Origin of the sequence: Rahnella sp. JUb53, assembly GCF_004346065.1 — a bacterium.
Taxonomy (GTDB): Bacteria; Pseudomonadota; Gammaproteobacteria; order Enterobacterales; family Enterobacteriaceae; genus Rahnella; species Rahnella variigena.
In genome coordinates this window covers 173015-288357 of the sequence record NZ_SLYT01000005.1, presented here as the reverse complement: position 1 = coordinate 288357, position 115343 = coordinate 173015, and the positions used below count along the sequence as shown (strand labels likewise).

Below are 115343 nucleotides of genomic sequence, written 5' to 3'. Positions count from 1 at the left end.
GTGGACTTGATCCTTGATGTGGGCAACACGCATACCTGCGGTGTGATCCTTGAAGATCATGGCCCGAAAAATGCCGGATTACAGCAAAGCGCCGAGCTGCAAATCCGCTCACTGACGGAGCCGCAACTCATCAGCGAACCGCTGTTTACCAGCCGTCTGGAATTCAACGAAGCTAAATTTGGCAAACACCATTTTTCAATGGAAAGTGGCCGCGATGAGGCGTTCGTCTGGCCGTCTTTTGCCCGCGTGGGCGATGAAGCGCGCCTGCTGGCAACGCGCCGTCTGGGAACCGAAGGTGCCAGCGGGATTTCCAGCCCGCGCCGTTATCTGTGGGATGATGCCCCCTCGGATCAGGCGTGGCGCTTCAGTCAGCTGACGGGGAAAACGCCGCGTGAGCCTCGTGCCATCGCGTTACCGCTGATGAATCTGATGAATGATGACGGGCAGCCCTTGTACAGCCTGCCACCGGAGGAACGTCTGCCGGTGTTTTCGCCCAACTACAGCCGCAGTTCGCTGATGACGATCATGCTGTGTGAGCTGCTGGCTCAGGCACTGGCGCAAATCAACAGCGTCGGCCACCGTCAGAGCATGGGGCTGACTCACGCCCCGCGCCAGCTGCGCGATATCGTCCTGACGCTGCCTTCCGCCATGCCCAAACAGGAGCGGGAGATTTTCCGCCAGCGGGTGCAGGAAGCGGTAAAACTGGTCTGGAAATCCCTCGGCTGGCAGCCCAAAGATGACGATTTGCTGCCCGGTTCCGGCAGCCGCGCCACCGTGGTTCCTTTACCAAAAGTACAAATGGAATGGGACGAAGCCACCTGTGGCCAGCTGGTCTGGTTGTATAACGAAGTCATCAATAATTATGCCGGTCAGGCGGAGGTGTTTTTCCAAAGCCTTGCGCGCCCTGACCGGCAGCTTGCCAGTGATGAACCGCAGGGACGCACCCTGCGCGTGGCGTCTGTGGATATCGGCGGCGGCACCACGGATATGGCGATCACCCAGTATCAGTTGGACGACGGCGCGGGAAGCAATGTCAAAATCACGCCAAATCTGCTGTTCCGTGAAGGGTTCAAAATTGCCGGGGACGACATTCTGCTGGACGTGATCCGCCACTGTATTCTTCCGGCACTGGAAAATACCCTGCAAAAAGCCGGAGTGACTGATGCCGCGCGCGTCATGAATAAGCTGTTCGGCGATGCCGCCCTCGACGGAAGTCGCGCCACGCTGCGCCAGCAGGTGACATTGCAGCTGTTTATTCCTCTCGGTCACGCCATTCTCGCCAGCTGGGAAAACAGCGATCCGCATGATAACGGCGTGCTGTTTGAAGGCCGGTTCGGTGAGCTGATCCCCCGGCAGCCGACGCAGAACGTCATCAATTATATCCATCAGACCATCCAGCCGCTGCTGCCCGCAGATGCGCAGCCTTTCGATGTGCTGGACGTCCCGCTGCTGGTGGAACTGGCATCGCTCAAAGAAGCCCTGCTCACCGGGCGCTTCAGCCTGACGGCGCCGCTTCAGGCGTTGTGCGAAGTGATCAACCATTACTGCTGTGATGTGCTGCTGGTTACCGGTCGCCCTTCCTGTTTTCCGGGTGTTCAGGCGTTACTGCGTTATCAGCAGCCGGTGCCGGTCAACCGTATTGTCTGGCTGGACAGTTATCAGATCCATGAACGTTTCCCTTTCGGCCAGCAGGGGCGGGTGGTGAATCCCAAATCCACCGCGGCGCTGGGTGCGATGCTTTGCAGTCTGGCGATGGATTTACGCCTGCCGGGTTTCAACTTTAAAACCGCCGATATACAGGCTTATTCCACCATCCGCTATCTGGGCGTGTTAGAGGGTAATCAGACCCTGAATGCAGAAAACGTCTGGTATGCGCAGGTGGATCTTGACTGCCCGACAGCCCGGCTGGATGAAAACCTGACTTTCCCGGTGCGTGGCGATATTTGTCTGGGGTTCCGCCAGCTGGCTGATACACGCTGGCCGGCGACACCGCTGTATCAGCTGAAAATCAACACGCCGGCGCTGGCAAAACGTATTGCGGGAGACGGCATTTTGCAGGTGCAGCTGCAATACGATCAGCAAAACGGTGGCTTCTCTCTGGCGCACGCCACAATGCAGGACGGCAGTCCGCTGCCGGAAGGGGCGGTAAGCCTGAAACTGAACACGCTCGCCAGCAGTTATAACGGCGACAATCACTATTGGATCGACAGCGGGAACGTATACCTAAAATGAGCCAGTCAGACGCCATGCTTAATCAACTCACTGAATGGGTAAACGATACCCGCGCGCATTCCCCGCGTCTGGATCGGGAAGCGGACGGGCTGCTGGCGCGGTTAATGCAATTGCAGCAGCGCCAGCAACAGATCGTTTCTCTGAACGATGCACCGCTGACGCTGGGGTTTTACGGCAGCTCCGTTGCCGGTAAACACCACATGCTAAAAATGATTGCCGCCGGAGGGAGTGACGAGGTTTATGTGCAGCTGGGTGAAAACACGCTCGATTATCTGCGCCATATTAATCCCGATAATCTTCCGCCTTCGATGGCCGTTCGTTTCACCGATATCGTGACATCCGGAGTGGAAAACTTTCCGCTGCTGCTGACGCTGTTTTGCGAAAGTGAACTGGCACAGCGGCTGATACGTCAGTATCAGGCTTCCCGCCAGCCGCGCATTCTGTCCCGCAGCGCCATCACTGCCAGACTGGCTGAACTGAAACTGCGCCGCCAGCCGCGTGAAATTCCGGGCATGACCTGCGGACAATTTTCATCCGTCGTCCGCTGTTATCATCAGTCGGTTCGAAGCACGTATCATCTGGATGATGCGCTGGTCTGGCAGATGGCTGAACTGGTTCCCTGGCTGGATCTGGCCGACCGGGCAATATTGCTTTCCACCCTGTGGGGAGAACACCCGGCACTGAGTTCGCAGTGGCAGCAGCAGGCGCGCAGGTTGCAGAATCTGGGCGGAGTGACACAGGTTCTGGCCCCGCTCAGTCTGGTCGTCGACAACATGCTGTTGCCAAACCCCGGTTTCCTGGTTCCCGCAGCGGAAAATACCGCAGAGCTGAATAACGACGTGATTGTCTGTCCGCTGCGTGATGAAAACACGCTGACGCGGCTGAGCATTCCGCAGCAGGATTTGGTCAGCCTGTGTGCCGAAATCACTTTCACGCTGAGCCAGCCTTCTTCACTGACCGGCGTCGATATTCTGGACATCCCCGCCGGGCAACTCCCCCGCTATCAGGAATGCCTGCAACCCGATACGGTGCTTATCTGCAACGCCGTCGCCGAAAGCCAGAGTCTGAGCCCGGTGGCTCGTATGCTGGAAAGTTGGGTGGAGGAAACTCAGCCTCAGACACAGAGCACGCTTCCGCGTCTGGTCTGGGCGATCACGCCTTTTGACCTGCGCTTTACCCGTGGCAATCACACCGACGCCGCCGTGCAGCGTTACATCACGCAATCGGGAAAACGCTGGGGCACATTACAGGCACTCGATCAGCGCGATATCGCTTGTCTGATCGAATGGCTGTCGGCGGCAGTCAACGGCGTATCAAGAGAGGACCGGCTTCGCGCCTTGCAGGGGGATCTGCATCAGCGGATTGCCGCGCAGTTCCGCCGCTTTACCTCACCGGAAAATGAACAACCGGGTCAGCGCACTGAAATGATGATCCGCGCCTTGCAATCTCAGGCGGCAAAACAAGGTGATCTGATTGACCGGCTGATGTTGCCACGCGACGCGCTTTATCAGTGCTGGCAGCAACAGCAGCAGAAAAATACCGGGCAGCCTTCTGCGCTGATGATGAGTGTCGATTTGTTTGACGACGCTGATACCGCTCCCGATACAGTGCATCAGCAGGACAGCTTTGCGGCAGACGTTTTCGCCCTGTGGGTGAATCATGTGACTCAGCTTGGCCATAATCAGGCCACTGCCGGTGCCGCCGGGCTGGACGCCGCTCAGCTTCAGACGCTGTGCGACACGCTGATCACCACGGCTTATCGCCTCGGACTGGCTGATACGCTGGAAACGACGCTGGCACAGCAACATGGCGATGCCGCACTGGCTGTCACTCAGGCGGGGAATGTCGTCAATGATTTTGTCAGCTGGCTGGGTTACGACCTGGCGGATGCCGGGCAGCGTCCGCAGAGCCGCATTAACAAGGGCGCACCGATTTTTGCGCCTGCCCCGCAGGCCAGTGCCGGAATGCGTCCGGATAGCCTCGGCGATGACGTGATACAGGGTAATGCCCGCTACATTTTCGACTGGCTGGTCGCCCTGCTGACCCGCGCAGCAGAAAACACGCAGTGGGACATGGCTGACGGGCTGGATGAAAAACACAGAAGTTCACTGCGCCGGTTGCTGACGTCATAAATCCGCAGCCGCCGTTTTAACTCATGTGCCTTTTCAGTCTGGCAGACAAGGTTTCAAGGGCGGCGAGCAACTCACTGACGGCATCGTCGCCGTTTTCCTCATTCTCACTCACAATTTCCAACGTATCGCAGGCATCAATGACGGCCTGCGCGTTGATCATCTCAGCACCACCGCGGATGCGGTGAGCAATGGCCGCCAGCGTCTGAATATCGCCGGAGGCCGACGCGGTCTCAAGTTGTTGTCTGTCCTGGTGAATACCGGAAATAAACGTCTGTAAAAGGGGATGAAGTTTAGCGGGATCGTTATTTGTCAGCGCGACCAGCCCGCTTAAATCCACCTCATTTTCATCACCAGACGGTGCGTCTTCGGGTTCGGGTGTAGTCTCAAAAAGAGCGGCCAGCATTGCCAGGGTTACGGGCTTAAACAGACACTTATCCATACCGGCATCGAGGCATTTCTGCCGTTCTTCATTGACGGCGTTTGCCGTTAACCCGATTATTTTTACCGGCAATCTGTTCTGTGTGCTTTCTTCCTGACGTATCCGGCGGGTCAGTTCATAGCCATCCATCACCGGCATACTGCAGTCAGTGATCACGAAGTCGACATCTCCACGCCGCCACGACGCCAGCCCTTTACTGCCGTCAGCGGCTGCCGTCACATGATGACCCAGCGAATTCAGCTGGAACGTCAGCACTTCCCGGTTGGCCGCGTAATCATCGACAATCAGCACCCGCCGCGATGCCTGAATTTCTGTGACGGTCGCTGGCAGGCTTTCTGATTGTGGCAGCGAACTGCGCTGTAATGGCAATATCACGACCGCAGAAGTGCCTTGCCCTGGCTGGCTTTCCAGCGTCAGCGTACCGCCCATCATTTCGCTCAACGTTTTGCAAATCAGCAAACCCAGCCCAGAGCTTTGCTGAGACGACAGTTTATTATTGGACGCACGTGAGAAGCGGGAGAACAGTTTCCTGCAGTCTTCGTTTGAAACGCCGATACCGGTGTCGGTAATCGTTATCGTCAGTTGCAGGCGCTGTGCGCTTTCCACATGGGCTGCCGCACGGACAGTGATTTTGCCCTGTTCGGTGAATTTCAGCGCATTGCTGAGCAGGTTGGAGATGATCTGTTTAAATCTCAGAGGATCTATCAGTACGCCATAATCCAGCGTTCCGGCGATGTCTAAACTGAATTCCAGTCCCTTACGTCGCGCCAGCGCTTCGAATAACCGGCACAGGGAGGAGATGAGCTGACCGATATTTTCCGGTTGCAGGTTCAGCGAAAGGTAGCCGCTTTCAGCACGTTCAATATCGAGAATATCCCCAATCAGCGCCAGTAAACCCTGCGCTTCACCCGACGCAATATTCAGGGAGTATTTATCAACAATGCCTGCATCAGCTTTTTTCACCGCCAGTTCCAGCATCCCGATAATGACGTTCATCGGCGTGCGGATTTCGTGGCTCATGGTGGTCAGGAAGGTTGATTTTGCTTCGCTGGCCTGCACGGCCTGATCTTTATCGGTCTGCAAACGCTCCATACTTTTGTGACGTTCGCTGATGTCATACCAGCCGCCGATGACGCCGATAATCTCACCCTTTCCGGTCCGGTAAGGCATGATCCAGTGGTGAATAATTCGGTAATCATTTTGGGCGAGCCGCAGGATCCGGTCACTGATAATGCTTTCTCCCGTTTCAATCACCTGCAGATAGGTTTCTTCGAGTTCCTCGGCCCATCCTCCGTTCATATCCTGCAAATTCTGCATATCAAAGACCGTTTTACCCAGCACGGTATTCTCTGGAATATTCAGTTGCTGATAGTAGCTGGTATTGCACAAGAGCAATTTACCGTTGCAGTCGCGCACGTAAATAGGCAGCGGCGTTCCATCAATCAGGTCCCGCATGAAAGTCAGCTGATCGTTAAGCTTTGATTCGGCCTTATCCCGCTGCTTTATCAGGTTACGCAGCCAGTAAACCCAACCCAGCAGGATGATGAGGAAAACAACCAGCAACAGGAGTCCGTACAGAAGTTGCTGGCGTTCTTTATTCCAGAAGTTTCGTTCGATGACCGTCTGACCGCGCCAGTGATTGCCCAGTTCGCTCATTCTTGCCGGCGGGATAGAGGACAGTGCCTTAGTGATAATTGCCAGCAATTCTGGCCTGTTATCAGCCATGGCAATGCTCAGGCGCAGTGACTGATTGGTAAACACGGAGTCGATTTTGAACCGGTTTTTGTAGAAGTTATCAATCATGAACACCGACTCCGCCAGTGAAACTACCACGATGTCGACCTTTTTCGCCCTGAGCATACGAAAAGCGGCTATGGCGTCTTCACTGATCACCGGCACCATTTGCGGATACTCATTTTTAATCACTTTCAGGATGGGATCTTTGTCTACTACCGCGACCCGTAAAGGTTTATCCCCGATGTCATCAATATTGATATTGCTGTCTAAGCGGCTGGAAACCACGTAGCTGTCACGATAAAAAGTGGGGGAATAACGGATGCCCGGCGGCGGCGGTTGCAGGTTATCGGTGACCGACACCGCAAGATCGACATCACCGTGCTCCAGCAATTCTCTTGCCTGAGCACCGTTCCCGACCTTATGCCAGACCAGCTGGAACCCGCTGATTTTCGCCACTTCTTTCAGTACATCCGCATTGATCCCGTAAGGTTCGCCGCCTGCGGCAAAAAATGAGTAAGGCTCATTGGTATCTTCAAGGGCAACCCGTAAAACCCGATGGTTATCGCGCCACGCCAGCTCTTTTTCATCGAAAAGAACCGTATTGTCTTTATCAATCATCTGCGGCTTAACGCCCCAGTGATTAAGGATCTTCTGCCGCTGTTCGGGAGTGACGGCCTGAATGACCGCATTCAATAGCGATAAAAGAGTTTTATTCTCGTGGTTTAGCGCAAAAGCGAACTGGGTCTTTGGCAGGGTGGCTCTGCGTTCAATGGTGATGTTATTGAACACTCGTCGCCCCGAAAGAAATTCAGCACTGATGTTATCGCCAAGAAAGAGATCGTTTTGCCCGAAGGAGACTGACCCCATCGCACTGAAGTTGGAGGGATACATTTTCAGCTTAATGTCGGGATAGGCTTCAAGTATCCACTGAGAAGGCAAATAGTTGTACACCATCGCCACTGAGACGCCGTTCAGATTTTCACTGTGCCGGACAGGAATGTCAGAACGTCTGGCGAAGACCGGATTGTCTTCAGCATAAGCCTTAGATAACACGAGGTTTTTGTCTATCTGATCGAAGCCATTCGATGTGCCGAGAAAGTCGAGTTCATTGCGCGCCAGCGCCGCCATCGCCTCCTGACGTGAGCCAAAAACTTTCACCGTCACCGGGATGTGCAGCGCGGTGGAGATCAGTGAAGCATAGTCGGCGGTGATACCAATATAATCATTTTCAAAATTGATGATATCGAAAGGCGGGTAGCCCGGTTCGGTAATCCCCATCGTGAGCTGCCCTTTCTGCTGCAACCACTTCTGCTGTGCGCTGCTGAGTGAAACAACCGGGGCAGGGCCTTTATATTGCCCGTGGAGCGTGGCGGTATAAACTGCGGCAGCCATTGCCTGTGTGCAGAGCAATACGCTTAAGATTAACCAGCCCAAAAGGCGCATTTACGTATTCTCATAATGGCTGGCGACGTCAGCCAGTTCGAGTAAATTGCTGACATTTAACTTGGTGTATAACCGGGTTTTATAGGTGCTGATGGTCTTCTCGCTCAGTGACAATGTTTCAGCGATTTCTTTGTTACTCAGGCCGTTGATGAGGTATTTCATCACCAGCATTTCACGGTGCGACAGACGGGCCAGTTTCTCCGTCCCCGCTGCCGTCGTTTCGCCGGTGGCGGCAGAGACTTGCGGAAATAATGAATAACCCGACATCACGGCATTGATGACGTCCGTCAGCATCGAAAGGTTATCGTTCTTCGACACATAACCGGACGCTCCCGCCTGGATGCAGGGCAAGGTGAACTGCTCGCTGTTTTGGGAGGTCAGCACGACGATTTTGCAAGCGTTTTTACGCTCGCGTAAGTGGCGGATCACCTCCAGTCCGCCCAGTCCGGGAATGCCTAAATCCAGCACCAGCAAATCAGGTTGCAGTGACTCGCATTGCTGTAAGGCCTCAATACCGTTGTCACACTCAGCGACAACCTGAAATCCAGCATTGATGACCAGCATCCTGACCGTTGCCAGAATGAAAGGATGGTCATCAACAATAATTGCTTTACGCACTAGGTAGCCTCGCCAACGGGTTTGGAAAATGTTCAACACGGCAAAATCCCAAAGGATCAGAGAAATTACTCATTGAATTTTATCAGGGCTTTTCATGTCAGGAAGGAGGCGGATCCGGGGATAAAGAAAACAGCGGGAATACCTGTAAACTCATCAAATCTCAACCCTCCATTCCGAAACGGAAAACGGGAACCACTGAAGAGTTACTGCTGCCAATGCACACCTTTAATCTGATAAAAAACCCGTGCAGCCGCGTCATTTTACGCTTCGGGGAGGATTCTGTGTACATTTCTGTTCACGTAGCTTAACGGCTTAGTTACATTTTCACTCGGTGCAATATCCCGAAGGATTAACGGTGACAGCGGATGGCCCGCAGGTGCTGGCTTTGTGGTAAAAAAAAACCGGTTCAACAGCAAAAAACTGTCACCGGTACCGGAAGTGGCGGGCCCGCTGTACCGGACCCGCCCGCGTTAAAAGTACTGCGTGGTTACTTCACCGTCGGCGTTTTGGAACGCCACTGGCTGACTGATTTCAGCGCACTGCTTTCCTCAAATTTCACCGGATTATCACGATAGGCTTTCAGTTTGTTGCGCATCCAGCTGCTGGCATCGCCCACACCGCTGATCACACCGGTCGTCGCACCGCCACCTAAGTGGACATGGAAAATACCGCGTGACGGGAAATCCAGATACTTCGGCGTGGACAGATCCCATGAATGACGTGAGAACAGTTCACGGGTGTCGTTACCCATCATTGATGCATAAGCCGCATCGAATTTCAGCGCCAGCAGGCGTTCATGGATCGCATCCACCGAGGTCCCGATTTCAGAATGCCCCATCAGGTAGCTGCCGCCGCTGCCCCAGTTCTGGGTGTTGAAATCGGCATTAACATCATCAGCAGACGTCGGCAGATGGCTGGCCGGAACCTGCCATGGCAGAACCGGTTGACGCAGGTGACGGCTTAATGAAGCGCAGAAATCAAAAGTGCGTTCCCATTCGTATGGAGAATAACAATAACCATTGGCATACGAACGGATAGTGAAGTCATCGGCTTCGTAACGGTCTGCCGCCATAAAATCAGCGCCCTTCGCCACATCAGGCGAACCGTCGGCACGGATATACTCGATGTCATCAAACACGCCGACCAGTAAGGCATATTGCGCCGTCAGTCTGCCCGCAGTGAACGGATCAACCGTCATTTTTTTATGTTGCAGGTCAGCGGCATCAAACACATCGTCATAGACGAAATCTTTGTAAACCCACTGCGAACCCGCCACGCCCCACAGGTTAACCTGCCAGCCGAGTACAACGTCTGGCGCAACCACGCGCGTCAGCCAGTTCACTGCACGGATATAACCTTTCAGGGTATTGGTAATGCCCGCAGGAACCTGCACATTGACGTTGTGATGGGCCAGTGCTTCGGTCAGAGGCTGACGCACCGGAATTTCATACGTCGGCAGGAAACCGTATTTCTGGCATTCGCCGAGATAATCCGGATTGACAATATATCCGGCTGGCACCGGATGTTCGGCATCCTTCTGGGACTGCGACATTTGCAGCGACTGAATAAAGTTGGCGAAGCTGAATTTATGGCGAACCGGATCGGCAATAATATTCGTGACATCGCCCAGTGATAAGTTACAGGTATAAGACACCATCAGCGGCAGCACGGGTTCATTCAGTTTGGCGGAAACGTCCCGCGCCATTTTAATAATTTGCAGCGTCGGTTCTTTAGACGGTGACAGATAATCGCCCGCATCGCCCATGCCGTCATCACCGGAATATTTGAAAATTGAAGAGACACGTGCCGCGGCAAAATCATCCACGTTAGTCGGTACCATATTGGCGCAGGCACCAAAGGTGAGGTACTCAGGGAAACCTTTCACGCGCAGATTCGCCCCTTTCACTACCGCCACATTCAGCTGTGCCGGTGCATTCGCGCTGACCAGTAAAGGCTGAGGGCTGACATCCACGTAATGCACGACGCCATCGAGAATAAAGGTGTCGGAAACCACGGTATAAGCACCCGGCGCAACCAGAACCGCCTGCTCAATGTTACCATTTTGCGCGGCAATCGCATCAAAGCGGTACTGACGTGGCGGAACGGAATTGTCCGTCAGTCGCAGTGTCAGGGATTTACTGACCGCAGCATCTGCCTTCACACTGACCGTCAGCTTCGCCGCATTGGACTGTGAATCGCCACGCTGGCTGACCTGTGCCTGGGTGTAATTAATGCTGTGATACTGACCGTCGAACTGACCGTCGTAATCATCAAACAGATAATGAACATTGTTCAGACGTAAATCGGCGAGGCGGATTTCAAACCGGCCAGAAACAGGTAAATGTTCCAGACGATATTGCTGGCCGGAACGTACCGGCAGGCTCAGTTTATCCGTGCCATTCTCGCTGCAAATCAGCGTCAGTTCTTCATCGCGTAAACCGGCAAGACCTGAGAAATTCAGGGCAACATCAATGGTCGTACTGCGGTCCACTGCGCCGAAGGTGATGGCCAGCGACGTGGTGCGGCCTTTATCAATGGTGATTTCTGCCTGACCAATATTAACGGGAACACGGATCGTGCCGTCATCCGTGCTTAAGTCTGTCGCAATGACAGTGTAATTCCCGGCGTTGACGGAGAAGGTAGACACGTGACCAAACCCCGGCAAAACACGCAGAGTCTTGTCGCCGCGTACCAGACGCAGTTCGACTGCGGTATTTTTTAATCCGGCGGGCAGCGGCGGGCAACTGACTGACAGCTCACCGGTCACACCCGGCTCTTCGTCTGCGGCCAGCGCAAAGGTTTCACGGAAATCAGACCAGGCAGGCGAATCGGCAGAAGAGACGTTCAGCCCCATATGGATTTTCTGAATAGCGTCGCCGACAGGCTGACCGTCAGTCGGTTCGACGATCACTTTGACATCGAAAATTCCGCCGCCGACGTCTGTTGATTCCACCTTAATACCGAGTGGTTTCCACGGATTAGTTTCGACGTTAATATCACCGGCAGTGATTTTTCCCGGTGCTGAAAATACGATCACTAACTTTTCTTTAATATCAACCGCGCTGCCTGACGTTGATTTAATTTCATTCAAATCGAGAGTGGGATACCACGCATCGTTGGTCATATTTAATTTGAATTGCAATTGCATAATACTTCTCCGCAAAGATGGGTAAACAGTGAAAAAAAATCCCGTATTAATAAGGTCATCCGGGAACAGCCATCACCCTAGCAGAGCAGTAAAACATTCATCGAAACACTTAATTCATTTTATGCAGTTGTTATTATTAATATCACCTGACAACAATCGCATTAATATAACGGCACAATTTTATGATTATCATGCCTGTTATTATTATTCTCATAAAAAATAAAAAAGGTATTAATACGCCATATCGACATGCTCAAATTCACAAAACGCTACGCTCTGCAAATGAGGGGCATGTTACATGTCAGCTTTGCGCGATGCTTTCCAGTTTTAGTTGTGACAGCTTCTTGCCCGCTGGGCTAAGATACGCAACAGAAAAAATCCTTAAACCCATCGCGTCGAAAAATGGATTAAAAAGATTAAGTCTATGACAAATAATGTAAACCTGGATGCCCACACGCCGATGATGCAGCAGTATCTGCGTCTCAAAGCAGAGAACCCGGAGGTTCTGCTGTTCTATCGCATGGGCGACTTCTACGAACTGTTTTATGACGATGCGAAACGCGCATCGCAGCTGATGGACATCTCCCTGACCAAACGCGGTGCTTCTGCCGGTGAGCCGATCCCTATGGCGGGCGTGCCTTATCATGCGGTGGAAGGTTATCTGGCGAAACTGGTGCAGCTCGGTGAATCCGTCGCGATCGCCGAACAGATTGGCGACCCGGCGCTGAGTAAAGGGCCGGTTGAGCGTAAAGTCGTGCGTATTGTCACGCCCGGCACCGTCAGCGATGAAGCGTTGCTGAGCGAGCGCCATGACAACCTGCTGGCGGCTATCTGGCAGGACGGCCGTGGATTTGGGTATGCGACGCTGGATATCAGCTCCGGCCGTTTCCGTGTGGCTCAGCCCGACGATCTGGAAACCATGGCAGCGGAATTGCAGCGTACCAATCCGGCGGAATTGCTGTATCCGGAAAGTTTTGAAGCCATGCAGCTTATCTCTTCCCGTCGCGGATTGCGTCGCCGTCCGATGTGGGAATTTGAGCTGGAAACCGCGAAGCAGCAGCTCAATCTGCAATTTGGTACCCGCGATTTAAGCGGCTTTGGCGTTGAGCAGGCGGCTCAGGCGCTGCGTGCTGCCGGTTGTCTGCTGCAATACGTGAAAGATACCCAGCGCACTGCCCTGCCGCATATCCGTGGTGTCACCATGGAACGCCAGCAGGATGGCATTATTATGGATGCGGCCACCCGCCGTAATCTGGAGCTGACGCAAAATCTGGCCGGTGGCGTCGAAAACACGCTGGCCGCGGTGCTTGATCAGGCGGTGACGCCGATGGGCAGCCGTATGCTCAAACGCTGGATCCACATGCCGAGCCGCGATATCAAACTGCTGACGCATCGTCAGCAGGCGATTGGTGCGTTGCAGGATATCACCGCCGATTTACAGCCGGTGCTGCGTCAGGTCGGCGACCTCGAGCGTATTCTGGCACGTCTGGCACTGCGCAGCGCACGTCCGCGTGATCTGGCCCGAATGCGTCATGCCATGCAGCAACTGCCGGAAATCCGCGAGATCTTGCAGGGAACCGAAGCCGCTCATGTGAAAACGCTGGTGGAGCAAACCGGTGACTTTACCGAACTGGTGGAATTGCTGGAACGCGCTGTGATCGAAAGCCCGCCGGTTCTGGTGCGTGACGGTGGCGTAATCGCGCCGGGTTACAACGCTGAGCTGGATGAATGGCGTGCGCTGGCAGACGGCGCGACGGATTATCTCGATCGTCTGGAGATCCGCGAACGTGAAAAGCTGGGGCTGGATACGCTGAAAGTCGGTTTCAACGGCGTTCACGGTTATTACATTCAGGTCAGCCGCGGTCAGAGCCATCTGGTGCCGATTCATTACGTCCGTCGCCAGACGCTGAAAAATGCCGAGCGCTACATCATTCCTGAGCTGAAAGAATACGAAGACAAAGTACTGACCTCCAAAGGCAAGGCGCTGTCTCTGGAAAAAGCGCTGTATGAAGAGCTGTTCGACCTGCTGATGCCGCATCTGTCTGCGTTGCAGCAAAGCGCCAGCGCGCTGGCCGAGCTGGATGTGCTGAGCAATCTGGCGGAACGTGCTTACACGCTCAATTACGCTTGCCCGACCATGAGTGAAAAGCCGGGTATTAATATTACCGGCGGTCGCCATCCGGTGGTTGAGCAGGTGCTGAGCGAACCCTTTATCTCCAACCCACTGAACATGTCTCCGGCGCGACGGATGCTGATCATCACCGGTCCTAACATGGGCGGTAAAAGTACCTATATGCGTCAGGCGGCACTGATTGTTTTGATGGCGCATATCGGCAGCTATGTTCCCGCTGAGACTGCCGTCATCGGGCCGGTGGATCGCATCTTCACCCGCGTCGGTGCAGCGGACGATCTGGCTTCCGGGCGTTCGACCTTTATGGTGGAAATGACAGAGACGGCGAATATCCTGCACAACGCGACCGAAAACAGTCTGGTGCTGATGGATGAAATCGGACGCGGGACGTCAACCTACGATGGTCTGTCACTGGCCTGGGCGTGTGCGGAAAACCTCGCCAGTCGTATTAAAGCCATGACGTTGTTCGCCACCCATTATTTCGAGCTGACCACCCTGCCGGAAAAAATGGAAGGCACGGTCAACGTGCATCTGGATGCTATCGAACACGGCGACACCATTGCCTTTATGCACAGCGTGCAGGACGGCGCGGCCAGCAAAAGCTACGGTCTGGCTGTGGCTGCACTGGCCGGTGTTCCGCGTGATGTGATTAAGCGTGCGCGCCAGAAACTGAAAGAGCTGGAAACGTTGTCGAACAACGCCGCTGCCAGCAAAGTTGATGGTCCGCAGCTGGCATTACTGACCGAAGAAGTGTCTCCGGCGGTGGAAGCCCTGGAGGCTCTCGATGCGGATTCATTGTCGCCACGTCAGGCGCTGGAGTGGATCTATCGTCTGAAAGATATGGTGTAAGCGTCTGCTGGCCCGATCAGCGTGCATAAAAAAACGGTGGGGATTAACCCACCGTTTTTATTTTTCGTTCTTGCAGATACTGCATGATGCAGTCACTGTCTGACGCGTTGTTTATTCGCGGAACAATGCTTCAATGCTCAGGCCTTGCCCCTGCAGGATTTCACGCAGGCGACGCAAACCTTCTACCTGAATCTGACGAACACGTTCACGTGTCAGGCCAATTTCGCGGCCCACATCTTCCAGCGTTGCCGCTTCATAGCCCAACAGGCCGAAACGACGCGCCAGTACTTCACGCTGTTTTGCATTCAACTCGAATAACCACTTAACGATACTCTGTTTCATGTCGTCGTCTTGTGTGGTGTCTTCCGGGCCGTTGTCTTTTTCATCCGCCAGAATATCTAACAACGCTTTCTCTGAGTCACCACCTAACGGGGTGTCTACAGAAGTGATGCGTTCATTCAGGCGCAACATACGGCTGACGTCATGTACCGGCTTGTCGAGTTGCTCAGCAATCTCTTCAGCGCTCGGTTCATGGTCCAGTTTATGTGCAAGTTCACGTGCAGTACGCAGGTAAACGTTCAGTTCTTTAACGATGTGAATCGGCAGACGAATAGTACGGGTTTGATTCATGATCGCCCGTTCGATTGTCTGACGGATCCACCATGTTGCATAGGTAGAGAAACGGAAACCGCGCTCAGGGTCGAATTTTTCAACCGCACGGATCAGACCCAGGTTGCCTTCCTCGATCAAATCCAGCAGTGCCAGACCGCGATTACTGTAGCGGCGGGCAATCTTAACCACCAAACGCAGGTTACTTTCAATCATACGGCGGCGGGAAGGAACATCTCCCCGCAGCGCGCGTCGTGCGAAATAAACTTCCTCTTCTGCGGTAAGCAGAGGGGAATAACCGATTTCACCGAGGTACAGTTGAGTGGCGTCCAGCACTCTCTGGCTTACAGCCTGCGACAACAATTCTTCTTCAGCATCGTTGTCGGCAGTCTCTTCGACTAATGCTTTCTCGTCAAAGGCTTCAGCGCTGTTCTCATCGAAATCTACATCATCATGTAACTCGTTAACTTTCAGCGTATTCTGACTCATAAGCTGCTCCTACCCGTGGTCCCGAGGGCAGAATCAATGCTCTGCCCCGATTTATCGCTGCGGAAGATAACGCAGCGGGTTTACGGATTTCCCCTTGTAACGAATTTCAAAATGCAATCTTACTGAACTGGTTCCGGTGCTACCCATAGTCGCTATTTTTTGTCCCGCCTGCACTTCTTGTTGTTCCCGGACCAGCATTGTATCGTTATGTGCATAGGCGCTCAGGTAATCATCATTGTGTTTAATGATGATCAGATTACCGTAACCGCGAAGAGCATTACCCGCGTAAACCACACGCCCCGAGGCGGTTGCTACGACAGATTGTCCACGCGAACCAGCAATATCGATCCCCTTATTTCCCCCTTCAGAAGCTGAGAAATTATCGATAATTTTCCCGTCAGTCGGCCATTTCCAGGAGGAAACCGGACCGCCATTATTTGTTGACGTGGCGACGGGAGTGCTGGCTACAGCAACAGGTGTTGTGGTGGTAGTAACTGCACCTGATGAAGGCAACATCTTACCTACATTCTGTTTACCAGAAGAATCAGAATACGTGGTAGTTGGTTGAGATGCAACCACAGAACCTGCAAGCATTCCTCCGGTTGGTACTTTCGGAACACCGCCATTTGTGGCATCGGTAACCACTGGCGCGCTGCTGGTACTGGCCGCAGAAGAGACGTTATTTATCTGGACTGTCTGCCCGACTTCGAGGCTGTATGGCGCAGGGATATTGTTGCGCGCGGCCAGGTCACGGAAGTCATTGCCGGTGATCCACGCAATGTAGAACAGGGTGTCGCCACGCTTCACCTGATAGGTGCTGCCGCTGTAACTTCCTTTAGGGATGGAGTTGTAGCTGCGGTTGTACACAATGTGTCCGCCAGACCCCACGGCGGGTGCCATTTGTGGATTGGAATTCAGAGTATTCTGACTACTGTTGCCACTGTTTCCGCCGCCATTAACGCTGCTGATAGGTGCAGATGTCGTTGAATTGTTCGAACATCCCGCCATCCAGGCACTGATAAAAGTACACACTGCAATGCGGCTTAGTGTTTTTATTGGGCTTCCCGTGCTCATATTTCCCCCGTTACGGCAATCTCAGAATATCTCTTTAACCGCGCACACCGCGCCAGCTGGCGCTTTTCGTGTCACCTGACACGGTGCGGGCAGGCAACATGCGCATTCAGGACGTTGCCCGAATGCCGCTGTGCCATAAAAAACTGTAGTGGATGCTATCAACATCGCCAGTACAGCACCATATAACAGTTGTATTTAAATTTTAAGGGGTTAGTCCTGAAGGCACCTGCACAGCGCCGGTTTCAGGCAAGTTCGCCTTTCACCAGCGGAACAAAACGAACGGCTTCGATGTTTTCGGCGACAAACTCATCACCACGACGGGTGACCCGTTGCAGTGTCTGATTTTCTTCGCCCACGGGCAGAATTAAAACGCCGCCATCATCGAGTTGTTGCAGTAAATCTTGAGGTATTTCAGGGGGTGCGGCGGTGACAATAATGGCGTCAAACGGACCGCGCGAAGGCCAGCCCTGCCAGCCGTCACCATGACGGGTGGAGACGTTATGCAAATCGAGTTGCTTGAGGCGTCTTTTCGCCTGCCACTGCAATCCCTTGATGCGCTCGACCGAGAAAACATGCTCCACCAGATGCGCCAGAATCGCGGTCTGATAGCCCGAACCAGTGCCAATTTCCAGCACGCGTGAAGACGGCTCAAGGCGCAGCAGCTCAGTCATTCTCGCCACCGTATAGGGCTGAGAAATGGTCTGGCCGGAGCCAATCGGCAACGCAGTGTTTTCGTAGGCTTTATGCTGAAATGCCTCATCGACGAACCGCTCTCGCGGCACGGATTCAATGGCATGCAGCAGCTTTTCATCATGAATGCCCTGCTGGCGCAGCTGTTCCAGCAGGTTGTACATCGGCTTATTCACCATTCGCGCTCACCCCGGCCTTTTCCAACCATGAGACCACGACATCCTGAGCCGCATAGGCAGTTAAATCCACCTGAAGTGGCGTTACTGAAACATAACCTTGCGCGACAGCGGCAAAATCAGTGTCAGGTGCGACATCAAATTTATCGCCCGGCGGACCAATCCAGTACAAGTCCTGACCACGCGGATCCTGCTGACAAAATACCTGCTCAGCCGGATGACGGCTACCGCAACGCGTCACTTTGATCCCTTTAATCTGCGAAAGCGGCAGATCCGGGACGTTAATATTCAGAATTTTGCCAGTACGTAAAGGCTCACGCACCAGCGCCCTGAGAATACGACAAGTGATGATCGCCGCCGTGTCGTAATGCTGATGACCGTCCAGCGAGACCGCAAGCGCAGGAAAGCCCAGATGACGGCCTTCCATGGCGGCAGCAACGGTGCCGGAGTAAATTACGTCGTCGCCCAGATTCGGTCCGGCGTTAATGCCGGAGACCACGATATCCGGCTTCGGACGCATCAGCGTATTGACGCCAAGATATACGCAGTCGGTCGGCGTGCCATTAATCACGGCAGTATCGCCGTTGGGGTAAGACTGAATACGCAACGGGCCGTCCAGCGTCAGCGCGTTCGATGCGCCGCTGCGGTTACGGTCAGGGGCCACCAGCTTCACGTCGGCAAACTCACGCAGCGCGGACGCCAGCGCCTGAATGCCCGGAGCCAGTACGCCGTCGTCGTTACTCAGTAATATCCGCATCAGTTTCATCCAGATTCATCAGTTCACGCACCACGCTGGTGGCATAACTGCCGGCCGGTAACCAGAATTTGAGTTCCAGAGTGACGTCATCCCAGCGCTGCCATTGCATCTGCAAAGGTTGCAGCATAATGGCACGACGCGCAGGTTCCAGCCGTTCACGTTTGAGCAGTGACAGCAAATCTGTCTGATCGCTGAGACAAGTTTGCTCGAACGCTTCGGCGTCTTCCAGCGTGCCAAGCGGGCCGTCACCGGGTAAAGGTGCCGTCACCAGCAGTTCACCGCTTTCAACACGAGGTTGCAGCGATTCAAACTCTTCGGCTTTCGCCACAAACCAGCTGCCGCGTCCGCTCAGTTGCAGGGCATCGCCAAGCATCGGCTGACGCACGGTGCCATCGGCCAGTCGCTGGCTGGCGACGATATTGAACATCGCGCTGCGGCTGGCGGAAAGATAGAAGCTGCGCTTGGCGCGTTCTTTCGGACGGGCTTCGTTGGTTGCCCAGCGTTTCGCCTGCACCAGATTATTGCCGCCACGACCAAAGCGCTGGGTGCCGAAATAGTTCGGTACGCCCTGTTGGGTGATTTTTTCCAGACGTGCTTCAACATCCGCGATATCGCTTATCTGGCGCAGCACCAGCGTAAACGCATTACCTTTCAGCGTGCCGATACGCATTTTTTTGCGATGACGTGAGGCGCGGACCACTTCGCAGCCTTCGAGGTCAAACTGGCTTAAATCTGGATCAGCCTTGCCCGGCAGATGCAGGCAAAACCATTGTTCGGTGACTGCATGACGGTCTTTCAGACCGGCATAACTGACGTCGCGCGGATGCACTTTGGCAAACCGCGCCAGCTGCTCGGCAACAAATTGGGTGTTGCAGCCATTTTTGCGGATCCGCACCAACAGATGTTCACCTTCTCCGTCCGGCTCAAAGCCCAGATCCTCTTCGACGATAAAGTCTTCCGGATTGGCTTTCAGCTGGCCGGTGGCAACAGGTTCGCCCAGTAACCAGGTGAGACGTGACATATCTATCATGCGGTAATCTTCCACAACATCATTCCTTAATCAGCAGGGCAACGGCTTCGCAGGCGATACCTTCGCCGCGACCGGTGAAGCCCAGCTGTTCAGTGGTAGTGGCTTTTACGTTGACGTCATCCATATGGCACTGCAAATCTTCGGCCAGAAACACGCGCATCTGCGGGATGTGCGGCGCCATTTTCGGTGCCTGTGCAATGATGGTGATATCCAGATTGCCCAGCTTGTAGCCCTTCGCACGGATACGGCGATAAGCTTCACGCAGCAGTTCACGGCTGTCAGCGCCTTTGAATGCCGGATCGGTATCCGGGAACAATTTGCCGATGTCACCCAGCGCAGCAGCACCGAGCAATGCGTCAGTGGCCGCGTGCAGCGCGACATCGCCGTCAGAATGCGCCAGTAAACCCTGCGGATAAGGGATACGCACACCACCGATCACCAGCGGACCTTCGCCGCCAAACTTATGTACATCAAAACCGTGACCGATACGCATTATGCGTTCTCCTCCTGGGATAAGCGGGTTAAATAGAATTCTGCCAGCGCCAGATCTTCGGGCCGGGTGACTTTAATATTATCGGCCCGTGCCGGGATCAGCATAGGATGAAACCCGCAATATTCCATTGCAGAAGCTTCATCTGTGACCACTGCCCCTTCATTAAGGGCACGGCGCAGGCAGGTTTTCAGTAATTCGAGCGGGAAAAATTGTGGCGTCAGCGCGTGCCAGAGATCCTGACGATCGACAGTATGCGCAATTGCCGCGACACCGGGTTCGCCGCGTTTCATGGTGTCACGCACCGGGGCGGCGAGGATCCCACCGACTTTGCTGGTGGCGGAAATCGCCAGCAAATTACTGAGGTCATCGGGATGCAAACACGGGCGTGCGGCGTCATGCACCAGCACCCAGCCACGGTCACCGGCGACGTCCAGTCCGGCCATAACCGATTCAGCGCGTTCAGCCCCGCCGGCCACCACGCGGATCCGCGGATCACGGGCAATGGGAAGTTCGGCGAACTGCGTGTCGTGCGGGCTTAACGCCACAATAACCTGGCTGACTCTGCCACTTTGCAGCAAAGCGCGAATGGAATGTTCTATCAGCGTTTTACCGCCAACAGAAAGGTATTGCTTGGGGCATTCTGCCTGCATACGGCTGCCAATTCCGGCAGCCGGTAACACGGCAATGACCTCTGGAAGGGAAACTGCGGTATGACTCATGACTATTGATTCAGGTTGTTTTGCGAAACGGTGCTGCCCGGCGCACGTTTGTTGTCAGGCACCAGACGATAGAAAGTCTCGCCGGGTTTAATCATGCCCAGTTCGTTGCGTGCGCGTTCTTCGATCGCTTCCTGACCGCCGTTTAAATCGTCGATTTCTGCGAAAAGTTGATCATTACGTGATTTCAGTTTGCCGTTATTACCTTGCTGCACCTGAACGTCATCGTTTACACGAACATAATCGTGAATACCATTCTTACCCAGCCACAGCGAATACTGTAGCCAGCCAAGTAAAATCAGTAAAAGCAGTGTTAGTTTGCCCATCCCCGCCCCCTAAAAAAGCCGGACAATCATCCCACAACTTTCCCTCTGACTCCACTGTGGCAGGGTAAATGCCGGTGAGAATCAGACTTACGCACGCAATTACGGGTGAGAATGACACAATGGGTTACATCGTGAAGGGAATTTGCAGGGAAAACCGCCAGGAAAAGTCACCAGCCAGACAGGAAAGAGAAGACTGTCCAGAACATGCCGATAACGCAGACCGCGCTGGCCAGAGAGGCTTTAAACCAGCCACCGCCAAAGAACGTGCTGAACGCAATGCCTATCAGGACGGAAACCGGCATCAGCGCCAGAAAGAACGGCCAGGTGTAGAGCAGGAAAAACAGGGTGTTGGAACCATAAACCAGAAAAGGGATCGCAAACGCCAGCCAGTAGAAGACAAACCCGATGAATCCGCCCTGCATGGAGTAGGAAGGATCTTCGTTGTCTGAGCTGTCGGTTACCGGCACCAGCACGCGTGTCCGGGGGCTGATTTCCCCGGTACGATCTTCGCGGATCCGGCTGACAAGTCTGCTGAGTAAAGCCTGCATAGGTGATCCCTGTATTTCAGTGTAAACCGGCACGCTCTGTGGCGTTTGGCCGGCAACATTCAGGGATTGATAATAGCGCGCTGGCGCATCACATCTAATAATTGAGGGACCAAATGTGTTACCAATTGTTCACCATCAAGATGCACATCCGGGGTCTGTGGTGGCTGATATTCGGAGTCAATACCGGTGAAGTTTTTCAGTTCACCCGCCCGGGCTTTCTTGTACAAACCTTTCGGATCCCGCGCCTCACAGATAGCCAGCGGCGTATCTACAAACACTTCGATAAACTGACCGTCTTCCAGCAAATCACGCACCATGTCACGCTCGGTGCGGTGCGGCGAGATAAACGCAGTCAGCACGACCTGTCCGGCATCCACCATCAGTTTTGCCACTTCACCCACGCGACGGATGTTTTCACGACGGTCATCGTCAGTGAAGCCCAGATCACGGCACAACCCGTGGCGGACGTTATCGCCATCGAGCAGATACGTGCTGACGCCCTGCGCATGCAGCGCCTGCTCCAGCGCGCCAGCGACGGTGGATTTCCCCGAGCCCGAAAGCCCGGTGAACCACAATACGGCACCGCGATGGCCATGCTGTTTTTCGCGATCTGCACGCGTAACCGCGTGCGGATGCCAGACAACATTCTCATCTTTTAACAAAGTGCTGTCTTGTGACGCCATCTTATTTGCCACCCAGCAGGTCGCGCGCGCCCCAGTGCGGGAAGTGACGACGCACCAGACTGTTCAGTTCCAGCTCAAACGCGCTGTATTTATCCGATTCCTGATAAACCTGTTCAACCGCTTCGCGCACCAGACCGGCACCGACGGTGACGTTAGTCAGGCGATCAATAAAGATCATGCCACCGGTGACCGCATTACTCTGGTAGTTATCCAGCACCAGCGGCTCGTCAAAGGCCAGTTCGACCAGGCCGATGCCGTTGAGCGGCAGGTTTTCCACCACACGCTGCGTCAGCGAGTTGATTTCCACCTGATATTCGATGTTTTCCACCCGCGCACGGGCTTTCTTGCCGCCGACTTTGATGTCGTAACTCTGGCCGACGCTCAGTGGCTGCTCCGCCATCCACACCACGTCAACTTTGGCGTTCTGCACCGGCTTAACGGTTTCTTGTGCATCCACCAGCGTGTCGCCACGGCTGATATCGCGTTCATCGGCCAGCACCAGCGTAATCGCCTCGCCAGCCCAGGCTTCCTGCAAATCGCCATCGAACGTCACAATGCGCGCCACGGTGGATTCCACACCTGAAGGCAGCACTTTAATTTTCTGACCGACACGCACGGAGCCGGATGCCAGCGTACCGGCATAACCGCGAAAATCGAGGTTTGGACGGTTCACATACTGCACCGGGAAACGCATCGGCTGCTGTTCACGGATGTTGATGATATTGACCGTTTCCAGCACGTCGAGCAGCGTCGGGCCGGTGTACCAGCTCATGTTCTCGCCTGGCGTGGCGACGTTATCGCCTTCCAGCGCAGAAAGCGGCACAAATTTGATGTCCAGATCGGTCGGCAGTTGCTGAGCGAAATCCAGATAATCCTGTTTAAACTGCTCGTAAACTGTTTCGCTGTAATCCACCAGATCCATTTTGTTGACGGCCACTACCAGATGGCGGATCCCGAGCAATGTCGCAATGAAGCTGTGGCGGCGGGTTTGATCCAGCACGCCTTTACGGGCGTCGATCAGTAAGATCGCCAGATCACAGGTCGATGCACCGGTCGCCATATTACGGGTGTACTGTTCATGCCCCGGCGTGTCGGCGATAATAAACTTACGTTTCTCGGTGGAGAAATAACGGTAAGCCACGTCGATGGTAATGCCCTGCTCGCGTTCAGCCTGCAGGCCGTCCACCAGCAAAGCCAGATCCAGTTTCTCGCCCTGCGTACCGTGGCGCTTGCTGTCGTTGTGCAAAGAAGACAGCTGATCTTCGTAGATCTGACGGGTGTCATGCAGCAGACGTCCGATCAAGGTACTTTTACCGTCATCGACGCTGCCACAAGTCAGAAAGCGCAGCAGGCTTTTGTGTTGCTGAGCGTGCAGGTAAGCTTCGACGCCGCCCTGCTCCGCGATTTGTTGTGCAATTGCGTTATTCATTAGCTGCGGCTCCTCAGAAGTACCCTTGACGCTTTTTCAGTTCCATCGAACCGGCCTGATCACGGTCGATCGCGCGTCCCTGACGTTCACTGGTGGTCGACACCAGCATTTCTTCGATGATCTCCGGCAGCGATTGCGCTTCGGATTCAACGGCACCGGTCAGCGGCCAGCAACCTAATGTGCGGAAACGCACCATTTTCTTCTCGATCACTTCGCCCGGTTGCAGATCAATACGATCGTCATCCACCATCAGCAGCATACCGTCGCGCTCCAGCACCGGACGCGGCGCGGCCAGATACAGCGGAACGATCTCGATGTTTTCCAGATAGATGTACTGCCAGATATCCAGCTCAGTCCAGTTGGAGAGCGGGAACACGCGGATGCTTTCGCCTTTGTTGATCTGGCCGTTGTAGTTGTGCCACAGCTCAGGGCGCTGGTTTTTTGGATCCCAGCGGTGGAAGCGGTCGCGGAAGGAATAAATACGCTCTTTGGCGCGGGATTTTTCTTCGTCACGACGAGCACCGCCGAAAGCCGCATCAAAACCGTGTTTGCTCAGCGCCTGCTTCAGCCCTTCGGTTTTCATGATATCGGTGTGTTTGGCGCTGCCGTGAACGAACGGGTTAATGCCCATCGCCACGCCTTCCGGGTTCTTATGCACAATCAGCTCGAAACCGTAGTTCTTCGCCGTGCGGTCACGGAATTCGTACATTTCACGGAATTTCCAGCCGGTATCCACGTGCAGCAGCGGGAACGGCAAGGTGCCCGGGAAGAAGGCTTTGCGTGCCAGATGCAGCATCACCGAGGAGTCTTTCCCGATGGAATACATCATCACCGGGTTGGCGAATTCAGCAGCCACTTCACGGATGATATGGATACTCTCCGCCTCCAGTTGCCGCAAATGAGTCAGTCGTTTTTCGTCCATAACAGATCCTTTAAGCCAAATTCACAACCGACGGGCGTTGGGTGCCGTCAGTCTCAGGATGATGCCCAAACCAGGCCAGTTGCTGATGAAGCGAAACCACTTCACCAATCACCAGTAACGCCGGTGCCGGCGCCTGTTGAGCCAGATGTTCAAGATTATCGAGTGTTCCGGTCAGCACCTGCTGGTCAGAACGCGTTCCCCGTCCGATAACGGCAACGGGCGTATTCGCTGCGCGACCATGAGCGATCAGTTGCTGGCTGATTTCAGCCGCTTTGAGCGTACCCATGTAAATCGCCAATGTTTGCTGGCCTTTCGCCAGAGTCTCCCACTGCACGCCGTTGTTTTCCGGGCGGCAATGTCCTGTGACAAATATGACGCTCTGCGCGTGGTCGCGGTGCGTCAGCGGGATCCCGGCGTAAGCCGTTGCACCCGCCGCTGCGGTCACGCCCGGCACCACCTGGAAAGGAATGCCAGCGGCCTGCACCGCCTGTAATTCTTCGCCGCCGCGACCGAAAATAAACGGGTCACCGCCTTTAAGGCGCACGACTTTTTTACCCTGCAGCGCCAGTTCGACCAGCAGACGGTTAGTTTCTTCCTGCGCGACAGAATGGCTGCCCGCACGTTTACCGACACAAATCTTGTCCGCATCACGACGCACCAGATCCAGCACTTCTTCGCTGACCAGATAGTCGTAAAGCACCACATCGGCCTGCTGCATCACCTGCAACCCGCGTAAGGTGAGCAATCCTGCATCACCCGGCCCGGCACCGACCAGCGTGACATTGCCGTTATGCGAGATGTCTTCCGCGTTTTCTAACTGTTGTTGCAGCGCCTGTTCAGCTTCTGCGAGCTTTCCCGCAGACGCGAGGCTGGCGAAACGTCCGGCGAACGCATGTTCCCAGAAACGGCGACGCGCGCGCATCGAACTGAACTGCGCTTTCACGTTTTCACGCCAGCGTCCGGCGATATCGGCCATTTGCCCGAGGCTGTTCGGCAGCAACGTTTCCAGCTTTTCACGCAGCATTCTGGCGAGCACCGGCGCTTTACCGCTTGAAGAAATCGCCACGACAATCGGCGAACGGTCGACAATCGAAGGAAAAATGAAAGAGCACTTCGGCTGGTCGTCAACCACGTTAGCCAGCACATGGCGCTGGTTCGCCTGCTCAAACACTTCAGCATTCAGCGCAGCGTCATCAGTGGCGGCAATCACCAGAAACACGTCGTCGAGTTGTTCCGGCAAAAACGCCTGTGCTGACCAGCTGACTTCAGCGGCCTGTCTGCGTTGTTCCAGCTCGGGAGAAAGTGCCTGTGCGACTATCCGTACTTGCGCACCCGCCCGCAGGAGAAGATCGATTTTGCGAGCAGCGACTTCGCCACCACCCACAACCAGCACAGGGCGTTGTTTGAGGTCGGCAAATATTGGTAGATAGTCCACAAAAGCCTTAAATGATTATCAGAATTAATAAACAAACTATACGTGCAGGGAATAATTGATCTGAAATGACGAAAAGGAATGATTAGTTACTAAATGGAATATAGCCCGACAAAAAGAGCGGTTTGGGATAACGGGAAATTGTCTAATCGCCCAGAGAATCGCATACTGTATGCCCCAGAAAGACCGCCATACGCGGCCTGTTGTTTGATTGCCTTCCGGTCGTCTTGACCAGTAAATAAGGATTTTTGGCTATGTTTTCTTTTTCACGCATGACGCGGACACTGCTGGCGCTGAGCCTGAGCTGTGCCGGTTTGGGTCATGCGCTGGCGGCTTCCGCCCCGCTTCCGGCAATGGGCTTCATCGCCAGTCAGCAAATCCGCCATATCGCGACCTATTTCCCGGGGCGCATGGCCGGCAGCCCGGCAGAACTTATCGCCGCGGAATATCTGAATCAGCAGTTCACCAAATTAGGGTATAAGAGCGATTTACGCGGATTCGATACCCGTTATCTTTACACCAGTAGCGCGGGCAAAAAGGACTGGCGGAACATTCACGCCACGTCAGTGATTGCCGCACGTGCTGGTGAAGTCCCGCAGCAAATCATCGTGATGGCGCATTTCGATACTTATGTGCCGCAAAGCGACAGCGATACCAATCACAATCTCGGCGGTTTGACCTTGCAGGGTGTCGATGACAACGCCTCAGGCGTCGGTGTGATGCTTGAGCTGGCCGAACGCATGCAGGCCATCCCGACGCATTACAGCCTGCGTTTCGTGGCGCTCAGCGCGGAAGAAACCGGCACAAAAGGCGCGGAAGATTTCGTGAACCGGATGAGTGCTGAAGAGAAGAAAAATACCCTGCTGGTGATTAACCTGAGTTCACTTATCACCGGCGACCGGTTGTATTTCAACAGCGGCACTAACACGTCGGTGGCGGTGGCGAAACTCACCCGCGTGCGGGCGCTGAATATTGCGCGCAGTCTGGGCATTCCGGCAGAAAGTCATGAAGGCGCACATTGCTGCGATGGCATCAAGGCGCTGGATGACGCGCGTCTGCCGCTGCTGAATGTCACCGCGACCAACTTTGCGCTCGGTAAGAAAGACGGCGTGCAACAACGTGCGATCACCAGCCACTTCCCGCTGGGCACCACGCGTTATCAGAGCCAGTTCGACAATCTGCAATATCTGGATAAAGCGCTGCCGGGACGCATTGAAAAACGCTCACGGGATACGGTGAAAGTGTTATTCCCGCTGCTGAAGGATCTGGCGAAACCGGCGAAACACGCCTGATTAAATATGGGGAGTTGAGACGTTAATTACAGGAATCCCCTAAATAATTCGGGTTGCAGGAAGGCGGCAAGTGAAGGTATCCCCGGGAGCATAGATTACTATGTGACCGGGGTAAGAGCGCGCAGCCAACGCATCTGCAACCCGAAGTATGACGGGGATTTATTCGTGCAGGCCGCACTCGCGTTTAAGCCCAAAGAAGCGCGTGTCTTCTTCTTTCATCCCTTCTTCCCACTTCTTCGTGGTGTGCGTGTCACCAACGGAAAGGTAGCCCTGATCCCATAACGGGTGATAGCTCAGGCCGTGTTCTTTCAGATACTGGAAGATCTGACGGTTATCCCAGTCGATGATCGGCAGGATTTTAAACACACCGCGTTGCACCGCCAGCACCGGCAGATGCGCACGGCTGCCGGATTGCTCGCGCCGCAGACCGGCGAACCAGGTCTGCACGCCGAGCGTCTGAATCGCACGATTCATCGGCTCGACTTTGTTGATGTGATTGTACTTCTCGATACCCTCGACGCCCTGCTCCCACAGTTTGCCGTAGCGCGCTTCCTGCCACGCCGCAGAATGTTCCGCGCGGAATACCTGTAAATTCAGGTTCAGCTGTTCGGTTAACGTATCGATGAACTGATAGGTTTCCGGGAACAGATAGCCGGTATCGGTCAGGATCACCGGAATGTCCGGTTTCTGCTGAGTGACTAAGTGCAGACAGACCGCCGCCTGGATGCCGAAGCTGGAAGACAGCGCGAATTCGCCGGGCATATTTTCCAGCGCCCATTGCACACGCTCCTGCGCGGACAGTTTTTCCAGGCTGACGTTAATTTCCGCCAGCGCCATAGATTGTCCGGACTTCGGCAGTTCGTTCAGTTCAGCCAGAGTAAGATTCAGCAAACTCATATTGCCTCCAGGCGGTTATCGCGCTTAGTCATAAAAGTCGCGTGCTGGATCCAGCACCGGCTTAATGATCCCGGCGCGGATCACGAAGTCACCAAAGCCTTCACCGGTTTCGCGCTCTTTCGACCAGCGTCCGACCAGTTCGTCAATGATGCTCAGGATCTCAGCATCAGAAATGTTTTCACGGTACATGCGCGGAATACGTGTTCCGGCGCGGTTACCGCCGAGGTGCAGGTTGTAGCGGTTCATCGCTTTACCCACCAGGCCAATTTCAGCCAGCAGCGCGCGTCCACAGCCGTTCGGGCAGCCTGTGACACGCAGAACAATGTGTTCATCGCCCACGCCGTGACCGTGCATGATGCCTTCTACTTTGGTCACAAACTCAGGCAGGAAACGTTCCGCTTCCGCCATCGCCAGCGGGCAGGTCGGATACGACACGCAGGCCATCGAATTTTTACGCTGCTCAGTGACGCCGTCGTCAATCAGGCCGTGATTACGCGCCAGGGTTTCGATCGCGTCTTTGTCTTTTTCAGCGACACCGGCCACGATCAGGTTCTGGTTAGCAGTAAGCCTGAAGTCGCCTTTATGGATCTTAGCAATTTCTGCCAGTCCGGTTTTCAGCGGTTTACCCGGATAATCGAGAATACGGCCATTTTCGATAAACAGCGTCAGGTGCCATTGTTTGTCGATGCCCTTTACCCAGCCGATGCGATCGCCGCGACCGGTGAATTCGTAAGGACGAACATCGCCAAACTGAATGCCTGCGCGTTTTTCAACTTCGGCTTTGAATACCGGCACACCGACGCGTTCCAGCGTGTATTTAGTTTTGGCGTTTTTACGGTTGGTGCGGTTACCCCAGTCACGCTGCGTGGTCACCACCGCTTCGGCAACAGCCAGCGTGTTCTCCAGCGGAATAAAGCCCAGTTCGCTGGCAGTACGCGCATACGTAGCTTTATCACCGTGTGCGATAGAAAGCCCGCCGCCGACCAGCACGTTGAAGCCGACCAGTTTGCCGTTATCGGCAATCGCCACGAAGTTCAGGTCGTTGGCGTGCAGGTCCACATCATTCTGCGGAGGAATAACCACCGTCGTTTTGAATTTACGTGGCAGATAGGTCGCGCCCAGGATCGGCTCTTCGTCGGTGGTTTCGACTTTTTCCTGATCCAGCCAGACTTCGGCGTAAGCGCGGGTGCGCGGCAGCAAGTGTTCGGAGATTTTCTTCGCCCACTGATACGCTTCCTGATGCAGTTCAGACTCCACCGGATTCGAGGTACACAACACGTTACGGTTAACGTCGTTGGCGGTCGCCAGTGCATCCAGACCGAGTTTATTCAGCAACTGATGCACCGGTTTTACGTTCGGTTTCAGAATGCCGTGGAACTGGAAAGTCTGACGGTTAGTAATACGGATGCTGCCGTACAGCGTGCTGTCTTCAGCAAATTTATCGATGCCCAGCCACTGCGCTGGCGTCATCACGCCGCCCGGCAAACGGCAACGCAACATCATGGCATGACGCGGTTCCAGCTTCTGCTCAGCGCGTTCCGCACGGATATCACGGTCATCCTGCTGATACATGCCGTGGAAGCGGATCAACAGGAAGTTGTCTCCGTTGAAACCACCGGTCAGACCGTCTTTTAAATCCTCAGTGATGGTGCCGCGCAGGAAATTACTTTCCTTCTTCAGGCGTTCGGCGTCAGCCAGCGGGGCATCGACGATCAACGGGCCCGGACCGGGATTGAGTTCACTCCACAACTTGTTGCTCATAATTTTTTCACTCATAACTTTATGCCCAAAATCATTCGAGTTGCAGGCAGGCGGCAACTGAAGGAATCCCGATGAGCTGACTCAAGTCAGTGATTCGGGTGACTGAAGGAAGCCAACGCCCCTGCAATTAGAAGGATGCAGGGCATTAGTAGACGTCGCGCTGGTAACGGCGATCAAGGCGCAATTCACTGAGATATTCGTCAGCAGTTTCCAGATCCATCGCACCGTATTCGGCGATGATTTCCAGTAACGCCTGCTCTACGTCTTTCGCCATACGGTTGGCATCGCCGCAGACATACACGTGCGCGCCTTCCTGCAACCACTGCCAGACTTCCGCACCCTGCTCACGCAGTTTGTCCTGTACGTACACTTTTTCTGCCTGATCGCGTGACCATGCCAGAGAGATATGTGTCAGCAGGCCGTCTTTCACGTAACGCTGCCACTCGACCTGATACAGGAAATCATCGGTAAAGTGCGGGTTGCCGAAGAACAGCCAGTTTTTGCCGGTGGCGCCGTCGTTATCACGCTGCTGAATAAAGGCGCGGAATGGCGCAATGCCGGTGCCGGGTCCTATCATAATGACCGGTGTTTCCGGACTGGCCGGCAGGCGGAAGTTGTCGTTATGTTCAATAAAGACTTTCACTTCGCCGTCTTCTTCCAGACGGTCGGCTAGATAGCCGGAAGCACCGCCGGTGCGTGCACGCCCGTCGATGTCGTAACGCACCACGCCCACCGTAATGTGTACTTCAGATTCAGTTTCCGCCTGCGAAGAGGCAATCGAATACAGACGCGGCGTCAGCGGACGCAGTAAATCCACCAGTTGCTGGGCATCCAGCTCAGTCGGCGCACGGCGTACCATGTCGGCGAACGGCACGGTCTGCGCGTATTGCTGCAACGCAGTTTTATCTGCCAGCAGACCGGTCAGATGTTCGTCGCGGCAAAGCGCGGCGTATTTCTCGATAATCGGCGTGGTGTTCTGAGTCAGCTCGATGTGATGTTGCAGCGCCTCTGAAAGTGGCAGTTTTTTATCGTTCACTTCAACGATTTCATCACCTTTCAGCCACAGCAACTCGACGATTTCCTGCACCAGTTGCGGATCGTTTTCAAACCAGATCCCCAGTGCATCGCCCGGCTGGTAACGCAGGCCGGAATCACCGAGTTCGATTTCCAGATGACGCACATCTTTGTCAGAATCACGGCCGGTAATTTTCTGATTAACAGACAGCGTCGCCGTCAGCGGCGCTTCTTTGGTGTAAGGGCTGCTGTCGACCTGATTAACACTGCCCGCCAGCGTCGGCGCGGGTTGTGCGCCAGAATCAGCCGGAACGCGCTGTTTCAGTACATCGACAATGCGCTTACGCCAGTTTTCAGCGGCTTCTTTATATTCCACATCGGCATCAACGCGATCTAACAGACGTTCTGCGCCGAGCTCACCCAGACGGGTATCAAAGTCTTTACCCGCCTGACAGAAGAATTCGTAGGACGTGTCGCCCAGTGCAAACACCGCAAAAGCGGTGTCTTTCATTTGCGGGGCTTTTTTGGATTGCAGGAATTTATGCAACGCGACCGCTTCTTCAGCCTGTTCGCCTTCGCCCTGCGTGGAGGCCACGATCAGCAACAGCTTTTCCTGACCAATTTGTTTGAATTTATAGTCACCGGCATTCACCAGGTTGACGTTAATTTTCGCAGCCGTCAGATCATCGCGTAACTGTTCCGCGACACGACGGGCGTTACCGGTTTGTGAAGCAGAAATCAGGGTGACCGACGCAGAAACCTGCACCGGTGCCGGAGCGGCCACTGCGCCCGGTTGCTGATTGACCATTCCCCAGAAATAGCCGGACAACCAGGCCATCTGAGTCGGCGAATAATCACCTATCGCCGATTGAAGGCGAGCCATTTGCTCGGGGGTCAGCGGGAGCAGTGAAATTGGAGGTGCCTGAGTCGTCATCGCGGTACGAATTCCCTTATGCAGAAGCAAGTCATCAATCCGGCCTCCGGCGGCTTATTCTGTGTGAGTTCGCGCGGGAAAGACCTTTTAGAAGATGTAGGTTAACGAGCCGGATAATAACAATTAAAGAAGTGATGGAAATAATAAATAACCAAAATGACTAAGAGGATTTAGAGGTAAGTTCTATCTGAAAAAGTGGTAAGCGAAGATTTTTATCGTACTGAAATCGCTAAAAAAAATATCATCAGTTTGTTTGTTCATCGCCAAGTCGCGGGCGCATAAAGAAAAACCCCGCCGGAGCGGGGTGATGATTTTTTTTCAGGCAGGCGTTCGCACAGACGTTTTCAGAGATGGAAAGCGTTGTGCTGCTCAAACCAGGCAAACTGCCCTGCGGCAAACACCGACATTTTACTGCCGCTGTGGCCGACATCTGACAAGTCCATAAAGTGCCAGTTAAACGGCGTGTTGTTCTGTTCGGCGCGTTGCTGCGACGTGGTGAAATAGCTTTCGGCGCGCTCCAGACGGTTGGTGCCCTGCGCCATCGCCTGTTTGGATTTACGCAGCAGGCGGTTTTCCGGATCATCATCTTCTGCACCCACGGCAATCAGCACCGGTTTGGCGAAGTAATCATTCAGTTGCTGCTGACTGACCGCGACCGGCGCTTCACGCAGACCGTAAGGCCAGCGCTGATCGGTATCCGGCAATGTCCACCAGCCTGCCGCCGCACAGACCGCCGCTTTGACATTCGGCTCCGGCAACAACGTCAGCATACGATGGACAAACTGGCAGCCCGCGCTGTTGCCAAACAGATAATATTGCTTCTGCTGAGTGATGCCCTGCTTTTGCAGCGAGGTAAACACGTTATCGACAATGCTGAACGCCCACTGAGATTTCGGCAAACGATGATGGGTTTTGCTGTCGGTCAGATTACCCAGGTTATAGCCCGCAGCGCCGGGGAAATCCTGCTCGCTGAAATGCGGCACGACCACGCGTAAATGATACTGATCGGCAACGGTCATCCAGTCATTCCGGTAGGTGGCAGCGTTACGATCCACACCCGTCATCACCATCACCACCGGCGTGGTTTCATCGGCACCGACCGGCTGATAGGTGAAAACTTCCAGCGGCTTTTTACCCCCCGCCAGAGGAATATGCATCACGCCCGACCCCTGCGGGAAAACCAGAGGGGTTTTGCCTGCCGGCGCTTTGGCGACCGGGGCTTTCGCCGCAGCCGGCGCAGCATCCTGAGCGGGTGCCGTAGTTTCAGCCTGCACGCTGGCAGAGAACAACAGCGCCAGAACAGCGCAACGAAGCACAGTAATCATTCACTATCTCAACAGGTTAGTTTCTACCGGCTCACTGTATGCCAGCAATGCGGGCGGAGTAAAGAGAGTAAAAGTCAGGATTTGGTGAAGAAAAGCGCAGTTAAGTCATGGCACGTAAGCCGGTATTCCGGTACTATGCCGCGTTTTTTCGAGCAACGAGACTGCCTCATGACCACCACATTATTTAAAGATTTTCAGTTCGAAGCCGCCCACCATTTACCGCATGTGCCTGCCGGGCATAAATGCGGACGGTTGCATGGCCACTCTTTCACCGTTCGTTTAGAAATCACCGGTGAAGTGGATCCGCATACCGGCTGGGTGATGGATTTCGCCGATCTGAAAGCCGCGTTTAATCCGACTCTGGATCGTCTCGATCACTATAATCTGAACGACATTCCGGGCTTAGAAAACCCGACCAGCGAAGTGCTGGCCGCGTGGATCTGGAACGAGATGAAACCTAAGCTGCCACTGCTCAGCGCCGTGCGCGTCAAAGAAACCTGCACAGCAGGTTGCGTATATAAAGGCTAACTCAGCATATCTCTTATGCGATGTTCAGATACTTATGTGTCTGCATTGAAAGCCGCCAGTTCCTTGCAATGCAGGTCGCAATGCACAGTCTGGTGGCTTCTTCTTTTTGACTGATTGGCTGCAGGGCAATAATCCGCGCTTTGCTGTCAGTCAGCGTTTCCAGCAGGGCATCCAGAGCGTCGATATCACGCTGACGCGCCACCGGATGTTTCACTTCATCAGCACGTTTCAATGCCTGCGGCAGAATGTCGTACCCGCCACGCATATTCACTTTCGGGGAAACGGTCACCCAGGTATTCACCGAGCAACGGACTTCATGCGTGCCGCTGGTTTCAATCTGGCAGCTGAATCCGTTCTTTTCCAGCAATGACGTCAGTTCTGTCAGGTCGTAAATGCACGGCTCGCCGCCGGTGATCACCACGTGACGCGCGGTGTAGCCTTGCTGCGCAATCACCTCGAGCAGTTGTTCGGACGTGGCATTGCCCCAGGCATCACTCTCTTCGGTTTTGACCAGAATGCGCTGCATATCGACTTCCCGATCGGCAATTTTATCCCAGGTGTGTTTGGTATCGCACCAGCTGCAACCCACAGGACAGCCTTGCAGGCGAACGAAAATCGCCGGCACGCCGGTAAAATAGCCTTCCCCTTGCAGGGTTTCGAACATCTCATTAATCGGGTACTGCATCAGTTTCTCAGTCATCTCTAAAAAAATCAGCGCGCATTATCGCAGACAACAGCCGCTGCGCCAAATACAGGCCGCAACGGGAGTGTGTGCAAAAATGTTTATGAGCGCAAAGAGCGGATGGCGTCAGTAAAGCGTTGCGTGATCTGCTGCGGGCGGGTAATTGCCCCGCCGACCACAACAGCATGCGCCCCGAGCGCTAAACATCGCGCCGCCATTTCTGGTGTATCCACGTTTCCCTCGGCAATGACAGGCGTCGTGCACTGCGCCAGCACCTGTCGCAGGAAGGCGAAATCGTCATGCCAGAGTTTGCTGCCCTGCGTTTCCTGAGTATAGCCGTGCAATGTTGTACCGATACAATCAAAGCCTAAAGCCTGTGCGTTTTGTGCTTCTTCTAAGGTCGCGATATCCGCCATCAGCAACAGGGACGGAAACTCTTTACGAATGTGTTGCACCAGCGCCGCAAGTTGCAATTCCCCCGGACGCTGATGGAACGTGGCATCCATCGCGATCATCTCTGGCGCGACGGCCATCAGCTCGCGCACTTCCTTCAGGGTCGCGGTGATATAAACATCGCTTGCCGGATAATCCCGCTTGATGATGCCGATAACCGGCAGCGGAATGGTAGCGCGAATGGCTTTCACATCAGCAACACTGTTCGCGCGGATCCCCGCTGCGCCGCCCTGCAAAGCAGCAAGCGCCATGCGGCTCATAATAAAATCGCTGTGCAGCGGTTCGTCATCCAGCGCCTGACAGGACACGATCAACTGTCCCCTGACGGTCGTTAACATTGACTGGTTCATACTCCCAACATCTCCTCAATTTCATTTTTAATAATCGTCACGTGCGGTCCGTAAATGACCTGAATGCCGTTTCCGCGTATCAGCACGGCTCGCGCCCCGCTCGATTTCAGCTTGTTTTCATCGACTCCGGCGGCCTGATGGACGCTGATACGCAACCGCGTTGCACAGCAATCCAGCTCCGCGATATTGGCCGCCCCGCCCAGTGCGTCGATAATGAGTCCGGCGCGATCGGTCACCACGCTATCCTGCTGAACGTCAGCCTCATCACGTCCCGGCGTTTTGAAGTTGAAGCGCCTGATGAGATAACGGAAAGAGAAGTAATAAAGGGCAAACCACGGCACACCGACCAGCGGGACGTACATCCAGTGCGTTTTGCTTTCGCCCTGTAAAACCCCGAACAGGATGAAGTCGATAAAGCCGCCGGAGAAAGTCTGTCCGATGGTGATCTGCAAAATGTGGGCAATCATGAACGCCAGACCGTCGAACACCGCATGCAGGACATACAGCATCGGCGCGACAAACAGGAACGAGAACTCGATGGGTTCGGTGATCCCGGTCAGGAAGGAAGTCAGTGCCGCCGACAGCAACAGCCCGGCGACGCGCTTTTTATTCTCAGGCCGCGCCGTGTGGTACATCGCCAGACACGCGCCCACCAGACCAAACATCATGGTAATGAAGCGCCCGGACATAAACCGTGAAGTGCCGATATAAAACTGCTGCGTATTGGGATCTGCCAGCTGGGCAAAGAAGATCCGCTGCGTGCCTTCCACCAGATGCCCGTTGACCACGTCGGTGCCACCGAGTGCGGTGGTCCAGAAAGGCAGATAAAAAATATGATGCAGGCCGAACGGGCCGAGCATACGCAGCACAAAACCGTAAATGAAGGTGCCGAGGTATCCCGTCGCATCCACCAGCCCGCCCATGCCAAAAATCACTTTCTGGAAGTGTGGCCAGATGAAGAACATTACCGCTCCGACGACAATAGCCGCGACGGAGCTGATGATCGGCACAAAACGGGAACCGCCAAAAAAGCCGAGAAACTGCGGTAATTCGATTTTGTTATAGCGCTGATGCAACCACCACGTCACGAGCCCAGTCACCACGCCGCCGAACACGCCGGTTTCCAGCGTCTGGATGCCCAGCGCCATTCCCTGTCCTGCGGCACTGAGATTAGTCGTGGCAAGCTGCCCTTTGAGGATCAGGATGGCGTTGATGGTGGCGTTCATCACCAGATAGCCGAGCAACGCGGACAAGCCCGCAGTTCCTTTATCACTGCGCGCCAGTCCGACGGCGACGCCAACGGCAAACAGCACCGCCAGATTGGCAAAGACGATCGAACCTGCACTGGCCATGACGGTGAATATCGCCTGCAAGACCGGGATATTTAAAAACGGATACGCCGCCAGCGTATTAGGGTTAGAAAGCGCCCCGCCAATTCCCAGCAGCAATCCGGCTGCAGGCAAAATAGCGATGGGCAACATGAATGACTTGCCAAACTTCTGGGCTCTTTCGAACCATGCCCCGCCCCCTGAACCATTAAATATCGACATGAGATGACTCCGCGTTGTGTTGTTGTGATAATTATTTTCACCACACTATATAATTAAAATAATAATTACCATCAAATGCACGGCGTTATCCATACGGAATTCTTCTGGCGTTAACTGCGTCACATCAGCCAAACTAGTCAGGTCAATTATTCTGAGGAGAGCCGAGTGAGTCAGACCAAGGAAACAGGCACGCTGTTACTGCGAATGCGTCAGGGGCTGGAGAATTACAGTCCGACTCTGCATAAACTGGGCAGCTATGTACTCGAGCAGCCACAGCGCGTGCTTTACCTGACCATCACTGAGCTGGCGCGTGAGAGTGATACCAGTGAAGCCAGCGTCACGCGGCTTTGTCGCCAGCTGGGTTGCAAAGGGTTTACCGAATTTAAGATGGGCCTGGCGCTGGAGACGCGGCAAAATCCGTCGTCACCAGCGGCACAAGGAAATGACGACGTTCAGACGCTGATTGAAGACAGCATCACCGCGCTGCGTGATACCGGAAAACTGCTCGACCGTCAGGTGCTGGCGGACGCGGCATCGCACATTCATCACGCGCGCTCCGTTCAGGTGTATGGTGTCGCGGCCAGCGCGATCGTCGCGGACTATCTGGGCTATAAATTGCTGCGTCTGGGCAAAACGTCGCAGTGTTTCGCCGATATGCACCGCGCAGCGATGAATGCCGTGAGTCTGGACGACCGGGATATTGTGGTGGTGATTTCCAGCTCAGGTTCAACGAAAGATGTGCTGCACGCTGCCGCACTGGCGAAGCGTCAGGGCACCACCGTTATCGGCATCAGTAATACGCTGCGCAGTCCGCTTTCCTCGCTGGCCGATATTTTACTGGTGGCTGCCAAACCCGAAGGTCCGCTGACGGCGGGATTACTGACGTCAAAAGTTGGCGGGATGTTACTGGTGGAATTACTGATCAATCAGCTGTTAACGCACTCCCCGGATTATCTGCAGGCCAGCGAACACAGTGCGAGCGCCACGCTTTCTTTATTGCTGTAAGCCGATGACATCCGCATCTTTCCCTGAATTGCGGACATAAAAAAACCCGCCGGAGCGGGTTTTTTAAGAAAGCGTTACGGGGCAGTAATTACTGACCTTTAACTTCTTTCAGACCGTTGAACGGAGCAGGAGTACCCGCAGCCGCCAGCGCTTCTTCGATACGGATCAGCTGGTTGTATTTAGCAACACGATCAGAACGGCTCATTGAACCGGTTTTGATCTGGCCAGCAGCAGTACCTACAGCCAGGTCAGCGATGGTCGCATCTTCAGTTTCGCCTGAACGGTGAGAGATAACGGCAGTGTAGCCAGCGTCTTTCGCCATTTTGATCGCAGCCAGAGTTTCGGTCAGAGAACCGATCTGGTTGAATTTGATCAGGATGGAGTTAACGATGCCTTTGTCGATACCTTCTTTCAGGATCTTGGTGTTGGTAACGAACAGATCGTCACCTACCAGCTGGATTTTGTCGCCCAGAACTTTAGTCTGGTAAGCAAAGCCAGTCCAGTCAGACTCGTCCAGACCGTCTTCGATAGACACGATTGGGTACTGTTTAGTCAGGTCTTCCAGGAAGTGAGTGAACTCTTCAGAAGTGAACGCTTTGTTGCCTTCGCCAGCCAGAACGTATTTGCCATCTTTGTAGAACTCAGATGCCGCACAGTCCATCGCCAGAGTGATGTCTTTACCCAGTTCATAGCCAGCAGCTTTAACCGCTTCAGCGATAACAGCCAGAGCTTCTGCGTTAGAACCCAGGTTTGGCGCGTAGCCACCTTCGTCACCAACAGCAGTACCCATGCCTTTAGATTTCAGAACTTTAGCCAGGGTGTGGAACACTTCAGAACCCATACGGATGGCTTCTTTCAGCGTTTTAGCGCCAACAGGCTGGATCATGAACTCTTGAATATCAACGTTGTTATCAGCGTGTTCGCCGCCGTTGATGATGTTCATCATAGGCAGTGGCATAGAGTATTTGCCTGGGGTGCCGTTCAGTTCTGCGATGTGAGCGTACAGTGGCAGACCTTTAGAAGCAGCAGCCGCTTTAGCAGCAGCCAGGGAAACAGCCAGAATCGCGTTAGCACCGAAGTTAGATTTGTTTTCAGTACCGTCCAGGTCGATCATGATTTTATCGATGTTAGCCTGGTCTTTCGCGTCTTTACCGGTTACAGCCTGAGCAATAGGACCGTTAACCGCAGCAACGGCTTTCAGTACGCCTTTGCCCAGAAAACGGGATTTGTCACCGTCACGCAGTTCCAGCGCTTCGCGGGAACCGGTAGAAGCACCAGATGGCGCAGCAGCCAGACCAACAAAACCACCTTCCAGATGAACTTCAGCTTCTACGGTCGGGTTACCACGGGAGTCGATGATTTCACGGCCGATAACTTTAACGATTTTAGACATTAAGATTTCCTCAGTACAAGTTAACTAAAGCTTCAGACAAGAGATGCGCCAGTGGCGCATCTCTTCCCCGGTATTTTATTTTACCTGACGCTTCTGATACTCACCGGCAGCCTTCACAAAGCCTGCAAACAACGGATGACCATCACGCGGCGTTGACGTAAATTCTGGATGGAACTGGCAAGCCACAAACCACGGATGGTTAGGCAGCTCGATGATTTCCACCAATTGCTTATCGCCAGAGCGACCGGCTACGCGTAAACCTGCGGCTTCGATTTGTTTGAGCAGCATATTGTTCACTTCGTAACGGTGACGATGGCGTTCAACTATTGTCGGCTCGCCGTACATCTCACGAACCAGGCTACCGTCGTTCAGGTGGCATTGCTGCCCGCCTACACGCATGGTACCGCCTAAATCACTGTCTTCGGAACGTACTTCGACGTTACCTTCTTCATCACGCCATTCGGTGATAAGTGCAACCACCGGGAACTTACAGTCTGGCACAAATTCGGTGGAGTTGGCGTTCTCCATACCCGCAACGTTACGGGCGAACTCAATCAGTGCAACCTGCATACCCAGACAAATGCCCAGATAAGGGATGTTGTTTTCACGTGCATAGCGCGCCGTCGCTACTTTCCCTTCTACACCACGGTAGCCGAAGCCGCCCGGGATAAGGATCGCGTCCAGGCCTTTCAGCACTTCGACACCACGGGTTTCGACATCCTGAGAGTCGATAAGTTTAATGTTCACGGTCAGACGATTTTTCAGGCCGCCGTGTTTGAGCGCTTCAATCACAGATTTATAGGCATCTGGCAGCTCAATGTACTTACCAACCATACCGATGGTGACTTCGCCGCCCGGATTGGCTTCTTCGTAAACAACCTGTTCCCATTCGGACAAGTTAGCTTCCGGCGCGTTGATGCTGAAACGTTTACAAATATAGTCGTCGAGACCCTGAGATTTCAATAGGGCCGGGATTTTATAAATAGAATCAACATCTTTAAGAGAAATAACTGCTTTTTCCGGCACGTTACAGAACAGTGCGATTTTCGCACGTTCGTTGGCTGGCACTGCGCGGTCTGAACGGCAGATCAGCACGTCTGGCTGGATACCGATAGACAGCAGTTCTTTTACAGAGTGCTGGGTCGGTTTGGTTTTCACTTCACCGGCAGCAGCCATGTAAGGCACCAGCGTCAGGTGCATGTACAGCGTGTGCTCGCGGCCCACTTCCACTGCCATCTGACGAATTGCTTCCAGGAACGGCAGGGATTCGATATCACCGACAGTACCGCCAATTTCAACCAGCACGACATCGTGGCCTTCGCCGCCTTCAATGATGCGTTCTTTGATGTTGTTGGTAATGTGCGGGATAACCTGAATAGTTGCACCGAGATAATCGCCACGGCGCTCTTTGCGCAGCACGTCGGAATAAATACGGCCCGTGGTGAAGTTGTTGCGGCGGGTCATCTTGGTGCGGATGAAACGCTCGTAGTGACCCAGATCGAGATCGGTTTCAGCGCCATCTTCGGTAACGAAGACTTCGCCGTGTTGAGTTGGGCTCATCGTACCCGGATCCACGTTGATATACGGGTCCAGTTTCATGATGGTCACGTTGAGGCCACGGGCTTCGAGAATAGCCGCCAGGGAGGCTGCGGCAATGCCTTTACCCAGAGAGGATACGACCCCGCCGGTCACAAAAATATAATTAGTTGTCATGCTGAACCTGAGAGGTTAGGTTTAAAGATGATGGAGTAACCAAGACGGGAAAACAGTATACCGGAACCTTGTGTGCGCCACAAATAAACGTTTTGCTGTCCATCATCGTTTTCCTTAGCGTCAGTTCAGAAGGGTTAACCCTGCCAGCCCTTTTCTTTCATTCTTTCAAAAACAATCAGTTAACTTCAGAAAAGTGCTGAGTTGCTCGCATGAACCACTAAAACATCTTAGATATCAATTTGTTGAACTTTACTGCTCTCAGATCAGCCGGTTAAGCACTGAATGACACTGAGCTTAACCGTTTCAGCAGATCCAGATCTTGTTTCCGATCAAAGTCGGAGAGCTAACTCAGGCTTCCGATTTTTTCACCTGCTGCCAGGCGTCTTCCATCTGCTCAAGTGTAGCTTCTTCCATGTTTAAGCCTTTCCCGCGGATAATCTCTTCAACATGCCGGAAACGACGCTCAAACTTGCGGTTGGCGGCCTGCAGCGCATCTTCGGCTTTATGGCCCAAATGACGGGAAAGATTCACCGTCGCGAACAGCAGATCACCGATTTCCTCACCGAGCTTTTCTTCGTCGATAACTGCCTGACGCGCTTCAAACATCACTTCGTCGATTTCTTCATACACTTTGTCGAGCACCGGCCCGAGCGTGGTCCAGTCAAAACCAACATTCGAACAGCGTTTCTGAATTTTGTGCGCTTTCATCAGGGCAGGCAGTGCGGAAGGAATGTCATCCAGCGCCGAATGCAGGGATTTCTCCGCCCGCTCCTGCGCCTTACGCGCTTCCCATTTCACCAGCACATCTTTGCTGCTGGCGTCTTTCGACCACGCCGCTTCAGTGCCAAAAATTTGCGGATGGCGGCGCTCTAATTTGTCTGAAATGGCATTGCAGATGTCGTCAAACTCAAACAGACCCTGCTCGCTGCCCATCTGCGCGTAAAACACCACCTGAAACAGCAGATCACCCAGTTCGTCGCGCACATCGTCGTAATCTTTACGGGCGATGGCGTCCAGCACTTCGTAGGTTTCTTCCAGCGTGTACGGGGCAATGGTGTCAAAAGTTTGCTCTTTATCCCACGGGCAACCGGCTTGCGGATCACGCAGGGTTTTCATAATGGTGAGCAGGCGTTGCAAAGAAGAATCGGTCATGGGATCTGTCCGTTTTAAAATAGAGGAGTCAACAACATAAAAGAAAAGGCCCGACTGGCGGGCCTTATAAGCGTTTGATCAACTGCCGTGAAGTCGCTTGGCTTCAATCACATCCGGCAACTGGTTCAGTTTGGCGATCACGCGTCCCAGCACCTGCGGGTTGTAGATTTCGATATCCATATCGATAGTCGCCAGTTGCTGACGTGTATCGCTGCGGCTGGCAACGCCAAGCACGTTCACTTTTTCGTTAGCCAGAATGGTGGTGATATCACGCAGCAGGCCGCTGCGGTCGTTGGCCACCACGCGCACTACCAGCGAATAACCGCTGGAGTAGCTTTCGCCCCACACGGCGTCTACCACGCGTTCCGGCGCATTCGAGCGTAAATCTTCCAGCTGATCACAGTCGGCACGATGGATTGAAATCCCGCGCCCCTGAGTGATGTAACCGACGATCTCATCGCCAGGAATCGGCTGGCAGCAACGCGCAATGTGGTGCATCAGATTACCGACGCCTTCGACGACGACGCGACCATTGTCTTTGGTACGGGTCGGTGGCGGCGTGGTTTTCTGCGTCAGCTGGCGCAGCGCTTCTTTATCCAGTTCTTCCGCACTCGGCTTTTTCAACTGAGATTGCAGGAAGTTGACCATCTGATTGATGCGGATATCGCCGTTACCGATGGCCGCCAGCACTTCATCCAGCGAGTTGACGTTGTAGCGTGGCAACAGCAGTTTTTCGGCATCTTTGATGCTGATATCCAGTCTGTCCAGCTCGTCATCGAGGATTTGTTTACCGGCAATAATGTTCTTATCGCGATCCTGTTTACGGAACCAGTTTTGGATTTTCGAACGCCCGCGGCTGGTCGTGACATAACCGAGACTCGGGTTCAGCCAGTCACGGCTTGGGTTCGCGTGCTTCTGGGTGATAATTTCAATCTGATCGCCCATCTGCAACTGGTAGGTAAACGGCACGATACGCCCGCCAATTTTCGCCCCGATACACCGGTGACCGACATCGCTGTGGATGTGGTACGCGAAGTCGAGCGGCGTGGAGCCCATCGGCAGATCGATAACGTCGCCTTTTGGCGTAAACACGTACACGCGGTCGTCAAAGACCTGGCTGCGCACTTCGTCGAGCATTTCGCCCGAATCGGCCATTTCTTCCTGCCACGCGATAAGTTTGCGCAGCCAGGCAATGCGCCCCTCGTAGCCACCGCTGCGGCCACCGGCCACGGCAGTGCCTTCTTTGTATTTCCAGTGCGCGGCGACGCCCAGTTCGGCATCTTCATGCATCTGGCGGGTACGGATCTGCACTTCCAGCGTTTTGCCGCGCGGCCCTAACACCACGGTGTGAATCGACTGATAACCGTTCGGTTTCGGGTTGGCGACGTAATCGTCAAACTCATCCGGCAGATGGCGGAAATGGGTATGTACAATCCCTAAGGCGGCGTAGCAATCCTGCAAACGTTCCACCACGATACGCACGGCGCGCACGTCGAAGAGTTCGTCGAAGGACAGAGATTTTTTCTGCATCTTGCGCCAGATGCTGTAGATATGTTTCGGGCGGCCATAGACATCAACTTTGATGCCCTCTTCCGCCATCGCATTTTTAACCGTCGAGACAAAATCGTCGATGTACTGCTCACGGTCGATACGACGTTCGTGCAGCAGTTTGGCGATGCGTTTGTATTCGTCAGGATGCAGATAACGGAAGCAGAAATCTTCCAGCTCCCATTTCAGCTGGCCGATACCCAGACGGTTGGCCAGCGGTGCGTAGATGTTGGTACATTCTTTCGCCGCCAGAACGCGTTCTTCTTCCGGCGCATCTTTTACTTCGCGCAGGTGCGCGATACGTTCGGCAAGTTTCAGCACCACGCAGCGGAAATCTTCCACCATCGCCAGCAGCATTCGGCGGACGTTGTCCACCTGCTCGGAGGCCATGGAGTCATTTTGCGTGGCTTTCAGCTGGCGGATGGCGTCCATATCGCGCACGCCGTGCACCAGATCGGTGATGCCTTTGCCGAACTGTTGGGTCAGGGTATCTTCATCGATGATGCCGTCATCAACCAGCGGGAACAGCAGCGCCGCGCGCATACTGTCGTTATCCATACTGAGGGTCGAGAGGATTTCAACCATCTCGAGGCCGCGCCACAGCAGCAGCGAGGCGTCAGGATGGCCCTGCGTTTGTTGCTCGCAGTAGCGCCAGGTTTCGGCTAAACGCTCACATGATTGCTGGCTGGACAGTCCTAAACTGTTGATCCAGTCGTCGAGTGCGAACTCGCCAGCTGTGTTCAGATGTGCACTTCTTACCGCAACCATACCCTCTCCCTACGTTTCTGACACAACGCCTGTGTCAGACGGGTTGATAAACAGAGCCATCGATTCAAGGTGCCCGGTGTGCGGAAACATATCCAGCATACGTACCTGAGCCAATCGATAGCCCGCCTCCAACAAAATTTTACTGTCCCGCGCCAATGTTGTGGGGTTGCATGACACATACACCACACGCGCCGGGGCCAGCTTAACGATATGCGCCATCACGCCAGCAGCGCCGCCCCGGGCCGGATCCAGCAAGATTTTATTGAAACCTTGCGCCGCCCAGGGTTGTTTACTGACATCATCTTCCAGATTCTCGTGGAAGAAAGAGGCATTTTCCAAGCCATTATTTCGGGCATTATCTTGCCCATTCGCCACCAGTGTAGCAACACCTTCGACGCCGACAACCTGCTTAGCTCTTTTTGCCAGCGGAAGAGTGAAATTCCCCATCCCGCAGAACAAATCCAGCACGCGATCTTCCGGCGTCAGTTCCAGCCATTGCAAGGCCTGTGCCACCATTTGCTGGTTAACCGCGTCATTCACCTGAATAAAATCGCGCGGACCAAATTTCAGATTCAGACCGTCAATCTGATAATCAGGTGTTTCACCGCATAAACGTTCCAGCGTATCGCTGTCAGGCGCCAGGAAAATCGTCAGCTGATGTTGTGCGGCAAAGGTGGTCAGGCGTGCGCGATCGGCTTCACTGAGCGGTTCAAGGTGGCGCAGTACCAGCAACGGACCGTTATCCGCCAGCACCAGTTCCAGATGCCCGAGACGTTTTGCCGCCGACAACGACGACAGACATTCCTGCACCGGCACCAGCAGTTGCTCCAGTTCAGGCCGCAGAACAGGACATTTAGTGATGGCCACCAGATCGTTTGAGCCTTCCTGACGGAAACCCATCACCAGCGGACCGTTCGCCGTTCCCGCTTTACGCCCCGGTTTAACGCCGGCGATTTGTAATCCCAGACGCGCGCGACGGCGGTAACCGTATTGCGGACCGGCAATCACCGGCTGAGGATCCGCCTGAACGCCGGTTTCCCGCGAAATCAGGCGCAGCAGTGATGCCGATTTGCTGCTCTGTTGCAGCGCCTCACTGGCATGTTGTTGCTGACAACCGCCGCAGACCGAATAGTGCGGACAAACCGGTTTCACACGATCGGCGCTGGTGGTCAGCAAACGTTTCAGCCGCCCTTTGGCGTACTTACTTTTATCTTCTGTTAAAGTGACTTCTGCCTGTTCACCGGGCAGTAAACCACTGACAAACACGGCTTTGCCGTTGTGGCGCGCCACACCCTGCCCGAAAGCATCAAGGTCGGTCGCGGTCACAGTTATCGTTTGCCGGGTCGTCACGCGGCGGTTCGGAGAGTAGAATTGAGCCATTATTGTCGATTACACGCTGGTTTATTAAGCTTAGCTGGAGCTAATTCTCCCACATTGGAACCCCATGACCAAATATAGCCTTCGCGCAAGGATGATGATCCTGATTCTGGCACCGACATTAATGATCGGTTTGCTGCTCAGCACCTTCTTTGTGGTCCATCGCTACAACGAATTGCAGAATCAGCTGACGCAAGCCGGAGCCAGTATTATCGAGCCTCTGGCGGTCGCGAGCGAATATGGCATGACGTTCCGGGAACGCCAACCGGTTCAGCGCCTGATCAGCCGCCTGCACCGCAATCATTCGGATATTGTGCGCAGCATCACCGTGTATGATGGCGACAATAAACTGTTTGCCAGTTCCACAACGCAGCACGACGGCAGTCCGTTGCAGGTCAAACGCGTTGACGATATTCCCCGCGAACTCACCAAGGAACGCTCCGGTGATGTGCTGATTTTACGCACGCCCATTCAGGCTGAAAACCACACGGAAGCCGACGATGATTCTTTCAGCGCGTCACCGAATCATCAGTTAGGTTACATCGCCATTGAGCTGGATTTACGCTCGGTCAAACTGGCGCAATATCAGGAAGCGTTTGTTTCCACTATGTTGCTGCTGTTGTGTCTGGGGATCGCCACCCTGTTCGCCTATCGCCTGATGCGCGATGTCACCGGCCCTATCCGCAATATGGTGAATACCGTTGACCGTATCCGCCGCGGGCAGCTCGACAGCCGCGTGGAAGGCAACATGCCGGGCGAACTGAGCATGTTGAAAAACGGCATTAACTCGATGGCGATGTCGCTGACGGCGTATCACGAAGAAGTGCAGCAGAACATCGATCAGGCGACGTCAGATCTGCGCGAAACGCTCGAGCAGATGGAAATCCAGAACGTCGAGCTGGATCTGGCGAAAAAGCGTGCGCAGGAAGCGGCGCGTATCAAATCCGAATTCCTGGCCAATATGTCCCACGAGCTGCGTACGCCGCTTAACGGCGTGATTGGTTTTACCCGTCAGACGCTGAAAACCCCGCTGTCGCCAACGCAGGCGGATTACCTGCAAACCATTGAACGTTCCGCTAACCATCTGCTGACCATCATTAATGACGTGCTGGATTTCTCAAAACTGGAAGCCGGCAAACTGGTGCTGGAGCATATTCCCTTCTCGCTGCGTGAAATGCTCGATGAAGTGGTGATTTTGCTGGCGCATACCGCCCACGATAAAGGGCTGGAACTGACGCTCAACGTCCACAACAATGTGCCGGAAAACGTGCTGGGCGATCCGATGCGCATGCAGCAAGTGGTAACGAACTTGCTTGGAAATGCGATTAAATTCACCGAAACCGGCAATATTGATATCAACGTGGAATTGCGTTCTCAGAACAATTTGCAGGTTGAACTGGAAGTGCAAATTCACGACACCGGCATCGGGATTTCCGAGCGTCAGCAGTCGCAGTTATTCCAGGCTTTCCGTCAGGCAGACGCCAGCATTTCACGCCGTCACGGCGGCACCGGATTAGGGCTGGTCATCACCCAACGTCTGGTTAAAGAAATGGGCGGCGATATCAGTTTCTACAGCCAGATCAACCGCGGCTCGACGTTCTGGTTCCACGTCACCCTTGAGCTGAATGAAAACCGCCACATCACGCCGGTTTCTATGAGTCACCTTGAAGGTAAACGTCTGGCGTATGTCGAAGCCAATCCGGCGGCAGCAAAAGCCACGATGGAAATCCTGCAAGCCACGCCGCTGGATGTCACGCACCGCACGACAATTGCAGCGCTTCCGGAAACCCATTACGACATTATGCTGTGCAGTATTCCGGTGAACCCCGATATGACGCTGTCCGATTACGACGGCAAACTGCAAAGAGTGTTCAGCATGACACAGCATCTGTTGCTGGCACTGCCAAGCCAGTTCCAGGTGGATGCCGAAGAGCTGAAACGGCGCGGCGTCGAGGCTTGTCTGATTAAACCGATGTCGAGCATCCGTTTACTGCCGTTATTGCTCAAAGAGCAGCAGGCGTCGGTGCGGGTGATTAACAATGATGAGAACAAAACGTCGCGTCTGCCGCTGACCGCAATGGCGGTGGATGATAATCCGGCCAACCTCAAACTGATTGGCGCGCTGCTGGAAGAATTAGTGGAAACCACCGTGCTGTGTCACAGCGGTGAAGAAGCGATTGAAGTCGCGCGTCATACGGACCTCGACATCATTTTGATGGATATTCAGATGCCGGATATCGACGGTATCCGCGCCAGTGAAATCATTCATCAGATGGCGCGCCATGCCAAAACGCCGGTCGTGGCGGTCACGGCGCACTCGCTGAGTGGCGAACGCGAGCAATTGCTGAAGCTGGGCATGGACGATTATCTGTCTAAACCGATTGATGAAAGTATGCTGAAAAACGTGCTGTCACGGCATCAGACTCATCAGGCGCAGCTGGATTCTCCGTTGCAGTCCGGAGAATCCCTCGCGCCGATCAGCACGCTCGACTGGCAACTGGCGCTGAGTCAGTCGGCCAATAAAGTGGCGCTGGCGCAGGATTTACTGCAAATGCTGGTGGAATTCCTGCCACAGGTGGCTGAACGCGTGGAGGCGGTAACGCGGGGCGAACCGGACGACGACATTCTGGCGCTTATTCACAAACTGCACGGCAGTTGCAGTTACAGCGGCGTACCGCGTCTGAAACAGCTGTGTTTCTACATTGAACAACAGTTGCGACAGGGCGTCAGCGTGGAAACACTCGAACCTGAATGGTTTGAACTGCTTGATGAAATAGACAACGTGAAGCGCGCTGCGCTGGCCTATTTACCTAAGTAGAAAATAATCCGGTAAGAGAGTAACGCCCGGCATCGTCCGGGCGTTTTCGTCTCATCAGAACCAGGTGGTCACCGCACCGGTCACATCCCACTGTTCATTGACCAGCAGCAGCTGCCGCCATTTGTCGAACGTCAGGCAAGGGTGGCTGATATCAAAGACCAGCATGTCACCGACTTTCAGGTCAGCGTTTTCCGGTATCGACATAAACGCATGCTGATCCATCATCGCGAACACCTTCCAGTCTTCCGGCGCAGGCACCACCGTGGTGTATCCCGCCTGCGTGGCGCTGCGCGGACGGAAATGCCCGGCGGCTTTCGGGTATCCGGCGTCATAACCGGCATCACGCTTACCGAAAGCGATAATCGCCCTGCCCGGCTCCGGCAACGATTGCACCGCCGCCCAGACCTGCAACGCGGGCTGTAAACTGCTGTTCATCTCGCGCGCCACCGGATTGCTGGTTTGCATACGTTCAAGCGCCGCCTGATACGCGCCGACGTCGTGTGTCACGTAGCAACCGGAACGCAGGATGATATCGAGGTTATAGCGTTTTTCAGCATCAAGATGCGTGTCTTCGCGGGTCAGTTCTTCTGCCACCACATCGAACCAGGCGGAACCGGCACCGGTTAAAATCACCTGCGGTTCGGCAAATTCTCCGGCCTGTGCCAGCACTTGCGTGCGGGTCATAACGTGGCGCAGAAAACCGCGGATCACCGCCTCGTCATTACTGACACCTTCGTAAAGCTCGACACCGACCAGCGCCAGCGACTGCGGCCAGCGTTTCACCGCCGCCAGCACGTCAGCTTCCTGTTCTTCGGTGCGGATGCCCGTCCGACCGCCCGCAATGCCGTATTCAAACATCACGCGCAGTGTCAGCTGCTGACTGGCAAAGTAATGCCCGAGCGCGTCGGCGTTGTCCGCTGAATCCACAATGCAGGTGAAATCGAAAGACGGGTCTTCACGCATCAGCCCGGCGATCATCGCCATATTGCCTTTGCCGATCAGCTGATTGGCCATAATCACTTTGCGCACGCCATGCGCGAATGCCGCATTAACCTGCGGCGCAGTCGCCAGCGTAATACCCCACGCACCAAACTCCAGCTGCATCTGATACAGCTCAGGGCTCATGGTAGTTTTGCCGTGCGGTGCCAGTTTCAGCTGATAACGCTGGATGAATTCGCGCATCCAGGAAAGATTATGTTCGACTCTCTCTTCGAGCAGCACCGCCACCGGCAGGCTGACGTCTTCACGCAGAATATTCCAGCCTTGCCCGCGGATATCGCCCTTACGCGCACCGGCGCTCAGCGGCCCAAGCCCTTTGGTCAGGGTGTTTACCGGCTGCTGTGAAAAATCAATCTCTGACATACGTGTTTTCTCATTGGCGAATGTCTTTAAAACCTAACGTAAAACCGCCACAAATAAAATACAAAAACCGGCGCAGGCTGGGCCTGAACACCGGTTTTTTATCCTGACTGCTGTGGGTTAAAGTTTTTGCGATAATTTAATGGTCGCGGCAATATTTCGTGCGGATTTACGCAGGTTGTCCGCCGCGTTTTTCAGGGCGTCATCGAGTGTACAAATGCTGTAAAGCACACTGAAAACGGCGTCCAGCCCGTGGTCATAAACCACATCCACATCTTTTGTCAGGCTGCCCGCAATCCCAATCACCGGTTTGTTATAACGCTTGGCGACCCGCGCCACACCAATCGGCACTTTACCGTTGATGCTCTGGCTGTCGATACGCCCTTCACCGGTGATCACCAGCGTGGCGTCTTTCACCAGCTCATCCAGCCCCAGCGCATCAGTGACTATCTCGATCCCCTGACGTAATTCCGCATGGCAGAATCCGTAAAGTGCCGCGCCCATACCGCCCGCGGCGCCAGCACCGGGAACGTGCTCAACATCAATGCCCAGATCCTTTTTGATCACTTGCGCATAATGATGCAGATAGCCGTCGAGCTGTTCGATCATCTCCGGTGTCGCGCCTTTTTGCGGACCGAAGATAGCAGACGCCCCGTCTTTTCCGGTCAGCGGATTGGTCACGTCACACGCCACTTCAAAGCGACATTTTTTGATCCGCGGATCCAGATCGCTGATATCAATGTGATGCAGTTTTTCCAGCTCACCGCCGCCCTGACCAATCGGCTTGCCCTCTCTGGTCAGCAGCTTCGCGCCAAGCGCCTGCATCATTCCCGCGCCGCCGTCATTGGTCGCACTGCCGCCAATGCCGATGATGCAGTGTTTCACGCCATGGTCCAGCGCGGAATGGATCAGTTCGCCGGTGCCGTAAGAGGTGGTTTTCAGCGGATTACGTTGCGCAGGCGGAACGCTTTCCAGCCCGCTGGCCGCCGCCATTTCGATGAAAGCGATTTTCTCATCACCTGATAACCCGAAGAACGCCTCGATCGGTTTTCCCAGCGGCCCGGTGACATTCACTTTAACGACGCGGCCTCCGGTGGCAGCCACCATCGCCTCAACCGTGCCTTCGCCGCCATCGGCAACCGGCAGTTTGACGTACTCCGCCTCGGGGAAAATCTCACGAAAACCACTTTCGATGGCTTTTGCCACATCCAAAGCAGACAAACTTTCTTTGTATGAATCCGGTGCGATCACTATTTTCATAAAGTCATTACCTTCATAAACTGCACGCGCCGATGTGGAAAAGCGTCCTGTCAGTTTTGCATCCTGCCTGAAGGGCAACGCGAAACGAGCATTAACTCAGGGTCACGTTGCCGCCGCAGACTAACGGGTAACTTCAACCTTCGCTAAGGTTTCATAATAGCGTGCAATGGCGCTATGGTCAGATTGCCCGTGACCATCCGCTTTCAGTGCCTGCATCATTTCCATGACCAGCGAGGTCAGAGGCAGTTGCGCACCAACGCCGTGTGAGGTGTCCAGTGCATTAGCTAAATCTTTGATGTGCAAATCAATTCGGAATCCCGGCTTGAAGTTGCGATCCATCACCATCGGCGCTTTTGCTTCCAGCACGGTGCTGCCTGCCAGTCCGCCACGAATAGCCTGGAAAACTAAATCAGGATCCACGCCCGCTTTGGTAGCCAGCACCAGCGCTTCAGACATGGCAGCAATGTTCAGCGCCACAATCACCTGATTCGCCAGTTTGGTGACGTTGCCTGCGCCGATATCACCGGTATGCACCACGGAACCCGCCATGGATTTCATGATTTCATAGCATTTATCGAACACCGCTTTGTCGCCGCCGACCATGACAGACATCGTGCCGTCGATGGCTTTCGGTTCGCCGCCGGAAACCGGCGCATCGAGCATCGCGATTTGCTTAGCAGCCAGCGCTTCACTGATTTCACGGCTCGCCAGCGGCGCGATAGAACTCATGTCGATGAAAATAGTGCCCGGACGCGCGCCTTCAATCAGACCATTTTCGCCCAGCGCCACCTCTTTTACCTGCGGCGAGTTTGGCAGCATGGTGATGATCACATCAGAAACCGCAGCCACGGCTTTTGGGGTATCTGCCGCTGTCGCGCCGAGTTTCACAATTTCACCGACGGTATCCTGATTGCGATCCATCACCACCAGCTCGTAACCTGCTTTCAGCAGGTTTTTGCTCATAGGCTTGCCCATGATGCCTAAACCAATAAAGCCAATTTTCATTCGGGTATCCTCTTTATATTGATGTTTGAGAGCGGATCACTTGGTGAAGCGATCACACAGCGCCTGAGTCCCTGCGCGGAAAACGCCTAAATCACTGCCGACCGCCACGAACGTCGCGCCCCATTCCAGATAGCGACGGGCATCTGCTTCAACCGGTGCCAGAATGCCGCTCGGTTTGCCGTGTGCTTTTGCACGCGCAAAGATGTGACGGATAGCGGCCTGCACGTCAGGGTGTCCGGCGTTGCCGAGATGCCCCATGCCTGCGGCCAGATCGCTCGGGCCGACGAAAATTCCGTCGATGCCGTCAACGGCGGCAATCGCATCCAGATTATCGACGCCCTGCTGGCTTTCGATTTGCACCATCACCGCGATGTTGTCGTTGATGCTGGTGAAGTAATCCGGCACGGTGCCGAACATGTTGCTGCGATGCGAAACCGATACGCCACGGATGCCTGCTGGCGGATAACGTGTTGATGCCACCGCCAGTTCAGCCTGCTCCTGCGTTTCCACAAACGGGATCAGGAAATTGTAGAAACCGATATCCAGCAGGCGCTTAATCACCACCGGATCATTAAATTGCGGACGCACCACCGGCGCGCTGCGGCTGCCTTTCAGCGCCATCAGTTGCGGTACAAATGTGGTGACATCATTCGGCGCGTGTTCGCCATCGAGCAACAGCCAGTCAAAACCCGCCACGCCGAGCACTTCGGTGGTGATTGGGCTGCACAGCGCTGACCAGCAACCAATCAGCGTTTTTCCTTGCAGTAAGTCCTGGCGAAAGCGATTTGGAATCATTTGATTACTCATATCTGATATCTGACCTCATCCAGGGGCAGAGCCGGAAAATCCGGCATGCCCGCATCAAAATTTACTGTTTCTTAAGTTCCAGACGTTTGATCTCGCCGACCACCAGCAGATAGCAAAGCATCGCCATCAGTGCTGAACAGCCCACAAAAATTAATGCCATATTGAAAGAGTGCAGCCCTTTTACCATGTAGCCGATCACCAGCGGCGTCACGATGGAGGCTACGTTTCCGAACACGTTGAAGATGCCGCCGCACAGGCCAATGACTTCTTTCGGGGCGGTATCGGCAATCACCGGCCAGCCCAGCGCACCAAAGCCTTTGCCGAAGAACGCCAGCGCCATCAGGGTGACAACCAGCGCGTTGTTGTCGGTGTAGTTACACAAGATGATGCTGGTGGCTAACAACATGCCCAGCACGATAGGAATTTTACGTGCCACGGTCAGCGAGAAACCGCGTTTAATCAGGAAATCTGAGAACACGCCACCCAGCACACCGCCGGCAAAACCGCACAATGCCGGAATTGCGGCAATCATCCCCACTTTAAGAATAGACATGCCCTTTTCCTGAACCAGATAAATCGGGAACCAGGTCAGGAAGAACCACGTAATACTGTTAATGAAATACTGCCCGAAGAAGATCCCCAGCATCATGCGGCTGCTCAACATCTGACGAACGTAGCTCCATTTCGGACCATTTTTCGCACTGTCGGTTTTCTTGTGGTCGATATCCACCACCGCGCCGCCGTCTTTCAGAAACTCCAGCTCGCTTTTGGAAATATGCGGATGTTCCGGCGGGTTATGAATAAATTTGATCCACACCAGCGTCAGCACAAAACCAATCACGCCCATCACGATAAAGACATGTTCCCAGCCCCAGGCGTAGGTCAGCCAGCCGAGTAACGGAGAGAACAGCGCCAGCGAGAAATATTGTGCGGAGTTAAAAATTGCCGACGCGGTGCCGCGCTCGGTGGTCGGGAACCAGGCCGCGACAATGCGGGCGTTCGCCGGGAAGGAAGGCGCTTCGGAGAAACCCAGCATAAAGCGCAGGATAAACAGCGTCAGTGCGCCATACGCCAGCGGGAACCAGCCAACAAAGCCTTGCAGTAAGGTGAACAGCGACCAGAAAAACAGGCTGTAGGTATAAACTTTCTTTGAACCGAACTTGTCCAGCAACCATCCGCCGGGCAACTGCATAATCAGATATGCCCAGCCGAATGCCGCAAAGATTTGCCCCATATCCGCAGCATCCAGGCCCAGCTCGCGCGCGACCTCGGTGCCTGCAATGGAAAGCGTTGCACGGTCGGCATAGTTCACCGCCGTGATTAAAAAGATAATCAGCAAAATGTAGTAACGAATATGTGTTCGTACCTTACTTTGCGCGATTGTCCGAGACTGAGATTGAATATTCATGGTGACCTTCGTTGTAATATTGAAAAATTCATTCAGGTAATTCACCGCTGCTCAAATAACGCCCGCCATTCCTCTGCGTTATTTACCCTATAGTTTCTTTATAAGAAGCATTTATACGATCTGGCGAATTAATCCTTTATTAATCCTTGTACGAAATTTACCTGTATTACTTAAAACGTCACCTTCAGAGGGCTAATACAGTATAAAAAAGAGGCCCCGAAATAACACTGTGCATTCGCCCAAGAATATAGCAGATAATTGTGACTATTCTTTTGCATACACACATCGATGTGGGAGGAGAATCACAGATTATCTCGCGCTGATAACCGCTCAAATCAAAGGGTGATATCCATCACATTTATTCTGTCACCTGCCCCACAGAATGATGTTAAACCGGTAAAAAGCTGGTCAGTTGCACAATGAGGTTCGTGGAAGTCTGTCTTATAATGAGCGTCATACCCTGTATTACAGAGCATGTTTTGAGAAACGTCGTTAAGCGTCAACTTCAGAGAATTAACCGGAGCCTTTTGTTCCGGGATGTTTAATAAACGCGGAGACAGTTATGTCACGTAATAAAGATAAAGAACATGCAACCGAAGCACTTTTCATTAAGGTTCATGAAAGCGATAACGTTGCTATTATTGTGAACGATAACGGTTTAAAAGCCGGCACCCGATTTTCTAATGGTCTGGAATTAATTGAGCATATTCCACAAGGTCATAAAGTTGCCTTAGAACCGATTGCCCAAGGTGGCGATATTATTCGTTATGGTGAAGTCATCGGCTATGCGGTGCGTGATATCGCACAGGGCGGCTGGATTGACGAATCCCTGGTGGAACTGCCGGTCGCGCCGGAGCTTAACAGCCTGCCGCTGGCCACCCGCGTTCCGCCCGCCTTACCGCCGCTGGAAGGCTATACCTTTGAAGGTTACCGCAACGACGACGGCAGCGTAGGCACTAAAAATCTGCTCGGTATAACCACCAGCGTGCATTGTGTGGCGGGCGTGGTGGATTACGTGGTCAAAATCATCGAGCGTGATTTACTGCCGAAATTCCCCAACGTCGATGGCGTCGTGGCGCTGAACCATCTCTACGGTTGCGGCGTGGCAATTAACGCCCCGGCGGCGGTGGTGCCGATCCGCACTATCCACAATCTGGCGCTGAACCCGAACTTTGGCGGCGAAGTGATGGTGGTCGGTCTGGGCTGTGAAAAGCTGCAACCCGAGCGCCTGCTGGAAGGTACGCCGGACGTGCAGGCGATTTCCCTCGACGATACGCATATCGTCCGTTTGCAGGATGAACAGCATGTCGGCTTCCAGTCGATGGTGGACGATATCCTCACCGTTGCACAATTCCATCTCGAGCGCCTGAACCGCCGTCAGCGCGAAACCTGTCCGGCGTCTGATCTGGTCGTGGGCACGCAATGTGGCGGCAGCGATGCTTTCTCCGGCGTGACAGCTAACCCGGCGGTAGGTTACGCCTCGGACCTGCTGGTGCGCTGTGGCGCGACCGTGATGTTCTCAGAAGTGACTGAAGTGCGCGACGCCATCCACTTACTGACGCCGCGCGCTGCGGATGTCGAAGTGGGTAAACGTCTGCTGGAAGAAATGGCCTGGTACGATGATTATCTGTCGATGGGACAAACCGACCGCAGCGCCAACCCGTCTCCGGGTAACAAAAAAGGCGGTCTGGCCAACGTGGTGGAAAAAGCACTCGGCTCGATTGCAAAATCCGGCACTAGTGCAATTTCAGAAGTATTGTCTCCGGGTCAGCGTCCGACCAAAAAAGGCTTGATCTACGCTGCCACGCCTGCCAGTGATTTTGTCTGCGGAACACAGCAACTGGCATCCGGGATTACCGTGCAGGTCTTTACCACCGGACGCGGTACGCCTTACGGCCTGCTGGCGGTGCCGGTGATTAAAATGGCGACCCGCACCACGCTGGCTAACCGCTGGCACGATCTGATGGACATCAACGCGGGTACTATTGCGACCGGCGACGCGACTATCGAAGATGTGGGCTGGGAGTTGTTCCACTTCATTCTCGATATCGCCAGCGGGCGCAAGAAAACCTGGTCAGACACCTGGGGCATCCATAATGCGCTGGCGGTGTTTAACCCGGCGCCGGTGACCTGAGTTTCGGTTTTACAGATAAACGAAAGGCCAGCATCGCTGGCCTTTTTGTGCGTCTGATCTCGAGGAAAAACTTACTGCGCCGCAGCGGCACCGGTTTGTTCAGCGCCAACCAGTCCGACTTTCAGGTAACCGGCTTTACGCAGGTTATCCATCACTTTCATCAGCGTTTCGTAATCCACTGTCTTATCCGCACGGAAGAAAATCGTGCTCTGCTTATTGCCCTGAGTACGTTGATCCAGCATCGAGGTCAGATTATCGCTGTTGACCGGCGTGTCGCCCAGGAACAGCTGTTTGTCTGCTTTCACCGACAGGAAGATCGGTTTCTCAGGACGCGGCTGCTGTTTCGCCGTAGAGGCGGGTAAATCAACCCGCACATCTACGGTCGCCAGCGGTGCGGCCACCATGAAGATGATCAGCAATACCAGCATGACGTCGATGAAAGGCGTGACGTTGATGTCATGCATTTCACCGCTTTCGTCGATATCGTCGTTTAACCGAATAGCCATAATCTGTTCTTACCCTACGCGTAACTGACCTGTCTGACCGCGTGGCGCATCGCCTTTGCTGGCAGCCAGATCCAAATCACGACCCTGCAACAGAATAATCTGCGCCGCCACATCGCCAACCTGATGACGGTAAGAGGTAATGGTACGGGCGAAAATGTTGTAGATAACCACGGCAGGGATCGCGGCAACCAGACCGACAGCCGTTGCCAGTAAAGCTTCTGCAATGCCCGGCGCTACAACGGCCAGGTTAGTGGTCTGCGTTTGCGCGATACCGATGAAGCTGTTCATGATGCCCCACACAGTACCGAACAGGCCGACGAACGGAGAGATTGCCCCGATAGTCGCCAGAATACCGTTGCCACGGCCCATGTAACGGCCGGCTGCGCTGACGCGACGCTCAAGGCGGAAACCGGTACGTTCTTTGATGCCGTTGTTGTCGGTGGAACCTGCTGACAGCTCGAGTTCATTCTGTGCGTCACGGATCATCTGCGCGCTGATGCTGCTGGCGGCGAAGCTTTCGGCTTGCTCAGCGGCTTCGTCCAGAGTACGGACAGAAGACAGCGCATCAAACTCGCGGCGCATACGGCGTTTGCCAGTGAACACTTCAGCACCTTTGCTGAACAGCAACGCCCAGGTGACGACAGAGGCCAGCAGCAGGCCAATCATGACGGTTTTCACCACCGCATCGGCGTGGTGATACATGCCCATAACAGACAAATCGGTAGGAATGACAGGCGTCGCTTCGGACGGCGTCGGTTGCATCACCGGTGCTGGCGTTGCATCACTGTTCGCCGGTGCAGGGGCATCCGCCGCTGCCGGTTGAGTTGTTGCAGAATTGACGGCTTGTCCAGCCGGCGTCGCAGGTGCAGCCATCGCGTTGCCACTTAAGCCAGCAACCAACATCAACGACATCAGTAATGAGGTCGCCTCTTTCATCTTATTGCGAGCCGTTTTCACGCGTCGCCTCCAGCCAGAATCAGTGTGTAGAAGGAATGAATAACGCCGAATGATATCAAAGAAAAAGGCCTAATTGATAGTCGTTCTCATTATTATTTACATTGTCGCGCCTGCAGGCTGGCGTGTCATTGACAGACGACAAGGTTTTTCGTGTTTGCACAAGGGATGAACAATTTAATCTGCGTCACACTTTCCAAAAGAATTACGCGGTAAATCAATCATCTGAGCTTCAACATCTAAGTCAAAACAATGTTTTAAATATTAAGTAACACCTTTTTACATTTGTTGCGAGTTTGTGATAATGCTCAAATACCGCACAGTAAAAAATAGGATAAGGTGCTTACTCAGGCGAAGACCGCATACCGGCAATGCTTGTATCCCTATAATTTAAAAGCTTATTTACACATTTTTCATAATGAACAGGCCGGACCTTCCGTTGGCTCTGATCAACACTTGCTCTCATTTATCTTTCCCTTACTGAGTACCCTGGAGACAAACTGATGAAAATGCAAAAAGCACTTCTCAGCCTTTGCCTGAGTTCCGCGACCCTCTTATTTACCGCGGGTGTATCCGCACAAACGCTGAAGGCCGCCGATGTGCATCCGCAAGGCTATCCGAACGTCGTCGCCGTTCAGCACATGGGCGAAAAGCTGCAAAAGCAAACGGACGGACGCCTCGAAATCAAAACGTTCCCGGGCGGTGTTCTGGGGGATGAAAAGCAGGAAATTGAACAGGCACAGCTTGGCGCGCTGGATATTATCCGCGTATCGATGACGCCGGTTGCCTCGATTTTACCGGAGATAAACGTCTTCACCCTGCCCTATATATTCCGCGATGAAGACCACATGCACAAAGTGCTCGACGGTCAGATTGGCAAAGAAATCGGCGACAAAATCACCAACAACCCGAACTCCCGTCTGGTGTTCCTCGGCTGGATGGACGGCGGCACGCGTAACCTGATCACCAAAGAGCCGGTGGTGAAACCAGAAGATTTGCACGGCATGAAAATCCGCGTACAAGGCAGTCCGATTGCGCTGGCGACGCTGAAAGCCATGGGCGCAAACCCGGTGGCGATGGGCGTCAGTGAAGTGTTCAGCGGCATGCAGACCGGGGTTATCGACGGCACCGAAAACAACCCGCCGACGTTTGTCGCCCACAACTATCTGCCGGTGGTAAAAAACTACACCTACAGCCGTCACTTCATCATTCCGGAGCTGTTCCTGTATTCAAAAGTGAAATGGGACAAACTGAAACCGGAAGACCAGCAGTTAATCCTCAAGCTGGCGAAAGAAGCACAGGACGAGCAACGCGAACTGTGGAAAGCCTATAACGAGAAAGCGCTGGCAACGATGAAAGCAGGCGGCGTGAAATTCTATGAGATCGACCCTGCGACTTATGTCAAAGCCACGCAATCCGTGCGCGATGAATTCGGCAAAGACCATCAGGAACTGATGCAGCAAATCGCTGACGTTCAGTAAACCCTGACTCCGGCAGCCTGCGGGCTGCCTCTTTATGATCTTTCGCCGGGGGATTTATGGTCTCGAGTTATCACACCCTGATGGACATTCTTTACCGCTGCGCGATGTGGCTCGCCGGTATTGCGTTACTGCTGATGGTCGCGGTGATCCCGATTGGGATCTTCGCCCGCTACGTGATGAACAGCGCCCTGTCGTGGCCGGAGCCGATTGCGATTATGTGCATGGTGACGTTCACCTTTATCGGTGCCGCCGTCAGTTACCGCGCCGGTTCGCACATTGTGGTGGCGATGGTCACCGACCGTCTGCCGCCTGCGCTGAAAAAATTCTCCGCCCTGCTGGCTGACCTGATGATGCTGGCGATCAGCGTGTTTATTTTCTGGTACAGCCTGCAATTGTGCAGCGAACTCTGGCAACAGCCGGTGGCGGAAATCCCGCTGCTGACCGCCGGACAAACCTATCTGCCGCTGCCCATAGGTTCTGCGCTGACGCTGTTATTCATCATTGAGCAGATCATTGCCGGCCCGCAGCATCAGCGGCCAGTGGTGATGCTGGGCAATTCTGACGCCTGACCGGAGCCTGTTATGGATGCATTAATCTTGTTGTTAACGCTGGCGGTAATGCTGGCGATTGGCGTGCCGGTCGCTTACGCCGTCGGGCTGAGCGCGCTGGCGGGAGCCTGGTGGATTGACCTGCCGTTTGAAGCGCTGATGATCCAGCTGACCAATGGCGTGAATAAGTTCTCTCTGCTGGCGATCCCGTTCTTTATTCTGGCGGGCGCGATCATGGCCGAAGGAGGGATCGCCCGCAGGCTGGTCAGTTTTGCCTACATCTTTGTCGGGTTTATCCGCGGCGGACTGTCGCTGGTGAATATCGTCGCCTCGACCTTTTTCGGCGCGATTTCCGGATCCTCGGTAGCAGACACGGCGTCGATCGGCTCGGTGATGATCCCTGAAATGGAGAAGAAAGGTTATCCGCGTGACTTTGCGGCAGCGGTGACCGCCAGCGGCTCGGTGCAGGCTATCCTCACACCACCCAGCCATAACTCGGTGATTTATTCACTGGCGACCGGCGGCACGGTGTCGATTGCCGCGCTGTTCATCGCCGGTATTCTGCCCGGTTTACTGCTCAGCCTGACGCTGATGGTGATGTGCGTGGTGTTTGCGCACAAACGCGGTTATCCAAAAGGTGAACGCGTGCCGTTCCGTCAGGCGCTGAAGATTTTCATCGACACGCTGTGGGGGCTGATGACCGTTGTCATCATCATGGGCGGTATTCTCAGCGGAGTATTTACCGCAACAGAATCTGCGGCGATTGCCTGTCTGTGGTCATTCTTCGTCACCATGTTTATCTACCGCGATTACAAGTGGAGCGAGCTGCCGAAACTGATGTACCGCACAGTCAAAACCGTCAGCATCGTCATGATTCTGATCGGGTTTGCCGCCAGCTTTGGCGCAGTGATGACCTACATGCAGTTGCCGATGCGCATCACCGAATTCTTCACTTCGATCTCCGACAACAAGTACGTGATCCTCATGTGGATCAACATCATGCTGTTGCTGATCGGTACGCTGATGGACATGGCGCCGATCATTCTGATCCTGACGCCGGTGCTGTTGCCGGTGGTGTTATCACTCGGCATTGATCCGGTGCATTTCGGCATGATCATGCTGGTGAATCTGGGGATCGGGCTGATCACCCCGCCGGTCGGCTCGGTGCTGTTTGTCGCCAGTGCGGTGAGTAAACAGAGCATTGAGAAAGTGGTGAAAGCCATGATGCCGTTCTACTGCGTGCTGTTCGTGGTGCTGATGCTGGTGACCTATATTCCGACCATTTCGCTATTCCTGCCCAAACTCTTCGGCGTCTATACCGGCTGATGCCCAAAACTCGTTTCTCCCTTGCCCGTCGTCACGACGGGCTTTTTTTCTGTGAAACGGGCGCAGGCTGCTGAAATTTTCTCATCCACCCGCCAAAAGCCTGATCCCTGAAATTCATCATGTTAAGTTAATGACATATCGGCGGATGCTGGTGCATGCCGTGCAACGTAACAGGGTGAAATACGGATTATGACGTCTAAAAAAATTGAAACCGCGCTGGTCAGCGCCGGACGGGACAAGAAGTTCACGCAAGGCTCCGTGAATGCGGTCATTCAGCGCGCGTCATCTTTGGTCTTTGAAACCGTCGCGGATAAAAAACACGCCACCGCCAACCGTGCTAACGGCGAGCTGTTTTACGGACGCCGCGGCACCCTGACGCATTTCTCGCTGCAACAGGCGATGGTCGAGCTGGAAGGCGGCGCGGGCTGCGCGCTATATCCGTGCGGCGCGGCGGCGGTCAGTAACGCGGTGCTTTCCTTTGTCAGCAGCGGGGACCACATTCTGGTGGCCGGTTCATCTTACGAACCGACGCAGGATTTCTGCGAAAAAGTGCTGAAAAAACTCGGTGTTTCCACCACCTATTTTCCTGCCAATATCGGTGCTGAGTTAGGTTCGCTGATGCAGCCGGATACCAAAGTGGTATTCCTCGAGTCGCCGGGTTCTATCACTATGGAAGTCCCGGATATCCCGGCGATGGTGAAAGCGGTGCGCGCAGTAAATCCGGACGTTGTCATCATGATCGATAACACCTGGGCGGCGGGCATTCTGTTTAAAGCGCTGGAATTTGATATCGATATTTCGATTCAGGCAGGCACCAAATATATCGTCGGTCATTCTGATGCGATGATTGGCACCGCCGTTTCTAATGAACGTTGCTGGGCGCAGTTACGTGAACATTCCTATCTGATGGGGCAAATGGTCGATGCTGATACCGCGTATGTCGCCAGCCGCGGGCTGCGTACCATGGGCGTGCGGCTGAAACAGCATGCAGAAAGCAGTATCCGCATCGCACAGTGGCTGGCGGAGCGTCCGGAAGTGGCAGTGGTCAATCATCCGGCATTGCCCGGCAGCAAAGGCCATAAATTCTGGAAGCGGGATTTCACCGGCAGCTGTGGCCTGTTCTCTTTTGTGCTGAAACAGCGCCTGAGCAAACAACAGCTTTCTGACTATCTCGACCACTTCGAGCATTTCAGCATGGCGTATTCGTGGGGTGGCTTTGAATCGCTGGTTCTGGCCAATCAGCCGGAAGAAATTCAGGCTATCCGCCCGGCGGAAACCGTCGACTTTACCGGCACGCTGGTTAGATTACATATCGGGCTGGAAAACTGTGACGATCTGATTGCCGATCTTTCAACGGCTTTTGAACGGATAACGACTTCCTGAGCCACAGAGATTGCGACATAACGCGCAGATCGGTAAGGTAAGTGGCGGATATTCATTCGCAAAATGATAATAATCTGTAAGCTCTTTAGAGCTCCGGGCGACTGATGCCGGAGCCTTCTGTCTTTTTTACAGTGTCCTCAGATCAACATATCCAACATCGATCCGCGTTACACTGGCAGGCGACAGTTTTTAATGAACAGAAACAGGACAGAATATGGCAGTGCTTTGCGACATTTTTCATGCGCTCTGGCAGCATGATTTCAGTATGCTCGCCGACCCGAATCTTCTCTGGGTCATTTATGCCGTCCTGTTTGCCACGCTGTTTCTGGAAAACGGCTTATTACCTGCCTCTTTCCTGCCCGGTGACAGCCTGCTGCTGCTGACCGGCGCGCTGATTGCTAAAGGCGTCATGAGCTTCGTTCCTACCCTGATTATTCTGGTGACGGCCGCGAGCCTCGGCTGCTGGCTGAGTTATATTCAGGGACGCTGGCTGGGTCACACCAAACTGGTCAAAGGCTGGCTGTTACAGCTTCCGGCGCATTATCACCAGCGAGCGCATCAGATGTTTATTCAGCACGGGCTGATGGCGCTGCTTGTCGGGCGTTTTCTGGCTTTCGTGCGGACACTGTTACCGACAATGGCTGGGATTTCCGGCCTCAACAATGCCCGTTTCCAGTTCTTTAACTGGCTGAGTGCCATATTGTGGGTGGGTGTGGTGATTTCTCTGGGCTTCGCACTGAGCCACATTCCGATTGTTAAACGCCATGAAGATCAGGTCATGGCGGGACTGATGATTTTACCGGTTCTGTTGCTGGTCGTCGGTCTGGCTGGCGCGGTGCTGGTTATCTGGAAAAAACGGAAATGCCGTTTCTGAGCCCTTTCTGAAATCCTTTGTAAAAAGACCGGTTCAGGCCTTAAATGCCACGTCCGTTAACGCCAGCACACCGGAACTCCCTTCGCGCAGACGCGCCATCTCATCACTCGGCGTGACGCCAAAATAGCGTTTGAACTCCCGGCTGAACTGGGACGCGCTTTCATACCCCACCTGTAATGCCGCTACGCTGGCTTTCACGCCATCATAAATCATCAAGGTACGCGCACGGTGCAGGCGATAGGTTTTCAGATACTGCAGCGGCGACGTGCTGGTCACGGCTTTGAAGTTATGGTGAAACGCCGAAATACTCATGTTCACTTCACTGGCCAGCGTTTCCACGCTGAGATTGTCGGCGTACTGCGCCTCAATACGGCGCAGGGATTTGGCAATCTGGCTGAAATGGGTATGACGATTAACCAGCGCCTGGAGCGCGCCGCCGTTCTCGCTGGTCAGAATAAAGAACAGGATTTCGCGGATAATTTTAGGCCCCAGAATACGGGCGTGCAGCGGCTTATCCATCACATCCAGCAGGCGTTCGGTCGCACAAAGAATATCGCCATCCAGCACGCCGGAGTTGATGCCTGTTGACGATTCTTTCTGACGCGCCATGCTTTCGTCGCCCATATCCATCAGCAGATCCTGCAACATCAGGTTATCAATGCTGATCTGAATACCGGCCAGCGGCTCTTCGGGGCTGCTGAAGGTTTCACATTCGAAAGGCAGCGGAACGGTCAGCATCAGATAATTGTGCGGATCGTAAGAGAAGGTTTTCTTGCCCAGATAACCGACTTTTCGCCCCTGAAAAAGGATCACAATGCCGGGATTGTACAAAACCGGCTGACGCGGATGGTAACGTGTGGTGTACATCAGCGTCACCTGCGGAACCGCCGACGGCACGAGATTTTTATCACCACTGAGCCGGGCGACTCTTGCCGCCATGCGGGCGCACAGGCTGTTCACGTTTTCCATTATTTCGCTCCACATATTCACTAAACTGGCACTGATTCTGCCATAACCTCCTGCGTTCCTACAGAGACAAGCAGAAACAGGCAAGACTCTGGCAGAAATGGGCATCATGCTGCTGCCCATTTTCTCTTACAGTTAATGTCGCCTTCCGCAGGGGGACACACCTGCATAAATGCGATGAACTGCTAGTCTGTATGGACGTACTTTTCATTCGCTGATCGTGAGCGACCTTCGGTCACCGATTCTTTTTTTCTGATAAATCCTTATTTCAATTCATTATTCGTCTAACCGAGAGTTCGGAGGATTGTATGTCTGCACCTGTTGCTGCTGAAAATACCTTTAACGCCTGGGCCGCTGCCGGCCCGAATCAGCCACTCGAAGCGTTTGCTTTCGACGCCGGCCCGATTGGCGACGAAGAAATTGAAGTCGCCATTGATTATTGCGGCGTTTGCCATTCGGATCTGTCGATGCTTAATAATGACTGGGGCATCACGCAGTATCCGTTTGTTCCTGGCCATGAAGTGGTCGGCAAAATCGTCAAAATTGGTAATCATGCGCAGAACAAAGGGCTAAAAGTCGGCCAGATTGTCGGCGTGGGCTGGAACCGTAGCAGCTGTATGCACTGTCACCCTTGTATGTCCGGCGATCAGCACCTTTGTCATGACGTAGAAGCCACCATCATCGGCCATCACGGCGGTTTCGCGGACAAGATCCGCAGCCACTGGGCGTGGGCTATACCGCTGCCGGAAGGCGTGGATATCACCAGCGCCGGTCCGTTGTTCTGTGGCGGTATTACCGTCTTTAACCCGCTGTTGCAGTTTGGCGTGCTGCCGACCCATCGCGTTGGCGTGATTGGCATCGGCGGTTTAGGCCACATGGCGCTGCGTTTCCTGAATGCCTGGGGCTGCGAAGTCACTGCGTTTACGTCATCGATGGCGAAACGTGACGAAGCGGTTTCACTCGGTGCGCACCGCGTTATTGCTACCCGTGACAGTGATGAACTGAAGAAAATCGCCGGTCAGCTGGACTTCATTATGGTCACCGCCAATGCCTCGCTGGACTGGGACGCCATTATTGGCGCGCTGGCACCGAAAGGCCGTCTGCACTTTGTCGGCGTGGTGCCGGAAGCGGTACCGCTGCATGTGATGGCGCTGATCAGCAAACAGGCTGAGGTTTCCGGTTCACCGACCGGCTCCCCTTCCCGTCTGGCTGACATGCTGGCGTTCTGCGCCCGTCATGACATCACGCCGCAGGTTGAGCACTTCCCGCTGAGCAAAATCAATGATGCCGTGGAGCATCTGCATGAAGGGAAAGCGCGCTATCGCGTGGTGCTGGATATGAACGCCTAGGCATCTTCCGTGTCTGAATATACGTAGCCTGCTCAGCAAGATGCCGTTTCGTTTACTAGACTTAACGTCAATCCCTACACGGTGCCCGTCCTCTGCGGCGGGTACTCTGCCCTGAAAGGAGAAACTCATGGCAACGCAACCCATCATCAAACTTCACGATGGCAATCTGATGCCTCAGTTAGGACTTGGCGTATGGAAAGCCAGTAATCAGGAAGCCACCAGCGCGGTGAAAACGGCGATCGAAACCGGTTATCGTCATATTGATACCGCCGCCATCTACAAAAATGAGGAAGGCGTCGGCGAAGCAATTGCCGCCAATCTGGTGCCTCGCGAAGAGCTGTTTATCACCACCAAACTGTGGAATGACGATCAGCTGAACGCACCACAGGCGCTGGAAACCAGCCTTAAAAAGCTGAAAACTGATTATGTCGATTTATACCTGATCCACTGGCCGCAACCGGCTCAGGGGCATTACGTCGATGCCTGGAAAGCGCTGCTGAAACTGAAAGAACAAGGTCTGGCGAAAAGCATCGGCGTGTGTAATTTCCCGCTGCAACATTTGCAGAAGCTGAAAGATGAAACCGGCATTTTCCCTGTCGTGAATCAGATTGAGCTTCACCCGCTGATGCAACAGCGCCAGCTGCATGCCTGGAACGCCACACACACCATCGCCACCGAATCCTGGAGCCCGCTGGCACAGGGCGGCGAAGGCGTGTTTAATCAGCCGCTGATCCAGAAACTGGCGGAAAAATACGACAAGACGCCTGCGCAGATTGTTATCCGCTGGCACTTAGATAACGGGCTGATTGTTATCCCGAAATCGGTAACACCAAAACGCATCCGCGAAAACTTCGACGTGTTTGATTTCAAACTGGAAAAAGAAGAACTGGCGGAAGTCACCAAGCTGGATAAAGAGCAGCGTCTGGGGCCGGATCCGGAAAAAGATCTGTAAGCCGTTTGAGAGTGCAGAAAAACAAAAACCCGCCGAGGCGGGTTTTTTATTGCGCGAATGACGCTTACATCGAAGGCTGTACCAGCATATTGGCCGCTGAGCCGCGGTCGGCCAGTTCCAGCGCGCCACTGCGGTAGACGAACGGGAAGTGCTCATAAGAAGGCTGATTGAAATACACCAGCAGTTCGACATCGCCATCGACCCAAACGGTATCTTTGAATCCGGCATCTTCCACCAGCGGCGCGGCGCCATTAACGCTTTTAACCAGGAAGGACACCCCTTCAACATGGAACGTCTGCGGTAAATCCGCATGCACCGTCCAGCGTTCCCACGTGCCTTGCTGCGCAGTCAGATCGATACGGTTGATATCCCACAGCGCGCCGTTGATCCCCGGTTCACTGTCGCCTAAGCGCAGGTCACGGGTACGGACGACGTTGCCGGTCAGGATCTGATCGGCCAGCAAACGCATCGGCAGATTATCCGTCACCAGCGGCAGCAGGCCGGTCGGTTTCAGGGTCAGCACAATGGTAGAAACCAGAATGCTTGAAGGTTCGAACAGGCCGCGCAGTCTGTCCATCACGCCTGCGGCTTCACCGGCAGTAATCGACACTTCTTCGCCCTGTGACATATCCACCAGCACTTCGCGGCGCTCGCCCGGCCCGAGAGAAAGACGTTTTACCGTCATTGGCGCTGGCAGGAAACCCAGATCGGAACCGACAACGTGGAACGCGCGGTTATCGGTCATGCTCAGTTCATAACGGCGCGCATTCGAGGCATTGAGTAAACGCAGACGCACCCAGCCACGTGAAACTTCTACGAACGGGCTTTGCACACCGTTCACCAGCATGGTATCGCCAAAGAATCCTCCGGAAGCCGGTGTGTCGTATTGCGGCACGCCGAACCCATCCAGACGCTTGTCCTGAATGATGATCGGGAAATCATCCACGCCGTAATGGTTCGGTAACGGCAGATTTTTGCTGACTTCGTCCTCGACAATCCACATCCCCGCTAAACCGTTATAAACGTGCGGTGCCATGCGGTTCGGGGTATTGGCGTGATACCAGCAGGTCGCCGCCGCCTGACGAATAGGCAATACCGGGGACCAGTCAACGCCCGGCTGCATCAGACGCGCGGCGCCACCGGTTAAGGTGCCCGGTTCAAGCAGACCGCTGACGGTCATAGAAACAGCTTCTGCCAGACGGTTGCTGTAAATCAGTTTTACGTCATCACCGCTGTGTACTTTGACCGTCGGGCCAAGGTACATGCCATTGATGCCCCAGACCGGCGCTTTTGCGCCACCCAGGAATGACCAGTGAGCAGCCTGCAAAGTCAGAAACAGGGGTTGTCCGCGACGCGATTCGAGCAACGGCGGAACGGGCAATACAGGTTGCGAACCACTCGCTTCTGCTTTTAATGGCAGAGCACCTGCGGCAAGAGCCACGCCGGAGGCTTGCAGGAACGAGCGACGACTGAGTGACATATCTTCTCCATGAAAACAAGATCAGGAACTGTGTAGAATCCGCCGCCATCAATGGCAGCGGGAAAAATGGCATCAACTGAATTTTATTTTTTTGCGGCGGCTTCGCGCTGCGCCACTTCGGCATCCAGCTCGGCAATTTTGTCCGCCATGATCTGACGACAGTGCTCGGACAATTCACGCAGGCGCTCTTTGGTATAACCGCTGGTGTCGATTGGCGGCAGCATTTCAACAATCACCAGGCCGTTTGACCAGCGATTTAACTTCACCTTGTTACTGGTGTTCGATACGCAGATCGGCACAATCGGCACACCGGCAGCAATGGCAGCATGGAAAGCGCCGGTTTTGAATGGCATCAGGCCACGGCCACGGCTGCGGGTCCCTTCCGGGAACATCCAGATCGACAGATTCTTTTTCTTAATCTGGGTCACGACCTGAGAAATGGTACCGTGCGCTTTGGCGCGATTATCACGGTCAATCAGCAGGTTGCCCGTCAGCCAGTAAAGCTGACCAAAGAACGGGATCCAGGCCAGGCTTTTCTTGCCGACGGTCACCGTTCCTGGCATGACGACGGACGAAGCCGTCACCATGTCATAATTGTTCTGATGGTTGGCAATATAAATACAGTTGCCGTTATTCACTGCTTCTGCAGGAATACGTTGTTCTACACGAAGGCCAAATACGGGTGCCAGACGACCAAACAGCTTACCGAAAGTCGACACATGTTTCGGGTTCCGCGGACTGAAAAGACAATAAATACAACCAAAAACAGAGACCAGAATCGAGTAAACCACCACGATAATCAGACGCAAAATAAATAACATAACATCCTCTTAAAACTACAGCCGAAGCCGGTAAGAAACCTGTGCAGTTTCGCTCCCTGTGAGGTGAACTATTCTCAAGCCTCATTCAGCAGGGCACAACGGTTTTATTGATACAAATGTAAAATCTTTGCACTGCACAACAGTCTCAGGCCGCTGCAACCCTCTCAAACGATTTCAGGGCACAAATGTGCCCTGTCGGTTAAGAAGTTACAGCCATTTTATTCTTCGCTGTCACCACCACCGGTGCGCACAGGCGCATCGACTTCAACCCGATCGATACGTTGCAGTCCGCGTGGCAGCAGGGTTCCCTTGCGGCCACGTTCAGCACGGAATTTTTGCAAATCTTCCGGACGCAGAACCAGCTTACGTTTACCCACATGCAGGGTAACTGATGTTTGCGGTGGCAACACCAGCAGCCATTGTAGTTTATCTTCACCACTTGCTGCCTGCGCAGAAGGGATTGAAACAATTTTGTTACCTTTGCCTTTCGACAACTGCGGTAAATCAGCCACCGGGAACATCAGCATCCGGCCCGCGGCTGTGATTGACAGCAACATATCATCAGCGCCATGAAGCTCCATTGGCGGGAACGCTTTCGCATTTTCCGGCAAGGTGATCATCGCTTTACCGGCACGGTTGCGCGCCACTAAATCATTGAAGGTACAAACGAAACCGTAACCGGCATCAGAGGCCATCAGTAACTTCTGATCGTCAGCAGCCATCAGCACGTGTTCAATGGTCGCGCCCGGCGGTGGCGTCAGTTTACCGGTCAGTGGTTCACCCTGACCGCGCGCCGATGGCAACGTGGTCGGATCCAGCGCGTAACTGCGCCCGGTGGAATCCATAAACACCACCGGCTGATTGCTCTTGCCTTTCGCGGCAGCACGGAAACTGTCTCCCGCTTTGTAGCTCAGGCCGGAAGCATCAATGTCATGACCTTTAGCACTGCGCACCCAGCCTGATTCGGACAACACAATCGTGACAGGCTCAGACGGGATGAAATCGTGCTCGCTCATCGCCTTAGCTTCTTCGCGTTCAGTGATCGGCGAACGACGATCGTCACCAAAGGCTTCGGCGTCAGCCTGAATTTCTTTGCGGATCAGTGTGCTGAGTTTGCGTTCAGAGGCCAGCAGCGCCTGCAGCTGATCGCGCTCTTTCGCCAGTTCATCCTGCTCACCACGGATCTTGGTTTCTTCGAGTTTCGCCAAATGACGTAATTTCAACTCGAGAATCGCTTCTGCCTGAGTATCTGACAGCTCAAAACGCTGCATCAGCACCGGTTTTGGCTCGTCTTCGCTACGGATGATGTGAATGACTTCATCTATATTCAGGAACGCCGTCAGCAAACCTTCGAGGATATGCAGGCGTTTCAGCACTTTATCGAGGCGGTAGTTCAGACGACGGCGTACGGTATCGCGACGATAAACCAGCCATTCGGTCAGAATTTCCAGCAGCCCTTTCACCTGCGGACGGTGATCGAGGCCGATCATATTCATGTTGATGCGGTAGCTGCGTTCCAGATCCGTGGTTGCGAACAGATGATTCATCACCTGATCCAGGTCGATACGGTTAGAGCGCGGAACCACTACCAGACGCGTCGGGTTCTCGTGATCGGATTCGTCACGCAGATCTTCGACCATCGGCAGCTTTTTGGCACGCATCTGGTTGGCAATTTGCTCCAGTACTTTCGCACCGGACACCTGATGAGGTAACGCGGTAATCACCGCGCTGCCATCTTCTTTGTGCCAGACCGCACGCATACGCACCGAGCCTTTGCCCGATTCGTACATTTTGCGGATTTCATTGCGTGGCGTAATGATTTCGGCTTCGGTCGGGAAATCTGGCCCCTGAACGAATTCCAGCAAATCTTCCAGCGAGCTGTTCGGTTTTTCCAGCAATGCGACCGCAGCGGCAGCCACTTCACGGATGTTATGCGGCGGAATATCCGTCGCCATCCCGACCGCAATGCCGGTGGTGCCATTGAGCAGAATATTCGGCAGACGCGCAGGCAGCATTTTCGGCTCCTGCATAGTGCCGTCAAAGTTCGGCACGTAATCGACCGTCCCCTGCCCTAATTCACGTAACAGAACGTCGGCATATTTCGACAGACGCGATTCGGTATAACGCATCGCAGCAAATGATTTCGGATCATCCGGCGCACCCCAGTTCCCTTGCCCGTCAACCAGCGGATAACGGTAAGAGAAAGGCTGTGCCATCAGCACCATCGCTTCATAACAGGCGCTGTCGCCGTGCGGATGGTATTTACCCAGCACGTCACCGACGGTACGCGCGGATTTTTTGAATTTGGCGTTATTACTCAGGCCCAGCTCGGACATCGCATAAATAATACGGCGCTGTACCGGCTTGAGCCCGTCACCGATAAACGGCAGCGCGCGGTCCATGATGACGTACATGGAATAGTTGAGATAGGCGTTCTCAGTAAACGTGTGCAGGGCTAAACGCTCTGTTCCGTCATGAGTCATTTCGCTCATTGATGTTTAATCCTCAGACCCGTGGCGTTATCGTTTTGGAAATTAAGGAAGCTTGCACCCGCTGGCGCATAATAAGGCGGCGTACACGAGGCAATGATGTCCGCGATAGTACATCATCTGCCGTATGGCTGTCACAGTTGCTGTGTTTATGCCTTCTTTTTAAACAATTATTCCGCAATAAAATGGCTCAATTGCCGTGCTGTTTCTTCCATTATTGCATCTGAGTCAATAGTCTTGTGCGCGATATCACATTTTTCTGCGGGACAGAGTTAAGTACACTACGTGATAACAGCCTGACCACCAGAATTCTATTTAAGGGAACTCCATGAGCAATATCCTGATTATCAATGCCGGCAAAACATTTGCCCATTCCAAAGGCGCACTGAACAACAGCCTGACTGAAGTCGCAACCAGCTTCCTGCGTGATAAAGGCCACGACGTGCGTGTGACCGTGCTGGAAGACGGTTATGACGTGCAAACCGAAATCGAAAGCTATCTGTGGGCAGATGCCATTATTTATCAGCAGCCGGGCTGGTGGATGGGGATGCCATGGACGCTGAAAAAATACATCGATGAAGTGTTCACTGAAGGCCACGGCAAACTGTACGCCAGCGATGGACGTACCCGTTCTGATGAATCGAAAAAATACGGTTCCGGTGGCCTGCTGCATGGCAAGTGCTACATGCTGTCCGTGACCTGGAACGCACCTCTGGAAGCGTTCGAAGATAAAGAACAGTTCTTCCACGGCGTTGGCGTTGACGGCGTTTATCTGGCACAACACAAGGCCAACCAGTTTGTCGGCCTCGATACGCTGCCGACCTTTATGTGTAACGACGTGATTAAACAGCCTGATGTAGAAGGTGATTTTGCGCGCTACCGTGCTCACCTTGAAAATGTATTCGGTCAGGCTTAAGGTTTAAGGTCACCCGGGAAAGAGGTTTTTTATGATCACTGTTATTGCTGAAATCAAAGTAAAACCAGGCCGTCGCGATTCGGTTATGGAAAAAATCATCGCCCTGCTGCCGGACGTTCAGGCTGAAAAAGGCTGCCACCGTTACGAGCCTTACGTTGATTTCAACGGGCAGATCCCGTGGCGTAAAACCGTACCTGATTCCATCTTTATGCTGGAAGACTGGGAAAGCCTGGCGCATCTCGAAGCGCATCAGCAGGCTGAACATATGGACAAGCACCGCGAAAACATCAAAGCCGACGTGCTGGATGTGGTGATCCATATTATTGAGAAAGCGTAGTCGTAAGACCAGCGCAGTTCAGAAAACAAAAATGCCGGAGCTGTGAAGCGTCCGGCATTTTTTATGGGTGCAGCGAAATGAAAAGGATCAGACGTCCAGTTCGGCAGTGTCGCCTTTTTCCTGCAACCAGTTACGGCGATCTTCTGAACGCTTCTTGGCCAGCAACATATCCATCATGCGCAGCGTCTGATCGATATCCTCTTCATCGATTGTCAGCTGTACCAGGCGACGGGTATTCGGATCCAGCGTGGTTTCGCGCAGCTGAAGCGGGTTCATTTCACCCAGACCTTTAAAGCGCTGTACGTTCGGTTTGCCTTTCTTGCGTTTCAGCTGATCCAGCACGCCTTCTTTTTCCTGCTCATCCAGCGCGTAGAACACTTCTTTGCCCAGATCGATACGGTATAAAGGCGGCATCGCCACATACACATGACCGCCGCGCACCAGGGACCGGAAGTGACGGACAAACAATGCGCACAGCAGCGTGGCGATATGTAAGCCGTCGGAGTCTGCATCCGCAAGGATACAGATTTTGCCGTAACGCAGCTGGGTCAGATCTTCGCTGTCCGGATCGATACCGATCGCCACGGAAATGTCATGCACTTCCTGCGAAGCCAGCACTTCATCAGAAGAGACTTCCCACGTGTTTAAGATCTTACCTTTGAGCGGCATGATCGCCTGATATTCACGATCACGTGCCTGTTTGGCAGAACCGCCCGCGGAATCCCCTTCCACCAGGAAAAGTTCGGTCATGTTCAAATCCTGCGACGTACAGTCTGCCAGTTTGCCCGGCAGTGCAGGGCCGCTGGTCAGTTTCTTACGCACGACTTTTTTCGCTGCGCGCAGACGACGCTGAGCGCTGGAAATGCACAGTTCAGCCAGCTGTTCTGCCGCCTGAACGTTCTGGTTCAGCCACAGACTGAACGCATCTTTCACCACGCCGGAAACAAACGCTGCACACTGGCGCGAAGACAGACGTTCTTTGGTTTGACCGGCGAATTGCGGATCCTGCATTTTCACTGACAGCACATAGGCGCAGCGTTCCCAGATATCTTCAGCAGACAGTTTCACGCCGCGCGGCAGGATATTGCGGAACTCGCAGAACTCACGCATGGCGTCGAGCAGCCCCTGACGCAGACCGTTGACGTGCGTACCGCCCTGCATGGTCGGGATCAGGTTGACATAGCTTTCAGTCAGCAGTTCGCCGCCTTCCGGCAGCCACAACAGCGCCCAGTCTACGGCTTCAGTATCACCGGCAAAATTACCGACAAAGGCTTTTTCAGGCAGAGTGATCAGGCCGTTGACGGCTTCCATCAGGTAGTCAGTCAGACCGTCTTCATAACACCAGCGTTGCTCGGTGTTATTCACTTTGTCTTTGAACAGAATTTCTACGCCAGGACACAGTACGGCTTTGGCTTTCAGCAAATGGCTGAGGCGGCTGACCGAAAAACGCGGGCTGTCGAAGAAGCTGCCATCTGGCCAGAAATGTACGCTGGTTCCGGTATTGCGTTTACCGCAGGTGCCCGTCACGTGCAAATCCTGCACTTTATCGCCGTTTTCAAACGCCATTTCATACACTTCGCCGCCGCGTTTTACCGCCACTTCGACGCGTTTAGACAAGGCGTTGACCACCGAGATCCCTACGCCGTGCAGGCCGCCGGAAAACTGGTAGTTTTTATTCGAGAATTTACCGCCTGCGTGCAGACGGCAGAAAATCAGTTCAACTGCCGGGACGCCTTCTTCTGCGTGGATATCCACGGGCATACCACGGCCATCATCGATGACTTCCAGAGACTGGTCTTCGTGAAGGATCACTTCGATGCGTTTCGCGTGACCGGCTAATGCCTCATCCACGCTGTTATCAATAACTTCCTGGCCGAGATGGTTTGGCCGGGTGGTATCGGTATACATGCCCGGACGGCGGCGCACCGGTTCGAGTCCGCTGAGGACCTCTATGGAATCCGCGTTATAAGTTGATTGGCTCATCGTTGATTATTCGTGGCTCATAGGTTTGTGGGCTAACGATACAGTATTTGGGCGGGTATCAGCACTGGCAGCAAGCAGACGCGATTAATCCGGGGATAAAATCACCCTGACGATGTTAGTCTGCGGCCAGCTCAAGGAAATCTACAATCGGCGAAAAATAACGCTCAAAGCCGACAAATGCATGATTTCCTTCGGGTTCGACCGTCTGGCGACAGGTGGTGTAATACGTCACAGCCTGACGGTAATCGAGAATTTCATCGCCCGTTTGCTGCAGCAACCAGAGTAAATCCGGTGACTCCAGCGGTTCGACCTGCATCACTTTCAGATCGTAAACGTGGCGTGACTCTAACACATATTGTTGTCCGGTGTAGGGGTTCTCGTTTTGCCCGAGGAAGTCGATCAGCAGCTCATACGGCTTCACCGCAGGGTTCACCACCACCGCAGGCACGGCAAAACATTGCGACAACCAGGTCGCGTAATACCCGCCCAGCGACGAGCCGACAATCCCCAGTTTTTTACCCGCATTGCTGATCACCAGACTCTCAAGTTGTTCGGCCGCATCGGCCGGATAAGGCGGTAACTGCGGGACAACCATATCAATATGGGGATGATTGACCGCCAGCCAGTTTTTCAACGCCGTCGCTTTCGCCGAGTTGGGAGAACTGTTGAATCCGTGCAGGTAAAGTAAGGTGTTCATTCGTAGCCGTCCGACTCCGTGTCAGGATGAAACTCGCTGGTTTCCAGACGGAAGACTTCAGTCTCCACGCGGCCATCCGGATACAAATCGAGATAGCGCCAGCCCGGCGCAACAGTATCAATCGTGAAATTCGTGCAATGCGGTTTGAACTGTACGCAGGTTGACGGCGTCGCGTAAAGACGACGGCCATACCAGTCGAGATCCAGCTCCTGATGAATATGTCCGCACAAAAGCGTATTCACTTTCGGGTAATTCACCAGCGTGTTCGCCAGCATATGCGCATTGCGCAGGCTGTGCTGATCCAGCCACGTACAGCCGGAAGGCAGCGGATGATGATGGAGCATCAGCAATGTAAAACGATCCGGATAAGCATCCAGGCAGCGCACCAGCCATTCCAGCTGATATTCGCTCAGCTCGCCGTGAGGCACGCCGAAGACCTGTGTATCGAGCAGGACAATCTGCCAGTGTTCACCGAGGAGAACATGCTTGGAAGGGCTAATACCCGCATCCTGCAAGGCATTGACCATCGCCGGCTGGAAATCATGGTTGCCGGGCAGCCAGACGCAAGGCGCCGTCAGTTCACAGATGCCGCGCGCAAACTGATGGTAGGCTTCCACGGACTGATCCTGCGCCAGGTCACCGGTTGCCGCGATAATATCGACGTCGCGCTGCTGGGCTTTGATAGCGTCCAGCACTGCGCGATAGCTGTTAAACGTATTCACGCCTAACAACGTTTCATCTTCACCGGCAAAGAGATGGGTATCAGTAATTTGTAGAATCCTGACTTTGGCCCCATTCACCAAAGGCAGTGTAAACAGGCTTTCCAAATCGTTTCCTTTGTTGTTGAAGTCTGTCTAACAAACCGGAATTGCCATCGCTCCATGCGCAAGGCAATAACGCAACCAGTCCGCCAGGAACTGGTTAATTTGATGCTTTTCATCACGCTGATGCAACTTTTTATTCGGGTAATCATAGCGTGCTTTGAAACGAAAGATCTGCTGACTTGCACACACTTCAGCCACCATCGCATCGTGATACAGGCGAACAGTGAGCGAAGGCAGACTCCAGTAACTGACAGCCGGCGCCGTCTGTTTGATTTCCACCAGCGAGGTATAACGCGTTGATTCGAGGATCGTCAGGCAATACGTCGCGCTACTCACCTGATATGTCACGGTTTCACCAGGCTCATCGGTGCGTGGCATTAAACGGCGCAATTGTGCAAAATTGGTTTCGCACAATCTCATCATTTCAGGGAAATCAGGGGTATAGCGCTTAATCATTAGTTGGCCCACTCTTTTCTCAGGGATTCATGGTGCAGCTGCAGCCATTGCAGGGCAATCACTGACGCTGCATTGTCTATCGCTCCTTCTTCCACCCAGCGGTAAGCCTGTTCGCGGCTGACCACATGTACCCGGATGTCTTCATTCTCTGCTTCCAGACCGTGAATTCCTTCTGCCGTCGTGGCATCGACTTCACCGACCATAATGGAAAGACGCTCGCTGGTTCCGCCCGGACTTGCCAGGTAATTCAGAGCCGGTTTGCAACGCTTCACCACAATGTTCGCTTCCTCGAGTGCTTCGCGGCGGGCGACATCTTCGACTGTCTCGCCCTCTTCAATGATACCGGCGACCATCTCCAGAAGCCAAGGGGTATCACTTGAATCCAGTGCGGGGATACGGATCTGCTCAATCAGCACAACTTCATCCCGTTGCGGATCATAAGGTAATAGTACGGCGGCATGTCCGCGCTCGAAAACTTCGCGCACAACTTCCCCGCTCATTTCCCCATTAAACAGCCGATGGCGAAACCGATATGCAATAATAGAAAAAAAACCTTTATATCGCGTCTCACGTGCAATAATTTCTACATCATCTTTACCGAAAGTAACCGGTGACCGTTTAAATGAAGACATGGAATGTTTCCTTAATGCCTCTTAAAGGTAATTTATCGCCCTTTGAGGTCAATTTGATGAAAATGCGTTAATAATAATCAAGGTTGTTTGTGATAGATTTAGGCTCATTCAGTCGGGAAGGCACGTTAAGCCAACCGCCCCGCTAGCCTGACTCTGCTAGAATCCGCGTCTATTGATAATTTGACTGCGCCACCATACATAACAACATTGCTGCACAACAAGGAATGCAAATGAAGAAACTGCTCCCCCTTCTCATCGGACTCAGCCTGGGCGGCTTCAGTACGATAAGCCAGGCCGAAAACCTGATGCAGGTCTATCAGCAAGCCAGGACAAGTAACCCGGACCTGCGCAAATCTGCTGCTGACCGGGATGCTGCATTCGAAAAAATCAACGAAAGCCGCAGTCCTTTATTACCGCAACTCGGATTGGGTGCGGATTATGGATATACCAATGGCTACCGTGATGCCAATGGCGTTAACAGCGATGTTGGCAGCGCCAGCCTGCAATTAACGCAGACCATTTTTGATATGTCAAAATGGCGCGCCCTGACTTTGCAGGAAAAAACTGCCGGTATTCAGGATGTGTCATATCAGACTGATCAGCAATCATTGATCCTGAATTCCGCAACGGCTTATTTCAACGTTTTGAGTGCGATCGATTCACTCTCTTATACCGAAGCGCAGAAACAGGCAATTTACCGTCAGCTGGATCAAACCACTCAGCGTTTTAACGTGGGTCTGGTTGCGATTACCGATGTGCAGAATGCCCGTTCACAATACGACACCGTATTGGCTAACGAAGTGACTGCCCGTAATAACCTGGATAACGCACTGGAATCCCTGCGTCAGGTGACCGGTATGTATTATCCGCAACTGTCTTCCCTGAATGTCGACAACTTCAACACTACGCGTCCGCAACCGGTCGCGACGCTGTTGAAAGAAGCAGAAAGCCGCAACCTGAGCTTGCTGTCTGCGCGTCTGTCACAGGATCTGGCACGTGAGCAAATCCGTTATGCGGAAACCGGCCACATGCCAACGGTGGATCTGACTGCCTCTACCGGCATCAGCAACACCAAGTATCACGGCGACAAAACCGGTGGTTCTTCAAGCTACCAGGATGCCGATGCGGGCCAGAACAAAATTGGTCTGAGCTTCTCCCTGCCACTGTACAGCGGCGGTTCTGTGACCTCACAGGTCAAACAAGCTCAGTACAACTTCGTTGGCGCCAGCGAACAACTGGAAAGCGCGCACCGCAGCGTTGTTCAGACCGTTCGCTCTTCCTTCAACAACATCTCTGCCTCAATCAGCAGCATCAACGCGTATAAACAAGCCGTTGTTTCTGCTCAGAGTTCTTTAGATGCGATGGAAGCCGGTTATCAGGTGGGTACACGTACCATCGTTGATGTGCTGGATGCGACCACCACCTTGTATAACGCTAAACAACAGCTTTCCAGCGCACGTTACACGTACCTGATCAACCAGCTGAACATCAAGTCAGCGCTGGGTACACTGAACGAAAGCGACCTGCTGGCACTGAACGGTGCTCTGGGTAAACCGGTTCCGACAGCGCCTGATCAGGTTGCGCCTGAAACGCCAGACCAGGATGCAGCGGCAGACGGTTACGGTAACAAAACTGCAGCAGCACCTGCACCACGCGCTCAGCAAGCCAGTGCAACGACCTCTGCTAACACCACCAGGAAAAGCGGCAATCCTTTCCAGAACTGATCCTGAAAAGTCCCTCCGCATTTTCCCTAAGGCAGCCTGAAAAGGCTGCTTTTTTTTTTGCCTGTATCACGCCGCTCTGTAAAGTCTCGTAACAATTGCCTGTCGCTGCTTTAACATTAACCAACTTTCCCCTATTCTTAGGCCCTACTGGGAAAGGGCGAAAAAGCCCTACACATGGGATAAGAACGATGAAACGGACACAACAAGTCAACTTAGCTACCTTCCGTAAATCATGGCGTAGCTCTCGAATCACTCCTGTCGCTCTGGCAGTCAGTGCGGTCTTTATGCTGGCCGGCTGCGAGAAAACCGACGAAAATGTTTCTCTGTATCAGAATGCGGACGACTGCTCGAAAGCCAATCCGTCTGGCAGCGCGCAATGTGTCGCCGCTTATGATGCTGCTAAACAGGAAGCCGCTAAAACCGCGCCAAAATATGCCAGCCGTGAAGACTGTATCGCTGAATTTGGCGAAGGCCAGTGTACTCAGGCTCCGGCTCAGGCGGGCGTGGCCACGGCTGAAAACCAGAGCAGCGGCGGCAGCATGTGGATGCCACTGATGGCGGGCTACATGATGGGACGCATGATGGGCGGCGGCGGCTACGCGCAACAGCCTCTGTTCAGCTCAAAAAATCCGGCCAGCCCGGCGAACGGCAAATTCGTCGATGCGACCGGTAAAAACTACGGTCCTGCCACTGCGGGCGGACGTACCATGAACGTACCGAAAACGGCGATGGCACCAAAACCTGCCGTCACCAACACCATCACCCGTGGCGGTTTCGGCGACAGCGTAGCCAAACAAACCTCGATGCAGCGCAGCTCTACCGCAGCGACACGCAGCCCTGGCCGCAGCATGGGTGGCTAAGAGAATCAGATGAAACGTTTAGCCATTAATGAGCGTCCGGACTGGAGCGAAAAAGCCACGGAGTTTGGCTTCAATTTTCACACCATGTATGGCGAGCCGTACTGGTGTGAAGATGCGTATTACCAGTTCACACTGGCGCAGATTGAAGAGATCGAAGACGCCACCGCCGACATTCACCAGATGTGCCTGAAAGTGGTTGAGCGCGTGGTGAACGACGACAAACTGATGGCGAAATTCCAGATCCCAAAGCACGTCTGGGACTTTGTCCGCAGTTCATGGCGCACGCAACAACCTTCGCTGTATTCACGTCTGGATCTGGCCTACGACGGTGTCAATCCGCCTAAACTGTTGGAAAATAACGCCGACACGCCGACATCTTTGTACGAAGCGGCCTTCTTCCAGTGGCTGTGGCTGGAAGATCAAATCGCGGCTGGCAACCTGACTCAGGATGCTGACCAGTACAACAGTTTGCAGGAAAAGCTGATCGAGCGTTTTGCTGAGCTGAAAAATCAGCACGGTTTTTCGCTGCTGCACATCGCCTGCTGCCAGGACACTGAAGAAGATCGCGGTACGGTGCAATATTTGCAGGACTGCGCGCTGGAAGCTGAACTGGCCAGTGAATTCCTGTTCATCGAGGAAATCGGTCTGGGCGAACGCGGACAATTCACTGACACGCAGGATCAGGTGATTTCTAACCTGTTCAAGCTATATCCGTGGGAATTCATGTTCCGCGAAGTGTTTGCCACCAAACTGGAAGACGCGGGTGTCCGCTGGCTGGAACCGGCCTGGAAAGCGATTCTGTCGAATAAAGCCCTGCTTCCGTTGCTGTGGGAAATGTTCCCGGATCACCCGAATCTGTTACCGGCTTATTTCGCCGAAGACCCGCATCCGGAGCTGGATCACTACGTTGTGAAACCGCTGTTTTCACGCGAAGGCGCTAACATCAAAGTGATCGAAAAAGGTCAGGAAGTGGCGAGCGTTGAAGGCCCATATGGCGCTGAAGGCATGATTGTGCAGCAGTTCCATCCGTTGCCGGTGTTTGAAGGCAGTTACACGCTGATCGGCAGCTGGCTGGTCAACGATCAGCCTTGTGGGATCGGCATCCGTGAAGATAAAGCGCTGATCACGCAGGATCTGTCACGTTTTTATCCGCATACCATTGTCGGATAAAAAAACTAAAAAAGGATAATGAGATTTTTCATTATCCTTTTTATTTACCGGATTACCCAACCTGAACGGAAAGCATAGAAAGCGATCCCATCACGATCCCGTCCGTTGGCTGTGTGATCGGTTCTGTACCATCCCACGCGCCTAAAACATATAACAATGGCAGATAGTGATCCGGAGACGGATTCGATAACGCGCCGCCCTCATGTTCCATAAACTTCACCAGAGGATGATCTTTAGCCTCACCCTTCCAGTTCAGGTTATCTTTCACATATTTCTCAAACGCAATCGCCCACGGATACGGCTCGCCGTTACCATCCCATTTCACCATGCGCAGGTTGTGCACCACGTTTCCGCTGGCGACAATCATCACCCCTTCGTCACGCAGAACAGCCAGTTTCTTGCCTAACTCATAGTGATATTCCGGCGGTTGCGTTCCGTCGATACTCAGCTGAATAACCGGAATATCGGCATCCGGATACATCTTGATCAGCACGCCCCAGGTCCCGTGGTCAAAACCCCACTCGCTGGTGTCGGCCATCACATTCACCGGGCTGAGCAATTCCTGAACCCGTTTCGCCAGAGCCGGTGAACCCGGTGCCGGATAACGTTTATCAAACAACGCCTGCGGGAACCCGCCAAAGTCATGAATAGTGCGCGGATTCTCCATCGCCGTTACCGCCGTGCCGCGGGTGAACCAGTGAGCAGAAACTGCCAGAATCGCTTTTGGCCGTGGTAATGATTCGCCCAGCGCATGCCAGGCACGGGTATAAGTGTTATCTTCCAGCACGTTCATCGGGCTGCCGTGGCCTAAGAAAAGTGCGGGCATACGTTGAGTTGTCATCATAAATTCCTTACCGCAAATAAAAGTGAGCGGGCTGTTAAGCAACCTCCGCAAGATGTGATTACGGTACTCTTTTTGATTGCGGGTTACAGCCGGATAACCGTGAAGGAGATGTTCAATAAATTTGATGAGACAAATCAAAAGAAGATGATGAAAAATCGCGCTAAAGACAAATTGCAGGATTCAAAAGCAAAAGGCCGCATAAGCGGCCTTTTTGTTACGCACGATCGGTGTTGATTCAGCTTGCCTGACGGGTCTGCGCCTGACGATAAGCCACCAGATCGGCGATGGTCACGACCGGCATATTATGCTGACGGGCAAAGACAATCACTTCAGGCGCGTGCGCCATGGTGCCATCGTCATTGGTCAATTCACACAACACGCCGAAAGGCTTCAGGCCTGCCAGTGTCGCCAGATCGATAGACGCTTCGGTGTGACCGCCACGGGTCAGCACGCCACCGGCCTGCGCCCGCAGCGGGAAGATATGCCCCGGGCGGTTAAGGTCAGAAGGTTTTGCGCCGTCTTTGATTGCCGCACGGATAGTGGTGATGCGGTCAGCCGCAGAAACACCGGTAGTCACGCCTTCAACCGCTTCGATAGTCACGGTAAACGGCGTCTGGAACGGGCTGGAGTTGTTCTCAACCATCATTGGCAAATCCAGCTTTTTACGGCTGTCTTCATTCATGGTGAGGCACACAATTCCGCTGCCGTGACGAATGGTCAGCGCCATTTGCTCAACGGTCATGTTTTCAGCGGCAAAAATTAAATCGCCTTCGTTTTCACGATCTTCGTCATCCAGTACTAACACACCAACGCCGTTACGCATGGCGTCAAGAGCACGCTCAACACGTTCAGTTGATGTACCGAATTCGGAAAGTAGGGTCTGATTCATGGTAAAAATAACCTCATGTTCTGTATGTGGATTACCAGAATCAGGGCGTCTTGAGGAGGCTAGCTGAAGCAGCCGTATGGCGTGCTACAGTTATAAAAAATAACGCAGCGGGCAATACTGTGCCCGGCTTGAATCGTTACTCTCTCCCATCCGGACTTTAACCGTCGGCCCCGGAATTACACCGGATCTGCTGACCTCTAACCCCGAAGGATTGAGCGCTCGCGGGCTTCCACATGGAAGGGATTATGATCCTTCCGATATTCCGTGGTTTACCGCCGGTGGGGACTTTCACCCCGCCCTGAGAATAAGCAAAACAACTATAGCGCCAATAAATGTACAGGGCAATCCTGCGGATTGGCCAATTAGTGCCCCTGAAGGTTTATAGAAACGGCGTCAGCGATTACACTAAGGAAAAGCACCTCCTTCGAGAAAAGGAATAATCATGATTGACCCGAAAAAAATTGAACAAATTGCCCGCCAGGTTCACGAATCTATGCCTAAAGGGATCCGTGAGTTTGGTGAAGATGCCGAAAAGAAAATCCGCCAGGTATTACAGGCGCAGTTCAGCCGTATGGATTTAGTCAATCGCGAAGAGTTTGACGTGCAGACGCAAGTTTTACTGCGCACCCGCGAAAAGCTGGCCGTACTGGAACAACGTCTCGCAGCGCTGGAAGGCAAACAAGCTGAAGCGGAAAAACCGCAAGATCCGGCCTGATTTGCACGAGTTACGCGGATTGCTGAAGTAGAAACAGAAAAGGCCTGCTAAGCAGGCCTTTTTGCTGTGTACGTACGGCTTATTGTGTATTGAGTACCGTTTTAGCGCGGGGCAATAACAGCGAAAGCGCAGCAAATACCACCACGGCATACAATGCTTTCCAGCCGACCATCGCCAGTAATCCGCAGCACAACACGGCACCCAGCATCGCCATCCATTTTGAACGCCCTTTCAAAAGTCGCGTCCCCGCCAGCATACAGAGCAGGTATATCAGGATGAAAATCCCGTTCGCATAAGTGATCAGCGCGCCCAATGGCAGATGCAGCCAGTAAATCAGCAGGGTAAACAGCATACAACTGCCGACCACCAGATTGAGCGCCGCGACCGGCACCTGCTGAGAAGAAAGCTGCGCCAGCTTACTTTGCGGCTTGAGCTGAGCCTGCGACCACACCAGCCGGGCAAAGCTTTGGGTATAAATATTCACGCTGGCAAAACACGCCAGATAGCCAATGATGCAGGCCACCCACAGCGCTTTTTGCCCGAACAGTTGCACGACGATGCCGGGGAGAGAAGCCCCCGCTTCCCGCCCTTCTCCCCAGGCATGGAATTTCAGCACAGCGACCGTACAACCCCAGTACACGGCGCCCGCCACCAGCATGCCAATCAGCAGCGCACGCGGAAAATCCCGTTCCGGATTGCGGAACTCTGTCGCCAGATGGGCAAACGCTTCAAGCCCGACAAAGCACCAGAACATTACTGCCAGTGCATCGAACAGGTTTGCGGGTGAAACATCACGTATCGCAGGCAATGGGATTTCAGGCAGGGAAATTCCCCCTTTCCACCAGATAGCAATCACCAGCGCGATGACCAGCAAAGCGATCAGCGTCTGGATATTGGCGCTCGAACCGGCACTGCGTGTACCGAGAAACCAGATAACCAGCAACGTACCGAGCTGAACCAGCAGAAGATTTTCGCTGCTCCAGCCGAATGCCGCCTGCCAGAATCCGGCCGCGATATGCAGCGCGGCGGGTAAGCCGACCGGGATCACGGACAGGAATAACCAGCCGGTGACTCGCGCCATGTGGGGGCCAAAAGCTTTGCCGACAAAATGCGCCGCCCCGCCTGCGCTGGGGAAATGGCGTCCGAGTGCGGCAAAACCGATGGCAATAGGAAACACCAGCAGGATAAGCACCGGCCACGCCCACAGGCTGTCATTTTGCGCCAGTTGCGCCGCCAGCGCGGGCACCGCGAAAACACCCGTTCCCAGCAGCGACGTAGATAACAGCCCGACGCCCTGTGCCAGGCTTAACTCCTGTTTTAATCCGCTCACAACGTTAATCCGCCCACAGCAAAGTCACTTCCGTTTAGTGTTATTGACGACATCATCAAAAAGAAAAAGGGCTTATCAGATAAGCCCTTTCATGCAAATAAACGATGTGGAAATCAGTCCTGAGCTTTAATCTGATTGATGATTTTGGTAGTGGACAAACCATCTTCAAAATTCAGCACACGCACTTCACCGCCATTCGCCCAGACTTCCTGACAACCGGCGATTTGCTCAGGCTTATAGTCACCGCCTTTCACCAGCAGATCAGGCAAGATCCCGGCGATCAAACGCTGCGGCGTGTCTTCATCAAAAGAAACCACCCAGTCGACCGCACCCAGCGCGCCCAGCACGATCATGCGGTTTTGCAGCGCATTCACCGGACGGGTTTCGCCTTTCAGACGCTTGGTCGAGGCATCGCTGTTAACGGCAACAATCAGACGGTCGCCGAGTTTGCGGGCATTCGCTAAATAGGAGACATGTCCCGCGTGGAGGATGTCAAAGATGCCATTGGTCATTACGACTTTTTCGCCGCGCTGACGGGCCATCGCCACAGCCGCTTTCAGTTGCTCTTCATTCATCACGCCAAAGCCGACGTCTGAACGCCCGCCGATAGCATTTTCCAGCTCAACCGGAGAAACCGTAGACGTACCCAGTTTACCGACCACAACACCGGCGGCGGCGTTGGCCAGGAAGCAGGACTCTTCCAGAGTATTCCCGGCGGCAAGCGCCGCGGCAAGCGTACCGATCACCGTGTCACCGGCACCGGTCACGTCATACACTTCCTGCGCCTGCGTTGGCATATGGAAAGGCGCTTTGCCTGGCTGCAACAGCGTCATACCGTGTTCAGAACGGGTCACCAGCAACGCAGAAAGCTCGAAATCAGCAATCAGTTGCATACCGCGCGTGACGATTTCATCTTCGTTTTTGCAACGACCGACAACGGCTTCGAATTCGGACAGATTTGGCGTCAGCAATGTCGCACCGCGATAACGTTCGAAATCAGAACCTTTAGGATCCACCAGCACCGGCACACCGGCTTTTCTCGCCAGCTGGATCATTTTCTGCACTTCCGTCAGCGCGCCTTTGGCGTAGTCAGATAGCACCAGCGCGCCACTTTGCGGCAAGGCTTGTTCGATTTTGGTCAGCATCGGCTGGAGATCCACGCCTTCAAAACCTTCTTCAAAGTCGAGGCGGATCAGCTGCTGGTTACGGGACAAAATACGCAATTTGGTGATGGTCGGATGCGAGGGCAACGCCACGAAATCGCAGTTTACTTTCACTTCCGCCAGACGTTCGCTTAGCGCACGTGCCGCGTCATCCACGCCGGTCAGGCCGATCAGACGCGAAGAAGCACCGAGAGACGAAATGTTCATCGCCACGTTTGCCGCGCCGCCTGGACGTTCCTCGATAGTATTCACCTTCACGACCGGTACCGGCGCTTCCGGAGAAATACGGTTGGTCGGGCCATACCAGTAGCGGTCTAACATTACGTCACCGACCACCAGCACAACGGCACGGTGGAAATCAGGCAAAGTCACTTTCATCCCAAGACTCCAAAACAGATAAATCAAATCGGGTAAACACAATGCGCCGGATAATATCACAAGCGCCTGTTACCCGAATAAAAACCCTCAGCCCAGCCACTTCGCCCAGCTGGCGCGGATTTGTGCGCGTTCTGCCGCAAAGCTGTCTGCGGCCACTTTTCCGCTATGTTCCTGTAAAGCGAGGTGATGAATTTCGTCGCGCAGCGTGACATAAGCCTGCGTCAGATTTCGTGCCTCGTCTTCCGGCATGATGTCGTGTTGCGCCATCAGCTCAAAAATTCTCACATTATCGGACCAGCGGGTCAGCTTTGGCTCGTCATGAGCAAAGCGTAAGACCAGATATTGTGCAATGAATTCAATATCGGTGATGCCACCCGGATCGGCTTTCAGATCAAACTGGTCAGCCTTTTTACTGCCGAGATGGGCATACATTTTCTCGCGCATCTCGCGCACTTCTTTGCGCAACCCGTCGTCGTCACGCTGGCGACATAAAATATCGCGGCGCGTGGCGTTAAATTGCTGCGTCAGTTGCGGATCGCCGTAAACCACGCGAGCGCGCACCAGCGCCTGATGTTCCCACGTCCAGGCTTCATTGGCCTGATAATCGGCAAACGCTTCGATGGTACTGACCAGCATACCGGACGCGCCGGAAGGCCGCAGACGCGCATCAACTTCATAAAGAATGCCCGACGATGTGCGCGTGCTGAATAAATGCATAATGCGTTGCGCCAGCCGCAGATAAAACTGACGGCCGTCGATGACGCGCTCGCCGTCGGTCATGACTTCCGGCGCGCAATCGAGCAGGAAGACCAGATCCAGATCGGAACTGTAACCCAGCTCCCAGCCGCCGAGTTTTCCGTAACCAATCACGGCAAAACCACGGCCTTCACGGTGCTGAAGATGCGTCGGCTGACCGTATTTCGCGACCATCTGTTCCCACGCCTGCTGCACCACCACGTCGAGGATAGCTTCGGCAAGATAGGTTAAATGGTCGCTGACTTTCATCACCAGCAGCGCCCCGGAAATATCTCCGGCGGCGATACGCAGGTGCTGCGCCTGCTTGAACTGCCGCACGGCTTCAAGCTGCTGCTCTTCGTCTTCTGTCGGCACGCGCATCAGATACTGACGCAGCTCATCGCGATAGGCGGTCAGTTCAATCGGCTGATACAACGTGCGCGGATCGAGCAGTTCATCGAGCAATAAAGGATGGCGGGCCAGCTGCGTCGCGACCATCGGTGACGCGGCACACAGGCGGATTAACTGTTTGAGCGCACCGGGATATTCCACCAGCAGCTCGATATAAGTGGTCCGCGTGACGATGTTGAGCAGCAGTTGCATCAGGCGCTGAAGTGTCACATCGGCATTTTTATAGGTACACACCTGCGCCAGCAGACGCGGCATCAGTAAATCGAGTTGCTCACGTCCGCGCGGTCCGATAGTGCGCTTATCGACATCACGACGAAACTCGGCAATCTGCTGCAAAACATGACGCTGCGCGTTTTCATCGAGCAGTGGAACCAGAGGCGCCAGTTCGGCAGGCTCCAGCAAATCAATCCACAAACTGCTGAATTGCGCCTGTTGCTGATCGTCTTCAGAGTCAGGCGTGTCATCGCCAATCAAATCATTAAACACCGCACGCACGGCCTGCATGTGAGCATTCACTGCATCCAGAAGTTGTGGCCAGTCGGCATAATCCATGCCCCAGGCCAGACGCGCCTGATTCAGTTCATCGGAAGGCAAAGTCTGCGTCTGTTCGTCCGCTATAGCCTGCAACAGATTTTCCAGGCGACGCAGGAACAGATAACTGCTGCGCAGTTGCAACACCTGCTCGACCGGCAGGATGCTCAGATTTTCCAGCGCCTGCAACGTCGGCAGCAATGCACGCTGCTGCAATGCCGGTTCACGCCCGCCGCGGATAAGCTGGAAGACCTGCACGATAAATTCAATTTCGCGGATGCCGCCTGCGCCGAGTTTAATGTTGTCTTTCAACCCCCGGCGACGGACTTCACGGGCGATCATCCCTTTCATATTACGTAATGACTGGATCACGCTGAAATCGATGTAACGGCGGAACACAAAAGGCATCAACATTTTGCGCAGTTCCTGACTGCTGATATCTTCCGCGCCGCCCATCAGCCGCGCCTTCACCATCGCGTAACGTTCCCAGTCGCGCCCCTGTTCCTGATAATAATCTTCCAGCGCCGGGAAACTCATCACCAGCGGACCGCTGTCACCAAACGGACGCAGACGCATATCGACACGGTAAACAAAACCGTCGATGGTCGGCTGATCCAGCGCTTTGATCAGCCGCTGTCCAAGGCGGGTAAAGAACTGGGCATTATCCAGTTCGCGTCGCCCGCCGCGGGTCTGACCGTTTTCCGGATAAGCAAAAATCAGGTCGATATCCGAAGAGAAATTCAGCTCCCCGCCGCCGAGTTTACCCATCCCGAGGATCAGCATTCTTTGCGGTTCGCCAGCAGCATTGACCGGCGTACCAAACTCCCGACAGCAAGCGTCGTAAAGCCAGTCGCGGGCACTGACGATCAGCAGTTCAGCCAGTTCACTCAGCTGATGAAGCGTGTCTTTTGCTTCGCTGGTTTGTGCCGATTGCGACCAGGCGATACGGGTGAGAATACGGCGACGGAACAAACGCAGCGCTTTCATTAGCCCGTTTTCATCCGTCACACCGGTCAGTGCTTCTTCAAGCCACGGGCGATAAAGCTGCCATTCCTGGGACTGAGGCGGGGTTTCATTGATTTCATGCCACCACTGGCCAAACGCCAGCAAACTGTCCGCGACGAATTCACTGCTGGTTAATACGGCCAGCTGTTGATCATCGGGAAGCGGGAGGTTTTCAGGATGTTCACGCCAGCGCTCAAGCAGACTCTGAGCATGACTTTGCAAAACAGAAGAGAGTGGCAACATGAAATCAGATTCCTTGCAAAAAAAAGCCCGGGCTATTGGCCCAGGCTTATCAGTCAATTAACGAGGTTGTCCGTTTAACCAGAATGCATCCATCATTACCGCATGAGAACGGGCGGAATCCTCCCAGGCGTGTTGCTGCTGCACGATGGCCTGTTGCAGATCGGCCCAGCCCGCAATGTACGCGGCAACGTCTTTTTCAGGATAAGCACCGCCCAGCAAATGGAAGGTGATAATCTGACGTTTCAGACGCGCCAGCTGGTCGCGGTAGCCTTCTTCGGTCAGCGGCTGTGCAAACGCCTCTTTCAGATCAGCAGCGGTACGACCCAGCATGATGTCGGCGAAGCGTTTGAAAGAACCTTCCAGTTTTTTCGCCGATTTGTCATCAATGAAAGGCGTCCAGCCTGAGGTTGCCAGCCAGGAAGTAAGCACTAACTTGCATTTCAGGTAGCTGGCGCTGTAACAAATTTCCTGTGCATCGGCAGATTTCTGTTCCAGCACTGGCACCAGATCGGTCAGCAGAGTACGCAGTTCAGACGAGGCTTTACGCGGCACCAGCCCGCCAAACAACACCAGCACCTGACGCACAGTTTCCACGGCCTGTAACACGGTCAGACGCGCAGTTTTATCGCCACGCACCCACAGCTCTTCATGATATTGCCAGTGATCCAATGCCAGCTCGAACATAGCGGACATTGCCTGTTCCACGGTCGCTTTCGGCTGGGCTTTAAAAACCGGCAACGGTTTGATTTCACGCGCCGGATTGCCTTTCGCCAGATGATAACCCCGAGCGGCTTTGCTGAATCCGCCCTGACGTAAACCGCCATGCGCGCCAATCTCAGTGGCCAGAGCCAGCAGATCGGCGGTGTTGCCTTTTTTCAATTCCAGCTCAATTTCTGCCAGTGCTTCAGAAAGCTCACCGGCCACCACTTCACCCTGATCCAGACCCAGCTCAATCTCGCTTTCGCCGTAAGTGATCACCCACTTCTCACGGGTGAAATCCGTACGGAACAGCGGTGCCAGTTCTTTTTGCAGCGCGGCAGGTTTGCAGCCTTCCGGCCAGATATCTTTCGGGAACGCGCTGAGTTTCAGCACCGGTTTTTTCAGCTCGACATTGTATTCAGGGCGCTGATGCAGGCCGCCCACCACTTTCCCGCCGGTTTTAATGGTCATTTCGTACTGATCGTCGAAACCACGGATACGCAGGCCAATATCGTGCGAACGTAAATAGTTTTCCGCAGTCTCAAAATAGATGTTGGTCAGTTTCGAAGGCGCGGTGTGCTCGCTGTTAAATCCAGCGAGTTGCGAAGGTAATTCGGCGATTGCTGCCGGGGTGGCGATAAATTTTAATTCTATTTCTACGGTCATAGGAGTCTTCACACCGATTCTTTGCTGCCAAAAGGGATAAACGCGTCGCTGCAATTCTATCATAAGCACAGCGCGCAAGCCGCATGTTGCGGGATTGTAAGATAGTTCTCATTCCGGTTTATACATTGCGTCGTCACACTGTTGCCCTTACTATCGGTCACCCAACTTTTGGTCTATGAAACCAACTTTTGGACTCTGAATTAGTGCAATGGCCAACAGAGGCGGTTGCCAGAAGACGTATCCTGATTAAACGGATGCACACTTCACGTTCCCTAAATTCACAAAGAAACGATGAAATAATGCAGAAATTACGCCTAATTGGTTTCGCTTTGCTTGGTTTAAGCATCACATGGGGCGCTCACGCTGATGAGAAGCGCTATATCTCCGACGATTTGATCACCTATATCCACAGCGGTCCGGGCAATCAGTATCGCATTGTTGGCACCCTGAATGCCGGTGAAGAAGTCATCCTGCGCAGCGTTAACGACAGTACTAAATATGGTGAGATTGTTGATTCAAAAGGCAAAACGGCCTGGATCCCACTGGATCAGTTAAGCAATGTACCGAGCCTGCGTACCCGCGTTCCGGATCTGGAACAACAGGTGAAAACGCTGACTGACAAACTGACCAACATTGATTCCAGCTGGAACCAGCGCACGGCGGAAATGCAGAGCAAGGTGTCTTCCAGCGATGGCATTATCAATGGCCTGAAGAAAGAAAATCAGGATTTGAAAAATCAGCTGATCGTGGCGAAGAAGAAAGTTGACGCGGTCAATGTCCAGCTCGACGACAAACAAAGAACCATTATTCTGCAATGGTTTATGTACGGCGGCGGTGTCGCGGGTGTCGGTCTGGTTCTGGGTCTGCTGTTGCCACATCTGATCCCACGTCGCAGGAAGAAAGATCGCTGGATGAGCTAAAAGCTCAACATCCTGATTAACTCCATAAGGCACTTCGGTGCCTTTTCGTGTTTCCATCAATCAGGAAATCTTCAGCCCAACTTTGCTATGATGAACAAAGAGTCCCTTTGGCCTATTTCAGGAGTTATCGCGTGGAGATTTACCTGGTCGGCGGCGCAGTCCGAGACAGCTTATTAAACCTGCCTGTGTCTGAACACGATTGGGTAGTGGTCGGCGCAACGCCTGAATACATGCTGGAAAACGGCTATCAGCAGGTCGGGAAAGATTTCCCGGTCTTCCTGCATCCCCGCACCCGTGATGAATATGCCCTGGCCCGCACAGAGCGAAAATCAGGTTCCGGTTATAACGGTTTCACCTGTTATGCCGCGCCGGACGTCACGCTGGAACAGGATCTGATGCGACGTGATCTGACCATCAATGCGATCGCTAAAAGCAAAGATGGCGAACTTGTCGACCCCTATCACGGACAGCGCGATATCGAACAGCGCCTGTTGCGTCACGTTTCGGATGCCTTCGGTGAAGATCCGCTGCGTGTGTTGCGTGTCGCCCGTTTTGCCGCGCGATTTGCTCATTTAGGTTTCACCGTCGCTCCGGAAACGCAGACGCTGATGCAGCAGATGGCGGAAAGCGGTGAACTGGAAGCGCTGACACCAGAACGTGTGTGGAAAGAAACCGAAAAAGCCTTGCAGACGCAGGATCCCCAGGTCTATTTCCAGGTGCTGCGTGACTGCGGCGCGCTCAAAGTGCTGTTCCCGGAAATCGATGCGCTGTTTGGCGTTCCGGCACCAGAAAAATGGCATCCGGAAATTGATACCGGTATTCATACGCTGATGACGCTGAAAATCGCCAGCACGTTGACGCCGGAAGTAGATGTGCGTTTCTCTGCGCTTTGCCATGATTTGGGCAAGGCGCTTACCCCGCCGCAATTCTGGCCAGCGCATCACGGCCACGGTCCGGCAGGTGTGAAACTGGTGGAAAATATTTGCCAGCGCCTGAAAGTCCCGACGCATATACGAGATTTAGCCAAACTGGTGGCGGAGTTCCACGACCTGATCCATACCGTGAACAAGCTGCGTCCGGAAACCCTGTTAAAACTGTTCGACACCATCGACGTGTGGCGTAAACCACAGCGGCTTGAGCAGATGATTATGACCAGTGAAGCCGACGCCCGCGGGCGTACCACCTTTGAAAACAACCCTTATCCGCAAGGTGATTATCTCCGTGAGGCTTTCAAAGTGGCGAACAGCATTACCAATAAAGAAGTGCTGGATGCAGGTTTTCAGGGAATTGAAATCCGCGATGAGCTGAAAAAGCGTCGAACACAAGCTCTGGCAGACTGGAAACAAACGCAGGAAGCGGCGATTTAAACCGCATCAACGATTAAAAAAAGCCCCGTGCGTTCTGCGCCGGGGCTTTTTTTCTCGCCATTATTTCTTGTCGCCAATAAACCGAAAATCAGGCGATAAAGACGAAGTACACCGCGATCGCTACAAAGAAGCGATAGATGGCGAACGGAATAAACGAAATACGTTTAATCACCGCCAGGAAGGTTTTGATAGCAATCAGGGCAACGATAAATGCGCTGATAAAACCGGTAGCGAACATCGGTAAATCAGCCAGCGTCAGGAAGCTGTGGCTCTTATACAGATCCAGCGCTGTCGCGCCCATCATCATCGGCACCGCCAGCAGGAAAGAGAACTCTGATGCCGCAAAACGGCTGATGCCCATTAACATCCCGCCGCTGATGGTCGCACCCGAACGGGAGAATCCCGGCCAGAGCGCCAGACACTGGAAAACACCAATCATAAATGCCTGCAGGTAAGTGATGTCATCCACCCCTTCTGCACGCGGTTTTTTCGGTTTCAGCAGTTCGGCTGCAATCAGCAAAACACCACCGACGACCAGTGCAATCATCACAAATTTCGGCTCAAACAAGGACTTAATCTGCGAGTGCAGCAGCAAGCCCAGGATCGTTGCCGGGATCATCCCTAAAATAATATGCAATAAATTCAGACGGTGGTTACCCGTGCCTTCATGAACAGGCGGCTTGCCAAAGTGCAGGCCAATCATGCCAAACAAACGACGCCAGAACATCACTACCACGGCCAGAATAGACCCTAACTGGATAACCACTTCAAATGATTTCGAGGTATCACCGGTAAAGCCCAGAAGATTTCCCGCGATGATCAGATGGCCGGTAGATGAAACCGGTAAGAACTCAGTCAACCCTTCAACAACACCCAAAATTGCTGCTACAAGCAAAGAATGACTTTCAACGATCATTATCGCACCCTACCCTATAAAATATCCGCAGATGGGAAAACATGCTCAAAGTACAGACAATAAAAAAAGCGGCATCACGCTGAGCCGCTTCATTAAAGGAAGCCCGGTAGTCCGGACTTTCCTTTTAACGCTTCTATATGACATTAAATAGACAAGCATTTTTTAAATTGTATCCGTAACCGGACTAAATTCGTTTTCCGCGCTCAATAATCACGCCGACATTGGCCGCCTGAGCCACCGCGCCGGGTTTACTGAGCTTAATCCGCACCCATGGCGTGTTAAAACGGGTCAGCAGCAATGTCGCCACTTCTTCGGCCACACGCTCTACCAGCGCAAAATTTTGCGATGCCACATGTTCAATCACCGCATCACTGACGTCCGCATAGCTTAAACAGTCATTCACATCGTCGCTGGCAGCGGATTTTCGGTTATCCCAGGCCATTTCGATATCGAACACTAGTTTCTGTTTAATCGTCTGTTCCCAGTCGTAAGCGCCAATCGTGGTGATTACATTTAGTTGCTCAATAAATACGATATCCATCACGTGATTCTCTGTTTTTGGCCCAGCCGGATACCACTTCCAGCAGAAAATGCGTATTATCCATGGATGTTGCGATTAAAACGACCCTTATTAGACGGAACTGCTTTATGAGTGCTACCGCGCTTGGAATGATTATTTTCGCCTACCTCTGCGGCTCGATTTCCAGTGCGATTCTGGTCTGCCGGGTAGCCCGGTTGCCTGATCCGCGCACAGCGGGCTCTGGCAATCCCGGTGCCACAAATGTCTTGCGGCTGGGTGGCCGGCTGGCCGCGGCGTCTGTTCTCATCTTCGATGTTCTGAAAGGTATGTTGCCTGTCTGGCTGGCCTATCGCCTGAATATTCCGCCGATGTACCTTGGGCTGACCGCTATCGCGGCCTGTCTGGGTCACATCTATCCGGTATTCTTTCGCTTCAAAGGCGGTAAAGGCGTAGCGACTGCTTTCGGTGCCATCGCGCCTATCGGCTGGGACTTAACCGGGCTGATGATGGGGACATGGCTGCTGACCGTGCTGCTAAGCGGATACTCTTCGCTGGGCGCGATTGTCAGTGCGCTGATCGCACCTTTTTACGTCTGGTGGTTCAAACCAGAATTCACTTTCCCGGTCGCCATGCTTTCCTGTCTGATACTGTTGCGTCATCACGATAACATCCAGCGTCTTTGGCGGGGCCAGGAAGGAAAAATCTGGGATAAGCTGAAGAAGAAACGCAAAGCGGCGAAAGAAGATAAGACCGAATAACCGGTACATTCCAGACATAAAAAAACGACCTCATGCGGGTCGTTTTTTTATTGTCTTTCTCAGCCTCAGCCTCAGCCTCAGCCAGCCTGGCTGAGCGCGAGCGAGACAAGGCGCCAGGAAACCTGAAAGCGCAGCATACTCAAGTATGTGAGCATTTCGGGTCGACGCAGCAACACAGCCGCAGCCCCGCTCAGACTGGCGGAAGCTCCGCTAACGGCCAGCGCGGGCGAACGGTCACACCAAGATCAGGTGTTGCTCCGGTTTTCAACCGCACCATACCGGCGTAAGCAATCATCGCGCCGTTGTCGGTACAGAATTCAGGTCGGGCATAAAATACCTTACCGCCACGTTTGGTCATCACGTCTTCAAGTTTGGCGCGTAATGTGCGGTTCGCGCTGACGCCACCAGCCATGACGAGCTGTTTAAAACCGGTCTGATCCAGCGCACGTTTGCATTTAATCGCCAGCGTATCGACCACGGCATCTTCAAAAGCGCGGGCAATGTCCGCGTGCGTCTGCGTGTCGCTGTCATTGCCACGAATGGTATTTGCAGCGAACGTTTTGAGACCGGAGAAGCTGAAATCCAGCCCCGGACGATCGGTCATCGGACGCGGGAATGTAAAGCGCCCAGCCACACCCTGGGCCGCCATTTTTGACAGCAGCGGGCCACCCGGATAATCCAGACCCAGCAATTTTGCCGTTTTATCAAAGGCTTCACCGGCAGCGTCATCAATAGACTCGCCCAGTAAGGTATATTCACCGATACCGGTGACGCTGATTAACTGCGTATGCCCGCCGGAAACCAGCAGCGCGACAAACGGGAAATCAGGCGGATTATCTTCAAGCATCGGTGCCAGCAAATGACCTTCCATATGATGAACCGGCACCGCAGGCACATCCCAGGCAAACGCCAGAGAACGGCCGATAGTTGCCCCGACCAGCAATGCGCCGACCAGACCAGGACCGGCGGTATACGCCACGCCATCGATGTCCTGTGCGGTCAGCCCGGCTTCTTTCAGCGCGGCCTGAATCAAAGGGATTGTTTTGCGCACATGGTCACGCGAGGCCAGTTCTGGCACCACGCCGCCGTAATCTGCATGCAGTTTTACCTGACTATACAGTTGGTTGGCTAACAAACCGGCTTCGCTGTCATAAACTGCAATTCCGGTTTCATCGCAGGACGTTTCAATACCCAGTACTCGCATCACTCTTTCCATCATAGTTTGGCGCTAACTCGCGGCGCGCAGTTTAGCACACAAGCCTTAGCGGGTGCTGCACCGGAGTGGGAATTCCTTGCTTCCTGAGCCAATTAATGTCGAGCAATTTCGATTGATTGGTATATAATCGCCGCCCGACGCAAAAGCGAGCGCACGATGTTGCAGAAGGGTTGCTGAACGCGCCTGTTTCAATTTGCCGTTATGCTTTACAAGACGAGGCGAATTGGAGTAAAATTCCGCACCATTTTGAAATGTGCTGGTACAACATCAGCAAACAAACCGATTTTATCGAGGTGAGAGGCACATGCCTGTAATTAAAGTACGTGAAAACGAGCCGTTCGACGTAGCTCTGCGTCGCTTCAAGCGTTCCTGCGAAAAAGCAGGTGTTCTGGCAGAAGTTCGTCGTCGTGAATTCTATGAAAAACCGACTACAGAACGTAAACGCGCTAAAGCATCTGCAGTAAAACGCCACGCCAAGAAACTGGCTCGCGAAAACGCACGCCGCACTCGTCTGTATTAATCTTCGGGGGCAACCCCAAATCGCGTGATTTGCAATATTAAGAACGCGCAGACTGCGTAGTAGCATACGAAGGCCGTGCTTTCCGAAAGGAATGCGCGGCTTGTTCTCGTTTATAGGCTAGTGAGTAAGGGGCTTATGGCTGGGAGAATTCCGCGCGTATTTATCAATGACTTGCTGGCTCGCATCGATATCGTCGATTTGATCGACGCACGTGTAAAGCTCAAGAAACAGGGTAAAAATTATCACGCGTGCTGCCCTTTCCACCATGAGAAAACACCCTCATTTACCGTAAATGGCGATAAGCAGTTTTATCACTGTTTCGGCTGTGGTGCCCACGGCAATGCCGTCGATTTCCTGATGAACTATGACAGGCTTGAGTTTGTCGAAAGCATTGAGGAACTGGCGACAATGCAGGGTTTGGAAGTGCCGTACGAAGCAGGCACCGGTCCAAGCCAGATGGAGCGTCATCAGCGTCAAAGCCTCTACCAGTTGATGGCACCGCTTAGCGAGTTCTATCAGCAATCACTTAAACAGCCTGCAGGTGCCCCCGCACGGGAATATCTTGCCCGACGCGGTTTGAGTGAAGACGTCATCAGTCACTTCGCTATTGGTTTCGCCCCTCCGGGCTGGGACAACGCATTAAAGCGTTTCGGCAAAAATGCCGATGATAAAGCGTCTCTGATTGACGCCGGCATGTTAGTCACCAATGACAATGGCCGCAGCTATGACCGTTTCCGCGAACGGGTGATGTTCCCTATTCGTGATAAACGTGGCCGCGTGATTGCCTTTGGCGGCAGGGTTTTGGGTGACGGTACGCCGAAATACCTCAACTCGCCGGAAACCGAAATTTTCCATAAAGGCCGCCAGTTGTATGGCCTGTATGAAGCACAGTTAAAGCACCCGACGCCGGCGCGTTTGCTGGTTGTTGAAGGGTATATGGACGTTGTCGCACTGGCGCAGTTCGGCATTGATTACGCCGTGGCCTCACTGGGTACGTCCACGACGGCTGACCACATTCAGCTGATGTTCCGCAGCACCGATAACGTCGTTTGTTGTTACGACGGCGACCGGGCGGGACGTGAAGCTGCATGGCGCGCGCTGGAAACAGCACTGCCCTATCTTAATGATGGTCGCCAGCTGCGTTTTATGTTTTTACCCGACGGCGAAGATCCAGACACGCTGGTGCGAAAAGAAGGCAAAGAAGCGTTCGAACAAAGAATGGAGCAGGCGATGCCGCTGTCCACTTTCCTGTTTGATTCGCTGATGCCGCAGGTTGATTTGAGCAGCCCTGACGGGCGCACCAAATTGAGCATGCTGGCATTGCCGCTGATCCGCCAGGTACCCGGTGAAACGTTACGGATGTATTTGCGTCAGCAGTTAGGGAATAAGCTCGGGATTTTGGATGACAGCCAGCTGGAAAAGCTGATGCCTAAACAGGCAGAAAATAGCAATGTCTATCAGGCGCCCCAGCTAAAACGCACAACCATGCGTATACTTATAGGGTTACTGGTACAAAACCCACAACTGGCTACACTTATACCCTCGCTGCAAGGTTTGGAGCAAGCGAAGCAACCAGGACTGGATCTTTTCAGCGAGTTAGTCACCACTTGCTTAGCCCAGCCGGGCCTGACAACAGGCCAGTTACTGGAACTTTATCGCGACAATAAGTTCTACCAACAACTTGAAACTCTGGCGACATGGAACCACATGATCGTAGAGGACATGGTCGAAGAGGAATTTCGTGCCACGCTAGCCAGCCTGTATGACTCGATTTTAGAGCAACGGCTTGAAACTTTGATTGCAAAAGCCAGGACGCATGGCCTGAGTCCAGAGGAACGCACCGAAGTGAGTTCCCTGAATCAGGTGTTAGCGAGAAAGAGTTAAAAATTTAATAACAAGAACATATATTTACCCGGATAACTCGAGTGACGGGAAGGCAGCTAACGCACCTGCGGCTCGAAGTATGACGGGTAAAACAGAACACGGCTTAAGTGCCGATAAAAAGCGGGGCACGGCCCTGCGCAGAGCCGCCCTGGTGGGCCGCGGCACAATAAACGCCCCTAACGTTATTGTTGGCGATGTTACCCGACCGACACCAACCCAAATACTCTGAAGTGTGGATACCGTCTTATGGAGCAAAACCCGCAGTCACAGCTTAAGCTACTTGTCACCCGTGGTAAGGAGCAAGGCTATCTGACCTATGCTGAGGTCAATGACCATCTGCCGGAAGATATCGTCGATTCCGACCAGATCGAAGACATCATCCAGATGATTAACGACATGGGCATCCAGGTTCTTGAAGAAGCTCCGGACGCCGATGATTTGATGCTGGCCGAAAACCGCCCAGATACCGACGAAGACGCTGCAGAAGCGGCGGCGCAGGTACTTTCCAGCGTTGAATCCGAAATTGGCCGTACCACCGACCCAGTGCGTATGTATATGCGCGAGATGGGTACCGTTGAACTGCTGACCCGTGAAGGCGAAATCGACATCGCCAAACGTATCGAAGACGGTATCAATCAGGTCCAGTGCTCCGTTGCTGAATATCCTGAAGCTATCACTTATTTGTTAGAGCAATATGACCGTGTGGAAGCAGGCGAAGTACGTCTGTCTGACCTGATCACCGGTTTTGTTGACCCGAACGCCGAAGAAGAAATCGCACCAACTGCGACTCATGTGGGTTCTGAACTGACCACTGAAGAGCAGAATGATGACGACGAAGACGAAGATGAAGACGACGACGCTGAAGACGACAACAGCATCGACCCTGAACTGGCTCGCCAGAAGTTCACCGAACTGCGTGAACAACATGAAGCGACACGTCTGGTCATCAAGAAAAACGGCCGTAGTCACAAGAGCGCAGCAGAAGAAATCCTGAAGCTGTCCGATGTGTTCAAACAGTTCCGTTTAGTGCCAAAACAGTTCGATTTCCTGGTTAACAGCATGCGTTCCATGATGGATCGCGTACGTGCTCAGGAACGTCTGATCATGAAAGTGTGCGTTGAACAGTGCAAAATGCCGAAGAAAAACTTCGTCAATCTGTTCGCCGGTAACGAAACCAGCGATACCTGGTTCGATGCAGCTCTGGCAATGGGTAAACCATGGTCTGAGAAGCTGAAAGAAGTGACCGAAGACGTGCAGCGCGGCCTGATGAAACTGCGTCAGATCGAAGAAGAAACTGGCCTGACTATCGAGCAGGTTAAAGACATCAACCGTCGCATGTCGATCGGCGAAGCGAAAGCCCGTCGCGCGAAGAAAGAGATGGTTGAAGCAAACTTACGTCTGGTTATTTCTATCGCCAAGAAATACACCAACCGTGGTCTGCAGTTCCTTGACCTGATCCAGGAAGGTAACATCGGCCTGATGAAAGCCGTTGATAAGTTTGAATATCGCCGTGGTTATAAGTTCTCAACTTATGCGACCTGGTGGATCCGTCAGGCTATCACCCGCTCCATCGCCGACCAGGCGCGTACCATCCGTATCCCGGTGCATATGATTGAGACCATCAACAAACTCAACCGTATTTCCCGTCAGATGCTGCAAGAGATGGGCCGTGAGCCAACACCGGAAGAGCTGGCTGAGCGTATGCTGATGCCGGAAGACAAAATCCGTAAAGTGCTGAAAATCGCTAAAGAGCCAATCTCCATGGAAACGCCAATCGGCGACGATGAAGATTCGCATCTGGGCGATTTCATCGAGGATACTACCCTCGAGCTGCCACTGGATTCTGCAACGTCTGAAAGCCTGCGTTCTGCGACGCATGACGTTCTGGCTGGCCTGACCGCACGTGAAGCGAAAGTTCTGCGTATGCGTTTCGGTATCGATATGAACACTGACCACACTCTGGAAGAAGTGGGCAAACAGTTCGACGTTACCCGTGAACGTATCCGTCAGATCGAAGCGAAAGCGTTGCGTAAACTGCGCCACCCAAGCCGCTCCGAAGTGCTGCGTAGCTTCCTGGACGATTAATCGTCCTCAGGCTGTCAGCCAATAAAAAGCCCCGCCTTTCTCAGGAAATGGCGGGGCTTTTTATTGTTTGAAGTTTAGGCTCAGGAATTAAGCGCATCGTAAAGTTCGCGGTAAGAGGCGGTCAGTTCCTCTAACGTCGCACGGTTCAGTCCGCTGGGATTAGGCAACACCCAGACCTCTGTGGCACCGATTTTCAGCGCCTGACGTCCCCAGTTCACTTTGCTGATCCCAAACGCTTTACTGAACGCCTGCTTACCCAAAACAGCCAGTGCACGCGGCTGATAGCGTTCGATTTTCTCCGTCAAAACCGCCCCGCCCTCACGCAACTCATCGCGTACCAGTTCGGTTGCTTCAACGGTCGGGCGCTCAACCAGCATCGTGATGCCACAACCCGTATCCAGCAAATGTTGCTCTTCTTCAGGCTTCAGCAAGCGCGCGGTAAAACCGGCCTGATAGATAACTTTCCAGAAGCGATTATTGGCATTAGCAAAATGAAAACCATGATGAGCGGTAGATAGACCAGGATTGATGCCGCAAAAAACGACAGAAAGATCCCTGGCGATAATATCTGTAATCATTATTCTTTCCTGAGATGTATTTACTGGAGTTATCGGTAAAAAAAGTCTGCGAATACAACATGCCAGAACTGTGCACAAAACGCGCATACAAACCGAACACATATAGACCTGTAAGCAGAGTTTACCGTATAATCCCGCACCTCGGCCCTTTAGCTCAGTTGGTTAGAGCACGCGACTCATAATCGCTTGGTCGCTGGTTCAAGTCCAGCAAGGGCCACCAAATTTTAGTTTCAGATTCAACGATTAAGCCACTTCTCACGAAGTGGCTTTTTTGTTGGATCATTCTTCCGCCCCCTTTTGGTCCCTCAATCCCTTCGACATGGAAACAATTGACACTTCGCATATAAAAAAATCAACAGCAAGTCGTGCCTGATGATTGAGCCAATCAGCGCCAGAGGGGGATCAGTATTCGCCTTCACCCCATTCAATTTTTCCCTGACTGTCATTCTTATTTATCGACTGCATTGAAGCATCCAGAATACTCAGGCACTTCTTACCGGGTGAGCCTACTTTTACGAGAGCCGCACGTGTGCGATCATAATAACGATAAATAGAATAGCGGGTAGGTTCGATGAATGGCATCGAGCAAACCACCTCTGAACCAATAAGACGTGAATATTCTCCCTCACTCAACACACTGAGAACCGTTACTGTTGCTTTAGATAATCCCAATGCGAGCATAGGTGCTAAATCTTCAGCTCTTCCGGCATCCGTTCCCGGTGTCACTTCAGGTATTAACTTTATCCATTCCGGCTTACCGTCTTTAACAGCGTCGTAAAAACGGTCCCAGTCATTATTGCCCATTGTGCGAACAGTGGCATCAGCACCTGCTTTGACAATAGATGAGTGAAGTGACTCAGGTGTGAGTGGTGAGGCCAATACGCCAAAGGCTGAAAACACCAGTGGGATTATCATCAGACAGTATCTCAACGCACCACCTCTAATTGATTATCACCAGAGCGCGCCACCATTCTGCGAGTGTGATTACTCATGATTATGCAACCCGCCGACGCAAAGCCAGCCGGCTTATTCACCCGCTCTCCGTGTATACGGAAACTATCACGACCATACGTAGATCCTTGGGGCTCCAGATTTATAGTGAATGGTCCTTTATGATCTGTATAACCATTGATTCGATAAGATCCCCTTGGGATCGGCCCCATTCCCTTAACGTGTTCACGCTCGGGATTATTTTTATTGGTGAAAACACCGGAATAGCCGCTCTCCATTAACTCGCCATCTTTATAGAGATTGCCCGTGCTCTGCTGGTATGTCCAAGTCATTTATGTTGCTCCTAAACAGTGGCTCGTTCGTTCCATGCGTCTGAATGAGAAATATTGCCATCAAGATAGCGCCACGTGATTTTTTCATAGCGTAGCTCAATGGCTTCCAAATGGTTACGCGCTTCACCGTATGCGGATTTAATGTCATACATTAGCGGCATTACACTCACCACCTTCACCCCCTCAAGCGTGACGGTAAAATAAAGCGCCTCCTGTCCGGCATCATTAATTCGGTAATATCCGAACTCCGCGGATTTTAGTGTCTGACCGGTGCATATAGCTTTGTATAAATAGGGGGAAGAAGAATCAATTTCTTTATCAAAACCAAATGAGTTGTGTACCCTATTCCCTGAAATTTTCCCAGTATGGTTATCCGTAGGTAATGAAACACTGTGATCAATCGCCAATATTTCTATGCTGTACTCACGCCCTGTGACGTCTACAGAACCCTTTATATCTGCGCCACCATCGTCTTTAAGCCATAAATAAACGGGTATAGCCATTTTGAATACTTCCTGTCATTTATTTAATCCCCATGAAGATACTACACTTGAAACATTATGTTTGTGCCGACTCGGTCAAATAACGCGAATTTTCAGAATTTTATTATTGATATCAAAAAAACTAAAAGAACCAGCTAGGGGAAGTTTAAATTCGTGCAAAAAGTCAACTTAACCAATAGACAACCCTATTTTTAAAAAGACTTTATTTATGGATTTCATTTATTCGATCATTTAAGACAATCAAATTAATATTAATGATATGTTGGATAATATTAACAAGATTGAGTATCATATCCAGCGGCAGAAGAAGGCAATACGGTATTTCAGATCTCCCACTGGGAAACGAAGTTTTCTGATTAACTGATTGCAGGCCAAGATAAAAATTGATTAAATATCAAAACAGTATGGAACAAAACTGGATATGATTACCAAGCCGCTCGCAAGGGAATTCGATGCGCAAATGTTCTCACACTACCGCGAAAAATGCCTTTCAGGTGATTACTCACGATCCAATAGGTTGAAGACAGTGACCAACTTTCGGATCATCTATACGAAAACTAAAGGTAATGGCAACCGTTCAGTCCCAACTAGTAGGGAGCTATACGATTTATTGCCCGAAAGTGGTAGTGCGTTATTCTCTTCATGCTATTCAGCATTCAGAAAAGCGATTAACAGAACTGAGATAATATTACCTGATGGACAATTACCTCTTGTGCTAAGGCACACTTTTGCCAGCCATTCTATGATGAATGGTGGAAACATTCTTGTGTTACAAAGAATTCTTGGTCATATCGATATTAAAATGACAATGCGATATGCACATTTCGCTCCCAATCATTTGGAAGAAGCACTTAAATTCAACCCTCTTAATAAAACAATTTAAGGATATAAATAATGACCACTCAGCTAACATGTTATTATTGCAATGAACCAGCAACGACAAGCGAACACATTCCCCCTCGAGGTCTTTTCCCTGACTCAGTTAAATACACTTACAACCTTTTAAGTGTACCGTCATGTGATAAACATAATAATAAGAAATCAGATTTAGATAACAGAATGCGCCTGTTTTTAGTAGGAGTAAACAAGAAGATACATCAAGATAAAGATTTTAAAAAAATGGTGCAAAAAGTTATCCGTGGAACATTAAGGGACGTGAAGACATTTAATAACTTTGCTAAAGACACCAGAATTTTTAGGAAAAAAAATAAAGAACTCACCTTCATCAATCCAAACTTTAAAAACTCTGAAGTTAATATAGTATATGAAGATCATAAATTTTATCAAGAATGCATTTTGAAAGGGATTTATCATAAAACATATGGCGATACATGGAGCAAACAACTATTCATTATACCTATGAGTCTTGTGGGTTTTGATGAAGACTTTAATGTATTAGATTTTGCTTTTGGTATACGAGACTTTAAAGATTTCACAGAAAAAAACTTAAATTCGCACAGTAAGCATAAAGTATTTCAATACCGCACTGAAGAAATTGGAGAGTTAATTATAATTAGTGTGTGCTTATACATGGAATACTATTTCTATGGCATTTTTTGTGATGATTCCATGCTACAAAATGTCAAGAATAAGTTTACACCTGAGTCCCCTGTTACTTCCTTTAATAATGCAGTGTATGTTTATCACGAACCTAAAAATGTCGCAAAAGTGTCGCAGTAAGTCAGATTTATTGACTCATACTGCCTATTATTACCAAGTCAATGCAATGATAAACATATAAATATTTGATTTTTGGTTGGTTATCATAATCCACTGGTCGCTGGTTCAAGTCCAGCAAGGGCCACCAAATTTTAGTTTCAGATTCAAACGATTAAGCCACTTCGCAAGAAGTGGCTTTTTTGTTAGCTAAATTAATTGCCTCAAAAGTGGCTGCCTAAAATCAAAGCACGCCCTGCGCCAGCATGGCATCGGCGACTTTCACGAAACCGGCGATATTGGCGCCACGAACATATTGCGTCTGTTTACCTTCACCGCCGTACTCCACGCAGGAGTGATGGATATCCAGCATGATGTGACGCAGACGCGCATCCACTTCTTCAGCTTTCCAGCTCAGACGTGCAGCGTTCTGCGCCATTTCAAGACCTGACGTCGCCACGCCACCGGCATTCGCCGCTTTGCCCGGCGCGAACAACACGCCCGCGTCGGTGAACAAGTCGGTCGCTTCAATGGTTGTCGGCATGTTCGCGCCTTCGGCGACGGCTTTCACGCCATTGGCAATCAGCACGCGTGCCGCATCGGCATCCAGTTCATTTTGCGTGGCGCAAGGCAGCGCGATATCCACCGGCACGTTCCACGGCTGCTGGCCCTCGAGATAGGTCAGCCCGAGTTTTTGCGCATAATCGGCCACACGCCCGTCGCGGCTGGCTTTGATTTCGGTCAGCAGCGCCAGTTTCTCAGGAGTAAATCCTGCTTCATCGACGACAGTACCGTTAGAATCTGACGCCGTAATCACCCGTGCGCCCAGTGACATGGCTTTTTCAATCGCGTATTGCGCCACGTTGCCGGAACCGGATACCGCAACGCGCATACCTTCAAAATCCAGACCATGGCGTTTGAGCATTGATTCAGTGAAATAGATCAGGCCATAACCTGTGGCTTCCGGGCGGATCAGACTGCCGCCAAACGACAACCCTTTGCCGGTGAACACACTGGCGGTGTTGTTGGAGAGTTTTTTCATCATCCCCGCCATATACCCGACTTCACGCCCGCCGACGCCGATATCACCCGCAGGCACATCGGTATCCGGACCGAGATGACGGTACAGTTCAAGCATCAGCGCCTGACAGAAACGCATGATTTCGCCTTCGCTTTTGCCTTTCGGATTGAAATCACTGCCGCCCTTCCCGCCGCCCATTGGCAACGTGGTCAGGGCATTTTTGAAGGTCTGCTCAAAACCGAGGAATTTGAGGATTGATAAATTGACCGACGGATGGAAACGCATGCCGCCTTTATACGGGCCAATCGCCGAGCTGAACTGCACGCGCCAGCCACGGTTCACCTGCACCTGATTTTTGTCATCCACCCACGCGATGCGGAACTGAATGACACGCTCCGGCTCCACCAGACGTTCGAGTAAAGCAGAACGGCGGTATTGCGGATTTTGTTCGAGGAAAGGCCATAGCGTGGTCATAACTTCACGTACGGCCTGGGAGAATTCGACCTGATGCGGGTCGCGTTGTTGTACTGAGGATAAGAACTGTTCGAGGGATTGAATCTGATCCATTGATTTAAAACTCCGTCTGTAAGTGATGTTGTCTTTTTTTATTTACTGCTTATTTTTTGACTATGCATCGACTGACAAGCGGACATCAAGTGATTTATTTACCCGATTAAAACCCTAGGATTTGCGCCCTTCCAGCTTGAGTAATAACGCTTTGTTATCGAGGCCGCCAGCAAAGCCGGTTAACTTACCGGAAGCACCGATGACACGATGGCAAGGCGCCACAATGGAAATCGGGTTACGACCATTGGCAGCACCGACGGCGCGAACGGCTTTCGGACGGCCAATACGGCGGGCGATATCGCCATAACTGCGCGTCTCACCAAAGGGAATTTCCAGCAACGCCGCCCAGACTTCTTTCTGAAATTCCGTGCCGGTGAAATCCAGTTCCAGCTCAAAGCACGTACGTTCGCCTGCGAAATATTCGTTCAGCTGTTGCTCGGTTTTCAGCAGGATCGGAAACGACGGGTCTTCAATCATGTCGCCCAACGGCACACGCCCGTCGATTTCACATTCCCACAAAATGGCGGTCAGTTTGTCGCCTTTTGCCGCCAGCGTCAGCAGCCCGACCGGTGATGCCATTCGCTTGAATCTGTATTCCATCAGTCCCTTCCTTTGCGAGTTTTACGCCCACACTTTACCGGAAAGGCAGGAACTGACGACAATTATTTCAGGCCCAGCTGCGTACGCAGTTCGGCTTTTGCCGCGTCAAATTCCGTTTTGAAATCAGGCTGCTCTGCCATCTTCTGGGCGATCAGCGCCGCGCCGGTGCGACTCATCACGGTATCAGAACGGTAATGGAAACCGGCCACCAGACGATTTTCAGCGTAACCGGCCGCGCGGATGAACAGTTCATTGCGTTTTTCCGGCACCATTTCACCCAGCACCGTCGCCATCAGATAACCGATAGTGGAATGACCGGAAGGCCATGAACCGGATTTAGATTTTTTCAGCAGCGGATGAATTTGTTCATCCAGCATGTAAGGACGCGGACGGTTAAACGCTTTCTTGGCGTGATCGTCCACCACGTCTTCTGTCGCCACAATGCGCTCAAACAGCGCGGCGGTTTTCGGCAGTTTCGCGGCATCAAAATCCGGGCCCATTACATTGGCAAAACGCCAGACATTTTCTTCGGCATCGGCAATCGCGGCTTTCTCTTGCTCAGGCGTACGGGTGGCCTGAATTTCCAGCAATTCTTTCAGCTCAGCTTTGGTCTGTGCCGAATCATCCGCCGGTGGCGCTGGTAGATATTGGGTCAGATCCAGCTCCTGACTGGTGATAAACGATTTGGCTTCTTCAGCAGCCTGAACAGCAAAGGTGGAACCCAGAGTGAAAAGCAGCAGAGCGACGAGGGACTTACGCACGGTGAAACTCCTGATATTAGTTTGAATATCAGGAGAATAGAGAAAAAATGTGACGGTTAAATGACAGGCATCAGCCCAGTAATCCCAGTTTGCCGGTCAGCTTACGCACCACTTTTTTATTCCCCGCCAGCGCGATGCCGAGCAGTTGCAGGTTATCCGTCGGCACAACAGATACCGCTTCACGAAATGCCGCGTAATCAGTGGTTTGCTGCCCTTCCACCGGGAAAATAATGCCATCCATTTCATCATCATTAAGCAGATGCTGATGAAGTTGTGTGAGTTGTTGAGCATCGGCCACTAACACGCTGATACCAATCGGGATCAGCCCCGGATGTTCCCGGTTATCAGCATCAATCAGCGGCGCGCCAACCAGAGACGGATGGCGTTGTCCGAGCGTCAGCGCCAGTACCGCGGCGGCATTGGCGGCGTGTCCGGCGGCCAGTTGCTGGTTGATCACGATAACGCAGCGTTCAGGGGATGAGGGCAAAATTGTGGCAGGGGTATTCATGGTGACAGGCTCCGGTTCAGTTGAAATCTGAGCTTAACCTGTCACTTTTTCTCAATCTGGAAGATTTGTGCACAGACGCCGGTAATTCGCGGGCGTGAGCTGATACGCACGGCGGAACCAGCGCCCGAGATGACTCTGATCGGCAAACCCTAAGTCTGCCGCCACCGCTGCCGGCGTGCGTCCCAGCGCTAACCCTTCGCGGGCGCGGGTCAGTTTCAGCTGAATAAGATAAGCGTGAGGCGGCAATCCAAATTCGGCTTTAAACGCACGGCTGACCACAAAGCGGCTTTCGCCGGTCGCCGCCGCCAGTTGTTCGAGGCCAATGTCTTCGTGCAGATGGGCGTGCAGATATTCCCGCGCCTGATGCGCCACGCGTGCCCAGGGTGCATCAACCTGCAAACGCGGCGGTTGCCAGGTGAGATGTCCACCCAGCGCGCTGAGTAATCCGTCGAGCGCGGTCTGCCGCACAATGCGCAGTTCTTTGCCATGCAACGCCTGAAACGCCATCGACGTCGCCTGCGCCAGCTGCGGATCCTGCGCTAAGGTATTTTCGAAACTCGGATCACCGGCAGACGACAGAGAATCACGCCGCGCCGCCAGTTCGCGGCTCAGCCATTGCGGATCGAGATACAGCATGTGGTAAGTAAAACCGCCGGGCTGCACGGCATCGCCATCGTGGATTTCGCCCGGCTCGAGCATAAACACTTTACCCGGCAGGCTCTGGTGCTTCTGGCGCCGGCAGCTGAACTGCTGCAATCCGTATTGCGTAACGCCGACCAGATAGCTGTCATGCCAGTGAGGATCGTAAGCATGGCCTTCGAAATGGGCGTGGATCGTCTCGATCCCGCTGTCTTTATCTTTCGATAAATCGACCCAGTTTGCAGACGCCATAAATCCCCCGCTGAATGAATTAACAACAGGGTAACAAATAGAAGGGAGAAAATGAAATGAGGAGATTTAGCGCCTCCCCTTCGCAGGGAGGCGCTAAGAAAACTTAGTGTTTCACGCTTTCAATAAAGGTTTTACGGGCAGTTTTAGAACCCAGACGTTCAGCTTCGTCCAGCAGTTTCAGGGCTTTATCGACGTCCCCTGCTTTCACCGCTTTCTTAATCGCGTCGTTGAAATAGGTTTCGGAATCACTGAGCATAGGTTCAGACGGTTTGGCCGGGGCTGCCGCAGGCGCAGGTGCCTGGGTGCTGCCGACAACCACTGGCGCGGCAGCAGCCGGTGCGGATGACGGGAGGAACTGACCAATCATCACGTTACCGGTTTTCTGCTCGGCGGTGACTTTCAGGCTCAGCGTGCCGGTTGGGGTATGACGGGCAATCGGATCCGGGATATCCGGTACCGCGTTACCCACGCCTGCGGCAAAGGCTTTAGCCGGGTTCACCATCTGCGTCGTTTCAGCCAGATCCTGACGAGTGGTGTACACCAGCAGATAAATTTGTTTCTGACCCAGCGCTGGCGTGAGTTTCAGTGTGCCTTCCAGACGGTCACTGGAGACGATGCCCGGTTTCTGATACGGGAAATAGCTGGAAGGATAAAAGGCTGCCGGACGCATCTGCTCATCCAGCACCAGAACATTTGGCGCATACACGGTTTTACCGGTCGCGATACTGGTCAGCGTAATTTCAAGTGAACCCCGGTCGGCAGGCAATGCGAATGCCCCGACGGCGCCCTGAATTTGACCCTGATTAATCTGTGCGCTGGACGTTCCGAGCGTCACATCCTGCGTCACTGGCGGGACCAGCGGCGTCCATGAAAGGTTGCGTAAGGTCTGGCTGGAAATCGCCGGTGCGGTATTCGCATCATTCTGCGCAGCATTCACGACCGCAGGTGCAGCAGCCAGCAGGCTCAGCGACAGACACAGTGACAGCAGATTCTTTTTCATTATTGTTTCCTTTGAAATCACCATGAAGGCTGGCGGTTATCAGCGATAATCCGCCAGCCAGCACATCTTCTTTACTGCTTGTACTTTTGAAAACTGGCACAGGCCTCGAAGTCATTTGAGTTGCAGGAAGGCGGCAACTGAACTCATCCCCGGGAGCATACACAAGTATGTGACCGGGGTGAGTGAGGGCAGCTAACGTACCTGCGGCTCAAAGGACGAAGAGGATTACCACCAGATTTCCATCTGGGCGCCGAAGGTGACTTCATCGTCATTACCACGGCTGAAGGTTCTTGTGCTGGTATCGTTCATCGCTAAGCCATTGTTTGCGCCGCTGTCAGTATCGTAGCCCCATTTTTCATCCCAGTTTGCATAGGTTGCAAACACGCGGATGGCCGGACGTGACCAGATGCTGTCGCCAGCCTGCCATTGTTGCGCCAGGGTAACTTTGTACTGACCGTTTTTGTCGCCGGTGCGCTGGGATTTCACGTTGTCGTAACCGACTTCCAGCAAGGTGCTCATGATCGGGGTCCATTTGTACATCGGACGGACACCGACGGTATACCAGGTTGTGCCGTTATTGTTATCGCGGTCAACATCCTGATACATCGCCACATACATCAGGCTCCAGGTATCGTTGAAGTCAATCGCACCGTGGTCGAGAACACGGATCATGCTGCCGTTGTTGTCGATGGCTGCACCGTTGGAGTGGCCGTTCGCTGCGCCCTGACCCGGATCAGTCATCGAGTCTGAGGCATATTGCAGGACGAATTTGTTGTAGCCGTTGTAGATGCTCTGCGTATGTTCTGCAGTCACCAGGAAGCCGTCTTTGGTCGCATTGTCCGCGAAGGAATAACCGTCACGCGCATTGGCACGACCGTAATCCACACCTAACTCCAGCACGCCGCCCGGGTTAGTTTGCAGGCCTGCCAGACGAACGTCGAACACGTCGTTGGACGTTGGCACTTCGTTACGCTGGTCAGCAATATAGCCGTATGAGCCGCCGCTTTCGGTGTTACGGGTCGCTGCCAGAGACAGTTTACCGAAGCCCAGATCCACATCTTCCAGACCCGCACCAGGACCTGAAATATCCCAGTAGTAGAAGTCGATCATGTGAACGTCATGACGTTGGTAGAAACGCTTACCGGCCCAGATGGTGGAACCCGGCAGCCATTCGATCAGGTTCTTACCCTTCACGTTTGCTTCGCGGAAAGCCGGATCGGTTGACTCCCAGTCGTTCTGTTGTGATACGGAATACGCCACGTTGGTGTCGAAGTAGAAGCTCTTATCCCCTTCTTTCCACACTTCCTGACCGAGTTTTAACTCCGCATAGGTTTCACATTCGTTACCCAGACGGTATTTACTGTCAGCGCCTGTCGCTTTGAAACATTGCTGCTCGCCGCCGCTGCCAGTCCAGCCGATGCCCGAACGGGCATAACCGGTAAAATCGACTGCCATTGCTTGTGTAGAAAGGATTCCGGCAGCCACTGCCAGCGCCAGGGAAGAACTACGCATTGTAATCATCATTTTCTCCTGTAGGGGATCGCGTGCTTTCAAACACCAGATTCGGGATGTAACCGGCGACATGCAGTTCCGTCCTCGCGGAACAGATGGCAGCGGTGTGGTGGCAACCCGATGGCGAATGTTGCACCTTCTTCTACCAGCACCACGTCGTTCTGGCGGTACACCAGGTTCTGACGAATTGCCGGAATTTGGATGTGGATCTGTGTTTCGTTACCCAGTTGCTCGACGACCTGCACTTCACCGGAAAGCGTCACTTCCGCGACGTCGCTTGGCAGAAGATGTTCAGGACGGATACCCAGTGACAGGTTGCTGCCGACTTTGACGTCGGTGCCTTCGACAGGCAGCCAGACTTGCTGGCGGTTTGGCAACTCGACCTGCACACGTGCAGGTTCAGCACCGGTGACTTTCACCGGCAGGAAATTCATTTTTGGTGAGCCGATAAAACCGGCGACAAAACGGTTGGCAGGATAGTGATACAGCTCGAGCGGCTTACCGACCTGAGCGATATGTCCGGCATCGAGCACCACGATTTTATCGGCCAGCGTCATCGCTTCGACCTGATCGTGGGTCACGTAAATCATGGTGCGTTTCAGGCGCTTATGCAGGCGCGAAATCTCGATACGCATCTGCACACGCAGCGCGGCATCTAAGTTGGAAAGCGGTTCATCGAGCAGGAACACTGTCGGTTCTGCCACCAGCGTACGGCCAATCGCTACGCGCTGACGTTGTCCGCCGGAAAGCGCTTTCGGACGACGATCTAACAGGTGCGCCAGCTGCAACACTTCAGAAACCTGATTCACACGCTGATTGATTTCGGCTTTCTTCGCTCCTGCCAGCTTGAGGCCAAAAGACATGTTTTCAGCCACCGACAGGTGCGGATAAAGCGCATAAGACTGAAATACCATGCCGATGCCGCGGTCTGCGGGCGGCACTTCATTCATGCGTTTATCACCAATTTTCAGTTCGCCGGAAGTGATGTCTTCCAGACCGGCAATCATGCGCAGCAGGGTTGATTTACCGCAGCCGGATGGCCCGACAAACACCACAAACTCGCCCTCTTCGATTTCCAGATTGATGTCGCTGGAAATCACGGTTTCACCAAAGGCTTTGTACACGCTGTTAAGGGAAACGCTCGCCATCCTGAACTCCTGTACTTGCTGCCAGCGAGAAAACTCAATGCAACGAAGAGTGAAGGAATAGCCGCTAAGCGTAATCATCCGTAACAAAGTTTTTCATGGGGGAGGAGCAGGGAGGATGACGGATTCGCGCAACCGGATGAAAGTTCACAGCAAAAATCAAATTCGTGATCTGAATGGCAAAAAACGACGCATATTTTTGAGTGATGAACCACATAACGCCAGAGAGTGTCGGCGGGATCACATTCTGAGAGGCGGGGGCGTAGAGGGGGGGATGATGAAGCGTTGTCGGGTTGAATCCACACTGGCGTCGTACCCTGTCTTTTCCCGTCTCAGACGACAGAAAACCGACTCCTCACAGGAAATAAAAAGGATTGGATTATGACTCTCAGCATTAAAAAGATTGTTAAACAAACACTGGCACTCTCAGCGCTGGCTACGCTGGTGTTGTCATCTTCCGCATTTGCCAAAATAGAAGAAGGAAAACTGGTCATCTGGATCAACGGTGACAAAGGCTACAACGGCCTGGCGGAAGTCGGTAAGAAGTTTGAGAAAGACACCGGCATTAAAGTCACGGTAGAACATCCGGACAAGCTGGAAGAAAAATATCCGCAAGTGGCGGCCACCGGCGACGGCCCTGACATTATCTTCTGGGCGCACGACCGTTTCGGCGGTTACGCACAGTCTGGCCTGCTGGCTGAAATCAGCCCGGATAAAGCCTTCAAAGACAAATTGTTCCCGTTCACCTGGGATGCTGTGACCTTCAACGGCAAGCTGATCGGCTATCCGGTCGCGGTTGAAGCGCTGTCACTGATTTACAACAAAGACATCATTAAAGAAGCGCCAAAAACCTGGGAAGAAATCCCTGCACTGGACAAAGAGCTGCGCGCCAAAGGCAAGAGCGCCATCATGTGGAACTTGCAGGAACCGTACTTCACCTGGCCAATCATCGCCGCTGACGGCGGTTATGCGTTCAAGTATGAAAACGGCAAATACAACATCAAAGACACGGGCGTGAATAACGCAGGTTCTCAGGCTGGCCTGCAATTCATCATCGATCTGGTGAAAAACAAACACATCAACGCCGATACCGATTATTCCATCGCCGAAGCCGCCTTCAACAAAGGCCAGACCGCGATGACTATCGACGGTCCGTGGGCCTGGTCAAACCTCGACAAGAGCAAAATCAATTACGGCGTGACGCTGCTGCCAAGCTTCCACGGCAAACCGTCTAAACCGTTCGTTGGCGTACTGACTGCGGGTATCAACGCCGCCAGCCCGAATAAAGAACTGGCGAAAGAGTTCCTGGAAAACTATCTGATCACCGACGAAGGTCTGGCGGTGGTCAACAAAGATAAACCGCTGGGCGCTGTGGCACTGAAAACGTATCAGGAACAACTGGAGAAAGATCCGCGCATCGCCGCCACCATGGCTAACTCCAAAAACGGCGAAATCATGCCTAACATCCCGCAGATGAGCGCCTTCTGGTATGCAGAACGCAGCGCCATCATCAATGCGGTGAATGGCCGCCAGACTGTTCCGCAAGCACTGAAAGACGTAGAAACACGCATTACCAAGTAATGCCGAAGCATTAGCTCAATGAACGGTGCGGGACTTACGCGTTCCGCACCGCCACCACAAGGATTGTCCTTATGCCAAGAGCCAAAAAACGGCCGTTCAGCAATGCGTTCAAATGGCTGGTCATCGCCCTGCTCGCCTGCTTTACCGGTTATCTGATCGTGCTGATGTATGCGCAGGGCGAAACCCTTTTTGCCGTTCTGACCCTGATTCTTTCCAGCGTCGGTTTATACATTTACGGCAACCGCCGCGCCTATTCGTGGCGCTATGTCTATCCTGGCCTCGCCGGGATGTCTTTATTTGTGCTGTTCCCGCTGGTCTGCACCATCGCGATTGCGTTCACCAACTACAGCAGCACCAACCAGCTGACGTTTGAACGTGCGCAGTCGGTGCTGATGGACCGTCAATTTCAGGGCGGAAAAGCACTTAATTTTGCGCTCTTCCCTGCTGGTGAAAAGTCTGCCGGTGATAAATGGCAGCTGGCACTGACGTCAGCGGATAACAGCGAGACGCTGGTTTCGCCACCTTTTGCCTTTAACGCTTCCGCGCCACAAACGCTGGAGATGCTCCCGCAGACCGCT

General features: G+C 53.3%; 94 protein-coding genes, 1 tRNA gene, 2 pseudogenes and 1 riboswitch (2 of these 98 running past the window's edge). Of the genes and pseudogenes, 32 read left to right on the top strand and 65 right to left on the bottom strand.

Going from position 1 to position 115343, the window contains the following annotated elements; genetic code table 11:
* Together EC840_RS14370 and EC840_RS14365 are read left to right on the top strand one after the other, a co-directional pair.
* Positions 1–2232: the 3' portion of a virulence factor SrfB gene (locus EC840_RS14370; RefSeq protein WP_132965823.1), read on the top strand. It extends 741 nt beyond the left edge of the window; 2232 of the gene's 2973 nt are visible here — the last part of the coding sequence; the start codon falls outside the window, past its left edge; the stop codon is at positions 2230–2232.
* Entirely contained in the window at positions 2229–4364 is a 2136-nt protein-coding gene (locus EC840_RS14365) for a virulence factor SrfC family protein (RefSeq protein ID WP_132965821.1), read from the top strand. The genes EC840_RS14370 and EC840_RS14365 overlap by 4 nt, the downstream gene beginning before the upstream one ends.
* 16 nt (positions 4365–4380) lie before the next feature.
* Here EC840_RS14365 and EC840_RS14360 read toward each other — a convergent pair whose 3' ends face one another.
* The 3 genes from EC840_RS14360 to EC840_RS14350 form a co-directional block, all read right to left on the bottom strand.
* On the bottom strand, positions 4381–7983 hold the full coding sequence (locus tag EC840_RS14360) for a transporter substrate-binding domain-containing protein (RefSeq protein WP_132965819.1): 3603 nt from the start codon (positions 7981–7983) through the stop codon (positions 4381–4383).
* Positions 7984–8601, bottom strand: a complete 618-nt coding sequence (locus tag EC840_RS14355; RefSeq protein WP_112287709.1) for a response regulator transcription factor — start codon at positions 8599–8601, stop codon at positions 7984–7986.
* Between the two features lie 487 nt (positions 8602–9088).
* A complete protein-coding gene (locus EC840_RS14350; protein ID WP_132965817.1) occupies positions 9089–11749 on the bottom strand; it encodes a hypothetical protein in 2661 nt (886 codons plus the stop codon).
* Between the two features lie 424 nt (positions 11750–12173).
* On the opposite strand from EC840_RS14350, the gene mutS reads away from it, so the two are divergent.
* Complete coding sequence (gene mutS, locus EC840_RS14345) at positions 12174–14729, top strand: DNA mismatch repair protein MutS (protein ID WP_132965815.1); 2556 nt, start codon at positions 12174–12176, stop codon at positions 14727–14729.
* Positions 14730–14840: 111 nt separating this feature from the next.
* Here the strand turns inward: mutS and rpoS are convergent, their stop codons facing one another.
* From rpoS to cysG, 13 genes are all read right to left on the bottom strand, one after another.
* Complete coding sequence (gene rpoS, locus EC840_RS14340) at positions 14841–15827, bottom strand: RNA polymerase sigma factor RpoS (protein ID WP_112287711.1); 987 nt, start codon at positions 15825–15827, stop codon at positions 14841–14843.
* Between the two features lie 51 nt (positions 15828–15878).
* On the bottom strand, positions 15879–16901 hold the full coding sequence (gene nlpD, locus EC840_RS14335) for a murein hydrolase activator NlpD (RefSeq protein ID WP_120163240.1): 1023 nt from the start codon (positions 16899–16901) through the stop codon (positions 15879–15881).
* Between the two features lie 242 nt (positions 16902–17143).
* Positions 17144–17770: a protein-L-isoaspartate(D-aspartate) O-methyltransferase gene (locus EC840_RS14330; RefSeq protein ID WP_112287713.1), complete on the bottom strand. Its 627-nt coding sequence runs from the start codon at positions 17768–17770 to the stop codon at positions 17144–17146.
* Complete coding sequence (surE, locus tag EC840_RS14325) at positions 17760–18524, bottom strand: 5'/3'-nucleotidase SurE (protein WP_165929036.1); 765 nt, start codon at positions 18522–18524, stop codon at positions 17760–17762. Before surE ends, EC840_RS14330 begins: the two co-directional genes overlap by 11 nt.
* The gene (gene truD / locus EC840_RS14320; protein ID WP_165929037.1) at positions 18505–19551 is read right to left on the bottom strand and encodes a tRNA pseudouridine(13) synthase TruD; all 1047 of its coding nucleotides are present in this window, start codon (positions 19549–19551) and stop codon (positions 18505–18507) included. The genes surE and truD overlap by 20 nt, the downstream gene beginning before the upstream one ends.
* Before the next feature lie 22 nt (positions 19552–19573).
* Positions 19574–20047 (bottom strand): 2-C-methyl-D-erythritol 2,4-cyclodiphosphate synthase, encoded by a 474-nt coding sequence (ispF, locus tag EC840_RS14315; RefSeq protein ID WP_015695903.1) that lies wholly within the window; start codon positions 20045–20047, stop codon positions 19574–19576.
* On the bottom strand, positions 20047–20766 hold the full coding sequence (gene ispD / locus EC840_RS14310; RefSeq protein WP_113877410.1) for a 2-C-methyl-D-erythritol 4-phosphate cytidylyltransferase: 720 nt from the start codon (positions 20764–20766) through the stop codon (positions 20047–20049). Before ispD ends, ispF begins: the two co-directional genes overlap by 1 nt.
* Positions 20767–20768: 2 nt before the next feature.
* The gene (ftsB, locus tag EC840_RS14305; protein ID WP_112287715.1) at positions 20769–21089 is read right to left on the bottom strand and encodes a cell division protein FtsB; all 321 of its coding nucleotides are present in this window, start codon (positions 21087–21089) and stop codon (positions 20769–20771) included.
* 167 nt (positions 21090–21256) lie between these two features.
* Positions 21257–21637, bottom strand: coding sequence for a DUF3561 family protein (locus EC840_RS14300; RefSeq protein WP_113877409.1), 381 nt, complete (start codon positions 21635–21637; stop codon positions 21257–21259).
* Between the two features lie 59 nt (positions 21638–21696).
* Positions 21697–22320 carry an adenylyl-sulfate kinase gene (gene cysC / locus EC840_RS14295; RefSeq protein WP_132965813.1) on the bottom strand — a complete coding sequence of 208 codons (624 nt, stop codon included), beginning with the start codon at positions 22318–22320 and terminating at the stop codon, positions 21697–21699.
* Between the two features lies 1 nt (position 22321).
* Positions 22322–23749: a sulfate adenylyltransferase subunit CysN gene (cysN, locus tag EC840_RS14290; protein ID WP_129639253.1), complete on the bottom strand. Its 1428-nt coding sequence runs from the start codon at positions 23747–23749 to the stop codon at positions 22322–22324.
* A 13-nt stretch (positions 23750–23762) separates the two neighbouring features.
* On the bottom strand, positions 23763–24671 hold the full coding sequence (gene cysD, locus EC840_RS14285; RefSeq protein ID WP_112287719.1) for a sulfate adenylyltransferase subunit CysD: 909 nt from the start codon (positions 24669–24671) through the stop codon (positions 23763–23765).
* Positions 24672–24681: 10 nt separating this feature from the next.
* Positions 24682–26106, bottom strand: coding sequence for a siroheme synthase CysG (cysG, locus tag EC840_RS14280; protein ID WP_132965811.1), 1425 nt, complete (start codon positions 26104–26106; stop codon positions 24682–24684).
* 251 nt (positions 26107–26357) lie between these two features.
* Between cysG and EC840_RS14275 the strand changes: the two genes are divergently transcribed.
* A complete protein-coding gene (locus EC840_RS14275) occupies positions 26358–27395 on the top strand; it encodes an aminopeptidase (protein WP_129639255.1) in 1038 nt (345 codons plus the stop codon).
* Between the two features lie 159 nt (positions 27396–27554).
* Here the strand turns inward: EC840_RS14275 and EC840_RS14270 are convergent, their stop codons facing one another.
* The 4 genes from EC840_RS14270 to EC840_RS14255 all read right to left on the bottom strand — a co-directional run bounded on the left by EC840_RS14270 (position 27555) and on the right by EC840_RS14255 (position 33326).
* Positions 27555–28292, bottom strand: coding sequence for a phosphoadenylyl-sulfate reductase (locus EC840_RS14270; RefSeq protein ID WP_132965809.1), 738 nt, complete (start codon positions 28290–28292; stop codon positions 27555–27557).
* 24 nt (positions 28293–28316) lie between these two features.
* Positions 28317–30068 carry an assimilatory sulfite reductase (NADPH) hemoprotein subunit gene (cysI, locus tag EC840_RS14265; RefSeq protein ID WP_205951115.1) on the bottom strand — a complete coding sequence of 584 codons (1752 nt, stop codon included), beginning with the start codon at positions 30066–30068 and terminating at the stop codon, positions 28317–28319.
* 130 nt (positions 30069–30198) lie between these two features.
* The gene (cysJ, locus tag EC840_RS14260; RefSeq protein WP_132965913.1) at positions 30199–32001 is read right to left on the bottom strand and encodes an NADPH-dependent assimilatory sulfite reductase flavoprotein subunit; all 1803 of its coding nucleotides are present in this window, start codon (positions 31999–32001) and stop codon (positions 30199–30201) included.
* 344 nt (positions 32002–32345) lie between these two features.
* Positions 32346–33326, bottom strand: coding sequence for a hypothetical protein (locus EC840_RS14255; RefSeq protein ID WP_132965807.1), 981 nt, complete (start codon positions 33324–33326; stop codon positions 32346–32348).
* A 168-nt stretch (positions 33327–33494) separates the two neighbouring features.
* Between EC840_RS14255 and queD the strand changes: the two genes are divergently transcribed.
* Positions 33495–33854: a 6-carboxytetrahydropterin synthase QueD gene (gene queD / locus EC840_RS14250; RefSeq protein ID WP_113877448.1), complete on the top strand. Its 360-nt coding sequence runs from the start codon at positions 33495–33497 to the stop codon at positions 33852–33854.
* Positions 33855–33867: 13 nt separating this feature from the next.
* On the opposite strand, the gene queE is transcribed toward queD, so the two are convergent.
* From queE to EC840_RS14235, 3 genes are all read right to left on the bottom strand, one after another.
* Positions 33868–34539, bottom strand: coding sequence for a 7-carboxy-7-deazaguanine synthase QueE (queE, locus tag EC840_RS14245; RefSeq protein WP_112287755.1), 672 nt, complete (start codon positions 34537–34539; stop codon positions 33868–33870).
* Positions 34540–34637: 98 nt separating this feature from the next.
* Positions 34638–35327, bottom strand: a complete 690-nt coding sequence (locus tag EC840_RS14240; RefSeq protein WP_207914762.1) for an N-acetylmannosamine-6-phosphate 2-epimerase — start codon at positions 35325–35327, stop codon at positions 34638–34640.
* 8 nt (positions 35328–35335) lie between these two features.
* On the bottom strand, positions 35336–36889 hold the full coding sequence (locus tag EC840_RS14235; RefSeq protein ID WP_132965803.1) for a PTS transporter subunit EIIC: 1554 nt from the start codon (positions 36887–36889) through the stop codon (positions 35336–35338).
* A gap of 204 nt (positions 36890–37093) precedes the next feature.
* Between EC840_RS14235 and EC840_RS14230 the strand changes: the two genes are divergently transcribed.
* Entirely contained in the window at positions 37094–37894 is an 801-nt protein-coding gene (locus tag EC840_RS14230; RefSeq protein WP_181955568.1) for a MurR/RpiR family transcriptional regulator, read from the top strand.
* An 88-nt stretch (positions 37895–37982) separates the two neighbouring features.
* On the opposite strand, the gene eno is transcribed toward EC840_RS14230, so the two are convergent.
* The 5 genes from eno to rlmD form a co-directional block, all read right to left on the bottom strand.
* Positions 37983–39287: a phosphopyruvate hydratase gene (gene eno, locus EC840_RS14225; RefSeq protein WP_112287728.1), complete on the bottom strand. Its 1305-nt coding sequence runs from the start codon at positions 39285–39287 to the stop codon at positions 37983–37985.
* Between the two features lie 75 nt (positions 39288–39362).
* Positions 39363–41000, bottom strand: coding sequence for a CTP synthase (glutamine hydrolyzing) (gene pyrG / locus EC840_RS14220; protein ID WP_013573994.1), 1638 nt, complete (start codon positions 40998–41000; stop codon positions 39363–39365).
* Between the two features lie 348 nt (positions 41001–41348).
* Positions 41349–42152 carry a nucleoside triphosphate pyrophosphohydrolase gene (mazG, locus tag EC840_RS14215; RefSeq protein WP_112287729.1) on the bottom strand — a complete coding sequence of 268 codons (804 nt, stop codon included), beginning with the start codon at positions 42150–42152 and terminating at the stop codon, positions 41349–41351.
* Between the two features lie 78 nt (positions 42153–42230).
* Positions 42231–44468 carry a GTP diphosphokinase gene (relA, locus tag EC840_RS14210; protein ID WP_112287730.1) on the bottom strand — a complete coding sequence of 746 codons (2238 nt, stop codon included), beginning with the start codon at positions 44466–44468 and terminating at the stop codon, positions 42231–42233.
* Positions 44469–44477: 9 nt separating this feature from the next.
* On the bottom strand, positions 44478–45848 hold the full coding sequence (gene rlmD / locus EC840_RS14205; protein WP_132965801.1) for a 23S rRNA (uracil(1939)-C(5))-methyltransferase RlmD: 1371 nt from the start codon (positions 45846–45848) through the stop codon (positions 44478–44480).
* Positions 45849–45912: 64 nt separating this feature from the next.
* Between rlmD and barA the strand changes: the two genes are divergently transcribed.
* Entirely contained in the window at positions 45913–48663 is a 2751-nt protein-coding gene (gene barA, locus EC840_RS14200) for a two-component sensor histidine kinase BarA (protein WP_129639262.1), read from the top strand.
* 54 nt (positions 48664–48717) lie between these two features.
* Here the strand turns inward: barA and EC840_RS14195 are convergent, their stop codons facing one another.
* The 5 genes and pseudogenes from EC840_RS14195 to EC840_RS14175 form a co-directional block, all read right to left on the bottom strand.
* Positions 48718–50025 (bottom strand): amino acid deaminase, encoded by a 1308-nt coding sequence (locus tag EC840_RS14195; protein ID WP_132965799.1) that lies wholly within the window; start codon positions 50023–50025, stop codon positions 48718–48720.
* 117 nt (positions 50026–50142) lie between these two features.
* On the bottom strand, positions 50143–51282 hold the full coding sequence (locus EC840_RS14190; RefSeq protein WP_113877393.1) for a glycerate kinase: 1140 nt from the start codon (positions 51280–51282) through the stop codon (positions 50143–50145).
* A gap of 120 nt (positions 51283–51402) precedes the next feature.
* A pseudogene (garR, locus tag EC840_RS14185) lies at positions 51403–52296 on the bottom strand (2-hydroxy-3-oxopropionate reductase); the annotation flags it as partial.
* A gap of 27 nt (positions 52297–52323) precedes the next feature.
* Positions 52324–53094 carry a 2-dehydro-3-deoxyglucarate aldolase gene (gene garL, locus EC840_RS14180; protein ID WP_120163257.1) on the bottom strand — a complete coding sequence of 257 codons (771 nt, stop codon included), beginning with the start codon at positions 53092–53094 and terminating at the stop codon, positions 52324–52326.
* Positions 53095–53155: 61 nt separating this feature from the next.
* Positions 53156–54502 carry an MFS transporter gene (locus EC840_RS14175; protein WP_132965797.1) on the bottom strand — a complete coding sequence of 449 codons (1347 nt, stop codon included), beginning with the start codon at positions 54500–54502 and terminating at the stop codon, positions 53156–53158.
* Positions 54503–55064: 562 nt separating this feature from the next.
* Between EC840_RS14175 and garD the strand changes: the two genes are divergently transcribed.
* Positions 55065–56636, top strand: a complete 1572-nt coding sequence (gene garD, locus EC840_RS14170) for a galactarate dehydratase (RefSeq protein ID WP_132965795.1) — start codon at positions 55065–55067, stop codon at positions 56634–56636.
* 71 nt (positions 56637–56707) lie between these two features.
* On the opposite strand, the gene exbD is transcribed toward garD, so the two are convergent.
* Both exbD and exbB read right to left on the bottom strand, forming a co-directional pair.
* Positions 56708–57142, bottom strand: a complete 435-nt coding sequence (exbD, locus tag EC840_RS14165) for a TonB system transport protein ExbD (protein ID WP_112287738.1) — start codon at positions 57140–57142, stop codon at positions 56708–56710.
* Between the two features lie 9 nt (positions 57143–57151).
* The gene (exbB, locus tag EC840_RS14160) at positions 57152–58078 is read right to left on the bottom strand and encodes a tol-pal system-associated acyl-CoA thioesterase (RefSeq protein WP_240783352.1); all 927 of its coding nucleotides are present in this window, start codon (positions 58076–58078) and stop codon (positions 57152–57154) included.
* 521 nt (positions 58079–58599) lie between these two features.
* On the opposite strand from exbB, the gene EC840_RS14155 reads away from it, so the two are divergent.
* From EC840_RS14155 to EC840_RS14135, 5 genes are all read left to right on the top strand, one after another.
* Positions 58600–59577 carry a TRAP transporter substrate-binding protein gene (locus tag EC840_RS14155; RefSeq protein ID WP_112287740.1) on the top strand — a complete coding sequence of 326 codons (978 nt, stop codon included), beginning with the start codon at positions 58600–58602 and terminating at the stop codon, positions 59575–59577.
* A 56-nt stretch (positions 59578–59633) separates the two neighbouring features.
* Positions 59634–60146 carry a TRAP transporter small permease gene (locus EC840_RS14150; RefSeq protein WP_132965793.1) on the top strand — a complete coding sequence of 171 codons (513 nt, stop codon included), beginning with the start codon at positions 59634–59636 and terminating at the stop codon, positions 60144–60146.
* A 12-nt stretch (positions 60147–60158) separates the two neighbouring features.
* Positions 60159–61451 (top strand): TRAP transporter large permease, encoded by a 1293-nt coding sequence (locus EC840_RS14145; protein ID WP_112287742.1) that lies wholly within the window; start codon positions 60159–60161, stop codon positions 61449–61451.
* Between the two features lie 189 nt (positions 61452–61640).
* Complete coding sequence (gene metC / locus EC840_RS14140) at positions 61641–62834, top strand: cystathionine beta-lyase (protein WP_132965791.1); 1194 nt, start codon at positions 61641–61643, stop codon at positions 62832–62834.
* 214 nt (positions 62835–63048) lie between these two features.
* Complete coding sequence (locus tag EC840_RS14135) at positions 63049–63708, top strand: DedA family protein (protein ID WP_112287744.1); 660 nt, start codon at positions 63049–63051, stop codon at positions 63706–63708.
* Positions 63709–63741: 33 nt separating this feature from the next.
* Here EC840_RS14135 and EC840_RS14130 read toward each other — a convergent pair whose 3' ends face one another.
* Positions 63742–64677 carry an AraC family transcriptional regulator gene (locus EC840_RS14130; protein ID WP_112287745.1) on the bottom strand — a complete coding sequence of 312 codons (936 nt, stop codon included), beginning with the start codon at positions 64675–64677 and terminating at the stop codon, positions 63742–63744.
* 305 nt (positions 64678–64982) lie between these two features.
* On the opposite strand from EC840_RS14130, the gene EC840_RS14125 reads away from it, so the two are divergent.
* Together EC840_RS14125 and dkgA are read left to right on the top strand one after the other, a co-directional pair.
* Positions 64983–66023 (top strand): NAD(P)-dependent alcohol dehydrogenase, encoded by a 1041-nt coding sequence (locus EC840_RS14125; RefSeq protein ID WP_132965789.1) that lies wholly within the window; start codon positions 64983–64985, stop codon positions 66021–66023.
* A 127-nt stretch (positions 66024–66150) separates the two neighbouring features.
* The gene (gene dkgA / locus EC840_RS14120; RefSeq protein WP_129639268.1) at positions 66151–66975 is read left to right on the top strand and encodes a 2,5-didehydrogluconate reductase DkgA; all 825 of its coding nucleotides are present in this window, start codon (positions 66151–66153) and stop codon (positions 66973–66975) included.
* Positions 66976–67039: 64 nt separating this feature from the next.
* Here the strand turns inward: dkgA and ftsP are convergent, their stop codons facing one another.
* The 3 genes from ftsP to parC all read right to left on the bottom strand — a co-directional run bounded on the left by ftsP (position 67040) and on the right by parC (position 71768).
* The gene (ftsP, locus tag EC840_RS14115) at positions 67040–68455 is read right to left on the bottom strand and encodes a cell division protein FtsP (protein ID WP_113877383.1); all 1416 of its coding nucleotides are present in this window, start codon (positions 68453–68455) and stop codon (positions 67040–67042) included.
* 83 nt (positions 68456–68538) lie between these two features.
* The gene (locus tag EC840_RS14110) at positions 68539–69276 is read right to left on the bottom strand and encodes a 1-acylglycerol-3-phosphate O-acyltransferase (protein WP_112286706.1); all 738 of its coding nucleotides are present in this window, start codon (positions 69274–69276) and stop codon (positions 68539–68541) included.
* A 218-nt stretch (positions 69277–69494) separates the two neighbouring features.
* On the bottom strand, positions 69495–71768 hold the full coding sequence (gene parC / locus EC840_RS14105) for a DNA topoisomerase IV subunit A (protein ID WP_129639270.1): 2274 nt from the start codon (positions 71766–71768) through the stop codon (positions 69495–69497).
* Positions 71769–72093: 325 nt separating this feature from the next.
* Here parC and EC840_RS14100 point away from each other — a divergent pair, with 325 nt between their 5' ends.
* Together EC840_RS14100 and EC840_RS14095 are read left to right on the top strand one after the other, a co-directional pair.
* Entirely contained in the window at positions 72094–72681 is a 588-nt protein-coding gene (locus tag EC840_RS14100; protein WP_129639271.1) for an NAD(P)H-dependent oxidoreductase, read from the top strand.
* 31 nt (positions 72682–72712) lie between these two features.
* The gene (locus tag EC840_RS14095; RefSeq protein ID WP_112286709.1) at positions 72713–73018 is read left to right on the top strand and encodes a putative quinol monooxygenase; all 306 of its coding nucleotides are present in this window, start codon (positions 72713–72715) and stop codon (positions 73016–73018) included.
* An 87-nt stretch (positions 73019–73105) separates the two neighbouring features.
* Here the strand turns inward: EC840_RS14095 and parE are convergent, their stop codons facing one another.
* The 5 genes from parE to nudF all read right to left on the bottom strand — a co-directional run bounded on the left by parE (position 73106) and on the right by nudF (position 77610).
* Positions 73106–75001: a DNA topoisomerase IV subunit B gene (parE, locus tag EC840_RS14090; protein WP_112286710.1), complete on the bottom strand. Its 1896-nt coding sequence runs from the start codon at positions 74999–75001 to the stop codon at positions 73106–73108.
* Between the two features lie 115 nt (positions 75002–75116).
* Complete coding sequence (gene yqiA, locus EC840_RS14085; protein WP_132965787.1) at positions 75117–75698, bottom strand: esterase YqiA; 582 nt, start codon at positions 75696–75698, stop codon at positions 75117–75119.
* A complete protein-coding gene (gene cpdA, locus EC840_RS14080) occupies positions 75695–76525 on the bottom strand; it encodes a 3',5'-cyclic-AMP phosphodiesterase (protein WP_113877379.1) in 831 nt (276 codons plus the stop codon). The genes yqiA and cpdA overlap by 4 nt, the downstream gene beginning before the upstream one ends.
* Before the next feature lie 27 nt (positions 76526–76552).
* A complete protein-coding gene (locus tag EC840_RS14075) occupies positions 76553–76978 on the bottom strand; it encodes a DUF1249 family protein (RefSeq protein WP_095923552.1) in 426 nt (141 codons plus the stop codon).
* Positions 76978–77610 (bottom strand): ADP-ribose diphosphatase, encoded by a 633-nt coding sequence (nudF, locus tag EC840_RS14070; RefSeq protein ID WP_112286713.1) that lies wholly within the window; start codon positions 77608–77610, stop codon positions 76978–76980. Before nudF ends, EC840_RS14075 begins: the two co-directional genes overlap by 1 nt.
* A 224-nt stretch (positions 77611–77834) precedes the next feature.
* Here nudF and tolC point away from each other — a divergent pair, with 224 nt between their 5' ends.
* The 3 genes from tolC (at position 77835) to EC840_RS14055 (ending at position 81364) form a co-directional block, all read left to right on the top strand.
* Complete coding sequence (tolC, locus tag EC840_RS14065) at positions 77835–79334, top strand: outer membrane channel protein TolC (RefSeq protein ID WP_276320306.1); 1500 nt, start codon at positions 77835–77837, stop codon at positions 79332–79334.
* Between the two features lie 188 nt (positions 79335–79522).
* Positions 79523–80194 carry a DUF1190 family protein gene (locus EC840_RS14060; protein ID WP_132965785.1) on the top strand — a complete coding sequence of 224 codons (672 nt, stop codon included), beginning with the start codon at positions 79523–79525 and terminating at the stop codon, positions 80192–80194.
* 9 nt (positions 80195–80203) lie between these two features.
* A complete protein-coding gene (locus tag EC840_RS14055; RefSeq protein WP_132965783.1) occupies positions 80204–81364 on the top strand; it encodes a glutathionylspermidine synthase family protein in 1161 nt (386 codons plus the stop codon).
* 52 nt (positions 81365–81416) lie between these two features.
* Here the strand turns inward: EC840_RS14055 and ygiD are convergent, their stop codons facing one another.
* Together ygiD and ribB are read right to left on the bottom strand one after the other, a co-directional pair.
* Positions 81417–82205: a 4,5-DOPA dioxygenase extradiol gene (gene ygiD, locus EC840_RS14050; protein WP_112286717.1), complete on the bottom strand. Its 789-nt coding sequence runs from the start codon at positions 82203–82205 to the stop codon at positions 81417–81419.
* Between the two features lie 238 nt (positions 82206–82443).
* Complete coding sequence (gene ribB, locus EC840_RS14040; protein ID WP_113877376.1) at positions 82444–83097, bottom strand: 3,4-dihydroxy-2-butanone-4-phosphate synthase; 654 nt, start codon at positions 83095–83097, stop codon at positions 82444–82446.
* Positions 83098–83231: 134 nt separating this feature from the next.
* A riboswitch (FMN riboswitch) is annotated at positions 83232–83407 on the bottom strand.
* A gap of 132 nt (positions 83408–83539) precedes the next feature.
* Here ribB and EC840_RS14035 point away from each other — a divergent pair.
* A complete protein-coding gene (locus EC840_RS14035; RefSeq protein WP_112286719.1) occupies positions 83540–83812 on the top strand; it encodes an accessory factor UbiK family protein in 273 nt (90 codons plus the stop codon).
* Positions 83813–83891: 79 nt separating this feature from the next.
* On the opposite strand, the gene yjeH is transcribed toward EC840_RS14035, so the two are convergent.
* The 4 genes from yjeH to EC840_RS14015 all read right to left on the bottom strand — a co-directional run bounded on the left by yjeH (position 83892) and on the right by EC840_RS14015 (position 90973).
* Complete coding sequence (gene yjeH, locus EC840_RS14030) at positions 83892–85142, bottom strand: L-methionine/branched-chain amino acid transporter (RefSeq protein ID WP_113877375.1); 1251 nt, start codon at positions 85140–85142, stop codon at positions 83892–83894.
* A 113-nt stretch (positions 85143–85255) separates the two neighbouring features.
* Positions 85256–86683, bottom strand: a complete 1428-nt coding sequence (hldE, locus tag EC840_RS14025) for a bifunctional D-glycero-beta-D-manno-heptose-7-phosphate kinase/D-glycero-beta-D-manno-heptose 1-phosphate adenylyltransferase HldE (protein ID WP_132965780.1) — start codon at positions 86681–86683, stop codon at positions 85256–85258.
* Positions 86684–86770: 87 nt separating this feature from the next.
* Complete coding sequence (glnE, locus tag EC840_RS14020) at positions 86771–89608, bottom strand: bifunctional [glutamate--ammonia ligase]-adenylyl-L-tyrosine phosphorylase/[glutamate--ammonia-ligase] adenylyltransferase (RefSeq protein ID WP_132965778.1); 2838 nt, start codon at positions 89606–89608, stop codon at positions 86771–86773.
* Positions 89609–89665: 57 nt separating this feature from the next.
* The gene (locus EC840_RS14015) at positions 89666–90973 is read right to left on the bottom strand and encodes an inorganic triphosphatase (protein WP_129639276.1); all 1308 of its coding nucleotides are present in this window, start codon (positions 90971–90973) and stop codon (positions 89666–89668) included.
* A gap of 299 nt (positions 90974–91272) precedes the next feature.
* On the opposite strand from EC840_RS14015, the gene EC840_RS14010 reads away from it, so the two are divergent.
* Both EC840_RS14010 and EC840_RS14005 read left to right on the top strand, forming a co-directional pair.
* Entirely contained in the window at positions 91273–91893 is a 621-nt protein-coding gene (locus EC840_RS14010; RefSeq protein WP_132965776.1) for a TIGR04211 family SH3 domain-containing protein, read from the top strand.
* Positions 91894–92024: 131 nt separating this feature from the next.
* Complete coding sequence (locus EC840_RS14005) at positions 92025–93260, top strand: multifunctional CCA addition/repair protein (RefSeq protein WP_129639278.1); 1236 nt, start codon at positions 92025–92027, stop codon at positions 93258–93260.
* Between the two features lie 88 nt (positions 93261–93348).
* Here the strand turns inward: EC840_RS14005 and bacA are convergent, their stop codons facing one another.
* A complete protein-coding gene (gene bacA, locus EC840_RS14000; protein WP_132965911.1) occupies positions 93349–94173 on the bottom strand; it encodes an undecaprenyl-diphosphate phosphatase in 825 nt (274 codons plus the stop codon).
* Between the two features lie 187 nt (positions 94174–94360).
* Complete coding sequence (gene folB / locus EC840_RS13995) at positions 94361–94717, bottom strand: bifunctional dihydroneopterin aldolase/7,8-dihydroneopterin epimerase (RefSeq protein WP_113877372.1); 357 nt, start codon at positions 94715–94717, stop codon at positions 94361–94363.
* 107 nt (positions 94718–94824) lie between these two features.
* Between folB and plsY the strand changes: the two genes are divergently transcribed.
* A complete protein-coding gene (gene plsY / locus EC840_RS13990) occupies positions 94825–95454 on the top strand; it encodes a glycerol-3-phosphate 1-O-acyltransferase PlsY (protein WP_120163272.1) in 630 nt (209 codons plus the stop codon).
* Between the two features lie 190 nt (positions 95455–95644).
* Here the strand turns inward: plsY and tsaD are convergent, their stop codons facing one another.
* Positions 95645–96658: a tRNA (adenosine(37)-N6)-threonylcarbamoyltransferase complex transferase subunit TsaD gene (gene tsaD, locus EC840_RS13985; RefSeq protein ID WP_113877370.1), complete on the bottom strand. Its 1014-nt coding sequence runs from the start codon at positions 96656–96658 to the stop codon at positions 95645–95647.
* Between the two features lie 316 nt (positions 96659–96974).
* Between tsaD and rpsU the strand changes: the two genes are divergently transcribed.
* The 3 genes from rpsU to rpoD all read left to right on the top strand — a co-directional run bounded on the left by rpsU (position 96975) and on the right by rpoD (position 101159).
* Positions 96975–97190: a 30S ribosomal protein S21 gene (rpsU, locus tag EC840_RS13980; protein ID WP_001144069.1), complete on the top strand. Its 216-nt coding sequence runs from the start codon at positions 96975–96977 to the stop codon at positions 97188–97190.
* A gap of 135 nt (positions 97191–97325) precedes the next feature.
* Positions 97326–99074 carry a DNA primase gene (dnaG, locus tag EC840_RS13975; RefSeq protein ID WP_112286729.1) on the top strand — a complete coding sequence of 583 codons (1749 nt, stop codon included), beginning with the start codon at positions 97326–97328 and terminating at the stop codon, positions 99072–99074.
* Between the two features lie 246 nt (positions 99075–99320).
* Positions 99321–101159 carry an RNA polymerase sigma factor RpoD gene (gene rpoD / locus EC840_RS13970; protein WP_095923569.1) on the top strand — a complete coding sequence of 613 codons (1839 nt, stop codon included), beginning with the start codon at positions 99321–99323 and terminating at the stop codon, positions 101157–101159.
* 80 nt (positions 101160–101239) lie between these two features.
* Here the strand turns inward: rpoD and mug are convergent, their stop codons facing one another.
* A complete protein-coding gene (mug, locus tag EC840_RS13965) occupies positions 101240–101737 on the bottom strand; it encodes a G/U mismatch-specific DNA glycosylase (RefSeq protein WP_113877368.1) in 498 nt (165 codons plus the stop codon).
* 143 nt (positions 101738–101880) lie between these two features.
* Between mug and EC840_RS13960 the strand changes: the two genes are divergently transcribed.
* Positions 101881–101957 (top strand) — tRNA-Ile (locus EC840_RS13960).
* Between the two features lie 182 nt (positions 101958–102139).
* On the opposite strand, the gene EC840_RS13955 is transcribed toward EC840_RS13960, so the two are convergent.
* From EC840_RS13955 to EC840_RS13945, 3 genes are read right to left on the bottom strand one after another with little or no spacing between them, the layout of a single operon-like run.
* Positions 102140–102652, bottom strand: coding sequence for a hypothetical protein (locus EC840_RS13955; protein ID WP_129639280.1), 513 nt, complete (start codon positions 102650–102652; stop codon positions 102140–102142).
* Positions 102653–102663: 11 nt separating this feature from the next.
* Positions 102664–103020: a tlde1 domain-containing protein gene (locus EC840_RS13950; RefSeq protein ID WP_129639282.1), complete on the bottom strand. Its 357-nt coding sequence runs from the start codon at positions 103018–103020 to the stop codon at positions 102664–102666.
* 11 nt (positions 103021–103031) lie between these two features.
* Positions 103032–103523 (bottom strand): Hcp family type VI secretion system effector, encoded by a 492-nt coding sequence (locus tag EC840_RS13945; protein WP_129639284.1) that lies wholly within the window; start codon positions 103521–103523, stop codon positions 103032–103034.
* Positions 103524–103941: 418 nt separating this feature from the next.
* Here EC840_RS13945 and EC840_RS13940 point away from each other — a divergent pair.
* Together EC840_RS13940 and EC840_RS13935 are read left to right on the top strand one after the other, a co-directional pair.
* A pseudogene (locus EC840_RS13940) lies at positions 103942–104406 on the top strand (tyrosine-type recombinase/integrase); the annotation flags it as partial.
* Positions 104407–104417: 11 nt separating this feature from the next.
* Positions 104418–105203, top strand: a complete 786-nt coding sequence (locus tag EC840_RS13935) for a hypothetical protein (protein WP_132965772.1) — start codon at positions 104418–104420, stop codon at positions 105201–105203.
* Positions 105204–105423: 220 nt separating this feature from the next.
* On the opposite strand, the gene gdhA is transcribed toward EC840_RS13935, so the two are convergent.
* The 8 genes from gdhA to malK form a co-directional block, all read right to left on the bottom strand.
* Positions 105424–106767, bottom strand: a complete 1344-nt coding sequence (gene gdhA / locus EC840_RS13930; protein WP_113877158.1) for an NADP-specific glutamate dehydrogenase — start codon at positions 106765–106767, stop codon at positions 105424–105426.
* Between the two features lie 114 nt (positions 106768–106881).
* A complete protein-coding gene (locus EC840_RS13925) occupies positions 106882–107367 on the bottom strand; it encodes a methylated-DNA--[protein]-cysteine S-methyltransferase (protein ID WP_113877157.1) in 486 nt (161 codons plus the stop codon).
* A 62-nt stretch (positions 107368–107429) separates the two neighbouring features.
* Entirely contained in the window at positions 107430–108128 is a 699-nt protein-coding gene (locus tag EC840_RS13920; protein WP_132965770.1) for a phosphatase PAP2 family protein, read from the bottom strand.
* A gap of 70 nt (positions 108129–108198) precedes the next feature.
* Positions 108199–108636, bottom strand: a complete 438-nt coding sequence (locus EC840_RS13915; RefSeq protein WP_113877155.1) for a DUF2000 domain-containing protein — start codon at positions 108634–108636, stop codon at positions 108199–108201.
* Between the two features lie 51 nt (positions 108637–108687).
* Positions 108688–109527 (bottom strand): AraC family transcriptional regulator, encoded by an 840-nt coding sequence (locus EC840_RS13910; protein ID WP_132965768.1) that lies wholly within the window; start codon positions 109525–109527, stop codon positions 108688–108690.
* Positions 109528–109630: 103 nt separating this feature from the next.
* On the bottom strand, positions 109631–110527 hold the full coding sequence (gene malM / locus EC840_RS13905; RefSeq protein ID WP_120162358.1) for a maltose operon protein MalM: 897 nt from the start codon (positions 110525–110527) through the stop codon (positions 109631–109633).
* 225 nt (positions 110528–110752) lie between these two features.
* Complete coding sequence (locus EC840_RS13900; protein WP_113877152.1) at positions 110753–112048, bottom strand: maltoporin; 1296 nt, start codon at positions 112046–112048, stop codon at positions 110753–110755.
* Between the two features lie 29 nt (positions 112049–112077).
* A complete protein-coding gene (malK, locus tag EC840_RS13895) occupies positions 112078–113187 on the bottom strand; it encodes a maltose/maltodextrin ABC transporter ATP-binding protein MalK (protein WP_112286738.1) in 1110 nt (369 codons plus the stop codon).
* Between the two features lie 378 nt (positions 113188–113565).
* On the opposite strand from malK, the gene malE reads away from it, so the two are divergent.
* Together malE and malF are read left to right on the top strand one after the other, a co-directional pair.
* Positions 113566–114765 carry a maltose/maltodextrin ABC transporter substrate-binding protein MalE gene (gene malE / locus EC840_RS13890; protein WP_112286740.1) on the top strand — a complete coding sequence of 400 codons (1200 nt, stop codon included), beginning with the start codon at positions 113566–113568 and terminating at the stop codon, positions 114763–114765.
* A 71-nt stretch (positions 114766–114836) separates the two neighbouring features.
* Positions 114837–115343, top strand: the 5' portion of a protein-coding gene (gene malF / locus EC840_RS13885; protein ID WP_120162360.1) for a maltose ABC transporter permease MalF. 1053 nt of this gene lie beyond the right edge of the window; 507 of the gene's 1560 nt are visible here — the first part of the coding sequence; the start codon lies at positions 114837–114839; its stop codon lies off the right edge, out of view.

What these genes read in the sequence shown, in the direction of transcription:
- EC840_RS13935 (WP_132965772.1), top strand. Translation starts at nt 104,418, where the DNA reads ATGACCACTCAGCTAACATGTTATTATTGCAATGAACCAGCAACGACA.
- mazG (WP_112287729.1), bottom strand. Translation starts at nt 42,152, where the DNA reads ATGACCGATTCTTCTTTGCAACGCCTGCTCACCATTATGAAAACCCTG.
- EC840_RS14035 (WP_112286719.1), top strand. Translation starts at nt 83,540, where the DNA reads ATGATTGACCCGAAAAAAATTGAACAAATTGCCCGCCAGGTTCACGAA.
- eno (WP_112287728.1), bottom strand. Translation starts at nt 39,287, where the DNA reads ATGTCTAAAATCGTTAAAGTTATCGGCCGTGAAATCATCGACTCCCGT.
- parC (WP_129639270.1), bottom strand. Translation starts at nt 71,768, where the DNA reads ATGAGCGAAATGACTCATGACGGAACAGAGCGTTTAGCCCTGCACACG.
- EC840_RS14175 (WP_132965797.1), bottom strand. Translation starts at nt 54,502, where the DNA reads ATGAATATTCAATCTCAGTCTCGGACAATCGCGCAAAGTAAGGTACGA.
- barA (WP_129639262.1), top strand. Translation starts at nt 45,913, where the DNA reads ATGACCAAATATAGCCTTCGCGCAAGGATGATGATCCTGATTCTGGCA.
- EC840_RS14350 (WP_132965817.1), bottom strand. Translation starts at nt 11,749, where the DNA reads ATGCAATTGCAATTCAAATTAAATATGACCAACGATGCGTGGTATCCC.
- EC840_RS14130 (WP_112287745.1), bottom strand. Translation starts at nt 64,677, where the DNA reads ATGGAAAACGTGAACAGCCTGTGCGCCCGCATGGCGGCAAGAGTCGCC.
- nudF (WP_112286713.1), bottom strand. Translation starts at nt 77,610, where the DNA reads ATGTCTTCATTTAAACGGTCACCGGTTACTTTCGGTAAAGATGATGTA.
- cysC (WP_132965813.1), bottom strand. Translation starts at nt 22,320, where the DNA reads ATGGCGTCACAAGACAGCACTTTGTTAAAAGATGAGAATGTTGTCTGG.
- EC840_RS14240 (WP_207914762.1), bottom strand. Translation starts at nt 35,327, where the DNA reads ATGTTAACGACCGTCAGGGGACAGTTGATCGTGTCCTGTCAGGCGCTG.
- cysI (WP_205951115.1), bottom strand. Translation starts at nt 30,068, where the DNA reads ATGAGTGAAAAAATTATGAGCAACAAGTTGTGGAGTGAACTCAATCCC.
- EC840_RS14135 (WP_112287744.1), top strand. Translation starts at nt 63,049, where the DNA reads ATGGCAGTGCTTTGCGACATTTTTCATGCGCTCTGGCAGCATGATTTC.
- metC (WP_132965791.1), top strand. Translation starts at nt 61,641, where the DNA reads ATGACGTCTAAAAAAATTGAAACCGCGCTGGTCAGCGCCGGACGGGAC.
- tolC (WP_276320306.1), top strand. Translation starts at nt 77,835, where the DNA reads ATGCAAATGAAGAAACTGCTCCCCCTTCTCATCGGACTCAGCCTGGGC.
- EC840_RS14060 (WP_132965785.1), top strand. Translation starts at nt 79,523, where the DNA reads ATGAAACGGACACAACAAGTCAACTTAGCTACCTTCCGTAAATCATGG.
- malE (WP_112286740.1), top strand. Translation starts at nt 113,566, where the DNA reads ATGACTCTCAGCATTAAAAAGATTGTTAAACAAACACTGGCACTCTCA.
- mutS (WP_132965815.1), top strand. Translation starts at nt 12,174, where the DNA reads ATGACAAATAATGTAAACCTGGATGCCCACACGCCGATGATGCAGCAG.
- dnaG (WP_112286729.1), top strand. Translation starts at nt 97,326, where the DNA reads ATGGCTGGGAGAATTCCGCGCGTATTTATCAATGACTTGCTGGCTCGC.
- cysJ (WP_132965913.1), bottom strand. Translation starts at nt 32,001, where the DNA reads ATGACGACTCAGGCACCTCCAATTTCACTGCTCCCGCTGACCCCCGAG.
- tsaD (WP_113877370.1), bottom strand. Translation starts at nt 96,658, where the DNA reads ATGCGAGTACTGGGTATTGAAACGTCCTGCGATGAAACCGGAATTGCA.
- garD (WP_132965795.1), top strand. Translation starts at nt 55,065, where the DNA reads ATGTCACGTAATAAAGATAAAGAACATGCAACCGAAGCACTTTTCATT.
- garL (WP_120163257.1), bottom strand. Translation starts at nt 53,094, where the DNA reads ATGAGTAATCAAATGATTCCAAATCGCTTTCGCCAGGACTTACTGCAA.
- EC840_RS14330 (WP_112287713.1), bottom strand. Translation starts at nt 17,770, where the DNA reads ATGGTGAATAAGCCGATGTACAACCTGCTGGAACAGCTGCGCCAGCAG.
- nlpD (WP_120163240.1), bottom strand. Translation starts at nt 16,901, where the DNA reads ATGAGCACGGGAAGCCCAATAAAAACACTAAGCCGCATTGCAGTGTGT.
- rlmD (WP_132965801.1), bottom strand. Translation starts at nt 45,848, where the DNA reads ATGGCTCAATTCTACTCTCCGAACCGCCGCGTGACGACCCGGCAAACG.
- EC840_RS14190 (WP_113877393.1), bottom strand. Translation starts at nt 51,282, where the DNA reads ATGAAAATAGTGATCGCACCGGATTCATACAAAGAAAGTTTGTCTGCT.
- cysD (WP_112287719.1), bottom strand. Translation starts at nt 24,671, where the DNA reads ATGGACGAAAAACGACTGACTCATTTGCGGCAACTGGAGGCGGAGAGT.
- ispF (WP_015695903.1), bottom strand. Translation starts at nt 20,047, where the DNA reads ATGCGTATCGGTCACGGTTTTGATGTACATAAGTTTGGCGGCGAAGGT.
- EC840_RS14155 (WP_112287740.1), top strand. Translation starts at nt 58,600, where the DNA reads ATGAAAATGCAAAAAGCACTTCTCAGCCTTTGCCTGAGTTCCGCGACC.
- EC840_RS14365 (WP_132965821.1), top strand. Translation starts at nt 2,229, where the DNA reads ATGAGCCAGTCAGACGCCATGCTTAATCAACTCACTGAATGGGTAAAC.
- gdhA (WP_113877158.1), bottom strand. Translation starts at nt 106,767, where the DNA reads ATGGATCAGATTCAATCCCTCGAACAGTTCTTATCCTCAGTACAACAA.
- ftsP (WP_113877383.1), bottom strand. Translation starts at nt 68,455, where the DNA reads ATGTCACTCAGTCGTCGCTCGTTCCTGCAAGCCTCCGGCGTGGCTCTT.
- EC840_RS14010 (WP_132965776.1), top strand. Translation starts at nt 91,273, where the DNA reads ATGCAGAAATTACGCCTAATTGGTTTCGCTTTGCTTGGTTTAAGCATC.
- ftsB (WP_112287715.1), bottom strand. Translation starts at nt 21,089, where the DNA reads ATGGGCAAACTAACACTGCTTTTACTGATTTTACTTGGCTGGCTACAG.
- EC840_RS14110 (WP_112286706.1), bottom strand. Translation starts at nt 69,276, where the DNA reads ATGTTATTTATTTTGCGTCTGATTATCGTGGTGGTTTACTCGATTCTG.
- EC840_RS14075 (WP_095923552.1), bottom strand. Translation starts at nt 76,978, where the DNA reads ATGATTAAGCGCTATACCCCTGATTTCCCTGAAATGATGAGATTGTGC.
- EC840_RS13925 (WP_113877157.1), bottom strand. Translation starts at nt 107,367, where the DNA reads ATGGAATACAGATTCAAGCGAATGGCATCACCGGTCGGGCTGCTGACG.
- EC840_RS13915 (WP_113877155.1), bottom strand. Translation starts at nt 108,636, where the DNA reads ATGAATACCCCTGCCACAATTTTGCCCTCATCCCCTGAACGCTGCGTT.
- queE (WP_112287755.1), bottom strand. Translation starts at nt 34,539, where the DNA reads ATGCAGTACCCGATTAATGAGATGTTCGAAACCCTGCAAGGGGAAGGC.
- EC840_RS13945 (WP_129639284.1), bottom strand. Translation starts at nt 103,523, where the DNA reads ATGGCTATACCCGTTTATTTATGGCTTAAAGACGATGGTGGCGCAGAT.
- exbB (WP_240783352.1), bottom strand. Translation starts at nt 58,078, where the DNA reads ATGAAAGAGGCGACCTCATTACTGATGTCGTTGATGTTGGTTGCTGGC.
- pyrG (WP_013573994.1), bottom strand. Translation starts at nt 41,000, where the DNA reads ATGACAACTAATTATATTTTTGTGACCGGCGGGGTCGTATCCTCTCTG.
- EC840_RS14195 (WP_132965799.1), bottom strand. Translation starts at nt 50,025, where the DNA reads ATGTCAGAGATTGATTTTTCACAGCAGCCGGTAAACACCCTGACCAAA.
- EC840_RS14055 (WP_132965783.1), top strand. Translation starts at nt 80,204, where the DNA reads ATGAAACGTTTAGCCATTAATGAGCGTCCGGACTGGAGCGAAAAAGCC.
- folB (WP_113877372.1), bottom strand. Translation starts at nt 94,717, where the DNA reads ATGGATATCGTATTTATTGAGCAACTAAATGTAATCACCACGATTGGC.
- EC840_RS14360 (WP_132965819.1), bottom strand. Translation starts at nt 7,983, where the DNA reads ATGCGCCTTTTGGGCTGGTTAATCTTAAGCGTATTGCTCTGCACACAG.
- dkgA (WP_129639268.1), top strand. Translation starts at nt 66,151, where the DNA reads ATGGCAACGCAACCCATCATCAAACTTCACGATGGCAATCTGATGCCT.
- plsY (WP_120163272.1), top strand. Translation starts at nt 94,825, where the DNA reads ATGAGTGCTACCGCGCTTGGAATGATTATTTTCGCCTACCTCTGCGGC.
- parE (WP_112286710.1), bottom strand. Translation starts at nt 75,001, where the DNA reads ATGAGCCAATCAACTTATAACGCGGATTCCATAGAGGTCCTCAGCGGA.
- EC840_RS14235 (WP_132965803.1), bottom strand. Translation starts at nt 36,889, where the DNA reads ATGTCGATATTTAATGGTTCAGGGGGCGGGGCATGGTTCGAAAGAGCC.
- hldE (WP_132965780.1), bottom strand. Translation starts at nt 86,683, where the DNA reads ATGAAAGTGACTTTGCCTGATTTCCACCGTGCCGTTGTGCTGGTGGTC.
- surE (WP_165929036.1), bottom strand. Translation starts at nt 18,524, where the DNA reads ATGCGGATATTACTGAGTAACGACGACGGCGTACTGGCTCCGGGCATT.
- rpoD (WP_095923569.1), top strand. Translation starts at nt 99,321, where the DNA reads ATGGAGCAAAACCCGCAGTCACAGCTTAAGCTACTTGTCACCCGTGGT.
- ribB (WP_113877376.1), bottom strand. Translation starts at nt 83,097, where the DNA reads ATGAATCAGACCCTACTTTCCGAATTCGGTACATCAACTGAACGTGTT.
- rpsU (WP_001144069.1), top strand. Translation starts at nt 96,975, where the DNA reads ATGCCTGTAATTAAAGTACGTGAAAACGAGCCGTTCGACGTAGCTCTG.
- EC840_RS14100 (WP_129639271.1), top strand. Translation starts at nt 72,094, where the DNA reads ATGAGCAATATCCTGATTATCAATGCCGGCAAAACATTTGCCCATTCC.
- EC840_RS14270 (WP_132965809.1), bottom strand. Translation starts at nt 28,292, where the DNA reads ATGAGTTTGCTGAATCTTACTCTGGCTGAACTGAACGAACTGCCGAAG.
- EC840_RS14095 (WP_112286709.1), top strand. Translation starts at nt 72,713, where the DNA reads ATGATCACTGTTATTGCTGAAATCAAAGTAAAACCAGGCCGTCGCGAT.
- EC840_RS13955 (WP_129639280.1), bottom strand. Translation starts at nt 102,652, where the DNA reads ATGATAATCCCACTGGTGTTTTCAGCCTTTGGCGTATTGGCCTCACCA.
- EC840_RS14230 (WP_181955568.1), top strand. Translation starts at nt 37,094, where the DNA reads ATGCGTCAGGGGCTGGAGAATTACAGTCCGACTCTGCATAAACTGGGC.
- EC840_RS14125 (WP_132965789.1), top strand. Translation starts at nt 64,983, where the DNA reads ATGTCTGCACCTGTTGCTGCTGAAAATACCTTTAACGCCTGGGCCGCT.
- relA (WP_112287730.1), bottom strand. Translation starts at nt 44,468, where the DNA reads ATGGTTGCGGTAAGAAGTGCACATCTGAACACAGCTGGCGAGTTCGCA.
- EC840_RS13950 (WP_129639282.1), bottom strand. Translation starts at nt 103,020, where the DNA reads ATGACTTGGACATACCAGCAGAGCACGGGCAATCTCTATAAAGATGGC.
- EC840_RS14015 (WP_129639276.1), bottom strand. Translation starts at nt 90,973, where the DNA reads ATGACCGTAGAAATAGAATTAAAATTTATCGCCACCCCGGCAGCAATC.
- EC840_RS14275 (WP_129639255.1), top strand. Translation starts at nt 26,358, where the DNA reads ATGTTTTCTTTTTCACGCATGACGCGGACACTGCTGGCGCTGAGCCTG.
- ispD (WP_113877410.1), bottom strand. Translation starts at nt 20,766, where the DNA reads ATGAGTCATACCGCAGTTTCCCTTCCAGAGGTCATTGCCGTGTTACCG.
- EC840_RS13900 (WP_113877152.1), bottom strand. Translation starts at nt 112,048, where the DNA reads ATGATTACAATGCGTAGTTCTTCCCTGGCGCTGGCAGTGGCTGCCGGA.
- exbD (WP_112287738.1), bottom strand. Translation starts at nt 57,142, where the DNA reads ATGGCTATTCGGTTAAACGACGATATCGACGAAAGCGGTGAAATGCAT.
- malM (WP_120162358.1), bottom strand. Translation starts at nt 110,527, where the DNA reads ATGAAAAAGAATCTGCTGTCACTGTGTCTGTCGCTGAGCCTGCTGGCT.
- ygiD (WP_112286717.1), bottom strand. Translation starts at nt 82,205, where the DNA reads ATGACAACTCAACGTATGCCCGCACTTTTCTTAGGCCACGGCAGCCCG.
- EC840_RS14255 (WP_132965807.1), bottom strand. Translation starts at nt 33,326, where the DNA reads ATGATTACTGTGCTTCGTTGCGCTGTTCTGGCGCTGTTGTTCTCTGCC.
- queD (WP_113877448.1), top strand. Translation starts at nt 33,495, where the DNA reads ATGACCACCACATTATTTAAAGATTTTCAGTTCGAAGCCGCCCACCAT.
- EC840_RS13910 (WP_132965768.1), bottom strand. Translation starts at nt 109,527, where the DNA reads ATGGCGTCTGCAAACTGGGTCGATTTATCGAAAGATAAAGACAGCGGG.
- EC840_RS14300 (WP_113877409.1), bottom strand. Translation starts at nt 21,637, where the DNA reads ATGCAGGCTTTACTCAGCAGACTTGTCAGCCGGATCCGCGAAGATCGT.
- glnE (WP_132965778.1), bottom strand. Translation starts at nt 89,608, where the DNA reads ATGTTGCCACTCTCTTCTGTTTTGCAAAGTCATGCTCAGAGTCTGCTT.
- yqiA (WP_132965787.1), bottom strand. Translation starts at nt 75,698, where the DNA reads ATGAACACCTTACTTTACCTGCACGGATTCAACAGTTCTCCCAACTCG.
- rpoS (WP_112287711.1), bottom strand. Translation starts at nt 15,827, where the DNA reads ATGAGTCAGAATACGCTGAAAGTTAACGAGTTACATGATGATGTAGAT.
- EC840_RS14145 (WP_112287742.1), top strand. Translation starts at nt 60,159, where the DNA reads ATGGATGCATTAATCTTGTTGTTAACGCTGGCGGTAATGCTGGCGATT.
- malK (WP_112286738.1), bottom strand. Translation starts at nt 113,187, where the DNA reads ATGGCGAGCGTTTCCCTTAACAGCGTGTACAAAGCCTTTGGTGAAACC.
- mug (WP_113877368.1), bottom strand. Translation starts at nt 101,737, where the DNA reads ATGATTACAGATATTATCGCCAGGGATCTTTCTGTCGTTTTTTGCGGC.
- EC840_RS14150 (WP_132965793.1), top strand. Translation starts at nt 59,634, where the DNA reads ATGGTCTCGAGTTATCACACCCTGATGGACATTCTTTACCGCTGCGCG.
- cysN (WP_129639253.1), bottom strand. Translation starts at nt 23,749, where the DNA reads ATGAATAACGCAATTGCACAACAAATCGCGGAGCAGGGCGGCGTCGAA.